General features: G+C 58.8%; 99 protein-coding genes, 1 tRNA gene and 2 pseudogenes (1 of these 102 only partly in view). 52 read left to right on the top strand and 50 right to left on the bottom strand.

Translation table 11 applies throughout. The annotated features are described in order from the left end of the window. Positions 1 to 915: YifB family Mg chelatase-like AAA ATPase (locus GHO25_RS05250; protein WP_153390077.1), on the top strand; the 915-nt coding region annotated here is incomplete at its 5' end. A gap of 11 nt (positions 916 to 926) precedes the next feature. On the opposite strand, the gene GHO25_RS05245 is transcribed toward GHO25_RS05250, so the two are convergent. Then, on the bottom strand, positions 927 to 1,847 hold the full coding sequence (locus GHO25_RS05245) for a LysR substrate-binding domain-containing protein (protein ID WP_048372535.1): 921 nt from the start codon (positions 1,845 to 1,847) through the stop codon (positions 927 to 929). A gap of 152 nt (positions 1,848 to 1,999) precedes the next feature. Here GHO25_RS05245 and GHO25_RS05240 point away from each other — a divergent pair, with 152 nt between their 5' ends. Next, positions 2,000 to 3,370, top strand: coding sequence for a NorM family multidrug efflux MATE transporter (locus GHO25_RS05240; RefSeq protein WP_153390076.1), 1,371 nt, complete (start codon positions 2,000 to 2,002; stop codon positions 3,368 to 3,370). A 182-nt stretch (positions 3,371 to 3,552) separates the two neighbouring features. Here GHO25_RS05240 and GHO25_RS05235 read toward each other — a convergent pair whose 3' ends face one another. Beyond that, positions 3,553 to 5,223 carry a bifunctional diguanylate cyclase/phosphodiesterase gene (locus tag GHO25_RS05235; RefSeq protein WP_153390075.1) on the bottom strand — a complete coding sequence of 557 codons (1,671 nt, stop codon included), beginning with the start codon at positions 5,221 to 5,223 and terminating at the stop codon, positions 3,553 to 3,555. Between the two features lie 261 nt (positions 5,224 to 5,484). On the opposite strand from GHO25_RS05235, the gene rep reads away from it, so the two are divergent. Next, positions 5,485 to 7,494 carry a DNA helicase Rep gene (rep, locus tag GHO25_RS05230; protein WP_048372620.1) on the top strand — a complete coding sequence of 670 codons (2,010 nt, stop codon included), beginning with the start codon at positions 5,485 to 5,487 and terminating at the stop codon, positions 7,492 to 7,494. 56 nt (positions 7,495 to 7,550) lie between these two features. Next, entirely contained in the window at positions 7,551 to 8,123 is a 573-nt protein-coding gene (locus GHO25_RS05225) for a xanthine phosphoribosyltransferase (RefSeq protein WP_123750669.1), read from the top strand. Positions 8,124 to 8,217: 94 nt separating this feature from the next. Here the strand turns inward: GHO25_RS05225 and GHO25_RS05220 are convergent, their stop codons facing one another. From GHO25_RS05220 to dadA, 6 genes are all read right to left on the bottom strand, one after another. After that, the gene (locus tag GHO25_RS05220) at positions 8,218 to 10,140 is read right to left on the bottom strand and encodes an acetyl-CoA hydrolase/transferase C-terminal domain-containing protein (protein ID WP_048372528.1); all 1,923 of its coding nucleotides are present in this window, start codon (positions 10,138 to 10,140) and stop codon (positions 8,218 to 8,220) included. A gap of 157 nt (positions 10,141 to 10,297) precedes the next feature. Beyond that, on the bottom strand, positions 10,298 to 10,714 hold the full coding sequence (locus GHO25_RS05215; protein WP_048372527.1) for a cytochrome c5 family protein: 417 nt from the start codon (positions 10,712 to 10,714) through the stop codon (positions 10,298 to 10,300). Between the two features lie 180 nt (positions 10,715 to 10,894). Next, the gene (locus GHO25_RS05210) at positions 10,895 to 11,443 is read right to left on the bottom strand and encodes a cupin domain-containing protein (RefSeq protein ID WP_048372525.1); all 549 of its coding nucleotides are present in this window, start codon (positions 11,441 to 11,443) and stop codon (positions 10,895 to 10,897) included. 126 nt (positions 11,444 to 11,569) lie between these two features. Further along, the gene (alr, locus tag GHO25_RS05205; protein WP_048387141.1) at positions 11,570 to 12,643 is read right to left on the bottom strand and encodes an alanine racemase; all 1,074 of its coding nucleotides are present in this window, start codon (positions 12,641 to 12,643) and stop codon (positions 11,570 to 11,572) included. Between the two features lie 101 nt (positions 12,644 to 12,744). Then, positions 12,745 to 13,098: a RidA family protein gene (locus GHO25_RS05200; RefSeq protein WP_153390074.1), complete on the bottom strand. Its 354-nt coding sequence runs from the start codon at positions 13,096 to 13,098 to the stop codon at positions 12,745 to 12,747. Next, positions 13,070 to 14,371: a D-amino acid dehydrogenase gene (gene dadA / locus GHO25_RS05195; protein WP_153327554.1), complete on the bottom strand. Its 1,302-nt coding sequence runs from the start codon at positions 14,369 to 14,371 to the stop codon at positions 13,070 to 13,072. The genes GHO25_RS05200 and dadA overlap by 29 nt, the downstream gene beginning before the upstream one ends. A gap of 156 nt (positions 14,372 to 14,527) precedes the next feature. Here dadA and GHO25_RS05190 point away from each other — a divergent pair, with 156 nt between their 5' ends. Continuing rightward, positions 14,528 to 15,016, top strand: coding sequence for an Lrp/AsnC ligand binding domain-containing protein (locus GHO25_RS05190; protein ID WP_003437842.1), 489 nt, complete (start codon positions 14,528 to 14,530; stop codon positions 15,014 to 15,016). A 90-nt stretch (positions 15,017 to 15,106) separates the two neighbouring features. Here the strand turns inward: GHO25_RS05190 and GHO25_RS05185 are convergent, their stop codons facing one another. Next, positions 15,107 to 16,048, bottom strand: a complete 942-nt coding sequence (locus tag GHO25_RS05185; RefSeq protein ID WP_153390073.1) for an alpha/beta hydrolase — start codon at positions 16,046 to 16,048, stop codon at positions 15,107 to 15,109. Between the two features lie 108 nt (positions 16,049 to 16,156). Here GHO25_RS05185 and GHO25_RS05180 point away from each other — a divergent pair, with 108 nt between their 5' ends. Then, positions 16,157 to 16,750, top strand: coding sequence for a DUF6436 domain-containing protein (locus GHO25_RS05180; protein ID WP_153390072.1), 594 nt, complete (start codon positions 16,157 to 16,159; stop codon positions 16,748 to 16,750). Positions 16,751 to 16,759: 9 nt separating this feature from the next. Here GHO25_RS05180 and GHO25_RS05175 read toward each other — a convergent pair. The 11 genes from GHO25_RS05175 to GHO25_RS05125 form a co-directional block, all read right to left on the bottom strand. Continuing rightward, positions 16,760 to 16,832, bottom strand: a tRNA-Ile gene (locus tag GHO25_RS05175). Further along, positions 16,823 to 18,196, bottom strand: a complete 1,374-nt coding sequence (locus GHO25_RS05170; RefSeq protein WP_153390071.1) for an MFS transporter — start codon at positions 18,194 to 18,196, stop codon at positions 16,823 to 16,825. The genes GHO25_RS05175 and GHO25_RS05170 overlap by 10 nt, the downstream gene beginning before the upstream one ends. A 20-nt stretch (positions 18,197 to 18,216) precedes the next feature. Continuing rightward, positions 18,217 to 19,128 (bottom strand): 2OG-Fe(II) oxygenase family protein, encoded by a 912-nt coding sequence (locus GHO25_RS05165; protein WP_153390070.1) that lies wholly within the window; start codon positions 19,126 to 19,128, stop codon positions 18,217 to 18,219. Then, the gene (locus tag GHO25_RS05160) at positions 19,106 to 19,993 is read right to left on the bottom strand and encodes a 2OG-Fe(II) oxygenase family protein (RefSeq protein ID WP_178109992.1); all 888 of its coding nucleotides are present in this window, start codon (positions 19,991 to 19,993) and stop codon (positions 19,106 to 19,108) included. The genes GHO25_RS05165 and GHO25_RS05160 overlap by 23 nt, the downstream gene beginning before the upstream one ends. Before the next feature lie 61 nt (positions 19,994 to 20,054). Then, positions 20,055 to 20,972 (bottom strand): 2OG-Fe(II) oxygenase family protein, encoded by a 918-nt coding sequence (locus tag GHO25_RS26085; protein WP_256677164.1) that lies wholly within the window; start codon positions 20,970 to 20,972, stop codon positions 20,055 to 20,057. Then, a complete protein-coding gene (locus GHO25_RS05150; protein WP_178109991.1) occupies positions 20,965 to 22,407 on the bottom strand; it encodes a cytochrome P450 in 1,443 nt (480 codons plus the stop codon). The genes GHO25_RS26085 and GHO25_RS05150 overlap by 8 nt, the downstream gene beginning before the upstream one ends. Next, a complete protein-coding gene (locus tag GHO25_RS05145) occupies positions 22,400 to 23,293 on the bottom strand; it encodes an isopenicillin N synthase family oxygenase (RefSeq protein WP_178109990.1) in 894 nt (297 codons plus the stop codon). The genes GHO25_RS05150 and GHO25_RS05145 overlap by 8 nt, the downstream gene beginning before the upstream one ends. Next, positions 23,274 to 24,239 (bottom strand): 2OG-Fe(II) oxygenase family protein, encoded by a 966-nt coding sequence (locus tag GHO25_RS05140; protein ID WP_178109989.1) that lies wholly within the window; start codon positions 24,237 to 24,239, stop codon positions 23,274 to 23,276. Before GHO25_RS05140 ends, GHO25_RS05145 begins: the two co-directional genes overlap by 20 nt. 2 nt (positions 24,240 to 24,241) lie before the next feature. Next, a complete protein-coding gene (locus tag GHO25_RS05135; protein WP_153390065.1) occupies positions 24,242 to 24,991 on the bottom strand; it encodes a tRNA-dependent cyclodipeptide synthase in 750 nt (249 codons plus the stop codon). 343 nt (positions 24,992 to 25,334) lie between these two features. Next, positions 25,335 to 26,225: a 4-hydroxybenzoate octaprenyltransferase gene (ubiA, locus tag GHO25_RS05130; RefSeq protein ID WP_048372510.1), complete on the bottom strand. Its 891-nt coding sequence runs from the start codon at positions 26,223 to 26,225 to the stop codon at positions 25,335 to 25,337. Continuing rightward, positions 26,225 to 26,788: a chorismate lyase gene (locus GHO25_RS05125; protein ID WP_178109988.1), complete on the bottom strand. Its 564-nt coding sequence runs from the start codon at positions 26,786 to 26,788 to the stop codon at positions 26,225 to 26,227. Before GHO25_RS05125 ends, ubiA begins: the two co-directional genes overlap by 1 nt. 201 nt (positions 26,789 to 26,989) lie before the next feature. Between GHO25_RS05125 and GHO25_RS05120 the strand changes: the two genes are divergently transcribed. From GHO25_RS05120 to GHO25_RS05105, 4 genes are all read left to right on the top strand, one after another. Further along, positions 26,990 to 27,157: a rubredoxin gene (locus GHO25_RS05120; RefSeq protein WP_002555879.1), complete on the top strand. Its 168-nt coding sequence runs from the start codon at positions 26,990 to 26,992 to the stop codon at positions 27,155 to 27,157. A gap of 40 nt (positions 27,158 to 27,197) precedes the next feature. After that, complete coding sequence (locus GHO25_RS05115) at positions 27,198 to 28,346, top strand: NAD(P)/FAD-dependent oxidoreductase (protein ID WP_153327563.1); 1,149 nt, start codon at positions 27,198 to 27,200, stop codon at positions 28,344 to 28,346. A gap of 190 nt (positions 28,347 to 28,536) precedes the next feature. Further along, positions 28,537 to 28,812, top strand: coding sequence for an HU family DNA-binding protein (locus tag GHO25_RS05110; RefSeq protein WP_048372506.1), 276 nt, complete (start codon positions 28,537 to 28,539; stop codon positions 28,810 to 28,812). A gap of 183 nt (positions 28,813 to 28,995) precedes the next feature. Continuing rightward, positions 28,996 to 29,376 carry a hypothetical protein gene (locus GHO25_RS05105; protein ID WP_048372505.1) on the top strand — a complete coding sequence of 127 codons (381 nt, stop codon included), beginning with the start codon at positions 28,996 to 28,998 and terminating at the stop codon, positions 29,374 to 29,376. A 166-nt stretch (positions 29,377 to 29,542) separates the two neighbouring features. Here the strand turns inward: GHO25_RS05105 and GHO25_RS05100 are convergent, their stop codons facing one another. The 5 genes from GHO25_RS05100 to GHO25_RS05080 all read right to left on the bottom strand — a co-directional run bounded on the left by GHO25_RS05100 (position 29,543) and on the right by GHO25_RS05080 (position 33,950). Next, positions 29,543 to 30,772, bottom strand: coding sequence for a nucleoside recognition domain-containing protein (locus GHO25_RS05100; protein ID WP_153327565.1), 1,230 nt, complete (start codon positions 30,770 to 30,772; stop codon positions 29,543 to 29,545). Positions 30,773 to 31,062: 290 nt separating this feature from the next. Continuing rightward, positions 31,063 to 32,376 (bottom strand): glutamate/aspartate:proton symporter GltP, encoded by a 1,314-nt coding sequence (gltP, locus tag GHO25_RS05095; RefSeq protein ID WP_048372502.1) that lies wholly within the window; start codon positions 32,374 to 32,376, stop codon positions 31,063 to 31,065. Positions 32,377 to 32,936: 560 nt separating this feature from the next. Then, positions 32,937 to 33,401: an inhibitor of vertebrate lysozyme family protein gene (locus GHO25_RS05090; RefSeq protein WP_048372499.1), complete on the bottom strand. Its 465-nt coding sequence runs from the start codon at positions 33,399 to 33,401 to the stop codon at positions 32,937 to 32,939. Between the two features lie 2 nt (positions 33,402 to 33,403). Then, positions 33,404 to 33,568, bottom strand: a complete 165-nt coding sequence (locus GHO25_RS05085) for a DUF1328 domain-containing protein (RefSeq protein WP_019828122.1) — start codon at positions 33,566 to 33,568, stop codon at positions 33,404 to 33,406. Between the two features lie 82 nt (positions 33,569 to 33,650). Further along, on the bottom strand, positions 33,651 to 33,950 hold the full coding sequence (locus GHO25_RS05080; RefSeq protein WP_153327567.1) for a hypothetical protein: 300 nt from the start codon (positions 33,948 to 33,950) through the stop codon (positions 33,651 to 33,653). 442 nt (positions 33,951 to 34,392) lie between these two features. Between GHO25_RS05080 and algB the strand changes: the two genes are divergently transcribed. Both algB and GHO25_RS05070 read left to right on the top strand, forming a co-directional pair. Then, on the top strand, positions 34,393 to 35,739 hold the full coding sequence (gene algB / locus GHO25_RS05075; RefSeq protein WP_048372493.1) for a sigma-54-dependent response regulator transcription factor AlgB: 1,347 nt from the start codon (positions 34,393 to 34,395) through the stop codon (positions 35,737 to 35,739). A 10-nt stretch (positions 35,740 to 35,749) separates the two neighbouring features. Beyond that, entirely contained in the window at positions 35,750 to 37,537 is a 1,788-nt protein-coding gene (locus tag GHO25_RS05070) for a KinB sensor domain-containing domain (protein WP_153327569.1), read from the top strand. 152 nt (positions 37,538 to 37,689) lie between these two features. Here the strand turns inward: GHO25_RS05070 and GHO25_RS05065 are convergent, their stop codons facing one another. The 6 genes and pseudogenes from GHO25_RS05065 to GHO25_RS26465 form a co-directional block, all read right to left on the bottom strand. Further along, complete coding sequence (locus GHO25_RS05065; RefSeq protein ID WP_048372488.1) at positions 37,690 to 38,466, bottom strand: N-acetylmuramoyl-L-alanine amidase; 777 nt, start codon at positions 38,464 to 38,466, stop codon at positions 37,690 to 37,692. An 87-nt stretch (positions 38,467 to 38,553) separates the two neighbouring features. Continuing rightward, positions 38,554 to 40,563 (bottom strand): GGDEF domain-containing protein, encoded by a 2,010-nt coding sequence (locus GHO25_RS05060; RefSeq protein WP_153390064.1) that lies wholly within the window; start codon positions 40,561 to 40,563, stop codon positions 38,554 to 38,556. Next, positions 40,560 to 41,435: an endonuclease/exonuclease/phosphatase family protein gene (locus GHO25_RS05055; RefSeq protein ID WP_048372482.1), complete on the bottom strand. Its 876-nt coding sequence runs from the start codon at positions 41,433 to 41,435 to the stop codon at positions 40,560 to 40,562. The genes GHO25_RS05060 and GHO25_RS05055 overlap by 4 nt, the downstream gene beginning before the upstream one ends. A gap of 15 nt (positions 41,436 to 41,450) precedes the next feature. Next, entirely contained in the window at positions 41,451 to 42,113 is a 663-nt protein-coding gene (locus GHO25_RS05050) for a thiol:disulfide interchange protein DsbA/DsbL (RefSeq protein ID WP_153327576.1), read from the bottom strand. 199 nt (positions 42,114 to 42,312) lie between these two features. Continuing rightward, complete coding sequence (locus GHO25_RS05045) at positions 42,313 to 42,933, bottom strand: cytochrome c (RefSeq protein ID WP_153390063.1); 621 nt, start codon at positions 42,931 to 42,933, stop codon at positions 42,313 to 42,315. 25 nt (positions 42,934 to 42,958) lie between these two features. Next, positions 42,959 to 43,219: pseudogene (locus GHO25_RS26465) on the bottom strand (cytochrome c5 family protein). Positions 43,220 to 43,426: 207 nt separating this feature from the next. Here GHO25_RS26465 and yihA point away from each other — a divergent pair. Next, entirely contained in the window at positions 43,427 to 44,071 is a 645-nt protein-coding gene (gene yihA / locus GHO25_RS05040; RefSeq protein ID WP_048372477.1) for a ribosome biogenesis GTP-binding protein YihA/YsxC, read from the top strand. Positions 44,072 to 44,383: 312 nt separating this feature from the next. Here yihA and polA read toward each other — a convergent pair whose 3' ends face one another. Further along, a complete protein-coding gene (gene polA, locus GHO25_RS05035) occupies positions 44,384 to 47,149 on the bottom strand; it encodes a DNA polymerase I (protein WP_153390062.1) in 2,766 nt (921 codons plus the stop codon). Between the two features lie 74 nt (positions 47,150 to 47,223). On the opposite strand from polA, the gene GHO25_RS05030 reads away from it, so the two are divergent. Continuing rightward, complete coding sequence (locus GHO25_RS05030) at positions 47,224 to 47,514, top strand: DUF2782 domain-containing protein (protein ID WP_048372475.1); 291 nt, start codon at positions 47,224 to 47,226, stop codon at positions 47,512 to 47,514. Positions 47,515 to 47,569: 55 nt separating this feature from the next. Next, positions 47,570 to 48,520 (top strand): homoserine kinase, encoded by a 951-nt coding sequence (locus tag GHO25_RS05025; protein WP_153390061.1) that lies wholly within the window; start codon positions 47,570 to 47,572, stop codon positions 48,518 to 48,520. 106 nt (positions 48,521 to 48,626) lie between these two features. On the opposite strand, the gene znuA is transcribed toward GHO25_RS05025, so the two are convergent. Continuing rightward, positions 48,627 to 49,550, bottom strand: a complete 924-nt coding sequence (gene znuA, locus GHO25_RS05020; protein ID WP_178109987.1) for a zinc ABC transporter substrate-binding protein ZnuA — start codon at positions 49,548 to 49,550, stop codon at positions 48,627 to 48,629. A gap of 66 nt (positions 49,551 to 49,616) precedes the next feature. Between znuA and GHO25_RS05015 the strand changes: the two genes are divergently transcribed. Genes GHO25_RS05015 through GHO25_RS05000 form a run of 4 tightly spaced genes read left to right on the top strand, consistent with a single transcriptional unit; the run spans position 49,617 to position 52,425 of the window. Next, on the top strand, positions 49,617 to 50,099 hold the full coding sequence (locus GHO25_RS05015) for a Fur family transcriptional regulator (RefSeq protein ID WP_048372469.1): 483 nt from the start codon (positions 49,617 to 49,619) through the stop codon (positions 50,097 to 50,099). After that, positions 50,099 to 50,887, top strand: coding sequence for a zinc ABC transporter ATP-binding protein ZnuC (znuC, locus tag GHO25_RS05010; protein WP_153390060.1), 789 nt, complete (start codon positions 50,099 to 50,101; stop codon positions 50,885 to 50,887). The genes GHO25_RS05015 and znuC overlap by 1 nt, the downstream gene beginning before the upstream one ends. Beyond that, on the top strand, positions 50,880 to 51,668 hold the full coding sequence (gene znuB / locus GHO25_RS05005) for a zinc ABC transporter permease subunit ZnuB (RefSeq protein WP_153390059.1): 789 nt from the start codon (positions 50,880 to 50,882) through the stop codon (positions 51,666 to 51,668). Before znuC ends, znuB begins: the two co-directional genes overlap by 8 nt. Before the next feature lie 37 nt (positions 51,669 to 51,705). After that, positions 51,706 to 52,425, top strand: a complete 720-nt coding sequence (locus tag GHO25_RS05000) for a PA5502 family lipoprotein (protein ID WP_153390058.1) — start codon at positions 51,706 to 51,708, stop codon at positions 52,423 to 52,425. Between the two features lie 59 nt (positions 52,426 to 52,484). Here GHO25_RS05000 and katE read toward each other — a convergent pair whose 3' ends face one another. After that, on the bottom strand, positions 52,485 to 54,677 hold the full coding sequence (gene katE / locus GHO25_RS04995) for a catalase HPII (protein WP_178109993.1): 2,193 nt from the start codon (positions 54,675 to 54,677) through the stop codon (positions 52,485 to 52,487). 201 nt (positions 54,678 to 54,878) lie between these two features. Here katE and GHO25_RS04990 point away from each other — a divergent pair, with 201 nt between their 5' ends. The 3 genes from GHO25_RS04990 to GHO25_RS04980 all read left to right on the top strand — a co-directional run bounded on the left by GHO25_RS04990 (position 54,879) and on the right by GHO25_RS04980 (position 57,408). Beyond that, positions 54,879 to 55,886, top strand: coding sequence for a methionine ABC transporter ATP-binding protein (locus tag GHO25_RS04990; protein ID WP_048387105.1), 1,008 nt, complete (start codon positions 54,879 to 54,881; stop codon positions 55,884 to 55,886). Further along, on the top strand, positions 55,886 to 56,560 hold the full coding sequence (locus GHO25_RS04985; RefSeq protein ID WP_048372458.1) for a methionine ABC transporter permease: 675 nt from the start codon (positions 55,886 to 55,888) through the stop codon (positions 56,558 to 56,560). The genes GHO25_RS04990 and GHO25_RS04985 overlap by 1 nt, the downstream gene beginning before the upstream one ends. A gap of 77 nt (positions 56,561 to 56,637) precedes the next feature. Continuing rightward, a complete protein-coding gene (locus tag GHO25_RS04980; RefSeq protein WP_153390056.1) occupies positions 56,638 to 57,408 on the top strand; it encodes a MetQ/NlpA family ABC transporter substrate-binding protein in 771 nt (256 codons plus the stop codon). Positions 57,409 to 57,543: 135 nt separating this feature from the next. On the opposite strand, the gene GHO25_RS04975 is transcribed toward GHO25_RS04980, so the two are convergent. Next, entirely contained in the window at positions 57,544 to 58,179 is a 636-nt protein-coding gene (locus GHO25_RS04975) for an SCO family protein (RefSeq protein ID WP_153390055.1), read from the bottom strand. Positions 58,180 to 58,445: 266 nt separating this feature from the next. Between GHO25_RS04975 and GHO25_RS04970 the strand changes: the two genes are divergently transcribed. Next, positions 58,446 to 59,081 (top strand): hypothetical protein, encoded by a 636-nt coding sequence (locus GHO25_RS04970; RefSeq protein ID WP_048372453.1) that lies wholly within the window; start codon positions 58,446 to 58,448, stop codon positions 59,079 to 59,081. 70 nt (positions 59,082 to 59,151) lie between these two features. Here GHO25_RS04970 and GHO25_RS04965 read toward each other — a convergent pair whose 3' ends face one another. From GHO25_RS04965 to GHO25_RS04955, 3 genes are all read right to left on the bottom strand, one after another. Further along, the gene (locus tag GHO25_RS04965) at positions 59,152 to 59,883 is read right to left on the bottom strand and encodes a carbonic anhydrase (protein ID WP_048372451.1); all 732 of its coding nucleotides are present in this window, start codon (positions 59,881 to 59,883) and stop codon (positions 59,152 to 59,154) included. A 146-nt stretch (positions 59,884 to 60,029) separates the two neighbouring features. Then, complete coding sequence (locus tag GHO25_RS04960; RefSeq protein WP_153390054.1) at positions 60,030 to 60,518, bottom strand: DUF523 domain-containing protein; 489 nt, start codon at positions 60,516 to 60,518, stop codon at positions 60,030 to 60,032. Beyond that, complete coding sequence (locus GHO25_RS04955) at positions 60,515 to 61,150, bottom strand: 2OG-Fe(II) oxygenase (protein WP_048372446.1); 636 nt, start codon at positions 61,148 to 61,150, stop codon at positions 60,515 to 60,517. Before GHO25_RS04955 ends, GHO25_RS04960 begins: the two co-directional genes overlap by 4 nt. Positions 61,151 to 61,301: 151 nt before the next feature. Between GHO25_RS04955 and GHO25_RS04950 the strand changes: the two genes are divergently transcribed. Continuing rightward, positions 61,302 to 62,054, top strand: coding sequence for a DUF2059 domain-containing protein (locus GHO25_RS04950; RefSeq protein ID WP_048372444.1), 753 nt, complete (start codon positions 61,302 to 61,304; stop codon positions 62,052 to 62,054). 7 nt (positions 62,055 to 62,061) lie between these two features. Here GHO25_RS04950 and GHO25_RS04945 read toward each other — a convergent pair whose 3' ends face one another. After that, complete coding sequence (locus GHO25_RS04945; RefSeq protein WP_048372442.1) at positions 62,062 to 62,415, bottom strand: YkgJ family cysteine cluster protein; 354 nt, start codon at positions 62,413 to 62,415, stop codon at positions 62,062 to 62,064. 147 nt (positions 62,416 to 62,562) lie between these two features. Between GHO25_RS04945 and GHO25_RS04940 the strand changes: the two genes are divergently transcribed. Next, entirely contained in the window at positions 62,563 to 63,864 is a 1,302-nt protein-coding gene (locus tag GHO25_RS04940) for an FAD-binding oxidoreductase (protein WP_153390053.1), read from the top strand. Positions 63,865 to 63,943: 79 nt separating this feature from the next. Here GHO25_RS04940 and GHO25_RS04935 read toward each other — a convergent pair whose 3' ends face one another. Then, a complete protein-coding gene (locus GHO25_RS04935) occupies positions 63,944 to 64,135 on the bottom strand; it encodes a DUF1127 domain-containing protein (RefSeq protein ID WP_256677163.1) in 192 nt (63 codons plus the stop codon). Positions 64,136 to 64,304: 169 nt separating this feature from the next. Between GHO25_RS04935 and GHO25_RS04930 the strand changes: the two genes are divergently transcribed. Next, positions 64,305 to 65,741, top strand: coding sequence for a PLP-dependent aminotransferase family protein (locus tag GHO25_RS04930; RefSeq protein WP_153390051.1), 1,437 nt, complete (start codon positions 64,305 to 64,307; stop codon positions 65,739 to 65,741). After that, a complete protein-coding gene (locus GHO25_RS04925; RefSeq protein ID WP_153390050.1) occupies positions 65,741 to 67,306 on the top strand; it encodes a phospholipase D family protein in 1,566 nt (521 codons plus the stop codon). Before GHO25_RS04930 ends, GHO25_RS04925 begins: the two co-directional genes overlap by 1 nt. A 2-nt stretch (positions 67,307 to 67,308) precedes the next feature. On the opposite strand, the gene GHO25_RS04920 is transcribed toward GHO25_RS04925, so the two are convergent. Beyond that, positions 67,309 to 68,454: an MFS transporter gene (locus GHO25_RS04920; RefSeq protein ID WP_153390049.1), complete on the bottom strand. Its 1,146-nt coding sequence runs from the start codon at positions 68,452 to 68,454 to the stop codon at positions 67,309 to 67,311. 118 nt (positions 68,455 to 68,572) lie between these two features. Beyond that, entirely contained in the window at positions 68,573 to 70,066 is a 1,494-nt protein-coding gene (locus GHO25_RS04915; protein WP_048372429.1) for an aldehyde dehydrogenase, read from the bottom strand. Between the two features lie 240 nt (positions 70,067 to 70,306). Here GHO25_RS04915 and GHO25_RS04910 point away from each other — a divergent pair, with 240 nt between their 5' ends. Further along, complete coding sequence (locus GHO25_RS04910; protein WP_048372427.1) at positions 70,307 to 70,669, top strand: cupin domain-containing protein; 363 nt, start codon at positions 70,307 to 70,309, stop codon at positions 70,667 to 70,669. 215 nt (positions 70,670 to 70,884) lie between these two features. Further along, complete coding sequence (locus GHO25_RS04905) at positions 70,885 to 71,178, top strand: I78 family peptidase inhibitor (protein WP_048372424.1); 294 nt, start codon at positions 70,885 to 70,887, stop codon at positions 71,176 to 71,178. 79 nt (positions 71,179 to 71,257) lie between these two features. On the opposite strand, the gene rpmG is transcribed toward GHO25_RS04905, so the two are convergent. Next, positions 71,258 to 71,413: a 50S ribosomal protein L33 gene (gene rpmG, locus GHO25_RS04900; protein ID WP_003437824.1), complete on the bottom strand. Its 156-nt coding sequence runs from the start codon at positions 71,411 to 71,413 to the stop codon at positions 71,258 to 71,260. A gap of 11 nt (positions 71,414 to 71,424) precedes the next feature. Beyond that, a complete protein-coding gene (rpmB, locus tag GHO25_RS04895; protein ID WP_019410280.1) occupies positions 71,425 to 71,658 on the bottom strand; it encodes a 50S ribosomal protein L28 in 234 nt (77 codons plus the stop codon). A 525-nt stretch (positions 71,659 to 72,183) separates the two neighbouring features. Here rpmB and GHO25_RS04890 point away from each other — a divergent pair. Beyond that, a complete protein-coding gene (locus GHO25_RS04890) occupies positions 72,184 to 73,770 on the top strand; it encodes an ABC transporter substrate-binding protein (RefSeq protein WP_153390048.1) in 1,587 nt (528 codons plus the stop codon). Between the two features lie 3 nt (positions 73,771 to 73,773). Here GHO25_RS04890 and radC read toward each other — a convergent pair whose 3' ends face one another. Beyond that, on the bottom strand, positions 73,774 to 74,448 hold the full coding sequence (gene radC / locus GHO25_RS04885) for a DNA repair protein RadC (protein ID WP_048372417.1): 675 nt from the start codon (positions 74,446 to 74,448) through the stop codon (positions 73,774 to 73,776). Between the two features lie 122 nt (positions 74,449 to 74,570). Here radC and coaBC point away from each other — a divergent pair, with 122 nt between their 5' ends. The 8 genes and pseudogenes from coaBC to GHO25_RS04840 all read left to right on the top strand — a co-directional run bounded on the left by coaBC (position 74,571) and on the right by GHO25_RS04840 (position 85,960). Further along, positions 74,571 to 75,779 (top strand): bifunctional phosphopantothenoylcysteine decarboxylase/phosphopantothenate--cysteine ligase CoaBC, encoded by a 1,209-nt coding sequence (gene coaBC, locus GHO25_RS04880; protein ID WP_048372415.1) that lies wholly within the window; start codon positions 74,571 to 74,573, stop codon positions 75,777 to 75,779. A 5-nt stretch (positions 75,780 to 75,784) separates the two neighbouring features. Next, entirely contained in the window at positions 75,785 to 76,240 is a 456-nt protein-coding gene (gene dut / locus GHO25_RS04875; RefSeq protein WP_048387082.1) for a dUTP diphosphatase, read from the top strand. Positions 76,241 to 76,309: 69 nt separating this feature from the next. Continuing rightward, positions 76,310 to 77,686 (top strand): annotated as a pseudogene (locus tag GHO25_RS04870) (phosphomannomutase/phosphoglucomutase); the annotation flags it as partial. Between the two features lie 26 nt (positions 77,687 to 77,712). Then, entirely contained in the window at positions 77,713 to 78,621 is a 909-nt protein-coding gene (gene argB / locus GHO25_RS04865) for an acetylglutamate kinase (protein ID WP_048387078.1), read from the top strand. A gap of 211 nt (positions 78,622 to 78,832) precedes the next feature. Next, complete coding sequence (locus GHO25_RS04860) at positions 78,833 to 80,863, top strand: type VI secretion system tip protein VgrG (RefSeq protein WP_153390046.1); 2,031 nt, start codon at positions 78,833 to 78,835, stop codon at positions 80,861 to 80,863. After that, positions 80,860 to 81,696, top strand: coding sequence for a DUF4123 domain-containing protein (locus GHO25_RS04855; RefSeq protein ID WP_048372406.1), 837 nt, complete (start codon positions 80,860 to 80,862; stop codon positions 81,694 to 81,696). Before GHO25_RS04860 ends, GHO25_RS04855 begins: the two co-directional genes overlap by 4 nt. Next, positions 81,693 to 85,025: a toxin VasX gene (locus tag GHO25_RS04850; protein WP_178109986.1), complete on the top strand. Its 3,333-nt coding sequence runs from the start codon at positions 81,693 to 81,695 to the stop codon at positions 85,023 to 85,025. The genes GHO25_RS04855 and GHO25_RS04850 overlap by 4 nt, the downstream gene beginning before the upstream one ends. After that, entirely contained in the window at positions 85,022 to 85,960 is a 939-nt protein-coding gene (locus GHO25_RS04840) for a DUF6708 domain-containing protein (protein WP_048372403.1), read from the top strand. The genes GHO25_RS04850 and GHO25_RS04840 overlap by 4 nt, the downstream gene beginning before the upstream one ends. 68 nt (positions 85,961 to 86,028) lie before the next feature. On the opposite strand, the gene pyrE is transcribed toward GHO25_RS04840, so the two are convergent. Next, on the bottom strand, positions 86,029 to 86,670 hold the full coding sequence (gene pyrE / locus GHO25_RS04835) for an orotate phosphoribosyltransferase (protein ID WP_153390045.1): 642 nt from the start codon (positions 86,668 to 86,670) through the stop codon (positions 86,029 to 86,031). A gap of 82 nt (positions 86,671 to 86,752) precedes the next feature. Between pyrE and GHO25_RS04830 the strand changes: the two genes are divergently transcribed. Continuing rightward, positions 86,753 to 87,532 carry an exodeoxyribonuclease III gene (locus GHO25_RS04830; protein ID WP_048372400.1) on the top strand — a complete coding sequence of 260 codons (780 nt, stop codon included), beginning with the start codon at positions 86,753 to 86,755 and terminating at the stop codon, positions 87,530 to 87,532. A gap of 60 nt (positions 87,533 to 87,592) precedes the next feature. Here the strand turns inward: GHO25_RS04830 and GHO25_RS04825 are convergent, their stop codons facing one another. Further along, positions 87,593 to 88,531, bottom strand: coding sequence for a GlxA family transcriptional regulator (locus tag GHO25_RS04825; protein ID WP_048372397.1), 939 nt, complete (start codon positions 88,529 to 88,531; stop codon positions 87,593 to 87,595). Between the two features lie 109 nt (positions 88,532 to 88,640). Here GHO25_RS04825 and GHO25_RS04820 point away from each other — a divergent pair, with 109 nt between their 5' ends. Continuing rightward, positions 88,641 to 89,441, top strand: coding sequence for an SDR family oxidoreductase (locus GHO25_RS04820; RefSeq protein ID WP_048372396.1), 801 nt, complete (start codon positions 88,641 to 88,643; stop codon positions 89,439 to 89,441). Between the two features lie 67 nt (positions 89,442 to 89,508). Here GHO25_RS04820 and GHO25_RS04815 read toward each other — a convergent pair whose 3' ends face one another. Both GHO25_RS04815 and rph read right to left on the bottom strand, forming a co-directional pair. Further along, positions 89,509 to 89,877, bottom strand: coding sequence for a DUF4870 domain-containing protein (locus GHO25_RS04815; protein WP_048372394.1), 369 nt, complete (start codon positions 89,875 to 89,877; stop codon positions 89,509 to 89,511). 34 nt (positions 89,878 to 89,911) lie between these two features. After that, positions 89,912 to 90,634 carry a ribonuclease PH gene (gene rph / locus GHO25_RS04810; RefSeq protein WP_048372393.1) on the bottom strand — a complete coding sequence of 241 codons (723 nt, stop codon included), beginning with the start codon at positions 90,632 to 90,634 and terminating at the stop codon, positions 89,912 to 89,914. Positions 90,635 to 90,827: 193 nt separating this feature from the next. Here rph and GHO25_RS04805 point away from each other — a divergent pair, with 193 nt between their 5' ends. From GHO25_RS04805 to GHO25_RS04780, 6 genes are all read left to right on the top strand, one after another. Beyond that, a complete protein-coding gene (locus GHO25_RS04805) occupies positions 90,828 to 91,691 on the top strand; it encodes a YicC/YloC family endoribonuclease (RefSeq protein ID WP_048372390.1) in 864 nt (287 codons plus the stop codon). A 13-nt stretch (positions 91,692 to 91,704) separates the two neighbouring features. Further along, positions 91,705 to 92,325, top strand: coding sequence for a guanylate kinase (gmk, locus tag GHO25_RS04800; protein WP_048372389.1), 621 nt, complete (start codon positions 91,705 to 91,707; stop codon positions 92,323 to 92,325). 168 nt (positions 92,326 to 92,493) lie between these two features. Beyond that, on the top strand, positions 92,494 to 92,757 hold the full coding sequence (rpoZ, locus tag GHO25_RS04795) for a DNA-directed RNA polymerase subunit omega (RefSeq protein WP_016782707.1): 264 nt from the start codon (positions 92,494 to 92,496) through the stop codon (positions 92,755 to 92,757). A 60-nt stretch (positions 92,758 to 92,817) separates the two neighbouring features. After that, positions 92,818 to 94,923, top strand: coding sequence for a bifunctional GTP diphosphokinase/guanosine-3',5'-bis pyrophosphate 3'-pyrophosphohydrolase (gene spoT / locus GHO25_RS04790; RefSeq protein WP_048372386.1), 2,106 nt, complete (start codon positions 92,818 to 92,820; stop codon positions 94,921 to 94,923). A 24-nt stretch (positions 94,924 to 94,947) separates the two neighbouring features. Beyond that, entirely contained in the window at positions 94,948 to 95,328 is a 381-nt protein-coding gene (locus tag GHO25_RS04785; protein WP_019410296.1) for a RidA family protein, read from the top strand. A gap of 71 nt (positions 95,329 to 95,399) precedes the next feature. Beyond that, positions 95,400 to 96,149, top strand: a complete 750-nt coding sequence (locus GHO25_RS04780) for a hypothetical protein (protein ID WP_153331252.1) — start codon at positions 95,400 to 95,402, stop codon at positions 96,147 to 96,149. 74 nt (positions 96,150 to 96,223) lie between these two features. On the opposite strand, the gene GHO25_RS04775 is transcribed toward GHO25_RS04780, so the two are convergent. Further along, entirely contained in the window at positions 96,224 to 97,084 is an 861-nt protein-coding gene (locus GHO25_RS04775) for an SDR family oxidoreductase (protein ID WP_153390044.1), read from the bottom strand. Positions 97,085 to 97,272: 188 nt separating this feature from the next. On the opposite strand from GHO25_RS04775, the gene exbB reads away from it, so the two are divergent. The 6 genes from exbB to GHO25_RS04745 form a co-directional block, all read left to right on the top strand. Continuing rightward, positions 97,273 to 98,253 (top strand): tonB-system energizer ExbB, encoded by a 981-nt coding sequence (exbB, locus tag GHO25_RS04770; RefSeq protein WP_048371195.1) that lies wholly within the window; start codon positions 97,273 to 97,275, stop codon positions 98,251 to 98,253. Positions 98,254 to 98,259: 6 nt separating this feature from the next. Then, complete coding sequence (gene exbD, locus GHO25_RS04765) at positions 98,260 to 98,685, top strand: TonB system transport protein ExbD (protein WP_019828186.1); 426 nt, start codon at positions 98,260 to 98,262, stop codon at positions 98,683 to 98,685. Next, a complete protein-coding gene (locus GHO25_RS04760) occupies positions 98,682 to 99,428 on the top strand; it encodes an energy transducer TonB (RefSeq protein WP_048371193.1) in 747 nt (248 codons plus the stop codon). The genes exbD and GHO25_RS04760 overlap by 4 nt, the downstream gene beginning before the upstream one ends. Positions 99,429 to 99,694: 266 nt before the next feature. Next, positions 99,695 to 100,615 (top strand): hydrogen peroxide-inducible genes activator, encoded by a 921-nt coding sequence (locus tag GHO25_RS04755; protein WP_048371191.1) that lies wholly within the window; start codon positions 99,695 to 99,697, stop codon positions 100,613 to 100,615. A 9-nt stretch (positions 100,616 to 100,624) separates the two neighbouring features. Then, positions 100,625 to 102,700, top strand: coding sequence for an ATP-dependent DNA helicase RecG (gene recG / locus GHO25_RS04750; RefSeq protein WP_153390043.1), 2,076 nt, complete (start codon positions 100,625 to 100,627; stop codon positions 102,698 to 102,700). 80 nt (positions 102,701 to 102,780) lie between these two features. Beyond that, positions 102,781 to 103,509, top strand: partial view of an aminoacyl-tRNA deacylase and HDOD domain-containing protein gene (locus tag GHO25_RS04745; RefSeq protein WP_153390042.1) — the 5' portion only. It continues 672 nt past the right edge of the window; the window shows 729 of its 1,401 coding nt (coding positions 1-729); it begins with the start codon at positions 102,781 to 102,783; its stop codon lies off the right edge, out of view.

Here is a 103,509-nt window from a genome sequence, read left to right as displayed (position 1 = left end):
GTACAGGGCCAACTGTCGGCCAAGCGGGCGCTGTTGATCGCCGCCGCAGGCAGCCACAATCTGCTTTTTACCGGGCCGCCGGGCACTGGCAAAACCTTGCTGGCCAGCCGCCTGCCCGGCTTGCTGCCGCCGCTCAACGAGCAAGAGGCGCTGGAAGTGGCGGCCATCCAGTCAGTGGCCAGTCATGTGCCGCTGAGCTGCTGGCCGCAGCGCCCGTTTCGACAGCCGCACCATTCGGCCTCCGGCCCGGCGCTGGTGGGCGGCGGCTCAAAACCGCAGCCTGGCGAAATCACCCTGGCGCACCACGGGGTGTTATTTCTGGATGAACTGCCCGAGTTCGACCGTAAGGTCCTCGAAGTGCTCAGAGAACCCATGGAATCTGGTTTTATCGTGATCGCCCGTGCGCGGGACCGCATGCGCTTTCCGGCGCGCTTTCAACTGGTCGCCGCCATGAATCCCTGCCCGTGTGGTTATTTGGGGGAGCCGACGGGGCGCTGTCGCTGCACCCCGGAACAGGTCCAGCGCTACCGCAACAAACTCTCCGGGCCGCTGCTCGACCGGATTGACCTGCACCTGACCGTGGCCCGTGAAACCACCGCGCTCAACCCCCCGCTCGCCTCGGCAGACACCACCGCCAACGCCGCCGCACTCGTCGCGGCGGCTCGCGAGCGCCAGTTGCAACGCCAGGGCTGTACCAATGCGTTTCTCGACCTGCCCGGCGTTAGAGCCCAGTGCACCCTGACTGACGTGGACAACACCTGGCTGGAAACCGCATGCGAACGCATGACCTTGTCACTCAGGGCCGCGCACCGTTTATTGAAAGTGGCGCGCACATTGGCGGACCTGGAACAGGTTGAATCCATTGAGCGCAAGCACCTGGCGGAGGCGTTGCAGTACCGGCCAGCCAGCGGCTGAGCGTTACGGTTTTACTGCCGTTGCTCCACCGCCGGCAGCTCCATCACCGCCACTTCATGCAGTAAAAAGTCACTCAGCCGGCGCAAGCGCTCGCCGCCGGGCCGGGTTTTGGGCCAGACCAAATAGTAGTTTTCGCCACTGGCCACTGCCGTGGGGAATGGCAGGCTCAAGCGGTTTTGGGCAACGTCCTCGGCCACCATCAGCAAGTCGCCCATGGAAATGCCGTAGCCGCGTGCGGCGGCGATCATGCCCAGTTCCAGGGTGTCGAACACTTGCCCGCCCTTGAGCGAAACCTGGCCGCTGAGGCCCATGCAATCGAGCCAGCGCCGCCAGTCCCGACGGTCTGGCGTAGGGTGCAGCAGTTCGGTGCCCGCAAGCCGCTTTGCGTCCCAGGGCTGTTCGTCCAGCAGATTGGGGGCGCCCACCGGGATCAGCATTTCGGCAAACAACAACGTGGCCTCCCAGTCCGGCGGGAAGTGGCCGTTGCCCAGCAACACGGCGCAGTCGAAAGGCTCCTGATTGAAGTCCACATGGTCGATGTCCATCCAGGCGCTGGTCAGTTGCACTTCGTTGCCCGCCTGCAAGTGGCGAAAGCGGCTCAGGCGGGCCAGCAGCCAGCGCATGGTCAGGGTCGAGGGGGCCTTCATGCGCAAGATGTCATCTTCGGCGCGCAAGGTAATACATGCGCGTTCCAGCGCCCCGAAACCCTCCCGCACCCCCGGCAGCAACAAGCGGGCAGCTTCGGTGAGTTGCAGGGTGCGACCGTTACGCTGAAACAGTCGGCAGGCAAAATGCGCCTCAAGGGTTTTGATATGCCGGCTGACGGCGCTTTGGGTGATCGACAGCTCTTCGCCCGCACGGGTAAACGAACTGTGCCGGGCTGCTGCCTCAAAAGCACGCAAGGCATAAAGCGGAGGAAGGCTACGAGACATGAGGATTATTCCTATTGCGCGACATATCTAGACTGTAAAAACGCTAAGTAGCATGACTATTAATCATGCCACTTATCTTTTTTATCCTTTTGCTTAAAACACTCAACACGCCGAGAATCAAGCCTTTCAACGCACACAAAGAAATCTGACCGATGACCAAACAGCATCCAGTACGTATCGAACTCTGGGCCATTTTGCGGCTGGCCGGGCCGCTGATTGCCTCGCAGTTGGCGCACATGCTGATGGTGCTGACCGACACCCTGATGATGGCGCGCCTGAGTCCGGAGGCCCTGGCCGGTGGCAGCCTGGGGGCAGCGACCTATTCGTTCGTGTCAATTTTCTGCATTGGCGTGATTGCAGCGGTCGGTACGCTGGTGTCGATTCGCCAGGGCGCGGGTGATATCGAAGGCGCGACCCGCCTCACGCAAGCCGGCTTGTGGCTGGCCTGGGCGCTGGCGCTGGTCGGTGCGCTGATGTTGTGGAACATCAAGCCGCTGTTGCTGCTGTTTGGCCAGACCCCGACCAACGTTGAGGCCGCCGGGCAATTTTTGCTCCTGCTGCCGCTGGCCTTGCCCGGCTACATGACCTTCATGGCCTTGCGCGGCTTTACCAGCGCCATGGGGCGGGCGACGCCGGTAATGGTCATCAGCCTGATCGGCACCGTGGCCAACTTCTTGCTCAATTACGCGCTGATCACCGGGATGTTTGGCCTGCCCAAGTTGGGCCTGATGGGCATTGGTCTGGTCACGGCAATTGTCGCCACCTGCATGGCGCTGGGCCTGGCCTGGCATATCAGCCGCCACCCGGCCTACGACGCGTATCCGATTCGCCAAGGCTTGTCGCGGATCAATCTGACTTACCTGCGCGAATTGTGGCGTCTCGGCCTGCCGATTGGCGGCACTTACGCGGTTGAGATCGGGCTGTTTGCCTTCGCGGCGCTGTGCATGGGCACCATGGGCAGTACGCAATTGGCGGCTCACCAGATCGCTTTGCAGATCGTTTCGGTGGCGTTCATGGTGCCGGCCGGCATGTCCTACGCGATCACCATGCGCATCGGCCAGCACTATGGCGCCGCGGATCTGCTGCGTGCACGTCTGGCGGGCCGGGTTGGCATTGGCTTTGGTGCGGCGGTGATGTTGGGGTTTTCGGTGGTGTTCTGGTTCTGGCCGAACGAGTTGATCGGCCTGTTTCTGGACCACAGCGACCCGGCCTTCCGGCCCGTCTTTGAACTGGCGGTCAGCCTGCTGGCGGTGGCGGCCTGGTTTGAATTGTTTGATGGCACGCAAACCATCGCCATGGGCGCGATCCGTGGGCTCAAGGATGCCAAGACCACCTTCTTGGTCGGCCTGTTCTGCTACTGGGTGATCGGCGCCCCGACCGCCTGGCTGATGGCCTTTACCTTCGGCTGGGGCCCGACAGGCGTGTGGTGGGGCTTGGCTATGGGCCTGGCGTTTGCTTCGGTGGGCCTGACATTGGCCTTCGAATGGAAGATGCGGCGCATGCTCAAGCGCAGCGCGGCGTAAGGGCGGAACCCTAATTGGCCGTTGCCGCAGCAATGGATATGTACATAAAAGCCTCTCTAATCAAGAGCACCCCTCACCCTAGCCCTCTCCCGAAGGAGAGGGAACCGATTGGGGGATGTTGAAGATACTCGCTGTCCTGTTTGATATGCGACAGCGCGGCGTCGAAGACGGGGTGGCCACTCCTACAGGGCTGCCTTCGACGCCGAGGCGGTGTGGGCCGCCGCCAAAAACGGGATCAGTTCAGGCATCGGCAGCGGTTTGCTGATCAGAAAGCCTTGCACTTGATCGCAGCCAAATTCGCGCAAAAGTGCCAGTTGCGCGCGGGTTTCTACGCCTTCAGCGACCACTTGCAGGTTGAGGTTCTGCGCCAGGTTGAGCATGGCGTGGACCAGTTTGCGGTTTTCTTCGCGCTCTTCCATGCCGCCGACAAAGCTTTTGTCGATCTTCAGCAGGGCAATCGGCAGGCTGTTGAGGTGCACAAACGATGAGAAGCCGGTGCCGAAGTCATCCAGTGAAAAGCGCACGCCCAGCCGTCCCAAAGCGTCCATGGTCTGCTTGACCATGTCACTGCGGCGCATGACGGCGGTTTCGGTCAGTTCGAATTCCAGCCAGCGGGCGTCGATTCCATGCTCGGCGATCAAGCGGCTGAGAGTGATCAGCAGTTTGCTGTCCTGGAATTGGCGAAACGATAAGTTGATGGCCATGTGCAAGGCCGTCCAGCCGTTTTCACGCAGCACTTGCATGTCGCGCAACGCGCGCGAAATAACCCAGTAGCCCAGCGGCACGATCAGCCCGCTCTGTTCGGCCAACGGCACGAATTCGCTGGGCGCCAGCAGGCCGCGATCGCCATGGCGCCAGCGCACCAAGGCTTCGAGCCCGACTATGTGGCCGGTGTTCAGGTCCAGGCGCGGCTGGTAGTGCAGTTCCAGTTCGTCACGGCGCAAGGCGCGGCGCAACTCGCTTTCGAGGTCGGCGAGGCTGCGGGCGTTGCGGTTAATGCGTTCATCGAACACGTGATACGTGCAGCCCTGGGTGCTTTTGGCCTGCTGCATGGCAATGTGCGCGTGCCACATCAACGGGTCGGCACCCGCGTTGGCGCGGGCATGGGCGATGCCCAGGCTGCAGCCGATCAACAGGCTTTCGCCGTCGATCCAGTAAGACTCGGCCATCACTTCGGTAATGCGTTCAGCCATCCAGGCCGCGCGCTCAGGGGCGCGGCGGGTGTCGATCAGCAAGGCGAATTCGTCGCTGCCCAAGCGGGCCAGTTGATCGCATGCTTCGAGCCGGCTTTTAAGGCGCGCCACCACTTGCAGGATCAGGCGGTCGCCGGCCTGATGCCCCAAGGCGTCATTGGCATGGCGAAAGTTATCGAGGTCCAGATGCCCCAGCGCGAGGCCGTGACCATCGTTTTCAGCCAGCCGCACGGCGAGCAGCGTTTGAAACCCCTGGCGGTTGGCGATACCGGTCAGAGGGTCTTCTTTGGCCAGGCGGTGCAGCGTCTGTTCGAGGACGCCGCGTTCCTGCACGTGGCGCAGGCTGCGACGCAGCACATCGGTGGTCAACGTTGGGCGGACCCACCAGTCGCTCACACCCTGCGGCGGGGTGTCGGGCTCGGCTTCCAGCAACAAAATTGTGGATAAACGACATCGACCTGCCGCAGGTTGCAGGGCTGGGGTGGTGAGCAACAACGCGTTGTGCGTGTTTTCGAACAGGAAGCTGACCGACTCCCAGTTCGGGGCACACATCAACTGGGCCGCGTTTCCCATGGGCGCCAGACACTCGCGCAATAACGCTGCCCAAGTCGGCTCTTTGGCCAGTAGCAGCAAACGCAAGGGTTCGACAGGCGTAGACAAGCTAGCTCCCTAGACTCTGCATAAATTCAGGCGATGGGCATTATGACGTGCCATTACGTAATGGCAAATGACACCCGTTATCAAATACACCCAGCAAACGCTTATCGAACGACTGACTTAAACGGTCAGGTATCCTGCGGCAAAGTAGCAAAAGCGGCAAATTTAGATAGAGGGCTACGTCACACTGTCGCAGAGTGGCAGCAATATCTGCTCAGCCTGTTAAAATGCCCGCCCTTTTTGCAAGCGATCTTTAATTTCGTCATGTCCCGACTCAATCCCCGGCAGCAAGAAGCCGTGAGCTACGTCGGCGGCCCTCTTTTGGTGCTCGCCGGTGCAGGCTCCGGCAAAACCAGCGTGATTACCCGAAAAATCGCGCACCTTATTCAGAACTGCGGTATCCGCGCCCAGTACATCGTCGCCATGACCTTTACCAACAAGGCGGCGCGCGAGATGAAGGAGCGCGTGGGCACGCTGCTCAAAAAAGGTGAGGGCCGAGGCCTGACGGTCAGCACGTTCCACAACCTGGGGCTGAACATCATCCGCAAGGAGCACGCGCGGCTGGGGTACAAGCCGGGCTTTTCGATCTTTGACGAGGCCGACGTCAAGGCGCTGATGACCGACATCATGCAAAAGGAATACTCGGGTGATGACGGGGTCGACGAAATCAAGAACATGATCGGCTCGTGGAAAAACGACCTGATCCTGCCGCCCCAGGCCCTGGAAAATGCGCGCAACCCCAAGGAACAGACGGCGGCCATCGTCTACACCCACTACCAGCGCACGCTCAAAGCCTATAACGCGGTGGACTTTGACGACCTGATCCTGCTGCCGGTAAAGCTCTTTGAAGAGCACGCCGACATCCTCGAAAAGTGGCAGAACAAGGTGCGCTACCTGCTGGTAGACGAATACCAGGACACCAACGCCAGCCAGTATTTGCTGGTCAAGTACCTGATCGGCAGCCGCAATCAGTTCACCGTGGTAGGCGACGATGACCAGTCGATCTACGCCTGGCGCGGCGCCCGCCCGGAAAACCTGATGCTGCTCAAGGACGATTACCCGTCCCTGAAAGTGGTGATGCTGGAGCAAAACTATCGCTCCACCAGCCGCATTCTGCGCTGCGCCAACGTGCTGATTTCGAACAACCCGCACGCCTTCGAGAAGCAGCTGTGGAGTGAGATGGGCCACGGCGATGAAATTCGCGTGATTCGTTGCCGCAACGAAGACGCCGAAGCCGAGCGCGTGGCGGTCGAGATTTTGACCCTGCACTTGCGCACAGACCGGCCTTACAGCGATTTTGCGATTCTGTATCGCGGCAACTATCAGGCAAAACTGATCGAGCTGAAGTTGCAGCACCACCAGATCCCTTACCGTCTGTCGGGCGGTAACAGCTTCTTCGGGCGTCAGGAAGTGAAAGACCTGATGGCCTACTTCCGGCTGATTGTGAACCCGGACGACGACAACGCCTTCTTGCGGGTGATCAACGTCCCACGGCGTGAGATTGGCTCGACCACGCTGGAAAAACTCGGTAACTACGCCACCGAGCGCAAAATCTCGATGTACGCGGCCACCGATGAAATTGGTCTGGGCGAGCATCTGGACAGCCGGTTCACCGACCGCCTGGCCCGTTTCAAACGGTTCATGGACCGCGTGCGTGAACAATGCGCGGGTGAAGACCCGATTGCCGCGCTGCGCAGCATGATCATGGACATCGACTACGAGAACTGGCTGCGCACCAACAGCTCCAGCGAAAAGGCCGCGGACTACCGCATGTCCAACGTCTGGTTTTTGGTCGAGGCGTTGAAAAACACCCTTGAGAAAGACGAAGACGGCGCCATGACCGTCGAAGAAGCTATCGGTAAGCTGGTGTTGCGCGACATGCTCGAGCGCCAGCAAGAAGAGGAAGACGGCGCCGAAGGCGTGCAGATGATGACGCTGCACGCCTCCAAAGGTCTGGAATTCCCCTACGTGTTCATCATGGGCATGGAAGAAGAGATCCTGCCGCACCGTTCCAGCATCGAAGCCGACACCATCGAAGAAGAACGCCGACTGGCCTACGTGGGCATTACCCGCGCGCGTCAGACGCTGGCGTTTACCTTTGCAGCCAAGCGCAAGCAGTACGGCGAAATCATTGATTGCGCGCCGAGCCGCTTCCTCGATGAGTTGCCGCCGGACGATCTGGCCTGGGAAGGCAATGACGACACCCCCACCGAAGTGAAAGCGGTTCGCGGAAATACGGCATTGGCCGATATACGTGCGATGTTAAAACGCTAAAATCGACTACTTTTTACTCTACCTTCAGCGCATAGGCGCTATTTGAGGACGTTACGTTGGAAGCACTGCACAAGAAAATTCGCGAAGAAGGCATCGTGCTTTCCGATCAGGTTTTGAAGGTTGATGCCTTTTTGAACCACCAGATCGATCCACAGCTGATGAGAGAAATCGGCGATGAGTTCGCGCGTTTGTTCGCTGATGCGGGCATCACCAAGATCGTGACCATCGAAGCCTCGGGCATTGCCCCGGCGGTGATGACCGGCCTGAACCTGGGCGTTCCGGTGATCTTTGCACGCAAGCACCAGTCGCTGACCCTGACTGAAAACCTGCTGACCGCGACGGTGTACTCGTTCACCAAGCAAACGGAAAGCACCGTGGCCATCTCGCCGCGTCACCTGAAAAGCACCGACCGCGTGCTGGTCATCGATGACTTCCTGGCGAACGGCAAAGCGTCCCAGGCGCTGATTTCGATCATCAAGCAAGCCGGCGCCACCGTGGCTGGCCTGGGCATCGTGATCGAGAAGTCGTTCCAGGGCGGCCGTGCCGAGCTGGACTCGCAGGGCTACCGCGTTGAGTCCCTGGCACGGGTTAAATCCCTGGCCGACGGCCAAGTGACGTTTATCGAGTAAAGGCACTGTGGGAGCGGGCTTGCTCGCGATGCTACACACGCGGTGCATCTGATTCATCGCGGCGATGCGATCGCGAGCAAGCCCGCTCCCACGGTTATCTAGCCGTCGCCTGCAACCCCGCCAGCAGCACCCGCTGATACACCTCTTCGCGCAGCCCGTCCGGGTCTGTGAGCTGCATGCGCGCCAGATGTTCGGGGAACGCCTGCGGCGACGGCGCTTCGAGGGCAGCCTTGCCAAGCCGGTAGAGTTGCGTGAGCTTGAATTTGCTCTTGAGCCAGTTCAAGGCGCGCAGCAAGTCTTGCTCCTGGGCGCTGAAATCGCTGCCCAGCGGGTACTCCGGGAATAAATGCGGATGGCGGGCAGCAATCGCCTGCAAACGTTCCGGGCTGTTGTCGGCAAAGCGCGGCTGCAGTTGAAAGTCTTTGGGCAGTTTGCCCACCTGCTGCGCCTGGGCGATCAGTTCGGTCTGGAAGCGTGAGTCGGTGATGTTGAGCAGTGCCTCGATCACGTGCCGGTCGGTTTTGCCGCGCAAGTCGGCAATGCCGTATTCAGTAACCACGATGTCGCGCAAATGGCGCGGGATCGTACAGTGGCCGTATTCCCAGACGATGTTGGAACTCACATCGCCGCCCGACTCGCGCCAACTGCGCAGGATGATCACCGAGCGTGCATCGTGCAGCGCATGGGCCTGCGCGACAAAGTTGTATTGCCCCCCTACTCCGCTGAGCACACGCCCGTCCTGCAACTGATCCGCCACCCCGGCGCCCAGCAAGGTCGCAGTGAACGCGCTGTTCACAAAGCGCGCATCGCGGCGTTGCAGGCGCTTCAGCGTTTCTTGGCCATACAGCTCGTTGATGTAGCTGATGGCGGTCATGTTGAATTCGGCGCGCTTGCTGTGGGGCAGTTCGTTCAAGCGCTGGTAAAACTCCTGCGGCCCTAGCAGAAAACCGCCGTGCACGCTGATGCCATCGGTGTGCAGGCTTTCGTCGAGGGTACCGGCGTTGGCTTGGGTCTGGCGTTCGATATCGGGGTACACCTTGCGCCGCACAATGCCGGCGTCGACCAGCACCATCAGCCCGTGCACAAACATTTCGCTGCAGCCATACAGGCCCTGGGCAAAGGGTTCTATCCCGCCTTCGCGCTCAATCAGGCTGCGCCACGGGCTGATGTCCAGGTCGTCGAGCAAGGCGCGATAACCTTCGTTGTCCGCCTGGCGTGCGAGCAGCGAGGCGGTCAGCGCATCGCCCATGGCGCCGATGCCGATTTGCAGGGTGCCGCCGTCACGGATCAAGGTGCTGGCATGGTGGCCAATAAAGTGGTCTTGCAGGTTGACCGGCATGCTGGGTGTGGAAAACAGCGTGGTGTGTTCTTCGTCGTCGATCAGCAGGTCGAAAGCGTCTGCATTGAGTTCTGAGTCGCCGGGCATGTAGGGCAAGTCGCTGTGCACCTGGCCGAGCAGCAGGATGGTTTCGCCCGCTTCGCGGCGCTTGGCGATCATCGGCAAGAGGTCGAGGGTGATGTCCGGGTTGCAGCTCAGGCTCAGGCGATCCGGGGCCTGCGGGTTACGGGCCACCAGTTGCGCCACCAGGTTCAAGCCGTTGGCGTTGATGTCGCGGGCGGCGTGGCTGTAGTTGCTGCTGACGTAATCTTGTTGCGCCGGCGGGCTGTTGAGCAGGCTGCCCGGCTGCATGAAAAACTGCTCGACGTTGATGTTGGGTGGCAGGCTGTCGCGGTGCAGGTCGGCGAGGTAATCCAGCTCGATATAGTCGCCAAACACGCGCTCTACGAACGGTTGCAGAAAGCGCTTTTGCAAGCCGTCGCCCAGCGCCGGGCGGCCCAGGCTCAAGGCGGTGTAGATCGTTAGTTGGCGTTCGGGCAGTTGCTTGATTCGCTGATACAGCGCGTTCACAAAACGATTGGCTTTGCCCAGGCCCAAGGGCAAGCCCAAGTGGATGTGGGTGGGCAGCCGAGACAGTGCTTCATCGACTGCGCGCTCGATCGAACAGGATTGCACCATCGGATCCTCCAGGAACTTGCGTGTCTAGCGAATAGACCGAGAGTGACCGGAGTTGGTTGCAAAGCGCAAGGCGCAAACACTTTCAAACTGTAGGAGCGAGCTTGCCTCGCGATCTTTTAAACCATCAAAACATCGCGAGGTAAGAGACGGCGGGGAGTTATAAGCCAGACATTTTCTGGATCGCGGCTTTAAGCTCGGCGTCGCTGCATTCGCCGCAGGTGCCTTTTGGCGGCATGGCGTTGAGCCCGGTAATCGCCTTGGCCAAGAGTCCATCCAGGCCGCCTTCTTTGTCGGCGCGGGCTTTCCAGGCGGCGGTGTCGCCGATTTTTGGCGCTTCCAGCAAGCCGATGCTGTGGCAGGCGGTGCAGTGCTTGGCGATCACGTCATCGGGGCTCATGCCGCCCCCGCTCGCGGCTGCAGTCTCGCCACCTCCACCCGCGGCACATTCCTGGCCCTGAATGCAGACTTTACCCACAGGCTCCAGGCGTTTTGCGATCTCATCAGCCGACGTTGTGGCCTGGGCGTTGGCAGCCCAAAGGGCCAGTACTGTTGCTGGTACGGCCAGCATTTTCATAATTAGGTTCACGCGTACACCCTCAATGGTGGCTATTCACGCCCACAACCACGGTTTTGCAGGCGGCGAAAGTATACCGATTAGCCAGACGCACTGAAACAACCCTAATTTTAGAAGGGGAATAGGCGTGACCGATGAACGTCGCGGGCGCCGCCAGAGCTGTGCAGGGCGCCGCTTTGCTTAGAAGTTCGCGGGGGTGGCTGCGCTGATTAGTCGCGCCGCTACGTCGAACGGGTTGCGGAAACGGTGCGGTTTCGAGCTCTCGAAGTAGTAGCTGTCACCGGCCTCCAGCACGAACGTCTCCAGACCGACGGTCAGCTCCAGGCGGCCCTCGACGAGGATCCCGGTTTCTTCGCCTTCGTGGGTCAGCATTTCATCCCCGGTGTCAGCGCCCGGTGGATAAATTTCGTTGAGGAAGGCAATGGCCCGGCTCGGATGCGCCCGGCCGACCAGTTTCATGGTCACCGCACCATCTGAGATGTCGATCAGCTCATTGGCTTTGTAGACAATCTGGGTCGGTTTTTCCTGAAGAATCTCTTCGGAAAAAAACTCCACCATAGACATGGGAATGCCACTCAGCACTTTTCTCAGGGAGCTTATGGACGGGCTCACGCTGTTCTTTTCGATCATCGAAATGGTGCTGTTGGTCACGCCGGCGCGCTTGGCAAGCTCGCGCTGTGACAAACCTTTGATTTTGCGGATGGATTGCAGTCGTTCACCGACGTCCAATGCAGGAGCCTCCAGGGATCAGATTCAGGTCAAGATGGCGCCATCATGGCGATAGTGTTCAGTATTTACAACACTTTGACTTGAAACCTGAGAGCCCGGTCGGCCCTGCATTTTGCATACAACCCATCAGCTCCCGGAATAGAGCCGTGGCACTCGTTTCAGGTTGCAAAAAATTTGGTAGGGAATGGTTTCAGCTTTTTCCGCGAGTTCGCTGGCAAGAATGTTTTTGCCCCACAACTCAACGGTCGAACCCAGACCGGCGTCGGGCACATCCGTGAGGTCGATGCACAGCATGTCCATCGATACCCGGCCGAGCAATTGGCTGCGCTGGCCCGCCACGAGTACCGGCGTGCCGGTGGGTGCATGACGCGGGTAGCCGTCGGCATAACCCATGGCGACGACGCCTATGCGCATCGGTTTCGGGGTGATGAATTTTGCGCCATAGCCCACCGGTTCACCGGCGGGCAGTTCGCGTACGCAAATGACTTTGGACTCCACGGTCATCACTGGTTGCAGGCGTGCGGCCAGTGGGTGGTCTTGTTCAAAGGGGGTAGCACCGTAGAGCATCAGGCCGGGGCGCACCCAGTCGCTCGGCACGCTTGGCCAGCCCAGAATGGCAGGCGAATTGCGCAAGCTGACTTCGGCAGACAAGTCGTCACGGGCCGCCAGGAACACCGCCACCTGCTCGACGCTGCGCAGGCTGTCCAGTTCATCGGCGCGGGCGAAGTGGCTCATCAGCACGATTTTCGCGACTTTGCCGCTGGCTTGCAGGCGTTGGTAAGCGCTTTGGTACTCGCTTGGGTGCAAGCCGACGCGGTGCATGCCGGTGTCGAGCTTGAGCCATACCTGAATCGGCTTGGCCAGTGTGGCCTGCTCGATAGCATCGAGTTGCCACAGCGAATGCACGACGCACCAAAAGTCATGTTCGACGATCAGCGGCAGTTCATCGGCTTCAAAAAAACCTTCGAGCAGCAGAATCGGCGCGCGAATACCGGCGGCGCGCAGTTCCAGTGCTTCTTCGATACAAGCCACCGCAAAACCATCGGCCTCGGCTTCCAGGGCTTGGGCGCAACGCACGGCGCCGTGGCCGTAGGCATCGGCCTTGATCACCGCGAGGGCTTTGGCTCCCGTCACTTCACGGGCCAGTTGGTAGTTGTGTCGCAGGGCTTGAAGGTCGATCAGGGCACGGGCTGGGCGCATGGCGGCAGGCTTCTAACGGCAGTTGAATAAAAAAGCGGTGCGTACCGCGGCGTTAACCGCGTACCGCACCGCAAGAGGGACTTTGCTTGGCGACGGTGACGTTATGGCAGTGCGGCCACCACCGACAACTCCACCAAGATCTCGGGTTCGCACAGTTTGGCTTCTACAGTGGCGCGGGCCGGTTGCGCGCCTTTTGGCAGCCACTTGTCCCACACACTGTTCATGCCTGCGAAGTCGGCATCAATGTCTTTGAGGTAGATGGTCACCGACAGAATGTGGCTTTTGTCGGTGCCTGCCAGATCCAGCAAACGCTCGATGTTTGCCAGGGTTTCGCGGGTCTGCTGCTCAACCCCTGCGTTCATGTCGTCGCCGACTTGTCCGGACAGGTAAACGGTGCCGTTATGAGCCACGATCTGGCTCATGCGGTCATTGGTGAGCTGGCGCTGGATTGCCATGTTTTGCAGTCTCCTGGTGGTTGCCGTAACGAGAAATATCGAGGCCTTCGGCGCTGATTTGTGGGGTCTTTTTGGCCATCACGTCAGCGAGGAAGCGACCAGAGCCGCACGCCATGGTCCAGCCGAGTGTGCCATGACCGGTGTTCAGAAACAGGTTTTTGAACGGGGTCGCGCCCACAATCGGTGTGCCGTCCGGGGTGGCTGGACGCAGGCCGGTCCAGAAACTGGCCTTGCTCAAGTCACCGCCCTGAGGGTAAAGATCGTTGACGCACAGTTCCAGGGTTTCACGCCGTTGTGGCTTCAGCGACAGGTCAAACCCGGCGATTTCCGCCATGCCGCCGACGCGAATGCGGTTGTCAAAACGGGTGATCGCGATCTTGAAGGTTTCGTCCAGAATGGTCGAGGTCGGAGCCATGGCCGGGTTGGTGATCGGGATGGTCAGCGAGTAACCCTTGAGCGGGTAAACCGGCGCCTTGATGCCCAGCGGCTTGAGCATTTGTGGCGAGTAGCTGCCCAAGGCCAACACGTAGCGGTCAGCGGTTTCGAGCTTGCCGTCGATCATCACGCCATTGATGCGATCGCCTGCGTAGTCCAGGCGCTGAATGTCCTGGCCAAAGCGGAATTCGACACCCAGTTGAATGGCCATTTCAGCCAGGCGGGTGGTAAACATCTGGCAGTCGCCAGTTTGGTCATTCGGCAGGCGCAAGGCGCCAGACAGAATGTTGGTGACGCTGGCCAGCGCCGGTTCAACACGGGCGATGCCTTCACGGTCGAGCAGCTCAAACGGCACGCCCGACTCTTTGAGTACGGCGATGTCTTTGGCCGCGCCGTCCAGTTGCGCCTGGGTACGGAACAGTTGCGTGGTACCGAGGTTGCGGGCCTCGTAGGCAATGCCGGTTTCTGCGCGCAGTTCATCGAGGCAGTCACGGCTGTACTCGGACAGACGCACCATGCGCTCTTTGTTAACGGCGTAACGGCTGGCGGTGCAGTTGCGTAGCATCTGCGCCATCCACAGGTATTGGTCGATGTCGCCAGTGGCCTTGATCGCCAACGGTGCGTGGCGCTCCATCAGCCACTTGATGGCTTTGAGCGGCACGCCTGGCGCGGCCCACGGTGAGGCATAGCCAGGCGAAACCTGGCCGGCGTTGGCAAAGCTGGTTTCCATTGCCACGGCAGGCTGACGGTCTACCACGACCACGTCGAACCCGGCTCGGGCCAGATAATAGGCGCTGGCTGTGCCAATCACGCCGCCACCCAATACCATAACGCGCATATTTTTATCCCTCATCGCGGCCCGCCGCAGACGTTTATTATTCAAAGCGAAGATGCGCGCAGTATAAGAAGCTTTAGCCAGTGAGTTTCACTGTATAACCAGCTATATTTGGCGACAATTCTCGGCCAAAACGCTTTTGACAAAGGAGAATCTCCTATGCGTACAAATCACCAAACAAAGCGTGAATTAGACAAGATCGACCGCAATATTTTGCGCATTCTGCAGGCCGACGGGCGCATCTCGTTTACCGAGCTGGGCGAGAAAGTCGGGCTGTCGACCACGCCCTGCACCGAGCGCGTACGCAGGCTGGAGCGCGAAGGGATCATCATGGGCTACAACGCCCGGCTCAACCCGCAGCACTTGCAGGGCAGTTTGCTGGTGTTTGTCGAAATCAGCCTCGACTACAAATCTGGCGACACCTTTGAAGAATTCCGACGTGCCGTTCTGAAACTGCCCCATGTGCTGGAGTGCCATCTGGTGTCGGGTGACTTCGACTATTTGGTCAAGGCGCGGATCAGCGAGATGGCCTCGTACCGCAAACTGCTGGGCGACATATTGCTCAAGCTGCCCCACGTGCGGGAGTCCAAGAGCTACATCGTGATGGAAGAAGTCAAAGAAAGCCTGAACCTGCCGATCCCGGATTGACTGTAGGAGCGAGCTTGCCTCGCGATCTCTTGATCTTTAAAAATCAAAAGATCGCGAGGCAAGCTCGCTCCTACAGGGGCCGTTTTGAGGTCAAAAGTGCTGATCCAGAAACGCAAAATACTGCGCCCGAATGTCGGCAGTTTCATTGGCCAGATGGTGACGGGCCTGGGGAATCAGCAGCACCTGCGGGTGATTGAACTTGGCGTCCAGCACCTTGAGGTTGTGCTCCCAATCAACGGTTTTATCCGCCTGGCCCTGAATCACCAAGGGCTGGCGGGCGCTCGGCGGCAAGGCCTCGACCCGGGGGATCCAGCGCGCCATGGCGCCGATCCAGGCGGTGGGCAGACGCACGGGCTGTAGCGGATCGGCCTGTAAAAACGGCATGAAGTCCGGGTCATTGGTGTTCTCGCTGAAGCGCCGCTCAATGCCTTTAACAAAGGGCCTGAGCAGGTAATAGCTGAACTTGGACCACTGCCAGTCTTTGGGTCGCACCAGCGGCGCCAGCAAGATGGCCTGGCCCTGCGCCGGGCTTTGCTCGCCGTGATGCAGCAAATGGTCCAACACCACCGCACCACCGGTGCTTTGCCCGATCAAGTGCCAGGGCTGCGGCAGGTTCAGCGATTGGGCCTCGATAAACAGGCCTTGCAGCGCCTCCTGGTACTGATAAAAGTCGCCGATGCTGGCGCGCTCGCCGCTCGACAGGCCGTGGCCCGGCAAGTCGCAGGCAATGACCACAAAACCGTGGTTCAACCCCCACTCGATCACATGCCGATACAGCCCCATGTGATCGTAAAAACCGTGGATCACAAACAGCGTGGCTTTGGGTGTGGACTCAGGCCACCACACCTGGCTGACCAAGTCGTAGCCTGCGGCACTGAAGCGCCCCAACTGACGACGGACCGGTACTGCGCGCTGCGCAAAGTCCAGCCCGTAAAAATGCTGGTATGCCAGATCCTCACTCGATAAAGGCTGACCTGCGACCAACGGTTGTAAATGGGGGCGCAAGGACTCGGGGGAAAACGCGACAGACATAGGGGTTCCAAACAGAAAGGCATGAAGGCAGAACAGTCTTTATAGCTGACGATATTCTGCTGTCAGTTTAAGCATGGCAAGCTACTCGCCCTTTCAGGAACATTCAGCATGCCTGTACCGACCCTTAAAACCTGGCTTGCCTGGCTGCTGGTGCTGACCTGCGCCGTGGGTGTGTGGGCCGCTTACCACTGGTTTGAGGGGCGTTATATCCGTGCGTTCAACGACCAGACCGTTTTGTTTGCCGGGGACGTGCTGGCCCTGCCCGCAGACCTCTCGGGGCCCGGGCCGATTCGCGTGGTGCACTTCTGGGACCCGGCCTGCCCCTGCAATGTCGGCAACCAGCAACACTTGAGCGAACTGATGACGACCTACCTGCCGCAGGGCGTTGAATTTTATGCCGTCCAAAAGCCCGGCAGCCAGGGCCAGTTGCCTGCCAGCCTGGGCGCGATCAAACCCCTGACCGCCCTGCCCGGCGCCGAAAACCTGAGCGTCAGCCCGGCGGTTGCCATCTGGGACCGCAGCGGCCAACTGGCCTACTTCGGCCCCTACAGCGAAGGCGCCACCTGCAACGCCAGCAACAGCTTCATCGAACCCGTGCTGCAAGCCTTGACCCAAGGCCGCAGCGTCAACGCCACTCACACCCTGGCGGTGGGGTGTTACTGCCCGTGGTCGTCGAAGCAGTCACTGCCCATGCAGCGTTGAAAGCAATGATTGGCCGGGAAGGGCTCGAACCTTCCACCTCACCCTTATCAAGAGTGCGCTCTACCCGCTGAGCTACCGGCCAGTTAACTTATCCACAGGTTGCTGACCTGTGTGCCCGCCCCAATACCGCTGCCCTGCCCACAACATCAAGCTGGCAACGAAACAACAAAGGGCGAGGCTGGTAAATACCCCCTGAATGTCCAGCATTTCGCCCGTGCTGCGTCCAGCGAGAATGACACCGAAGCCTGCCGCCAAGGTGATGATGGTTTTGGTCAGGCCGCTGGCCACACCCGCTACGTGCTCACCCACAACAGCTTGCGTCGCGATTAAGGTCAGCGCATTGGCGACCCCTAGAAATCCTCCACACAAGGTGACCAGCAGCAGATAGAGCCATTCGCTTAGTGCAAACGCAGCGCCCAGCAGTAACGCCGCGCTGGCGCACAGGCAGGTAGCCATCGCTCTCACTGCGCAAGATGACGGGATGCGGCCAGCAATGGGCCCACCGCAGGCCAGAAGCACCGCCGAGCCAAGGAATGCGATACCTGCTTGCAAGGGGCTCAACCCCCACACGCTTTGCAACGACAACGGCACCACAAACAGATGCACCACCGTTGAGGTATTCACCACGGCCCCGGCTAACGTCAGCATCCAGTACGGGGCATTGCGAAACAGGCAGGTCGCGATCAGAGGGGTGGCGGCGTGTTTTTCGCGCCAGGCGAACAGACTGAAACTGAGCACCAGTGCGCTGACGATAAAGACCGTTTGCGGGCTTGCCCATGCGTGAGTGCCCAGTTCATCCAGCAAGAAGCCGAAGGCGACCAGCCCTACACTGACCAACAGCAACCCCAGCCCATCCACGGCTGCGCGCTCGCCTGACGGGTGTTGCCCGGCTATTGGCCAGCAACACCCGAGTGCGAATAGCACCACGGGCACATTGATCCAGAAAATAAACCGCCAACTGAACCATTGGCTCATTGCAGCCCCTATAAAAGGGCCAATCACCGTGGCGATGGCCCCAAGCCCTATCGCCAAACCCATTGCCCGACCGCGACGTGCGCTGGGGTACACATGGCTCAACAGTGCGAGGCCCGAGGGCATGATGCAGGCGGCGCCGATGCCCTGAAGCACACGCGCAGCAATTAGCCCGTTCAGTGTCGGCGTAACGGCACACAGTAATGACGCCAGGCCGAACAGCGACAGCCCTGTGCGCAACATACGGCGATGGCCAATACCATCACTCAAGCGGCCGGCAGCCAGCATCAACGTACCGACGCAGAGCAAATAACCACTCACCACCCATTTAACGTGTGCTACCGACGCCGCAAAGTCATGGGCGATGGGCAGCAGCGCCAAATTCAATGCAAACGCATCCATCTGAATACAAAAAATTCCGGCTGAAAAGGCCAGTAATGCCAGACGTTGAGACCGTTCAGAAGTCGATTTCATGGCCACCTGCGGGTTGGTGTTCAATACAGGCCCACTGAATGGGGTTGGTACGTCTGGTCAAGAATGGAAGTGAGGAACTGCTCAAAGTCGGCCACTAACTCAAGGCCATGCTCTGGCTTATAGGTGTAAAGGCCTTCGCACATCTGTTTGTCGAGGCTGCTGTCGAGAAACAACGCGTATGAAAAACGGTCCTCTTTGGCATGTTCAGGTCGCTGCTGCACGACCCTGTGCGCGACTGCTGCGACGGGCCTGGCTGTGTGTCGGGTCAGGATTTCCATCGCGCATCCGAAGTTGACGATAAAACACCCGGGCCGGGGGTCAATCGGGCACCAGATACCCTCGCGCAAAACCTCAAGCCCAGGCTCCAGTGAGCGCAACACCGTGACCCAGCCGGAGTCTTTGTGAACGTTCAAGCCGCGCGCTTTTACGTGGGGGCGAAAATGATTGAACGTTAACGTATGGGTACCCGCCTGGGTCATGCAGTGACCTGTGGCTTTGAGCCAAAGTGCGCGTGGAATATCCAGATGCTTCAGTACGGCCAGCATCACCTCGATGGCCAAGGCTTTCAGATGTTGCGCCAGGCTGCACACTGCTTGGGGAAACAGCTGTTGCCAATGTGTGCTGCGCAAAAAGAATTGTTCTGTCTGATCTGCATCTCTGCAGAAATACCCTTGAAGAGGGCCGAGTTCGGTTTCGGTTTGGGTTTTAAATCCGCGATAAGCGCAGTCGCGTGGCTCGTTTGGAGGCGGGGGCAAATAAAAGTGGCGGGCGAATCGATCTCCCGGCGCAAGGTCAATTGGCGCGGAGGGCTCAACGAAGAAAAAACCGTCGAGTAGCGCCTGTTGCATGCCGTTGGCCTGATCAAATTGCAGACCATGGTTGGTCAGCGTGGCTTGTTGCCACGGGCGATTACACGCGGGAATGGAAGGCATAGCCCATTCCTTGCGCTTTTTGCACTGAAAAGGCTCTGAACGACTGATACCTGTCCAAGGCGCCCGATGGGTTGTATTGATAGAGGTCCATATCAAAGTCAGGCCCCATGTACACCGTGAATGACGACCGATCCGGCGCCTGCGCTGCGGGCCGGGTTTCGATAACGCGGTGCAAGACGGCCCGGCCAGGCAAGGGCAAATGGGCTGTCAGGATTTGATAGGCGTCGCCCAAGTTGACGATAAAACAGCGTGGCTCCAGTGCAACGGCTTGCCACACGCCCTTGTGGAGGATTTCGAATCCTGGCTGATCAGCTGCGATCAGGGTGATAAAACCGCTGTCAGTGTGTTCGACGATCCCCAGTGTGCCTCTGACACAGGCACGGTAGTGGTTGAGCGTCGTGTAACACAGGCTTGTCTCGTCCAGCGTTGCCCCGGTGATGGTTGCCCAGTGCTCCTTGCGCACCTTTGAGGCCTCAAACAAATGACGCAAGACCTGTACCGTCAGGATTTTCATGGCCTCCAGTAACTCGGTTACAGGCAATGCAAAATACTCGTGCCACAGATGGCTCTCGATTTGCAGTTGTTCGACCTGATTGGGGCGATCTTCGTAGCCTAACTTTGAGCGTGGGTGGGCATGCTCACGATGGCCGCGCATTCGATCCAGAGTGTCTAGCCGGGGTTGATAAAAATTACGGCACAACTCAAAGCCCGGGTTCAGGTCTACACCCTGCGGGATTTCCAGCAAAAATGCGCCAAGGCTTAGCGCCTGTTCAAGCGTGCTCTTGCTGAAGGCCAGGCCGTGGTGGGTCAAACGTGCTCGGGGCAACGCTATCGCACGGGGTTGATCGGCTGCGGATAAGCTCATGCTACCTCCACTGAAGCGTCCATCTTTGGATATCAGGGCCTGTGGATAACCTTGCCCGTTGTTACAGCGTGTGTGTCCTGTCGTAGGTACGTGCGACTTCCTGTTCGGCAAAGTCCGCCACGCTTTGCAGCACCACAGCCCGGCCACGACGGTATTGGTAGATAGTGCCGTCGAGCGCCGAGTCGAGAAAAAGCGCATATGAGGTTCTTTCGCGTCCTGGCTCACGGGGTTCGAGTTGCGCAACGCCGTGAATATTGGCCCTGACGGGTGTTTCAAGCCTTCCGGTCAGCACCTCGAAGGAACTGCCGAAATTGATGATGAAGTAGCCTGGTTCCGGGTTGATCGCCCGTATCTGCCCGTTAATCCACGCATATAAGCCGGGCTCGGTAGAGCGAAGTACCGTCACCCACCCCGAATCGCGGTGAAATTTGCAGCCGCGAGCCTTTTTTGACGACCGAAAATGGTTGAATGCCAGCATCTGATGCCCGCCGTTCTCGCTAAGACCTGACGAAATGCAAGGCCAGTCGCGGACCGGGAGCTTGAGGTGGGCCAAGGTGCTGCGCAGCACACTGATGCCGATGGCTGCCATTTGAGTACCCACTATCGCCACTGATTGGGGTAACAAGTGCCAATTGGCGCGCTCGATGTAGAAGTTTTCCCATTGATCGTGGGGGCGGTCGAAATAGCCCTGATAGAGCCCGGGCACGTCCATGTCGAGAAAGCCGTTTTGGGGCAGGTAAAACTGCTGTGCAAATTGATCAGCGGCCTTACACACCAAGCCTTGGGGCATTTTCAGCAAAAAGAAACCTTGCTCAAGCCCACGGGCAAACCCATTGGGCGAATCGAAGACCAATTTCGTGCCCGCAAGTCGTGCCCGCTCCAGAGCACAGGGCGGGTACATGGCCTGTGCGTGGGCCTGATGCAACGGTGAAGGCAATGTCAGGCTGTCCCGGTAGGTAGCAGTGTGGCGATTAACCATCGCTCTGATCTCCACAGTGTTTGGGGCGCAGGGTCAATACGCCTGGCTGTGCGGGCTTGGGCATCGCGCAATGGCGGCGCAGACTGAGGTCGATACCTTCGCTGCTGACCTCAAAGCGGCCATAAAGCTCACGTAGCAACAATCCTTGAATGTTGACTGAGAACAGACGGCCTGGGCATTTGCGTGGGTTGCGCCGGGTGTTGAGCATGCTGAACGAGTTGATGTCATAGCGATTGCGCGCCAGCAGTGAGGTGCAGAGCGTGTGGGCTGTGTCGTCCTTTTTTTGCAGTGCCAGAATATGGGTGACATCGAAAGCTTCAGGCTGGGTAAAAATGTGAGGATCTCTATTGGCCTGCCAGCGGTCCAGCCACAACTGGGTGTCCTCGGGGACTAGCACGCGCTGACCTGCATGTTCGATTTCGCACGGCATAAGCGTCCGACGCCAAAGCGCTGTTGGGTTGGAGCCTCCTAGACGCAGCGCTTCCATGACCGCCAGATCAATAACGTTTGGTGCTTGAGTGCAACTGTCTGAGGCCGCTAACAGGACCTCACGTTTAACCTGGGCAGAGGTCTCGATGTACGCCAGCGACCACAACAGGCTAAGCGCCGTAGTGTCATAGGTTGCAATGATGATTGTGCCGATCTCCAGAGCCCGCTCCGTACTCAGGTTTTCAATGTTTTTTCGGGTAAAAGGCAGCGCCCAAAGGGCGAAATGGCCAAGGATCAGGTTGGTCAGGGGCGCTTTTTCAATGGCGTCGAAGTTGGTGAGCAGCAGGTCTTTGATGAACGGTTTCAAGGCTTCATGCTGCTTTAGCGCGAGCCTGTCGTCATGACTGATGACCTTGGAGGCCTGTTCGAAGAATCCGCTGACCACGTCCCTGAACTGATCGTCTTGCAGGTACTGGTCCAGGCTTTTTATCGTGCAGTCCAGGATGCCTGGTAGATAGCTATCAATTTGACTGACCCACAATAAGGTCAATTTCTCCATGCACATCGGAGTGCGCGGGCATTGGTGCAAAAAGACGGCTGCCAAACGACGAATATCGTCTTTTATGCTGTCGATAAAACGCTGACTCCCGAGCACATGCTCCACTGCCCTACGTTTTTGCGAGCGCAATGGGTCACTGATGTGCAGTGAGCCCAAAAAGCCACCGAACAACTCATGATTGGCATCGGTTGAGGGCGCAAGGTCCTCATCATTGAATAGCGCACGATTGTCCATCTGATAAAGCGCCAGTTGTTCGCCCATCCAGAAACTGCAAAGGCCGCCTGACTGTTCAGCGCAGTGACGAATTCCGCTGACCTTAAAGTACTCAGTGGCGGGCAAGCCTTGCACAGAGGTTGCAATGTGGAACTCGTCGCCATGCCCGCGCACGGGGCAAGGTCCTGGATGATGCGCAATGAGTCCGGCAAAAGGCGGGCATTGTTTATTCATTGGGCGTGCCCTGAGTCTGTTCAGAGAGGATGCCGAATGAGGCATGCCGGTCTTGCCAGGTGCGCTCGTTGAATCGACGAAGGAATGCTTCAGCACTCATCAGCCGTCGCAACTCGCCCAAAGGCTGCACTTCGTAGAGGTCAGCGCTGGCGGGAGGATTGAGGAACGTGGCAAACGAGAAGCGGTCTTCTTGTCCCGGCAGCGCCGCGCACTCGCGCACGCGATGCTTAATGGCTCGAGCCGAAAGCGGCAGTTGCGCACTGAGTAATTCAAGGCACGCGCCGAAGTTGACAATGAAATACCCAGGTTCCGGTTCAATAGGCTGCCACCCCCCGTCGATGAATGCCTCAAGGCCTGATTGGCGGGTGTACAGCAGCGTCACAAAACCGGTGTCCTGATGTTCTGCACAACCCGGCAAATGGCGTTCGGGACGGTAATGGCTTGCGGCAAACCAATGGGTGCCCTGGCCTGTCACTGCGCCACCACTGGCGGATGCCCATAGCGCCTGAGCCACTCCAAGTTCGCGCAAGGCTGCCTGAAGAATCACTTGGCCAAGCGCGTCCATTGCGAGCACCATTTTCACCACGGCACCTGGCAGGCGTGTGGCCCAGCGCGTTTTATCGACTAACAGATGTTCAGTCTGAAAATGTTCGCGATCGAAATAAATATCGGTTTGAGGACGGAAGCCGCGATAGCGGGTGGAAGACGTGGCGGGTAAATAAAACTCGCGGCACAGTTTTATCCCCGGCTCAAGATTTAACGTTTCCGGGATTTTCAGTAAAAATAAACCTTGCTCTATGGCCGCGCGTAAACTGAATGGCGTTTTAAATAGTAAAGCGTCTTGATAAATAATGGCACGCTGCATATTAATCTTGTGTGTTTTCATTTTGCGCGCCTCCTGCATTGACAGTGCCTTGGTAAATCTCCTGGTCATTATTGTTAATTAACTCTCGAGCATCACAGATGCGTTCCAGGCCCCGTGTTGGGTAATAAGAAAAGATGCCATGGTCATGGGGTATAAAGTTACTGGAACTGAAGTGCCCAAAACTAATGCGGTCTTGGGCTTGGTGCGTTACTCGGTGCAAGATAGCAGCCACTGGCGAGTCGCAATGAGCTGTTAACCACTCCATTGACAGCCCGAAGTTGATCACGAATGTATCAGGCGCACATTTAACTGACTCCCAACGATCAAGGCGGTTTACCTCAAGTCCAGGTTGAGTGGTGCGCAGAATTGTCAAAAAACCATCATCTTTGTGCGAGCTTAACCCCGCCTCTGGTAACTGCGCGCGGTAATGGTTGAAGGTCAGGTGGTAAGCCCCTGCGCCTTGTGAACAACCGCCAGTGGCTTGAGGCCAGAGGTGTTTCGGTATGCCGGCGTAGTCCAGTGCGGCGCCCAGGATCAGCCGGGATATTTCGGTCATTTTCTCGGCTATCCGGGTAATTTCAGTTGGGTAATAGCGACTCCAAAACCGGCGTTCCAGCAAAAATTGCTCAATCTGGTCGACGCGCTGATGGAACCCCAGCAGTTCATCGTCAAACTGGTTGGCCCTAATGTTTTTGAAATGCCCATACGGGCTGGCATCTCCTCGGTAAAACTCGCTAGCGAATTGATCGGCGGCCGTGATGTCCAGTTCTGCCGGGATAGTCAGTAAGAAAACGCCGTCGGCAAACGCTTGCCGCCGATCATGATCATTGGCAAACCCCAACCGGCCGCCTTCAATCCAGGCACAGACCAATTGAGCGGTTGTGCCCACGGGGCGCGTATCGACACGTTTGTGGTAAAGCTCGCTATAGAGCTGGCCCGCTGAGGTTGGCCTGGTTGAGGGGCGCATGTTCATCGTCCTTTGAGGCACAGAGAAACGATGGTCAGCGCCTTGAGTTCATCAGGAGCCTGGGGGTGTAGACCTTGAGCGATCTCCGATAAGGTGCTGAACGAGCCGGGGTAGATCATCACGCTGTGCCCCTGCTGCTGCAGGCAGGCAAAAATGGCAAATTCTTCAAGAAAGTACGCTGTCGAAAAACCGACCTTGCGTGCCCATTCGGCAGGGGTCGAGGCTTCCAGCCTTTTACGCAAGTAGTGCTCAGCAAAACATTTGACGGACTGACTGAACGCGGCGTCGGCTCGATAGAGGTGCGTGAGTTGAGCATGCAAGTGCTGATAACTTGCCAGGGCCTGAACCCCTTGGCAGGTGATAAAGCGAAATTGTGTGAGCGCGCGAAAATGCTCAAATACGGGCTGGCTTTCACCGACAAAACGCTTACCCAATTGCAGGGCTGTGGTCAGCGCTATAGAGGGATGCATGTCATGTACAGACTGGAGGGTCAGGCGGTGAATGCTGTCTCCCACCAGCACAGTGCACTGGGTAAAACGCCGCGAAATCCATTGCACAATGCTCGCCAGTTTTTCGGGATGGAAATGACTGTTTTCGAGGCTGATGCCTAAAAAACAATGCTCGGATAGCTCAAAATTATGTCGATGCTCCCCCGGTGATACTGATGCTATTTTTGCTTTGTATTTCAAATTAATAGAAGTGCTGTTCGGAACACTACAGGCGCCGGAAATATTATTTAAATCGTGCGACATACTGACTCCTTGCTCAAGTATCGATGGTTAGTGTTCGAACTTGTTGGTGAGTTATAGCCGAATTGAATAAATAGACATGACGCAGTAGCAGTTTCTAGAAATTGAAATCTATAAATGTTGTTTGAATGATTTATTTATAATTGCAGGTGCGGTAATTCGCAACGTCTTACTATGTAGGACACTGCCAATTATTTTGTATGAATTAACCTACAAGTATGTGAAGGGTTGTTATCAAGCCTCATTTGCAGGCCTGCGCTGGGTTAACTGTAGGAGCGAGCTTGTCTCGCGATCTTTTAAAGATCAAAAGATCGCGAGACAAGCTCGCTCCTACAGGAGGTTTGCGTTAGTTCAGTGCGTAATTCAGCACGATGCCCACGAAGATAGCCAATCCGGCCCAGTGGTTGTGCAGGAACGCCTGGAAGCAGCGCTGGGGTTCGCGGTTGCGGGTGTACCAGAATTCCCACAGGTAGCAGCCCGCAGCCACCAGCAGGCCGAGGTGGAACCAGCCGCCGAGGTCGAATTGCACGCCGGCCAGCAGCAGGCAGCCCAACGACAGGCCTTGCAGGCCGAGGATGATAACGCGGTCGGCGTCGCCAAACAGGATGGCGGTGGATTTAACGCCGATTTTCAGGTCGTCGTCGCGGTCGGTCATGGCGTAGTAGGTGTCGTAGGCTACGGTCCACAGCAGGTTGGCGATGTATAGCAACCACGCCGCCGCTGGCAGGCTGTCGGTCTGGGCGGTGAAGGCCATGGGCATGCCCCACGAGAACGCCGCGCCCAGTACCACTTGCGGGTAGTAGGTGTAGCGCTTCATGAACGGGTAGCTCGCCGCCAGGGCCAGGCCGCCGAATGACAGCCACACGGTGGTGGCGTTGGTGCATAACACCAGCAGGAAGCTGATACCCATGAGCAGCGCAAAAAACACCAAGGCTTCTTTGCTGCTGATTTTTCCGCTGACCAGCGGCCGTTGTTCGGTACGTTTGACGTGGCCATCGACCTTGCGGTCGGCAAAGTCGTTGATCACGCAACCGCCTGCGCGGGTCAGGATCACGCCGAACACAAAAATCAGCAGAATACCCAGCGAAGGCACGCCCTTGGCGGCAATCCACAAGGCCCACAGGGTCGGCCACAGCAGCAGGTAAATGCCGATGGGCTTGTCCATGCGGGTCAGTTGGATAAAGTCCCAGGCGCGCGGGTTCAAGCGATTAAGTGATTTGAGCAGGCTCACGTACATCAGTTGTTCTCCGGTCGGGCACTCAGGGCGGCCCACAGGTCAGGTAAAAAAACTTCGGCCACCAGCACGCTCAACGGGCCCCGCGAAAAACGCGAGCGGCGTGCCCATAGGCCGTCTGCCTGATCAGCCACGGGCAAGCCGCCGCGCGGGTATTGGCATACTTGCATCGGTCCGCGCTCAAAGGCGTTATCGCTGAACAGCAAGCCGCCCAGTGAGCGCGCCCCCAGCGCTTCCATGTCGAAGCCGCCTATTTGCAGGACGCTTTTCGCGGCGACGCTGCGGGCGAATACCCACGGTTGCTGATGGCCGCGTAAATACACTTCGCGCACCCAGCCATGGCTGTTTTCAGGCAAACCGAGGGCCGTGCATTCGTCGGCACGCAGTGTCTGCCAGCCTTCGAAAAGCGGCAGCACGCTGAAGGAACCGTCTGAAAGTGCGGTAAGACGTTGAGTCAGGGAGCCTTGGTCGAACAACCAGTCGAGGATCTGTTCGTCAGGCGGTGCAGGAAGTTCGCTTTGCTCAAGCCAGGCAGGCGAGACCAGCGTAGAAGTTATGTGCGGCACAGTGGGTCATAATTGGCAGCCATTGAGGCGGGCGAGCTTATCACGCTGGTCCTTGCTTGAGCGCCAGAGTGCCATCAGGCAGCCGTCGGGCTTGCATCTGTCGGTGTTGATCAGTACAAACGGCCTGAATTTTGCGAGTAACACAACCGATTGATAAGAGTCTGTGCCCTCGCCCACGCCTGAGCGAAAGGAAATACCCCCATGAAAAAGTGGCAATGCATTGTTTGTGGACTGATTTACAACGAAGCCGATGGCTGGCCGGATGACGGTATTGCGCCCGGTACGCTGTGGCAGGACGTCCCTGAAGACTGGCTGTGCCCGGACTGCGGCGTTGGCAAAATGGATTTCGAGATGATCGAAATCGGCTGATCCGCCCTGTTTTTTGAATTGATTGACTCTGGAGATTGGAATGAGCGCACCTGTTGTGATCGTTGGCACTGGGCTGGCTGGCTATAACCTGGCCCGGGAGTTTCGCAAGCTGGACAGCGAAACACCGCTGCTGTTGATCACGTCCGATGACGGGCGTTCCTACTCCAAGCCGATGCTGTCCACCGGCTTTGGCAAAAACAAAGAAGCCGACGGCTTGAGCATGGCCTTGCCCGGCGCCATGGCCGAGCAGCTCAAGGCGCAGGTGCGCACCCACACCCGCGTCAGCGGGATTGATCCGGGCCACAAGCAACTGTGGATCGGTGAAGAAGCCGTGCCTTACCGCGATCTAATTCTGGCCTGGGGCGCGCAATCGGTGCAGGTGCCGGTCGAAGGCGATGCTCAGGATGCGATCTTCTCGATCAATGATCTGGAAGACTACGCCCGCTTTCGTGCAGCGGCCGCGGGCAAGCGCCGTGTGCTGATTCTGGGTGTCGGTTTGATCGGTTGCGAGTTCGCCAACGACTTGATCGCGGGGGGCTATGAGGTCGACCTGGTGGCGCCGTGCGAGCAAGTGATGCCGACGCTGCTGCACCCTGCGGCTGCGGCCGCCGTGCAATCGGGCCTGGAAAGCCTGGGCGCACGCTTTCATCTCGGGCCGGTGCTCACGCGTTTGCAGCGCACCGAAGATGGCCTTGAGGCGCACTTGTCGGACGCCAGCGTGGTCGCCTGTGATGTGGTGGTGTCAGCCATTGGTTTGCGCCCACGCACCGATCTGGCGGCCGCTGCCGGCCTGCGGATCAACCGCGGTATCGAAGTGGACCGCCATCTTAAAACCTCCCACGCCAACATCTACGCGCTGGGCGACTGCGCGCAGGTCGACGGTTTGAGCCTGCTCTACGTGATGCCGCTGATGAGTTGCGCACGGGCGCTGGCGCAGACCCTGGCGGGCAACCCGACAGCGGTCAGCTACGGCGCCATGCCGATTACAGTGAAAACACCGGTGTGCCCGTTGGTTGTGTCACCTGTGCCGCCTGGTTGCGAAGGTGTGTGGACGGTGGAAGGTCAGGGTGCCGACATCAAAGCGCTGTGCCGCGATGCAGACGGCAAGCTGCTCGGTTATGCCCTTACCGGCGAGGCGGTTCGCGAGAAACTGGCGCTGAACAAAGAGTTGCCTGCGCTGTTGGCGTAAACACTCTACCTTTTGTCGTAAATGTCATTGCCTTGCCTCAACAAAGCGCCTGCTGAGGGTGGCGCGTGACTTGGTCGCGTGCCATTCTCACACCGGTCTGCCGCAGAGTAGAGCCTGCGGCGCCTTGGATGCTGCTCCTTAGAAGAGCAGCACGGACATAACAACAAAAAACCGTCAAAGAGGCTTCATCATGCGTAAACCAGAACTCGCCGCCGCTATCGCTGAAAAGGCTGACCTCACCAAAGAGCAAGCCAGCCGCGTACTCAATGCAGTGCTCGAAGAAATCACCAACGCCCTGCACCGCAAAGACAGCGTCACGCTGGTCGGTTTCGGTACGTTTATCCAGCGCCATCGCGGTGCACGGACCGGGCAGAACCCGCAGACCGGTCAGCCAGTGACCATCAAAGCCAGCAACACCGTAGCCTTCAAGCCTGGCAAATTCCTTAAAGACAGCGTCAACCCTTAAGCGGGGCTGGTTTTAGAGGAGCGGGCAAGCTGGCTTGCCCGTTCTTGAGAGTAAATTGGCCGATCATGCGGCCATAAGTGGCAAAAACCCGTCTATCAGCGCCTATTTCTTTGGATATGTGGCGTTCTTCGCTCAAATCGTTAAACTGCGCCGGCTCTTTATTTATTCCCCGAGGCCGCGTACATGAAATTTCGTTTTCTGCTCTGGATGCTGGGCTTTCTGATGGGCAAAGCCAGCCGTAAAAACCCTGCTTTTCAACAGCAATTGGTTGATAAAGACATGGTGTTCCAGCTGCAAACCCTCGATGGCAAAGTCGCCCGTCACTTCAAAGTCAAAAACCAGCGTATTACCAGCCACTCGGGCTTATACCCGGACCCGGTGTTTGCCATCGCCTTTAAAGATGCCGCTTACGGCTTTGCCACAATGCAAGCCAAGAACAAGCAACTGGCGTTTATGACCGGGATCCAGGACAAGTCGATTCAGATCAAGGGTAATCCGGCGCAGGTCATCTGGTTTCAGGGCCTGACCAAGTACCTCAAGCCGCGTAAAAAGCCGAAGGCTTGATCCCCAACCCGTAGGAGCGAGCTTGCCTCGCGATCTTTTGATCTGGCTTTTGACCTAAGAGCCCCCTCTCCCGAAGGAGAGGGAACCGATTGGGGGATGCTGAAGATACGCGGTGGCCTGTTTGCTGCGCGACAGCGCGGCGTCAAAGACGAGGCGGCAACGCGGTTTAGCCGAAGAACCAGTAGCACACCGCAATCGCTGCCACCACGCCTGAGAACTCTGCCAGCAAGGCGCAGCTCACGGCGTGGCGGGCGCGCTGGATGCCGACCGCACCGAAGTACACCGCCAGCACATAGAAGGTGGTTTCCGTGCTGCCCTGCACGGTCGCGGCCACCAGGGCCGGGAAGCTGTCGACGCCTTTGGTTTGCATGGTTTCAATCAGCAACGCCCGCGCCGCGCTGCCTGAAAACGGTTTGACCATCGCCGTGGGCAGCGCATCGACAAAGCGCGTGTCCCAGCCCAGCCATTCGACCAGATGGCGAATGCCGTCCAGGCCAAAGTCCAGTGCGCCCGAAGCGCGCAATACGCCCACTGCGCAGAGCATCGCCACCAGGTACGGCAGCAGGTTCTTGGCTACGTCGAAACCTTCTTTGGCGCCTTCGACAAACGCCTCGTAAACCTTGACCTTGCGCAGCGCACCGATCACCAGAAACAGCATGATCAGCCCGAATAGCGTCAAATTGCCCAGGATCGAGGACAAGCTCGCCAGCGCCGCCGCTGACAGGCTCGCCAGCAGCGCCATAAAGCCCGCCAGAATCAGTGCGCCGGGTATCAGGTACGCCAGCACCACCGGGTCCCACAGGCGCAGGCGCTGCACGATGGCCACCGAGAAGAGGCCCACCAGGGTCGAGGCGCTGGTGGCCAGCAGGATCGGCAGGAACACCAGCGTGGGGTCTGGCGCGCCTTGCTGGGCACGGTACATAAAGATCGTGACGGGCAGCAGGGTCAGCGACGAGGCGTTGAGCACCAAGAAGAGGATTTGCGCATTACTGGCGCTGGTCGGGCTCGGGTTTAGCTCTTGAAGTGCGCGCATGGCCTTGAGGCCGATCGGCGTGGCGGCATTGTCCAGGCCCAGGCCGTTGGCAGCGAAGTTCAGGGTGATAAAGCCCAGGGCCGGGTGGCCGGGCGGAACTTCTGGCATCAGGCGCTTGAACAGCGGCCCTAGCGCCCTGCCCAGCCAGTCGACGATGCCGGCCTTTTCGGCAATCCGCAGAAACCCCAGCCACAGCGTCAGCGTGCCAAACAGCAGCACCATCACCTCAACCGACAGCTTGGCCATGGAAAAGATGCTTTCAACGATGGCCGCGAAGATCCCGGCATTTCCCCCGACCAGCCATTGGGCAAACGCCGACACCGTGGCGACAAGGAAAAAGCTGAGCCATAGGCCGTTAAGCATCGGGAAACTCCTAATAAGTGCGGCAGATGATACCGGCCAGACCTCAGAAACGACAAACGCCGGGAGGTTGGCAAAATGGCGTTCAACGCAGAACTCGCAAAACCTGTAGTCGCTGACAAGGAACGAAGGCTGCGATGCGGGCCGCAGGACCGCCGTTTGGGGTCACTGCGCAACCCATCGCAGCCTTCGTTCCTCGGCAGCGGCTACAGGAGAGGAAAAGTCGTGACGCCTAAAACAACAAACCCCGGACAAGTCCGGGGTTTGGGGAGTGAAGCGCCAGGCGAAGGTGATTAACCTTTGGCGGCTTCCTTGCTGCGCCAGTGCGGCAGCGAGTTCCAGTAGCGCTCGCCTTTGGCGGCGTCGTACATGCCTTCCCAGCGCGAGATGACCAGTACGGCCAAGGCGTTACCGATGACGTTCAGGGCGGTACGCGCCATGTCCATCACACGGTCTACACCGGCGATGAAGGCCAGGCCTTCCAGCGGGATGCCCACGCTGCCCAAGGTGGCCAGCAGTACCACGAAGGACACGCCCGGTACGCCGGCGATGCCTTTGGAGGTGACCATCAGGGTCAGCACCAGCAGCAGTTGCTGGCTGATCGACAGGTCGATGCCGTACAGCTGGGCAATAAAGATGGCCGCGATGCTTTGGTACAGGGTCGAACCGTCAAGGTTGAACGAGTAGCCGGTCGGTACCACGAAGCTGCAAATCGCTTTCGGGCAACCGTAGGCTTCCATCTTCTCGATCACGCGTGGCAACACGGTTTCGGAGCTGGCGGTGGAGTAAGCCAGGACCAGCTCATCCTTGAAGATGCGCATCAGCTTGATCACCGAGAAGCCGAACAGCTTGGCGATCAGGCCCAGTACCGCGAAGGCGAAGAAGAGGATGGCCGCGTACACCAGCACCACCAGCTTGGCCAATGGCACCAGCGAGGCGAAGCCGAAGTTGGCGACGGTCACGGCGATCAGCGCAAACACACCGATTGGCGCGTAGTTCATGATCATGTGAGTGACTTTGAACATCGACTCGGACACGCCCTGGAAGGTTTTCACCAGCGGGTCGCGCAGCTCGGCGTTCAGGCTCGACAAGCCAAGACCGAATAGTACCGAGAAGAAGATGATCGGCAGCATCTCACCGCGAGCCATGGCTGCGAAGATGTTGGACGGTATCAGGTTGAGGATGGTCTCGATGAACGCGTGTTCATGCTGCACCTCTGCGGCAGTGGCCTGATATTTGGAAATATCTACCGTGCCCAGCGTGCTCATGTCGATCCCGGCGCCCGGGTGGAACACGTTGGCCAGCACCAGGCCGACCAGGATCGCGATGGTGGTGACCACTTCGAAGTAAATAATTGTTTTTAGACCGATGCGACCGAGTTTCTTCGCATCCCCCACGCCTGCAATCCCGACAACCAGTGAAGAAATCACGATTGGGATTACGATCATCTTGATCAGACGGATAAAGATATCGCCTGCAGGTTGCAGGACGTTACTGATCCACCAGGCCTTTTCAGCACTGAAATGGTTGAGCAGTGCGCCGATTGCAATCCCGAGGACCAGACCGATTAGGATCTGCCAGGCGAGGCTAAGTTTTGCCTTCTTCATGTCATTACCCTTACTTCAAGTGGACTCGGGTACAGGCTCGGACTAGAGCGCTCAAGAGCGCAAAAAGGACCAAGCTGTACCCCCGTAGAAGGTCGCCCAAATCGAGCCGGACTGGCTCTTTGGCAGGCGAAAAAAGGCGCAACTATTCCCATGCACGGCGTTACCGTCTAATGCCGTAAACGCCTACCCTATGCCGAATCGGCATGGGTTTTGTCCGACAAGACCTCAAAAATCAGGAGGGTTGCACTGACAGAATAGATGACATAACCGCCGTAAACCGGCTGTTTCAAGGCCTTTTTGGCATTAAAGAAGGCTCACAGACAGCGCTAACATTTCGGAAATATCCCACAACACAAATCGAAAAATGAGAAGCCATCAATTTGCCAATAGTCGATATACGGTCGACGTTTCAAAGGGTAGTTCAAGCCACATCTTTTTCAGAAAAAATGAACTGGGATAAGCAATTACCGACGAAAGGCAGTGTCAGGCAGACGCAAAAAAACCAAGGCAAAACCTTGGCTTTTGGCAGTCGAAAACAGCGTTGTTACCCTGCCCGGCATTCAATACCAGTTAGGGTCTTTCTTTAATTGCTCTTTAAGCAGCGCCTGGATCTCAGGATCAGGCTTGCCCAAGTATCGGAAATCGGCATGACGTGCAGGCGATTTGTCAGTAGGCAACCCCGCAGGCACTTCAACCAGCAGCGCGTAGGCATGCTTTTTGTCGAAGCTCACCGCGACTATCAGCCGTTGGGTGGAGCACGATTGCTCGTTTTCGCACAAAGGGCCGACTAAATACGGGTCACCGTCTTGCGTCACCGCGTTCATTTGCTCAGCACTGCCAGAGAGGTTCATGACCCACTCAGGCAAGCGCTCCTCTTTTTTAACCACTTTTTGCCAGGCCTGACGGTAGTCCGGGTCGCTCAACAGTTGGTTGGCGCGGGACTGGCCGTCATTGGCGGCAAGGGTCATGGCACTGCTGCCCATCAACAGGGCAGCCGCCATTGCCTTAAGGGATCGACCGTACATCGTCAGCCTCGACCACGACGACCAAAGATGAAGGACACAACGAACATCACCAGGAATACGACAAAGAGGATCTTGGCGATACCGGTAGCCGTGCCCGCGATGCCACCGAAGCCCAATACTGCTGCGATGATGGCGATAATCAGGAAGGTAATTGCCCAGCTCAACATGGTGAATCTCCTTATTTCTGTTCGAAAGGGTGATGCCGTTTTGCAACTCAAGGCCCGGTCAGGGCCTTAAACGTGTGAACACTTAAAACACCCAACGTTCCGGAACGGGTTGGGCGTTGGCGGTTTGCGTGTCTTCAGAAGCTGCCAGGTCATAGCGGCCCATCGGGGTGCTTGAGCCCAATGCGGTAGAGCGAATGGCGCTGAAGTGAGTCTGTTGGGCAGCGATGGAGTGGGCTGGCACCGATTGCGCCGGGGCTGGCTGCTGCCAATGTGCCCATTGCTGGCCGCCGATGAGCGTCATGACCAGCGCCAGGCTGGTGAAAAGGCCCTGCTGCAGGTGCTGTGAAGTCATACCCAGACTGGCGAAACCTTGACGATTCATGCTCAAACTCCTGCCACTCGCTGTTGTTATGAGGGTGTCGTCGCTGCGCTTGTGGGTCAGTGACGGCTATGCGAGAGATATTGCAGGCTGCATGCCAGTTTTTTTGAAAGAAATAATCCTTTATAAATCAGTTAGTTACAGATTTTTGAAGAGAGTCGGCGCGAGCAACCTGCACGATGGCCCCTGATGGCACCGTGCGTTCTGCACGATCAGCGCCAGCGCGCTACAGTGCTGCCCGCTGAATGCGGCTCCAGCAGGCCACCGGAGAATTTATCGGACTCGACAATGCCGCTGTCGTCAGCGCTAAAATCTTTAAAATCAGAGCGTTACAGGAGGTGTCCAGCGCCCTTCCCTGTTAGCCTCTGAATCATTCCTGAAAAATCATGCAACTTGCCCGATTATTCCGACACTAACCAAGATCACTCATAAAGGAACGCCGGATATGGAATCATCCAAAGAGCAACAGGGCCGCATTCTGCTGGTCGATGATGAGTCCGCTATCTTGCGCACGTTCCGCTATTGCCTTGAAGACGAGGGTTACACCGTCGCCACGGCCAATAGCGCGGCCCAAGCCGACGCCCTGCTTCAACGTCAGGTGTTTGACCTGTGTTTTCTGGACCTGCGCCTGGGCGAGGACAACGGCCTGGATGTGCTGGCCCAGATGCGTATTCAAGCGCCGTGGATGCGGGTTGTCATCGTGACCGCGCACTCTGCTGTCGACACCGCCGTGGATGCGATTCAGGCCGGTGCGGCTGACTATCTGGTCAAGCCGTGCAGCCCCGACCAACTGCGCCTGGCCACTGCCAAGCAACTGGAAGTACGCCAACTGTCTGCCCGCCTCGAAGCGCTTGAAGGTGAAGTACGCAAGCCCAAAGACGGGCTCGACTCACACAGCCCGGCCATGATGGCGGTGCTGGAAACGGCCCGGCAGGTCGCCGGCACTGACGCCAACATCCTTATTCTCGGCGAGTCCGGCACGGGTAAAGGCGAGTTGTCGCAAGCGATTCATGGCTGGAGCAAGCGCGCCAAAAAATCCTGCGTGACGATTAACTGCCCGTCGCTGACGGCAGAATTGATGGAAAGCGAGTTGTTCGGCCACACCCGTGGCGCCTTTACCGGGGCCAGCGAGAGCACCTTGGGCCGGGTCAGCCAGGCGGACGGCGGCACGTTGTTCCTGGACGAAATCGGTGACTTCCCGCTGACCTTGCAGCCTAAGCTGCTGCGTTTTATTCAGGACAAAGTCTACGAGCGTGTCGGTGACCCGGTAACGCGCCGCGCCGATGTGCGCATCCTCGCCGCGACCAACCTCAACCTTGAAGACATGGTGCGCGACGGGCGCTTCCGTGAAGACTTGCTCTACCGCCTGAACGTCATCACCTTGCACTTGCCGCCCCTACGCGAGCGCAGTGAGGACATCTTGACGTTGGCAGACCGGTTTCTGGCCCGCTTCGTTAAAGAGTACGCTCGCCCTGCCCGCGGCTTCAGCCCTCAGGCGCGCCAGGCGCTGGCCAATTACCGCTGGCCGGGTAATATCCGCGAACTGCGCAACGTGGTGGAACGGGCCAGTATTATTTGCCCTCAAGAAGTGGTCGAGGTCAGTCACTTGGGCATGGCTGAACAAACCGCTCCCAATACTCCGCGTATTGGCGCAGCATTGAGTCTCGATCAGTTGGAAAAAGCGCACATCGGTGCGGTGCTGGCGACCAGCGACACGTTAGATCAAGCAGCAAAAACCCTGGGCATTGATGCCTCGACGCTCTATCGCAAGCGCAAGCAATACAACCTGTGAGTCAAAACTGATGAAACTTGCGATCAAGCTGCGGACCCGGTTGTTCCTGAGTATTTCGGCACTGATAACGGTGGCGCTGCTGGGTTTGTTGCTGGGCGTGGTCAGCGTGATGCAGATGGCCAAATCCCAAGAGGCGCTGATCCGCAACAACTTCATCACCCTCGATCTGGGCCTCAAGCTGCGTCAGACCCTGGGTGACCAGTTGATCCTGATGTTGCGCAACCACCCTGATCCCAAGGCGCTGGAATCTTCGGCGAACGAGTACCTGGCCCTGCTCGATGAGGGGATGGAGCATGAGCGCGAACACAAGCTGGACAATGGTTTTGCCCAGGCCCGCGAGGACTACGAGCTTTTTCTGGAGGCCTTTAAACAAGCCCATGCCAACGCGCTGGATATCGGCAGTGACCAGGAGCTTTCCGACCGCTTCAACCTGTTGCGCAACGGTCTGATCGAAGAGCACCGCAAGGCGCTCGATCACATCTATACCGCGCAAGCCGCCGCCCGTGATCGCGCTATCATCATTGCCGGCTTGCTGGGGCTGGTCGGGCTGGCAGTGCTGATAATCGGCTTTGTGACCGCGCATGGCATCGCCCGCCGCTTTGGCGCACCCATCGAAGCATTGGCCAAGGCCGCTGACAACATCGGCAAAGGCAACTATGAGGTCGTGCTGCCGCTGTCCTCTGCGGCGGAAATGAACCTGCTAACCCGCCGTTTCGGGACCATGGCCGAGGCGTTGCGCCAGCATCAGGCAACCAATGTCGATGAGTTGCTGGCGGGCCAGCAACGGCTACAGGCGGTGCTCGACAGTATTGATGACGGCCTGCTGATGATCGACCAGCAAGGCCGCTTGGAGCATTTGAATCCGGTGGCCCAGCGCCAATTGGGTTGGGACGAGGGCCGTCTGGGCCAACCTCTGGGCGAGGCATTGGGCCGCCCGGAACTCGACCAGCAACTGTTGACGGTTTTGCGCGGCGGCAGCCTTGAGCGCGCGCCTGAAGACTTGAGCGTCGACATCGAAGGCGAAACCCGCCTGCTGACGTACAGCCTGACGCCGGTCAGCCAGCCCAAAGGGCCGATCCTTGGGGCGGTGATGGTGCTGCACGATGTGACCGAGCAGCGGGCCTTTGAGCGCGTGCGCAGTGAGTTCGTGCTGCGCGCCTCACATGAGCTGCGCACCCCGGTCACGGGCATGCACATGGCGTTTGGCTTGTTTCTGGAGCGCGCCCGCTTTGACCCGCAGTCCCGTGAAACCGATTTGCTGAACACGGTGAACGAAGAGATGCAGCGGCTGATGCAGTTGATCAACGACCTGCTGAATTTCTCGCGTTATCAGAACGGCCTGCAAAAGCTCACGCTGGCCCCGTGCAACCTTGAGCAAATGCTCAATGAGGCCCGTGCACGGTTTGCCGATCGGGCGACGGCCAAGAACATCGAGCTACTGATTGATTTGCAGCCGGAGCTGCCGGTGCTGAATGCCGATCAGGCGCAGCTGGAGCGCGTGCTGGATAACCTGCTGGACAATGCCTTGCGCCATACCGCCAGTGGCGGGCAAATCCGCCTGCAAGCGCGGCGTCACGGGGAGCGGGTCATCATGAGCATTGAAGACAGTGGCGAGGGCATTGCCTACGGCCAGCAAGGCCGTATCTTCGAACCCTTCGTACAAGTGGGCCGGAAAAAGGGCGGCGCGGGCTTGGGCTTGGCGTTGTGCAAAGAGATTGTGCAACTGCACGGCGGGCGCATTGGCGTGTACTCACGGCCGGGGCAAGGCACGCAGTTCTACATGGCGCTGCCGCTGTAAGGGCTTGTAGTCGCTGCCGAGCTCCGCGAGGCTGCGAGTCTGCCAAGACTGCAAAAGGGCGAAGGTTCTGCGGCGTTTTTGAGAAACGGGTTGCTTCGCAACCCTTCGCAGCCTGCGGCAGCGACTACAGGATCTGCGCAGTCCGAATAGCTCTACCGCTGCGTATTCAGCACGTTCAATATCGCCGCGCTTTCTGCATCAGGCGTGCCGTCGAAACGCGAAGGCCTAAAGTGCATCTGGAACGCCGCCAGCACGTGGCGTGTGGCAACGTCCAGTTCGCCGGTTTGCGGCGTCTCATACCCCAACAACGCTAATTGCTGCTGAAACCAGGTGATGCTGGGCATCGCGTTGGCATAGCGGGCCTGCTCGCGGGCCACGGCCTGGGCGTTTGGCCAGATCCCGAAACCGGCCTCGGCCAGGCGCTTCCAGGGGAACATCGGGCCCGGATCGAGCTTGCGCAATGGCGCAATGTCGCTGTGGCCGATGATGTTGTGCGGGTCGATCTTGTAGCGCGTCGAGATGTCTTTGAGCAGCGCGATCACCGACTGGATCTGACCTTCGGTGTAGGGGTACCAGACGCGACCGGTCGGGGTGTCGTGGTAGCCCGGGTTGACGATTTCGATGCCAATCGAGCTTGAGTTGAGCCAGGTGCGGCCTCGCCATTGGCTTTCACCGGCGTGCCAGGAACGCTGGCTCTCATCGACCAGCTTGTAGATGGTCGGGGGCGTGTCGCCGATCAGGTAGTGGCTGCTCACCGGCCCGCTGGTCAGCAACTGCAATGAGCGCTCAAGCGAGGTGGAGGTGTAGTGAAGCACGATGAACTGCACGCGGCTGTCGTGGTTGGCCGAGGGGTGACTGGTGTCCATGCGCGGACCGCTGGCGCAACCGGCCAGCAGAACAAAAGAGATGATCAACGTTAAAAATTTCATGGCAAAAAAGGTATCTGAGCAATTAATTGGCCAGCATACATGACTGGTCCCGGAACGTATCTGAACGCTGCCTGCGCGGGCAGGGCGTCAAGCTGAAGCCTGGCTGAACTCTATCGTGTTGCGGCCCTTGTGCTTGGCCCGGTACAAGGCCTCGTCAGCGCGTTTAAGCACCTGTTCGCTGCGCTCGCCCAAGGCGAAGGGCGCGACCCCGATGGACGCGGTGAGCGTGACCGGCTCGCCCTTGAAGTGGAACGGGCAGGCCTCAATCGCAGCGCGCAGCGTTTCGAGCAATTGCAGGCCTGCGGGCAGCGGTGTGTTGGGGATGAGCAGGACGAATTCTTCGCCGCCAAAGCGCGCCACGAAATCGCCGGGGCGCAGGTGTTTGGTCAATTGTGCGGCGATGATCTTGAGCACTTTGTCACCGGCCAGATGGCCATAGCCATCGTTAATGCGCTTGAAGTGGTCAAGGTCGAGCATGGCGATCAGCAGCGGGTTGCCGTGGGTTTGCCATTGCGCAACTTCATGGGCCAGGCGTTCGCTCCAGGCCGCGCGGTTGGGCAGCCCGGTCAGCGGGTCGATCAAGGCTTTGAGGCGCTGTTCTTCAAGGTGTTCACGGTAACCTTGGGCTTGCTGCTCCATGAAGGCCACGCGTTCGGACAGGCCTTGCAGGTGGGTGCACAGCTCTTGCTCACGGGCATCCCGTTGCTGTCGGTGGTGGTCCATCGTGCCCAGCAAGCCTTCGAGACGGTTTTCGAGGATGTGCTTGAGGCTGTTCAGGTCGACGGCGTCTTGCACGCTGCTTTGCAGGCTGTCGACGTGCTCGCGTATCTGGTTGTCCAGTTGCTCTGCCTCGGAGCGCCCCAGGGCGTGCCCGGTACTTGCTGCTTGCAGGTTGCTTTGAAACGACTCCAGGCGCTCATTGAGCTGCTTGAGGTAGGTTTCAAATTCATGCTGGCCGCTGTCAGTGATGGCCAGCATCAACACCGCGAGATCATCGAGGATCGGCAGTAATTCGTACCAGTTAAGCCCTTTTTCGAGGCGTTTGCGCATGGCCTCGGCCTGGGGCCGATGGTGCTCGGGTAGCGACAGGTCGTTCAACAAGCCGAGCAGGGTGGATTCAATATGCTCCGCTACTGAGCTGTAAGTGGGCTCGGGGCTTTCGGGCAGGGCAAAGGTTGAGTCGGCTGCGGGTTCGGCAGGTGGTGCAGGCTGTAACGCTGGCGCCTGCGGCTCAAGGGTTTCGGCAGGTTCAGGCGCCTCAACGTCTTCTTCGAGGCGCGCGTTTTCGGCGTCGACGAGCGCTACAACCGACTCAAGGGCGCCGATGACGACCGCTTCGTCGACGACCTCAGGCTCCGCGACTGTAGCCTCCGGGACTGGAGGCTCAGTGGGCGGCGGCGCCTCAACGTTGGCTTCAGGCGGGGCTTGCGCGGGTAAGGCTTCAGGCACCTCGGCTGGCGCAGGGGCGATAGGCCTGGGGGTTGGCGTGCTCGACACTTTAGGTGGCGTTGGCGTTGGCGTTGGCGTTGGCGCGGGTGCCGGGCTTTCGGGCAGATCGGCCTTGTCAGCTTCTTGAGTGCCAAACAGGCGCTGCAACAGGCCTGGCTTGGCCGGTTCAGCGGTGTGCTGCTGTGGCGCCAGCGCGCGGCCCTGCAAGGTGCTCAGTTCACTCAGCAGTAACGGGATTTCACGCGCCTGGGTGACCCGGTTATCGAGTTGCTTGGCGAACGCTTTTAGCGGTTTGCTGACGTCGCGGGGCAAGGGCAGGGCTTGCAACTGCGTGACCAGCGCGTTGAGCGCGACGCTCATTTGGTCGATGCGGGTTTCGCGGCGTTGCTCGGAGTCGAGCACGGCTTTTTCAAGGCGCGGGAGCAGGGCGGCCAAGGGGGCGTCCATGTCATCGGTGCGCACGGCTTCGCGCATTTCTTTCATGCACTGGTCAACGGTGCGGTCGGTGCCTTCGGCCGCCAGCGTGCTGCGCACCAGGCCGCGACGCAACAGGTCAAGGCGCGCGTTCCAGCGCCGTTCGAGCTTGTCTTGTTGCTCGACGCTCTTCAGGTATTTTTCTTTCCAGCGTGAGGCGTCATCGGCGCTCATGCCAGTGGCTCATGAGGCGGGCTCAGCACGGGCAACAAGTCGCCGCCCACAGAGCCGGGCAGACGGATATCAACTGCCACCGGCAAGTGGTCGGAAATAGGCTGGTCGAGCACCTGCACGCGTTCAAGGGTGAGGCTTGGGCTGAGCAAAATATGATCGAGGCAACGTTGCGGCCGCCAACTGGGGAAGGTGGCCTGCATTTGCGGCGCCAGCAAGCCGAGATCGCGCAGCGGCGAGGTGTCGAGCAAGTCACTGGCGTGCGTGTTCATGTCGCCCATCAGCACTTGGTGCTGGTAGCCGCTAATCAGTTCGCGAACGTACGCCAGCTGCCGGGTGCGGGTTTTAGTGCCCAGCGCCAGGTGCATCACGACGACGATCAGCGCATCGGGGCCGTCCCCAAAGCGCACTAAAATGGCGCCACGCCCTGCGGGGCCTGGCAAAGGGTGATCTTCAATGGCAGAAGGGCGCAAACGGCTGAGCACGCCATTGCTGTGCTGCGCCAGGCGACCCAGGTTGCGATTGAGTTGTTGATACCAGTAGGGGAATTCGCCCTGTTGGGCCAGGTATTTGACCTGATTGATGTAGCCGGAGCGATGGCTGCCGCCATCGGCTTCCTGCAGCGCGACCAGATCGAAGTCGCTCAACAGGTCGCCTATTTTCTCCAGGTTACCTGCCCGCCCTTTGTGTGGCAGCAGGTGCTGCCAGCTGCGGGTCAGGTAATGGCGGTAACTGTGGGTGCTGTTACCGACCTGGATATTGAAGCTGAGCAAACGCAAGCGTCGATCATCCGCCAGGCCACTGCCCGGCACATGATCTTCGTTGACCTGCGGTTCGTGCAGGCCAACGATTCGTTCGCTCTTCCAGCGCCGCACGGGAGAGGGCGCCGCTTAGTTTTTGGCCGCTTGTGGCGCCGCTTTCTCAACTGCACGCTCTTTGGCGATCAGTTGGTCTGCCACGTTCAGCGCTTGTTCCGGGCCGCCTGCGGTGCCGAGGTCGAAGCGGTACTTACCGTTGACGATCAGGGTCGGGACGCCAGAAACCTCGTACTTCTTGGCCAGTTCTTTAGCTTGGGCGATTTTGCCTTTGATGGCGAAAGAGTCGAAGGTTTGCAGGAATTTGTCTTTATCGACGCCCTGAGTGGCCACGAAATCAGCCATGTCGTTTTTGTCGGTCAGACGTTTGCCTTCCTTCTGGATGGCATTGAAGATCGCTGCGTGTACTTTGTTCTCTACGCCCATGGCGTCCAGGGTCAGGAACAGCTGGCCGTGTGCGTCCCATGGGCCGCCAAACATGGCCGGGATACGCACGAAATGCACGTCAGCCGGCAGCTTTGCCGCCCACGGATTGATGGTGGGCTCAAACGCATAGCAGTGCGGGCAGCCGTACCAGAACAGTTCAACCACTTCGATTTTGCCAGGCTCTGCAACCGGAACGGGATTCGCCAACTCAACGTAGGTCTTGCCGGCTTCAAGCGGGACATCGGCAGCTTGAGCAGTCATGCCAAACAGGGAGGCGCTGACGAGAACGGCGCTGAGAATCAGATTACGCATGCTTTACTCCTGGACAAATAAGGTCGCCTGACGTGGCCTGTTTTGAGACAGGTCTGTTCTGGCTTGAGTTCGGTAGTGTAGCGGCAGATAGCAGGAAAAAGGGCAGCCTGGGCTGCCCTGACACGCTTACATTCAAAGATTAAACGACCGTTAACGTCAATAAATGCATTGCGGGTTGGCTGCATCCTGCCTACACCAATCAGTGCAGACCCTGAATGTAGCTGGCCAACGCCTTGATGTCCTTGTTGCTCAGCTTGGCTGCAATGGCGCGCATGATCATCGAATCACCGTCGTTGGTACGGTCGCCTTCGCGGAAGTCAGTGAGCTGTTTCTCGATGTAACTGGCGTGTTGGCCGCCCACATGGGGGAAGCCGGCAGGTGCGTTGCCCTGGCCGTCCGGTGCATGGCAGCCGGTGCAGGCGGGCAGGCCTTTTTGCAGGTCGCCGCCACGGAACAGTTCTTCTCCGCGAGCAACCAGGGCCGGGTCAGCGGCGCCGACAGAGCTTTTTTGGCTGGCGTAGTAGGCGGCGATGTCCGCGAGGTCCTGATCGTTCAGGTTGTTCAACTGGCCGGTCATTTCAAGGACCTGGCGTTTGCCGTCCTTGATTTCATGCAGTTGCTTGAGCAGGTAGCGATCACCTTGCCCGGCCAGTTTGGGGAAGTTGGGGGCCATGCTATTGCCGTCGGGGCCGTGACACGCGCCACAGACAGCAGTTTTTGCCTGACCGGCGGCGGCATCACCCACAACGGTGGTACCTGCGGCCTGGGCGATACCACTAACGCCCATGGTCAACAGCAGACTCACGAAAAATTTGTTCATCAGCTAATCCAACTACGGCTAAGGGTTAAGAGTTATGGCCGGGCTTACTCATTCATCCACTGGATGATTGGCTGGTAATCCTCGACACTGCAGTCCGTGCACACACCACGCGGCGGCATCGCCTTTTCACCCTGGGGCACGTGTTGCACCAACGTCTGCTTAACTTACCCTCGGCCTTTACACCCGGTTTCGGTGTTATGAATCGCTGACCTTCATGGCAGGCAATACAAACGCGGTTGTACACGGCTTCCGGATCCTGTGTAGCCTGAACGCTGTCAGGCGGCATCAAGACACCGGCAGCAGCCAATTCGTTTAAACGATTTTTTCAGGGTTGGGAGCGTGATGCGTTCTAATGCGCACCCTGGCTCTTGTTCTTCGTCCTACGCCGGGACAAAGCACACACAAAATCTGCGGCATTATATACTGGCGCCACTGAAACGGAAACGACACGCACGCCGCGTCCATTCCTGACGCCGCTCACATCGGAAATCCCATGCAACTCAAGAACCCCATTCTCGGTCTGTGCCAACAGGCTACCTTCATGCTCAGCGCTGCCAAGGTTGATCAATGCCCCGATGACGAAGGCTTTGAAGTCGCCTTTGCCGGGCGTTCCAACGCCGGCAAGTCCAGTGCGCTCAACACGTTGACCCACGCCAGCCTGGCGCGAACCTCGAAAACCCCGGGCCGTACGCAGCTGCTGAACTTCTTCAAGCTGGACGAAGACCGTCGCCTGGTCGACTTGCCGGGTTACGGCTACGCGAAAGTGCCCATCCCGTTGAAAATGCACTGGCAGCGTCACCTTGAGGCGTATTTCGGCAGCCGCGAAAGCCTCAAAGGCGTGGTTTTGATGATGGATGTTCGTCATCCAATGACCGATTTCGACCTGTTGATGCTCGACTGGACCGTTTCCAGCGGCATGCCGATGCATATTTTGCTGACCAAAGCCGACAAACTGACGTACGGCGCTGCTAAAAACACGCTGCTTAAAATTCAGTCAGAGATCCGCAAGAAGTGGGGCGACAGCGTGACCATCCAGCTGTTCTCCTCGCCAAAGCGCATGGGTCTGGAAGAGGCGTACACCGTGCTGGCTAATTGGCTGGAACTGCCGAACAAAGGCGAAGAAGAAAGCGCCGAGTAAAAATGGCAGGCAAAAAAAACCCCGGACTTCGTATGGGGGAGGGAAGTTCGGGGTTCAAGTACTGGACCGCTAGGGGCGGGGTCCAGAATCTGCCAACACTTAACACAACATTAGGAGCATTGAAGGGCTTCACCAGCCATTCAAATAATCTGAGTTGTGTTAAGCGGGTTTAGTTCCTGAGCCCCTGAAAATTTTGGCAAACAGTAGTCGCTGACGAGGAACGAAGGCCGCGATGCGGGCCGCAGGACCGCCACTTGGGTAGCCCTGGGGAGACTCGCAGCCTCATGCTTCGGCAGCGACTACAGGTTTAGGTCAGTGCGCCTCGTCCCAGTTGTCGCCAACGCCCACTTCCACCACCAACGGGACCGCGAGCGTGGCCGCTTCGCTCATGTGCAGTCGGATCTCGTCGCGCACCTGGTCCACCAGGTCTTCACGCACTTCCAGCACCAGTTCGTCGTGTACCTGCAAGATCACGCGGGCGTCGAGGCCGGAGGCCGTCAGCCAGTTATCCACGGCCACCATGGCTTTCTTGATGATGTCCGCCGCAGTGCCCTGCATCGGGGCGTTGATCGCGGTGCGTTCAGCGCCTTTGCGCAACGCCGGGTTTTTCGCGTTGATCTCGGGCAGGTACAGGCGACGACCAAAAATCGTCTCGACATAACCTTGCTCGGCCGCCTGGGTGCGCGTGCGCTCCATGTACTCCAGCACGCCCGGATAGCGCGCAAAGTAGCGGTCGATATAGGCCTGCGACTGTTTGCGGTCGACACCGATCTGCTTGGCCAGACCAAAGGCGCTCATGCCGTAGATCAAACCGAAGTTGATCGCCTTGGCGCTGCGGCGCTGGTCGGTGGTGACATCGCTCAGGTCGACGCCAAACACCTCGGCCGCCGTGGCGCTGTGCACGTCCAGGTTGTTGCGGAAGGCGTGCAGCAGCCCTTCGTCCTTGGCCAGGTGGGCCATGATCCGCAGTTCGATCTGCGAATAGTCCGCCGCCAGCAGTTTGTAGCCTTTGGGCGCGACGAACGCCTGACGGATCCGGCGGCCTTCGGCGGTACGAATCGGGATGTTCTGCAGGTTCGGGTCGCTGGACGACAATCGCCCGGTGGCCGTGACCGCCTGGTGATACGAGGTGTGAATGCGCCCGGTGCGCGGGTTGATCTGCTCGGGCAGGCGGTCGGTGTACGTGCTTTTCAGCTTGCTCATCGAGCGGTACTGCATCAGCACCTTGGGCAGCGGGAAGTCTTGCTCGGCAAGCTCGGCCAGTACCGCTTCGGCCGTCGAAGGCTGACCTTTGGCGGTTTTGCTGATGATTGGCAGGCCAAGTTTTTCGTACAGGATCACGCCCAATTGCTTGGGCGAACCGAGGTTGAATTCTTCACCGGCAATCTCGAACGCCTCACGTTCAAGCGCCACCATTTTGTCGCCCAGCTCAACGCTCTGCACGCCCAGCAGCTTGGCGTCCACCAGCGCGCCTTGGCGCTCAATACGGGCCAGAACCGGCACCAGCGGCATTTCAATGTCGGTCAGCACGCTGTTCAGGCTCGGGATCGCTTGCAGTTTTTCGTGCAGCACGTGGTGCAGGCGCAGGGTCACGTCAGCATCTTCTGCGGCATACGGCCCGGCCAGTTCCAGAGAGATCTGGTCAAATGTCAGCTGTTTGACGCCTTTGCCGGCAATGTCCTGAAAACTGGTTGTGGTGTGGCCCAGGTATTTCAGCGCCAGGCTGTCCATGTCATGGCGAGTGGCCGTGGAGTCGAGCACGTAGGACTCCAGCATGGTGTCGAAGGCAACACCTTGCACGGCGATGCCGTTGGCTTGATCACCGCCAATGGCGCAGTTGGCCAAGATGTTGATATCGAACTTGGCGTGTTGGCCGACCTTGGCCTTGTTCGGGTCTTCGAGCAGCGGCTTGAGTGCGCGCAGCACTGTGTCACGGTCTAGTTGATCCGGCACGCCCATGTAGGAGTGGGTCAACGGGATGTAGGCCGCTTCGCCCGGCTTGACCGCAAATGACACGCCCACCAGTTGCGCTTGCTGCGCGTCCAGCCCGGTGGTTTCGGTGTCAAAGGCAATCAGCTTGGCGTCGTTGAGCTTTTTCAACCACACGTCGAAACGGGCCTGATCGAGGATGGTTTCGTATTGCAGCTCTTCGGTCGGCGCCGCAGGGGCTTCGTGGGTGATCACCTGGCCTGCGCGCTTGGCATCGCGCTCGACTTCGGCGATCCAGCTTTTGAATTCCAGCTCGGTGTACAGCTCTATCAGCTTGTCGCAATCGGGCGCTTTGAGGTGCAGGTCGTCGAGGCCGATGTCCAGCGGCACGTCGATCTTGATCGTGGCCAGCTGGTACGACAAAAACGCCATTTCGCGGTGTTCTTCGAGTTTTGCGGGCAGGTTTTTTGCGCCGCGAATCGGCAGGGTCGGCACGATGTCGAGGTGCTCGTACAGCTCGACCAAACCGCCGTTGACGCCCACCAGCAAACCCGAGGCGGTTTTCGGACCGATGCCCGGAACGCCAGGGATGTTGTCGGACGAGTCGCCCATCAGCGCCAGGTAGTCGATGATCTGCTCGGGCGAGACGCCGAACTTCTCTTTGACGCCCTCAACGTCCAGCGTGCTGCCGGTCATGGTGTTGACCAAAGTGATGTGGCCATCCACCAGCTGCGCCATGTCTTTATCGCCGGTGGAAATGACCACTGGTCGGTCTGCGGCGGCGCTGCTGCGGGCCAGGGTGCCGATCACGTCGTCCGCTTCAACGCCTTCGACGCACAGCAACGGGAAGCCCAGAGCGATCACGCTGGCGTGCAAAGGCTCGATCTGGACCCGCATGTCATCGGGCATGCTCGGGCGATTGGCCTTGTATTCGGCGTACATGTCATCGCGAAATGTCCCGCCCTTGGCATCGAAAACCACGGCAAACGGGCTGTCCGGGTACTGCTTGCGCAGACTCTTCAACATGTTTAGCACGCCCTTTACGGCGCCGGTCGGCAAGCCTTTGGACGTAGTCAGCGGCGGAAGCGCGTGGAAGGCGCGGTACAAATATGAAGAACCGTCCACCAGGACGAGGGGTGCTTGGCTCATGAGCAGGATCAACCTTTTCGGCGAGTCCGGCGCTAGAATGTCCGGACCAATGACGACAAAGGGACAAGGTTATCATGCGCACACTTAATCGCCTGTTGTTGACCGGCTTGTTTGCATTCTCACCGCTGGTAACCTTTGCGGCTGATAGTGCACCCACCGGTGACCCAGAAGTAACCATTCGCACGGAAGGCGATAAAACCATTCAGGAATACCGTCAAAACGGGTTCCTTTATGCCATCAAGGTGACCCCAAAAGGAGCGCCGCCGTACTTTTTGGTACGCGCTGATGGTACTGATGCCAACTTCATCCGTTCCGACCAGCCGGATATGCTGATTCCTTCGTGGAAAATCTTCGAATGGAAATAGCGTCTTAACTTTAATTGGCGCCGCCCACGCGGCGCCCGCACTGGCAATTTAAACCATGTCTGTATTCACCCCACTGACTCGCCCGGAGCTGGAGACTTTTCTTGCGCCTTATGATCTCGGCCGTTTGCTCGATTTCCAGGGGATTGCCGCGGGTAGCGAAAACACCAACTATTTCATCAGCCTGGAGCAGGGCGAATTTGTCCTGACCCTGGTTGAGCGCGGCCCGATCAAAGAAATGCCGTTCTTTATCGAGCTGCTGGACGTGCTCCACGACGCTGATCTGCCGGTGCCTTTTGCCCTGCGCACTAAAGACGGCGAGGCCTTGCGCGAGCTCAAAGGCAAGCCGGCGCTGCTGCAACCGCGCCTGGCCGGCAAGCACATCCGCGAGGCTAACGCGCAACATTGCGCCCAAGTGGGCGAGCTGTTGGGCCATTTGCATGTGGCCACGCGTGACAACGTGCTGGAACGCAAAACCGACCGTGGCCTGGACTGGATGCTGGCGGAAGGGCCCGCATTGATGGCTGATTTGTCGCCTGAAGCGGCCGATTTGCTGCAAAAAGCGCTGGCTGAGATTACCGAACGCAAGGCGCAGATTTTGGCTTTGCCAAGGGCCAACCTGCATGGCGACCTGTTTCGCGATAACGCGATGTTCGAAGGGACGCACCTGACCGGCCTGATCGACTTTTACAACGCCTGCTCGGGGCCGATGCTCTACGACGTGGCGATTGCCTTGAACGACTGGTGTGCTGACGAAGACGGCCAACTCGACGCCCCGCGTGCCCGTGCATTGCTCGGTGCGTATGCCGCGCTGCGTCCATTTACGGCCAGCGAAGCCGAGTTGTGGCCGACGATGTTGCGTGTGGCCTGTGTGCGTTTTTGGCTGTCACGTTTGATTGCGGCCCACTCGTTTGCGGGGCAAGACGTGTTGATCCACGACCCGCGTGAGTTCGAACGCCGTTTGGCCTTGCGCCAAACCGTGACCGTCCCGCTGCCGTTCGCGTTGTAACCCGCTAACCCCCTGTAGGAGCGAGCTTGCCTCGCGATCTTTTGATCTTTAAAAGATCGCGAGGCAATCGAGCGTCGACCGGCTGCTCCTACAGGTCGGGGTGGGGTTACAGGCTGTTCAGGCAGCCTGCCAGGTCGTTGCCGAGTTTTTCCAGCAGTTGCTCATAACCCTGCGCGGTGGCCGGGGTGAAGCCGCCCAGCGGGTCCAGCTCAGCCAGTTTGACCGGCAAGCCCGCGGTCAAGGTGTCGGCCAGGCGCGGGCGCAGCGGCGGGTCACTGAAGACGCAGGTCTTGCCCACTTCTTGCAAACGCTGGCGCATGGCTGCCACGTGCTGGGCACCCGGCTGCACTTCAGACGCCACGCTGAACACGCCGGTGTGCTTCAGGCCGTAAGCGCTTTCGAAGTAGTCGTAACCTTCATGGAAAACAAAGAACGGTTTGTCCGCAATCGCGGCCATGCTCGTCTTCAGGCGTGCATCCAGCGTATCCAGACGTTCATTGAAGGCCTTGAGGTTGCTTTGGTATTGCGGTGCATGGGCCGGGTCTTTTTCGCTCAGGTCGGCGGCCATTTTGGCTGCAATCACCCGGGCGTTGTCCGGCGCCAGCCACAAGTGCGCGTCGAGGGTGCCAGGGCGGTGGTCGTGATCATGCTCCGCCGCATCACCTTCGTCATGGGAATGGCTGTCCTGGGAGAAATGGCGCAGCTTCAAACCGGGCAAACTTTGCACGGCCACTGAGGGCAGGGTGCGGGTTTTGATCACGCGGGGCATAAAGCCTTCCATGTCCGGGCCGATCCAGTACAGCAAGTCAGCCGACTGAACACGCCGTACGTCGGAGGGGCGCAACGCATAGTTATGCGGCGACGCATTGGGCGGCAACAGTACCTCGGGCTTGCCCACGCCGTCCTGCACAGCCGCGGCAATCAGCTGCAACGGTTTGATGCTGGTCAGTACATTGACCTCGGCCTGAGCCGGGTTAATCACCAACAAACTGGCAGACAAAGCAATAAAAATCGCAAAAATACGGGACACGATGGGCACTCATGGCGGCTGAAACGGGTAACATAATAACGTCTCTCTCGGAAATCGTCGCCGCCCATGTCTATTGCACCGCTTGCCAGCCGTCCCCACGACCACTCTCATTGCGTCCACAGCGCGCTCTCTGAAGCGGACGTTCTGTGCGCGCAAAAGGGCCTGCGCCTGACGGCGTTGCGTCGGCGAGTGCTGGAACTGGTGTGGCAGAGCCACAAGCCGCTGGGCGCGTACGACATCCTGGCCGTGCTCAGCGAGCAAGATGGCCGCCGCGCTGCGCCGCCCACCGTGTACCGCGCGCTGGACTTCCTCCTGGAAAATGGCCTGGTGCACCGTATTTCGTCGCTCAACGCCTTTATCGGCTGCAGCCACCCCGAGCACGCGCATCAAGGCCAGTTCCTGATCTGCCGCACGTGCCACGCGGCTATCGAGCTTGAACAAAAAACCATCAGTGACGCGATTATCAGCAGCGCACGCGATGTCGGCTTTACTGTCGAAGGGCAAACCGTCGAAGTGCTCGGTTTGTGTTCGGGTTGCCGGGAGGCTTGATGAGCGCTGCGCTGATACGTCTTGAAGGGGTCTGCGTGACCTTTGCCGGGCAAAACGTGCTCGACATGATCGAGTTGAGCGTTGAGCCGGGCCAGATCGTGACCCTGATCGGCCCCAACGGCGCCGGTAAAACCACGCTGGTCAAAGCGGTGCTGGGCCTGCTCAAGCCCACCAGCGGCAGTGTCTGGCGCAAACCCAAGCTGCGCATCGGCTACATGCCGCAAAAACTGCACGTTGACCCTACGTTGCCGCTCTCGGTGCTGCGCTTTTTGCGCCTGGTGCCGGGTGTGGACCGCGCCCAGGCCCTTGCCGCCTTGAAAGAGGTCGGCGCCGAAAAGGTCATCGACAGCCCGGTGCAAAGCGTCTCGGGGGGCGAAATGCAGCGTGTGCTGCTGGCCCGTGCGCTGCTGCGCAAACCCGAGTTGCTGGTGCTCGACGAGCCGGTGCAGGGCGTTGACGTGGCCGGGCAGGCCGAGCTGTATAGCTTGATCACCCGCCTGCGCGACCGTCATGGTTGCGGCGTGCTGATGGTGTCCCACGATTTGCATCTGGTCATGAGCACCACCGATCAGGTGGTGTGCCTCAACCGCCACGTGTGCTGCTCGGGCCACCCGGAGCAGGTGAGTGGCGACCCGGCCTTCGTCGAGCTGTTTGGCAAAAACGCACAAAGCCTGGCGATTTATCACCACCATCACGACCACGCCCATGACTTGCATGGCTCGGTGGTCTCTGAAGGCGCCGCCCCGGCGCACGCCCACGTTCATGGAGAAGGCTGCAAGCATGGCTGATTTTCTGCTTTACGCCCTGCTGGCAGGTTTGTCTTTGGCGGTGGTGGCGGGCCCTTTGGGCTCGTTTGTGGTGTGGCGCCGCATGGCCTATTTCGGCGATACCTTGTCCCACGCCGCCTTGCTGGGCGTGGCGCTGGGCTTTTTGCTGGATGTGAGCCCGACGATTGCCGTGACCGTTGGCTGCCTGTTGCTGGCGGTATTGCTGGTGACGTTGCAGCAGCGTCAGCCACTGGCTTCCGACACACTGCTCGGAATTCTCGCTCCCAGCACCTTGTCCCTTGGGCTGGTGGTACTAAGCTTCATGCATGAAGTGCGGATCGACCTGATGGCTTACCTGTTTGGTGACCTGCTGGCGATCAGCCCGACTGACTTGATGTGGATCATGGGCGGCAGCGCGGTGGTGCTGGCGTTGCTGGTGGCACTGTGGCGGCCTTTACTGGCCATTACCGTGCACGAAGAGCTGGCAACGGTTGAGGGTTTACCCGTCGCAACGCTGCGCATGGCCCTGATGTTGTTGATTGCGGTGGTGATCGCGGTAGCGATGAAGATTGTCGGTGTGCTACTGATTACCTCGTTGCTGATTATCCCTGCTGCTGCCGCCCAACGGCATGCCCGCTCTCCGGAGCAAATGGCGTTTGGCGCGACGTTGCTGGGAATGCTGGCAGTGTGTGGTGGCCTGGCCCTGTCGTGGTTCAAAGACACGCCTGCCGGGCCTTCCATTGTGGTGTGTGCTGCCGCGCTGTTTCTGCTGAGTTTTGTTCTGCCCCGTCGAGGGGTGTAGACTTGCTCGTTTTTTGCGCACTTAGAGAGCCGCAGGAATGAAGCTGTTTAACTCACGTTATGTGCTCCTGGCCGCATTTTCCTTGCTGCTGGGCGCCTGCCAAAGCACGCCAACGGCCGTCAATCAGGTCGAGCAAGCGCGTGCCGGAGCCATCGCACAGCTGGAGCAAAACCTGGCCAGCAGCGAACTCGCGACCGCCGAAGATCAGTTGGCCGCCTTGCAGGCCCAAACCCCGGATGACCCGCAGTTGGTGCAGTACCAGCGCCAATTGGCTGAGGCTTACCTGCAACGCAGCCAGATCGTGCTGCAAAAGGGCGATGTCAACGCCGCTGCGACGGCTTTGAGCCGTGCGCGGGCCTTAATGCCTAAAGCCCCGGCCCTGACCGGTGGCGTCAACAGCGCCATCACCCAGGCGCGCAAGGCCGAGCTGGATAAAGCCGAAGCCGCGCTCAAGGCGGCAGAAGCGCGGCCAGCGGTCAAGGTCATTGACCCGGCGGCGCCGTTCACCACCGTTACCTTGAACATCACCGATATTGGCAAACTTCGCCATCAACTGGATTTGATCGCACAAGACATTGTCAATTATCAGTGTGCTGTCAGCCTGCAGGTTCCACGCACCGCTGATTACCCGTGGCTGGCCACGTTGATCAGCAAACGCGTGAAAAAGCTCGACCCCGGCTTTGACCTGAGCCTTGAGCGTCAGATCATCCGCCATGTGCCTGCGCAAGTGGTGCTGACACCCACCAAGCCCGAATAAAGAGCGTGGCTGTTGCCCAAGCGCTAATAGCGTTTGGGCAACAGCCAGGCGTCTATCCCTTAAGCCGGAATAGCCTTGACCTTCGGTTCCCGTGCCCAGACGCGATGCTGCGCAATGGCTGCAAAAAACGCCTTCAGGTCCTGAGCGTCCTTGATCGCCAACAACCCGTCATCCACCTGTAAATGCAGCACATCCAGCAGTTGTCTGGCGTCGCCGTGCACAGCGATGGGCTTGAGGTGCTTGTAGGCTTCCAGCAGGTAATGCAACGCCACCCCGTCGCCACTCAGTGCCTTGATCGACTCTGCGCCTCCCGGCACAAACACGGCGTCAAAGGCCACTGACGGCAAACCTTCCATCGAACCGTCCACGTTCAGCAGCTTGCCCTCTGCTGTTTTGACCGGGGCAGACGTCGGCCCCAGCAATTTAGCGTGGGCGCCTTGCGCGGTCAGTGCCTTTTTCAGCGCTTCAATGGCTTTGCCCTCGACACCGTTGGCGGCCAGCACGGCCACTTTGCGGGTTTTGATATTGCCCGGCAGCAAGTTGGCCTGACTCAGCGCGGGCGAAGCGCTGACGCTGGTTTTGCGCGCAGGCACAGTGCCCGCCTTCGGTGCGGGCAGCCCCAGGTTTTCTGCGACGCGCCGCGCCAACTCAAGGTCGATGTTGGCCAGGATCTCATCCACCTGGCGTGCGCGGATGTGCTCGCGCTCAACCTTGCCCAATTCAAAGCTGTAGGCCGCGATGATGTGCTCTTGTTCATGTTTGCTCATGCTGTTGAAAAACAGCCGGGCCTGGGAAAAGTGATCGCTGAACGAGTCGCTGCGCTGACGTATTTTGTTGGCGTCAATGCGCTCCGGGTACGACTCAAAGCCCCCGTCTTGCGCAGCGGGCGGGGTTTCTTTCGGCCAGCCGCCATCAATGGAGTTAGGCTCGTAAGACGCACGGCCCTTGTTGATCGTGCTGCGGTGCTGAGCGTCGCGCTGATTGTTGGAAAAAGGGCAGACAGGGCGGTTGATCGGAATCTCGTGGAAATTCGGCCCGCCCAAGCGGCTGATTTGCGTGTCGGTGTACGAAAACAGACGGCCTTGCAGCAGCGGGTCGTTAGAGAAGTCGATGCCCGGCACGATATGCCCAGGGCAGAACGCCACCTGTTCGGTTTCCGCAAAAAAGTTATCAGGGTTGCGGTTAAGGACCATCTTGCCCAGCGGTGTAATCGGCACCTGTTCTTCGGGGATCAGCTTGGTCGGATCAAGAATGTCGAAGTCGAACGTGTGCTCGTCTTCCTCGGCAATGATCTGTACGCCGAATTCCCATTCCGGATAATCGCCGGTTTCAATCGACTCCCACAGATCACGCCGATGGTAATCGGTGTCTTTACCGGCGAGCTTTTGCGCTTCGTCCCACACCAGAGAGCAAGTCCCTACGCTAGGGCGCCAGTGGAATTTAACGAAATGTGATTTCCCCTCGGCGTTGATGAAGCGGAAGGTGTGCACGCCAAAGCCCTGCATGCTGCGCAGGCTTTTCGGGATCGCCCGGTCGGACATCGCCCAGATGACCATGTGCGCAGACTCCGGCACCAGCGAGACAAAATCCCAGAAGGTGTCATGCGCCGAACCGCCGGTGGGCATTTCATTGTGGGGTTCGGGTTTGACCGCGTGCACGAAGTCAGGAAACTTGATCGCGTCCTGAATAAAGAACACTGGCATGTTGTTGCCGACCAGGTCGAAGTTACCTTCATCGGTAAAAAACTTGACTGCAAAACCTCGCACGTCACGCACGGTATCGCCCGAGCCACGGGGGCCCTGAACGGTCGAAAAGCGCACGAATACCGGCGTTTTTTTATCCGGGTCTTGCAGAAAACCGGCTTTGGTCAGGGCGCTGTGGGCTTTATAGGTCTGGAAATAGCCGTGGGCGCCGGTGCCACGCGCGTGCACGATGCGCTCCGGGATTCGCTCGTGGTCAAAGTGCGTGATTTTTTCACGCATGATGAAATCTTCCAGCAGTGACGGGCCGCGCGCGCCTGCTTTGAGGGTGTTTTGGTTGTCCGCAATCTTCACGCCTTGATTGGTTCTGAGCGCCTGTTGGGTCGCATCGTCGCGGAAGGCTTCGAGGTTTTCCAATTTGACGTTCGTGTTGCCACGATCCAAGGTGTCGGTGCCGGCCATCTGGCTCTTGGGTGAAGACGGTTTTTTGCTACTCATCAGACTAAGCTCCTTGTTGATGAAAGCCCCACGGGCTGGGCTTCTTGGACATATATCCCGTTGCGGGATGTGAGGTGCTGTTAGTACTGACTGGCGCCTGTTGTGGTCGTTCCTTATTTCTGACCATCAGTCGTCTTATCGCCAAATCAAAGGTCTTCGCTCAAATAAATGCTAAGAACCTCTATAAGGACAGGCTAAAATGCGCGCCCGGCTAACCGCTGATCTTCTATTTACGCGCCCCACAAGGTTCGCTACGTGATTGAGTTTCATAACGTTCATAAAACTTACCGGGTCGCCGGTAAGGACATTCCCGCCCTGCACTCCACGAGTTTGCGTGTTGAGAGCGGTCAGGTATTTGGCCTGATTGGCCATTCCGGCGCGGGTAAAAGTACATTGCTGCGCCTGATCAACCGCCTCGAAACACCGAGCGGCGGGCAGATCATCGTCGACAACGAAGACGTGACCGCCATGGATGCCAATGGCCTGCGGCGTTTCCGTCAACAAGTCGGGATGATCTTCCAGCACTTCAACCTGCTGGCGTCCAAGACCGTGGCTGACAACGTGGCGATGCCGCTGACGCTGGCGGGCGAATTGTCCCGCAGTGAAATCGACCAACGTGTGGCCGAGTTGCTGGCGCGCGTGGGCCTGTCAGACCACGCCAAGAAATACCCGGCGCAGCTGTCAGGCGGTCAAAAACAACGCGTGGGCATCGCCCGTGCCTTGTCCACCAAGCCAAAAGTCTTGCTGTGTGACGAAGCCACCAGCGCACTCGACCCGCAAACCACGGCGTCGGTCCTGCAATTGCTGGCTGAAATTAACCGCGAGCTGAAGCTGACCATCGTGCTGATCACCCACGAGATGGATGTGATCCGCCGTGTGTGTGACGAAGTAGCCGTGATGGACGCTGGCGTGATCGTCGAACAAGGCCCGGTGGCCGAGGTGTTCTTGCACCCCAAGCACCCCACCACCAAGCGTTTTGTACAGGAAGACGAGCAGATCGACGAAGGTGAGCAGCGCGATGATTTCGCCCATGTGCCGGGGCGCATTGTGCGCCTGACGTTCCAGGGCCAGGCCACCTACGCGCCGCTGCTGGGCACCATCGCCCGCGAAACGGGTGTGGACTACAGCATCCTGGCAGGTCGGATCGACCGCATCAAAGACACCCCCTACGGGCAACTGACCCTCGCCATCACCGGTGGCGACATGGACGCCGCTTTCGCCCGCTTTACCGCGGCTGACGTCCATATGGAGGTACTGCGTTAATGGACTCTCTACTGAGCTTTTTCACCAATATCGATTGGTTCGAAATCTGGCTGGCCACCGGCGATACCCTGATGATGCTCGGCGGCTCGCTGCTGTTCACCATCCTGCTGGGCCTGCCGCTGGGCGTGCTGCTGTTTCTGTGCAGCCCGCGCCAACTGTTTGAACAAAAAACCGTGTACGCCCTGCTGTCGCTGCTGGTGAACATTCTGCGTTCGTTGCCGTTCATCATCCTGTTGATCGTGATGATCCCGTTCACCGTGTTAATTACCGGCACCTCGCTGGGCGTCGCGGGTGCGATTCCGCCTTTGGTGGTCGGTGCAACCCCGTTCTTCGCCCGTCTGGTAGAAACGGCCTTGCGTGAAGTTGACCGTGGCATCATCGAAGCCACCCAGTCGATGGGCGCCAGCACCCGTCAGATCATTACCAGCGCCTTGCTGCCAGAAGCCCGCCCGGGCATTTTTGCAGCGATTACCGTGACCGCGATTACGCTGGTGTCCTACACCGCCATGGCGGGTGTGGTGGGTGCGGGCGGCCTCGGGGACCTGGCGATTCGTTTCGGCTACCAACGTTTCCAAACTGACGTGATGATTGTCACGGTGGTGCTGTTGTTGATTCTGGTGCAGATTCTGCAAACCGTCGGCGATCGGCTGGTGGTGCACTTCTCGCGCAAGTAAGGCCTCGCTTTAAACACATAATAGCCAGCGCTGTGCTGGCAGATACCTGAAGTCAGGTGTTCACAAGGAGCTGTTGAATGAAGAAGTTATTTGCTGCTGTGGCCGCTGTAGCGGCATTTTCTGCCCACGCAGGTGATCTGTCGGTGGCGGCGACTCCGGTCCCTCACGCTGATATCCTGGAGTTCGTTAAGCCGGCTCTGGCTAAAGAGGGCGTGAACCTCAAGGTCAAAGTGTTCACTGACTACGTTCAACCCAACGTACAAGTGGCGGAAAAGCGTCTGGACGCCAACTTCTTCCAGCACCAGCCTTACCTGGATGAGTTCAACAAATCCAAAGGTACTGACCTTGTCAGCGTAGCGGCCGTGCACCTTGAGCCGCTGGGTGCTTACTCCAGCAAACTCAAAAATCTTGATGAGCTTAAAGATGGCGCCACCGTGGTGATCCCGAACGATGCCACCAACGGCGGCCGTGCGCTGTTGCTGCTGGACAAGGCGGGGTTGATCAAGCTCAAGGATTCGAAAAACATCCTGTCGACGGTCAAGGACATTACCGAGAACCCTAAAAACCTGAAGTTCCGTGAGCTGGAAGCAGCGACGATTCCACGTGTGCTGACCCAGGTTGATCTGGCGCTGATCAACACCAACTACGCGCTGGAAGCCAAGCTGAACCCGGAAAAAGACGCACTGGTCATTGAAGGCAGTGACTCGCCTTACGTGAACATCCTGGTTGCACGCCCGGACGACAAAGACTCTGAAGACATGAAAAAGCTGGTCGCTGCCCTGCACACACCAGAAGTGAAAGCCTTCATTCTTGAGAAGTACAAAGGCGCCATCCTGCCGGCGTTCTGATACCGATGATCCGGGCAAACCCGATCCCCTTGTGGGAGCGGGCTTGCTCGCGATTCATACCATTGAATCCTGATGACACACCTTGGTGATCCCATCGCGAGCAAGCCCGCTCCCACCGATGTGTGTACTAATCCCTTACTTCCTCTCTACCAGCCCCGGCAACTGGGCAACCATCTTTTGCGTGTTGAACGGCGCGCGGATAAAACCACGTTGAGTGCCGTCAGGCCCGATCAGCGCCAGGTTACCGCTGTGATCCACGGTGTAGTTCGGCTTGCTGGTATCTGGCGGGATAAACGGGATGCTCACGGCGTTCGCCAATGTTTGCAGTTGCTCGGTTGATCCCGGCGTCAGGCCGACAAATTGCGGGTCGAAGTAGCTCAGGTATTTTTTGAGCTGCTGCGGGGTGTCCCGGTTCGGGTCGACACTCACCAGGACCACTTGCAGTTTGTCCTGGACCGCTTTTGGCAGCTCGCTTTTGATCTGGCGCAACTGGGAAAGCGTGGTCGGGCAAATGTCCGGGCAGTAGGTGTAGCCAAAAAACAGCAGGCTCCACTTGTCCTTCAGCTCATTAATAAGCACCGGCTGACCGTCCTGGTTGGTCAGGGTGATGGCCGGTAGATGGCGACTTTGTGGCAGCAGAATAATCCCGGCCTCGGTCAGCGCCGTGTTGTTGCCCTGACTGCTGCGCGACATCAGGCTGTTGAAGATCAGCCCCATGATCAACGCCAGCAGCGCGACCAGGATAAAGACGTTTCTTTGGGTTTTAGTCATAGGTTCATCACAACGTAGTGGTCGATAAACAACGCGAGAAGACAGCGTACGTGAAGGTCGGGTTAACAGCCTGTGGCGCATTGCCACGGTACAACACTGATCGGTTAAGATGCGCGCCCAAAATGAAAACCTGACCCCCGCGACAAATGGCACTCACTGCCCGATTAAAAAATGACCGACAATACTCCCCCTGAAAAAAAGGCCCTCTTTTGCAGTGAGCGTCTTTTAAAGCACTTCCCTGATTCAGCGCCCCCCTTGGAGTTCCCATGAACACCGCCGATATTCGCGCGCAGATCTCGCGTGCCCAAGAACTTGATGCCAAAAGTGGCCTGCTCACCCAGCATTTGACGACCCGCCTTCCCGACCTGCATTCGGCGATTCAGCTACCTGAATCCGATCGGAACGCGGTAATGACCCGTTTTGTCAGCGCCTACATCGACCAGGTGCCGGACTTGCTCGATGCAGCCCATGCGGTCGCTCGCGAGGCGGGTATCGAATCACAGATCGAGCCTGTGCTGAAAATTGCCGAGCAGTTTTTTGTTCAGCCCCCATCACTGCTGGACGGTCATGAAGGGCTAGAGGGTTTGCTCGACGAAGCGTACTTGGCGCATCGGTTGGTTGAAGAGGTCAACGATCTCTACATCAAGCACTTTCACCAGCCGTTGATCCCGCTGGACATGACCGTGGCCAATCTGATCGCGCATCAATTAGTCGGTGAGGCGTTTGCCAACCAGCTCGATGAGGCTGTGCACCACGCGGTGGATGAACTGCTCGATGACGAAAGCTTTGCGCTGGAGTCGGTTGAAGCCTATCGCGACAAGCTCACCAGCCCGGACACGGGGGCTGCGTGGAAGCGTTGGCCGTGCCTGTCCAAGCAATTGGGCGTCGGCCTGGCGTTGTAATCCCCCGCTGGCCTCGTGATCTTTTAATGAGCAAAAGATCTCGAGGCTCGCTCGCTCCTGCCGTCCGGGGTTAAAACCGGGCTTTAGGCGTTGCGCTCGGGATCGGGTTGGTCCCGTCCAGCGGGCGGAAGGTGCCGGTGTCGGCGTCGTAAGCCTTGATCGCGCTGGTCTCGATGTCGTAGACCCAGCCATGAATGAACAAATGCCCGCTGGCCATGCGCGACGCCACGGACGGGTGGGTGCGCAAGTGTTGCAGTTGGGCGATCACGTTTTCTTCCGTCAGCACGTGCATGCTTTCGGACTCGTTGGCGCAGTTGCAGTTGTCCTGCACCATGGTTTTCGCCACTTCTACGTGATGCAGCCAGGCTTTTACCGTTGGCATCTTTTTCAGCGAGGCCGGGTTGAGTACAGCGCGCATCGCGCCGCAATCCGAATGCCCGCAAATGATGATGTGCTGCACGCCCAATGCCAGCACCGCGTACTCAATGGCGGTGGAAACGCCACCGTTCATCTGGCCGTAAGGCGGAACGACGTTGCCCACGTTACGCGTCACAAACAGATCGCCCGGTGCACTTTGAGTGATCAGTTCCGGGACGATGCGCGAGTCGGCGCAGGCAATAAACATCGCGCGCGGGCTTTGTGCCGTGGCGAGCTTTTTGAAGAAGGCTTCCTGTTCAGGAAAGATCTCGTGATGGAAGTGTAAAAAACCATCCACGATGTGGTGCAAGGCCGCATCGGCACTTTCGGCGGGTGAAGTGTTGGCGGTAGAGGCAGTGGGTTGTGGTTTCTGCTTGTCGCTCATATAAATCCCCTGGGCAAAGTGGCACCGGATGTTACACGCACACACCGTAAAACTGTAGTCGCTGCCGCAGGCTGCGAAGGGTTGCGAAGCAACCCGTTTCTCAAAAACGCTGCAAACCTTCGCAGCCTTCGGCAGCGACTACACCATCAGGAAATGTCGGCCAACGCGTGCGCAGCTTCGGCCAGTTCCAGCTCATTGAACACCTGAACTCCGGCAGCGCTGAGCAGGGCAGCGGTCACGCCCTGGCCTGCCACCTTAGTGCCGCTGAAGCTGCCGTCGTAGGTCAGTCGATTGCCACACGACGGGCTGTTGGCCTTGAGGATAGCAATGCGAATGCCATGCTGTTTGACCAACTCCAGCGCCTGCTGGGCGCCGGACACAAAGGCTGCGGTCACGTCCTCGCCGTCGGCGGTGATGACCGGCGCGCGGCCGCTGAGGACTTCAACACCTTGCCCGCCCGGAATTTCGGCTGCCGCACGCGGGGTGGGCAAGCCACCGGCGACTTCCGGGCACAGCGCGATCACGCGGCCTTCGTCCTGCCATTTCGCCAACTGGTCATAGGGGCCGCTGGCGCCGCCGTCATAGCGCACGCGATGGCCCAGCAGGCAGCGGCTGACCAGCACTTTGGCGCTCATAGCAACACCTCGGTGGCGCGACGCCGGAACCAGCCGGTCAATGACAGCCGGTCACGGGTAGCGGGCAGCACTTCATGGGGGATCTCGCCTGACAGGAACACCACCAGGCAGCCACCGGTCGGCAACACGTCGTAATCGCCTCTGTCCTCAAGGTACATGCGCAAGTGCCCGCCGTGCTCAGGCAGCCAGGACTGATTGAGGTAGAGCACCGCCGACACCATGCGCCGGTCGTCGTCGCGAAAGCGGTCCAGGTGCTTGAGGTAAAACGCACCGGGCGGGTAGAGCGCGAAGTGACTTTCAAAGTCCTCCAGGCCCAAAAAAAGCCTGCGATTCATGGCGATTCGCAGGCTTTCCATTAACCCTAAGTACTTGTCGCAGGCTAAAGCCTCTCCCTGCTCCAGCCATTGAATATGGTCGCCGCGGATACCCTCGCGAACCTCTTGCGCCGGGCCACGGCCAACGGCCGCCGGGGTCAATTCGCCCTCAGTTGCACGTTTATGGCACTCAGCCGCCAGTTCGAGGGTCAAAGCCTCGGGCATAAAAATGTTTTGCTGTGACCATCCCTGCGCGTACAGGTCGTCGACGATGCGTAGCAACAGCGGGTGATCAGAGGGTATTTGCATGGCGCGCATAATATCGATACGCCTGAAAATCTGACAGCTCCGTCTAGCTGGCCACGCAGAAATATTTCATCTGGTCATTTAAAGCCTCTGGGGCGAGACGAATTCTCGACAAGTCCTACGCTGGCCCCGGACAATAGCGCCTAGCTGACAGGAGTCCTTCATGCGCCGCTTGTTTTTACTGTTAATGATGTGTTGTTCGTTACCCGCATGGGCAGACCACCTCGATGATCTATTCACCGTTGCCGGTTGGCCTGAGCAACGCGCGCATTTCACTGACGCCCTTAATGCCGCTCAAGAGCGCTACCGCAACAACTTGCCGCCTGCGGTTTATCAGGCGCTGGTCAACAACAGCAGCCAGCGTTTTGCCGCGCAGGCGATGGACCAGCGAGCCAAAGGGCAGATGCGCGAGAAGCTGCCGAATCCTGATCCAGCCCTGGCTTTTTTCCAGACAGAGCTGGGCCGTAAAATTGTGGCCGCTGAATTGTTGGCCACCCGCCGTGATCAGTTGGCCAAGCACGCGCAAGGCTTGCCGCGGGTTGAGGCGAGCGCCACGCGTCAGTTGCTGATTAACCATTTGTCCAATGCCTTGCCAGCGAGCGAGGCGGGGGCTGAGGTCACGCTGGCCATTGCCGGTGTGGCAGCAGACAGCCTGAGTGCGATGATTCCTGGCCTGCTGGGCAGCACACAGGTACAAGGCGCGCTCAACGGCCAGCGCCAGCGGCTGATGGAGCAGATCGCAGGGGAGCTGGATAACACGTTGCTGTACGTGTACCGCGACTTGTCGGACCCGGAGCTGGAAGAGTTTGTGACGTTTGCGGAGTCGCCTGACGGCAAAACCTACTACCTGGCCGCATTGGCCGCGATCCGCGCCGGCTTGGCTGTAGGGCAAAGCACTTCAAGTCTGGCCCAATAACGGTGCGTTAAACCAGTACCTGCCGGGTGCTGGCAATGTACTCATGCACCAGCTTCTCCGCGCTGGGGTGAATCATCTCCAGCGGGCGGCGGCCATTGGGGCAGGGCAGCGTCGGCGTGGTGCCGAACAGACGACAAATAAGCGGGCGTTCGTCATACACCGTGCAGCCGTTCGGCCCCAGGTGCACACAGTTCAGCTCATTCAGGGCGGCTTCTTGCTCGGCTGCGGTCTTGCGCGGCAAACGGGCCATTTCTTCCGATGATGTGGTCACAGGCCCACAGCAGTCATGGCAACCCGGCACGCATTCAAACGATGGAATTTGCTGCCTGAGAAAGCGGATTTTATGACTGTTGCAGCTCATTTGTTGCCCATTGCACGTGAAAAGGCCGCAGAGTCTGCCTGAAAAGCTGCGGCCTAGACAGCACCGTACGGCCGGTCTTGCCCCTCGCGATTGGCACGGCTTATGCTCCGTAAAATTTTCCAAACATAAACAATCAGGATTACGCACATGAGCGCCCCCGTTCAGCGCAGCCAGCACACCGCCTCTTATTACGCCGCCAGCAGCTTGCCGCAGCCTGACCATCCGGTGTTGCAAGGTGACGTGGTGGCCGATGTGTGCGTGGTCGGTGGCGGGTTTTCCGGGCTGAACACGGCGCTGGAACTGGCCGAGCGCGGCATGAGCGTAGTCCTGCTTGAAGCCCATAAAATCGGTTGGGGTGCCAGCGGGCGTAACGGCGGGCAACTGATTCGCGGTGTCGGTCATGGCCTCGACCAGTTTGAAGGGGTGATCGGCAAAGACGGCGTGCGGCAAATGAAGCTCATGGGGCTGGAGGCGGTTGAGATCGTCCGCCAGCGCGTCGAGCGGTTCAACATCGCCTGCGACCTGACGTGGGGTTACTGCGACTTGGCCAACAAGCCCCGCGACCTCGAAGGCTTTGCCGAGGAGGCGCAAGAACTCCGCGACTTGGGCTATCGCCACGAAACCCGCCTGCTGCAAGCCAACGAAGTGCACACCGTGGTGGGCTCGGATCGCTATATGGGCGGGTTTATCGACATGGGCTCGGGCCACCTGCACCCGCTTAACCTGGCCTTGGGTGAGGCCGCTGCTGCGGCGCAATTGGGCGCAAAACTGTTCGAAAACTCGGCCGTCACCCGTATCGATTACGGCCCCGAAGTGCGTGTGCACACCGCGCAAGGCTCGGTGCGGGCCAAAACCCTGGTGCTGGGCTGCAACGCTTACCTTCAGGGTTTGAACCCGCACCTCAGCGGGAAAGTCCTGCCGGCGGGCAGCTACATCATTGCCACCGAGCCGTTGACCGAAGCGCAGGCCCACGCCTTGCTGCCGCAAAACATGGCGGTTTGCGATCAGCGCGTGGCGCTGGATTACTACCGGCTGTCAGCAGATCGCCGCCTGCTGTTTGGCGGTGCCTGCCATTATTCGGGCCGCGACCCGCAGGACATTGGTGCTTACATGCGGCCCAAGATGCTGGACGTGTTCCCGCACCTTAAAGACGTGAAGATTGATTACCAGTGGGGCGGCATGATCGGGATTGGCGCCAACCGTTTGCCGCAGATTGGCCGCCTGCCGGATCAGCCCAACGTGTATTACGCCCAGGCGTACTCCGGTCACGGGGTGAACGCCACGCACTTGGCGGGCAAGTTGCTGGCCGAAGCCATCAGCGGCCAGCACAGTACCGGGTTTGATCTGTTTAATCAGGTCCCGCACATCACCTTCCCGGGCGGCAAATACCTGCGCTCGCCGTTGCTGGCGCTGGGTATGCTCTGGCACCGGCTCAAAGAACTCGCCTGATTGCTGTAGGAGCGAGCTTGTCTCGCGATCTTTTGATCTTTAAAAGATCGCGAGGCAAGCCCGCTCCTACAAAGATGTATCAAGAGCGCCAAAACGGTTTGCGGCCTTCGTGTCTGGCCACTTCGGCACTCAAGCCCACGTCTTGCAGTTGCTGCGCGTCCAGCTTGCGCAAGGCGCGGCGGGTGCGGGAGCGATGCCAGAACAGACTCCAGCGTCCCAGGTGCGTAGGCTGGCTGTTAGGTTTCGGGTGTACATCGCTAAAGGCATTCATCGCGCAGCTCCTTTTGACTCCATTGCATTGAGTCAGCATGATGGCCTTGCGCCGAAAACCATGACAGATTCAGCATTCAGCTATTAACTGCATACAGATGCGGGCTTTTAAGCGCTGAATCCTTGGTTTTTACCCTATCTGTACTGGTCCTCCTTTCAAGAGCCCCGCCATGACCCTTTACATCAACCTCGCCGAGTTGCTGGGTACACGCATCAAGCAGGGCTTTTACCGGCCCGGCGACCGCCTGCCGTCGGTGCGGGCCTTGAGCGTCGAGCACGGTGTCAGCTTGAGCACGGTGCAGCAGGCGTATCGCGTGCTGGAGGACCAGGCACTGGCGTTGCCGCGCCCCAAGTCGGGTTATTTCGTGCCGATGGAGCGCGAGTTGCCCGCTTTACCGGGCATGGGCAAACCGGCGCAGCGCCCGGTGGAGATCTCTCAGTGGGAGCAGGTGCTGGAGCTGGTGCGTTCGGTGCCGCAAAAAGACGTCATACAGCTGGGACGCGGCATGCCGGACGTATACACGCCGACCATCAAGCCGCTGCTGCGCAGCCTGGCGCAGATCAGCCGGCGCCTCGATTTGCCCGGCCTGCATTACGACAACGTCTACGGCGTGTTGGCCTTGCGTGAGCAAATCGCGCGCTTGTTGCTCGACTCAGGCTGCCAGTTGGGCGCTCAGGATCTGGTGATTACCACCGGGTGCCATGAAGCCCTGTCGTGCAGCATTCGGGCGGTGTGTGAGCCGGGCGATATTGTTGCGGTCGACTCGCCGAGCTTTCACGGCGCCATGCAAACCCTCAAGGGGTTGGGCATGAAAGCGCTGGAGATCCCCACCGATCCGCTCACCGGCATCAGCCTCGAAGCGCTCGAACTGGCGCTGGAGCAGTGGCCGATCAAGGCGATTCAGGTCACCCCCAGTTGCAACAACCCGCTGGGCTACATCATGCCCGAGGCGCGCAAGCGGGCGCTGGTGGCCTTGGCGCAGCGCTTTGATGTGGCCATTATCGAGGATGATGTGTACGGCGAGCTGGCCTACACCTACCCGCGTCCGCGTACTGTGAAGTCGTTCGACGATGATGGCCGCGTGCTTTTATGCAGTTCGTTTTCCAAGACCCTGGCACCCGGTCTGCGCGTGGGCTGGGTCGCGCCGGGACGGTATCTGGAGCGGGTGCTGCACATGAAATACATCAACACCGGCTCAACGGCACCGCACCCGCAACTGGCCGTGGCCGAGTTCTTGAAAAATGGCCATTTCGAGCCCCATTTGCGCAAGATGCGCACGCAATACCAGCGTAATCGCGACTTGATGCTCGGTTGGGTCAGCCGCTATTTTCCGCCGGGCACCCGCGCCAGCCGACCTCAGGGTAGCTTTTTGCTCTGGCTGGAGCTGCCAGACGGTTTCGACAGTTTGCGCCTCAACCGCGCGTTGCTGGCGCAAGGCGTACAGATTGCCGTGGGCAGTATTTTTTCGGCGTCCGGCAAGTACCGTCATTGTTTACGAATGAACTACGCTGCCAAACCGACGCTCCAGATCGAAGAAGCGGTGCGTAAAGTCGGTGAAGCTGCCAGCGCGCTGTTGGCACAAGCCGCAAATCATGCCGAGCATTAATGGGGCACCACACGTTGAAATCACTGTGCATATTGCTGTTCGCGTTGTGGCTGGGAGGGTGTAGCACCGTGCAAGTCAACCGTGAGCCGAGTCAGGCATTACCGGCGTCGGGCTCGGCCTTTGGCCGTTCGATTCAGGATCAGGCGGCGGCGTATCAAGGCCGCTCGGGGTTTCGTTTATTGCCCAGGGGCAGTGAAGCGTTCTGGGCACGCGCCGAGCTGATCCGCAACGCGCAGACCAGCCTCGATTTGCAGTACTACATCGTCCATGACGGGCTCAGTACGCGCATGTTGATTGACGAATTGCTCAAGGCCGCGGATCGCGGGGTGCGCGTGCGCATCTTGCTGGATGACACTGCCAGCGATGGGCTGGACGACATTCTGGCGACCCTTGCGGCTCATCCCAACATTCAGATTCGCCTGTTCAACCCGCTGCAACTGGGCCGCAGTACCGGCGTGACCCGGGCCATGGGGCGGCTGTTCAACCTGTCGCGCCAGCACCGGCGCATGCACAACAAGCTGTGGCTGGCCGACAACAGCGTGGCGATTGTGGGCGGGCGCAATCTGGGCGATGAGTATTTCGATGCCGAACCGGATTTGAACTTCACCGACATCGACCTGCTCAGTGCGGGGCCGGTGGCTGAACAGTTGGGACACAGTTTTGACCAGTACTGGAACAGCGCGCTGAGCCAGCCGATTGGCGATTTTGTTTCTTCGCGGCTGTCCCATATGGAGCTGACCAAGGCCCGTGGCGCGCTGGAGGCTTCGCTCAAACAGTCGAAAGCGGCGCATCAGACGCTGTATCAGCAGCTCGCCGCTTACGAAACCGATCCGCAACTGGACGTGTGGCGCAGCGAGTTGATCTGGGCGTGGAACCAGGCGCTGTGGGATGCGCCGAGCAAGGTGCTGGCGGAGGGCGAGCCGGATCCGCATTTATTGCTGACCACCCAATTGGCCCCTGACCTTTCCGGGGTCAACAAAGAGCTGATTTTGATTTCGGCGTATTTTGTGCCCGGCGAGACGGGCTTGGTGTACCTCACCGGGCGCGCCGATGCCGGGGTTGATGTGCGCTTGCTGACCAACTCGCTGGAGGCCACGGACGTGCCGATTGTGCACGGTGGCTACGCGCCGTATCGCAAGGCGCTGCTGGAACATGGGGTCAAGCTGTATGAGTTGCGCCGTCAGCCGGGGAGCACGGGCGGCAGCGGGTTGCACCTGTTCAAGCCGGGCTTGAGTTCAGATTCGAGTTTGCACAGCAAGGCGATGATCTTTGACCAGCGCAAGTCGTTTATCGGCTCGTTCAATTTCGACCCGCGCTCGGGTTTGTGGAACACCGAAGTCGGCGTGTTGGTGGACAGCCCGGAACTGGCCGCCCAGGCGCGCGACCTGGCCTTGCAAGGTATGTCGCACGCATTGAGTTATGAGCCGGTGCTGGAGAAAGGGCAGATCGTCTGGGTGACCGAAGACCATGGCCAGTTGCACACCCTGACCCGCGAGCCGGGCAGTTGGTGGCGCCGGCTAAATGCGTGGTTCAGCAAGACGGTTGGGCTGGAGAAGATGTTGTAGTGCTAGGTGGCGGTTTGTTCCGCCCCGAATGCGCCTTGGCGCAGTACCAATATCACCAGGCCAAATGCCCCGGCGGCCATAAACAGCGGCAAGGCGTGGCCGCTGATCCATTGGCTGCCAGCGCCTGCGGCCAGCGGCCCGATCAGGCAGCCAATGCCCCACAACTGCGCCACGTGGGCGTTGGCCCGCACCAGGGCGTCGTCGCGGTAGCGTTCGCCAATCAAGATCAGCGACAAGGTAAACAGCCCGCCCGCGCTGGCGCCAAAAATCACCCACAGCGGCCAGATCAGCAAAGTGTTGAGAAGCAAAGGCACTGCCAGGCTCGACAGCATCAGCAGGACCGCACAACCGGTAAACAGCGAGCGCCGTGACACGCGGTCTGCCAGCGCGCCAATCGGCAGTTGCAGCAGGGCATCGCCCACCACCACGGTGCTGACCATCGCCAGAGCGATGTCGGCAGTAAAGCCCTGGCGCAGGCAATAGATCGGCAGCAACGTCAGAATCATCGCCTCAAAGGCAGCAAACAGCGCCACGGCCCAGGCAATGGCTGGCAAGCCGCGACAGAACTCCAGCAAGTCCTTGAAGGTCACGCGATACGCTTCAGTGACGGGCGCGCCGTCGCGGCCCAGCAACAGCAAAGGTGCCAGTGTCAGCAGGGCCACGCCGATCCAGAAGCCGTAATCGCCCTCTGAACCCACCACGCCCAGCAACAGCGGCCCGGACAGTTGGCTCAGGGCGTACGCGCAGCCATACAGCGCGACCAGGCGGCCGCGCCATTGCTCGACCACCAGTTGGTTGATCCAGCTTTCGCCCAAAATAAAAATGACCGTGAGTACCACCCCGATCAGCAGGCGCAGCACCAGCCACACCGGGTAGCTGGGCAGTAACGCCAGCACGCCGATGGACAGGGCCCCGGCCCATAAGCACAGACGCATCAGGGCCGGTGTGCCCACGCGTGCCGCGAGCTTGCTGGCCACGCTGGCGCCTACCAGCACGCCGATGGCCGGCATGGCGGCCATCACGCCAATGGCAAACCCGCCGTAGCCCCAGCTTTCGAGCCGGAACGACACCAGCGGCATGCTCACGCCCAGCGCCAAACCGACGCTGAGCACGGAGGCCAGCACGGCAAAATAGGTCGCCCAACGCATGTCTGTGCTCCCAAAAAAGGTCAATGCAATGTGAGAGCGGGCTTGCTCGCGATGCCAGCGCAGCGAAGCGCCAGTATCGCGGGCAAGCCCGCTCCCACAGGGTGTTACACGTGTTGTGTTACAGCTTGATCCAGGTGGATTTCAGCTCGGTGTACTTGTCGAACGCGTGCAGCGACTTGTCGCGACCGTTACCCGACTGTTTGAAGCCGCCAAACGGCGCGGTCATGTCGCCGCCATCGTATTGGTTGACCCACACGCTGCCAGCGCGCAGGGCTTTGGCGGTCAGGTGCGCCTTGGAGATGTCTGCTGTCCATACCGCTGCGGCCAGGCCGTATGGCGTGTCGTTGGCAATCTGGATGGCTTCGGCTGCCGTGTCGAAAGCAATCACCGACAGGACGGGGCCGAAGATTTCTTCCTGGGCGATTTTCATCGCGTTGCTCACGCCGTCAAAAATGGTCGGCTCAACGTAGGTGCCGCCGGTTTCCTGAAGGATCTGCTTGCCGCCGGTAACCAGTTTGGCGCCTTCGCTGTGGCCCGACTGGATGTACGACAGCACGGTGTTCATTTGCTGGGTGTCGACCAGCGCGCCCACGGTGGTCGATGGGTCCAGCGGGTTGCCCGGCTTCCACTCTTTGAGCGCTTCGATAACCAGCGGCAGGAAGGTGTCTTTGATCGAACGTTCGACCAGCAGGCGCGAACCTGCGGTGCAGACTTCACCTTGGTTGAAGGCAATGGCGCTGGCCGCCGCCTTGGCCGCAGCGTGCAGGTCCGGTGCGTCGGCAAAGACGATGTTCGGGCTCTTGCCGCCGGCTTCGAGCCAGACACGCTTCATGTTGGACTCGCCCGAGTAAATCAGCAGTTGCTTGGCGATTTTGGTCGAGCCGGTGAACACCAGGGTGTCGACGTCATTGTGCAAGGCCAGCGCCTTGCCGACGGTGTGGCCGTAGCCCGGCAGCACGTTCAGTACGCCAGCAGGAATACCGGCTTCAACGGCCAGTGCAGCAATGCGGATGGCGGTCAGCGGGGATTTTTCGGACGGCTTGAGGATTACCGAGTTACCGGTCGACAGGGCCGGGCCGAGTTTCCAGCAGGCCATCATCAGCGGGAAGTTCCACGGCACGATGGCGCCAACCACGCCGACTGCTTCGCGGGTAACCAGGCCGAGCTGGTTGTGCGGGGTGGCGGCGACTTCGTCGTAAATCTTGTCGATGGCCTCACCGCTCCAGCTCAGGGCATTGGCAGCGCCTGGCACGTCGATGTTCAGCGAGTCGCTGATCGGTTTGCCCATGTCCAGGGTTTCAAGCAGAGCCAGTTCTTCAGCGTGTTGCTTGAGCAGGCCGGCAAAGCGGATCATCACGGCTTTACGTTTGGCTGGCGCCAGACGCGACCAGGCACCCGATTCGAAGGTCGCACGCGCGTTTTCTACAGCGCGTTGGGCGTCTGCGCTATCGCAGCTGGCGACCTTGCCCAGCAAGCGGCCATCGACCGGGCTGAGGCACTCGAACGTTTCTTTGGAGACCGCGTCGGTGTATTCACCGTTGATGAAGGCGCGACCTTCGATTTTCAGCTGTTGGGCACGTTGTTCCCAGTCACTACGCGTCAGGGTGGTCATTCGAGTGTCCTCCTCTTGATTGAAATACCTACGCCAGCGCGAGTGTAGCGTGGCGTGTCCGGAATGCTGGCCAATCATCCAGAATGATCGGCACGAGGCATGCGCCACCCTAAACCAGTGTCCTGGGGACTTTCAATATATTTGACAGAGAGGTCGTAAACAGCATGGCTTGTTCGTTTTAATAAACATAGACTTCAGGCTTTCACGCCTATCACGCTGTTATTTCGGGGGGATCAATCAATGAGCATTGAAAACGTCGTCGACTTCAACACCGCCAATACCCAAGCCGAGCGCTACACCCCGGCCCCCGAGAAGCTCTTGAAGGGCAACCCTGAGCAGATCTTGCATAACCATTACGCCAGCGACTGTGGGCAATTAAATGCCGGCATGTGGGAAAGCGACGTGGGCCAGTGGGAGGTCAATTTCACTGAGCATGAATATTGTGAAATTGTGCAGGGCGTTTCGGTATTGCGTGACCGAGAAGGTAACGCCAAGACCCTGCGGGCGGGTGATCGTTTTGTCATCCCGGCGGGGTTCAAAGGCACGTGGGAAGTGCTTGAGCCATGTCGGAAGTTTTACGTAGCGTTTGAACAGAAGTCCTGAGCCCCCTGTTTAGAGCCATCAAAAGCCCTGTTCATCGCTGATGGCAGGGTTTTTTATTGCTCTTCAATCTGTGCGTGGCGTACAGATCTTGAAACAGCTGGCCCCTGCCTGCCGGGCCAACCTGAGCCAGTCTCTAAAGGTGAAGGCGGCTCACGGAACGAGTACGCCGTGACGGGTGATTTCACTCCTCACAGATCTTTAGGTAAGGATTATTTATGACTGCTTTTACAACGTTAAAAGGTGTATTGCTGGCGGGTGTTGTTCTGAGCGCCGCGTCTTTGCCAGCCATGGCGAGTGAAAACGGCAAGTGCAACACCAACCTGGCGATCAACTACCTGGTTCCACCTCAGGCGACACCTGAGGTCATCGAATTTTTGCGCACCAGCTACGGTGCCAAAGATGTTCGTATCGAGCAGCCGGGCAAGGGTTACACCAAAGAGTACAACGCATACCGCCTGCGCGTGCTGGTCGATGGCCAGAACCGAGTGGGTAGCCAGATCTGCGGTTAAACCCGCGCTGGCTGTTCTGTAGGCAACAAAAAAGGCCCGTATCGTGAGATAGGGGCCTTTTTTGTAGAAGAAAAACCAATTACTTGATTTTGGCTTCTTTGTAGATAACGTGCTTGCGAACCCGCGGATCGAATTTTTTGATTTCGATTTTGTCCGGAGTGGTGCGCTTGTTCTTATCTGTGGTGTAGAAATGGCCTGTACCAGCGCTCGACACCAAACGGATCAATTCACGCATGATTAGCTCCCTTAGATCTTGCCAGCGCGACGGATTTCGGCCAGCACGACAGTGATGCCACGCTTGTCGATGATACGCATGCCTTTAGCAGATACGCGCAGACGCACGAAACGTTTCTCTTCTTCAACCCAGAAGCGGTGATGCTGCAGGTTCGGCAGGAAACGACGACGGGTTTTGTTATTTGCGTGGGAAATGTTATTCCCAGTCACCGGACCCTTACCGGTAACTTGACAGACTCTCGACATGCCTCAGCCCTCTAAAACCACATGCCCAACCCGGCATGGGTTGGCCGCTTAATCTCTCAGTCATTTGGCGCCAGGCGCCGCGTTTCTTTAAGGGTCTTACCGGCTACACCTACAAACGAAGGAACCGGGCCCCTAGAAAAGAGCGCTGCTTTATACCAGAAAGACTAAAGCGCAACAACATGCAGTGTGATTTCTAGTGATTAATAAAGGCCGCATTCTAGCTGCAATCCACGGTAAAGCCTATGCCGGACGTGTGGCGACCGCTCGTCGCGAGATGAAAGGTTTCAGGTGAGGTGCCGGCCAATCTCGATACGGGCCTTAACAAACGTAGTCGCTGCCGAAGGCTGCGTGGTTGAAGATATTGCGGTCTTCTCATGAAGGGAGATCAAAAGATCGCAGCCTTCGGCAGCTCCTACGGGCATTGGGTGTTATTAAAAAGTAGTCATTTGGCAATCAGAACACTAGGGTAGGCGTTTTCCAGACTGCACTTGCAGATGGGCCAACGACTTGCAAAGGAATCAGAATATGCGTCTCGCTGCTGCCCCCTTTTTGCTCACCCTGTGCCTGAGCCCGTTGGCTCATGCGGCCACCTTGAGTGTGTGCACCGAGGCAAGCCCGGAAGGGTTCGATGTAGTGCAGTACAACTCGCTCACCACCACCAATGCCTCGGCAGACGTGCTGATGAACAGCCTGGTGAACTATGACGCCACAGCGGCCAAGTTGGTGCCGGGCCTGGCGCAAAGCTGGTCAGTGTCGCCTGACGGCCTTGTGTACGAGTTCAAGCTGCACCCCGGGGTCAAGTTCCACACCACGCCTTACTTCACCCCGACGCGTGAGTTGAACGCCGATGACGTGCGTTTCAGCTTCGAGCGCATGCTCGACCCGGCCAACCCGTGGCACAAGGTGGCGCAGAGCGGCTTCCCGCATGCGCAGTCGCTGCAATTGCCCGAGTTGATCAAGAAGATTGAGACCCCGGATCCGCTGACGGTGCGCTTTACTCTCAGCCACCCGGACTCCACCTTCCTGCCGGCCTTGAGCATGGGCTTTGCGTCGATCTATTCGGCTGAGTACGCCGACAAGTTGCTCAAGGCGGGGACCCCCGAGTTGATGAACAGCCAGCCGATCGGGACGGGGCCGTTTGTGTTCAGCCGTTACCAGAAGGATGCCGTGGTGCGCTACAAGGCCAACCCGGACTATTTCGCCGGTAAACCTGCGGTTGACGCACTGATTTTTGCCATCACCCCAGATGCCAACGTGCGGCTGCAAAAACTGCGGCGCAACGAGTGCCAGATCGCCCTCTCGCCAAAACCGCTGGATGTCGATGCGGCCCTCAAGGACACCAGCCTGGCCGTCACCCAAACGCCTGCCTTTATGACCGCATTCGTGGCCATCAACAGTCAGCACCCGCCGCTGGACAAGCCAGAAGTGCGTCAGGCCATCAATTTGGCGTTCGATAAGGACACGTACCTCAAGGCGGTGTTCGAAAACAGCGGGCAGGCGGCCAACGGTATTTACCCGCCTAATACCTGGGGTTATGCCAAAGACCTGCCGGGTTATGCCCATGACCCGCAAAAGGCCAAAGAGCTGTTGGCCAAAGCGGGCCTCAAGGACGGCTTTAAAACCACGATCTGGACGCGCCCGACCAGCAGCGTGCTAAACCCTAACCCAAGCCTGGGTGCGCAGTTGTTGCAGGCGGATCTGGCGAAAATTGGCGTTCAGGCGGATATCCGCGTGATCGAGTGGGGCGAGCTGATTCGTCGCGCCAAAGCGGGCGAACACGATCTGCTGTTTATGGGCTGGGCGGGTGATAACGGTGACCCGGACAACTTCCTGGCGCCGCAGTTTTCATGTGCAGCGGTGAAGTCCGGGACCAACTTTGCCCGCTATTGCGACAAAACCCTCGACACACTGATCAGCCAGGGCAAAACCATCAGCGATCAAGACAAGCGCAGCGCGCTGTATCAAAAGGCTCAGGCAGAGATTCAGCAGCAGGCTTTGTGGCTGCCGCTGGCACATCCAACGGCCTACGCGTTAACCCGTAAAGACGTACAGGGTTATCAGGTAAGCCCGTTTGGACGTCAGGACTTTTCGACGGTTAGCGTTAAGCCTTAAGCGTCACATCCAGCCGTGTTCGACCATCGACAGCGGCTCACCTTCACCGACGATGAAGTGATCCAGCACCCGCACTTCGATCAGATCCAGCGCCTCCGTGAGGCGCTGTGTCAGGGTGCGGTCGGCCTGGCTGGGCTCTGAATTGCCGGACGGGTGGTTATGACAAAAAATAACGGCCGCCGCGTTGTGCGCCAGCGCCCGTTTGACCACTTGGCGCGGGTAAACGCTGGCGCTGTCGATCGACCCTCTGAACAGCACTTCAAAGGCGAGCATGCGGTGTTTGGAGTCCATAAACAGGCAGCCGAACACTTCGTGGGGTTCGTGGCGCAGCAAGGATTTCAAGTAATCGCGAACCGCCTGCGGGCTCTCTAGCGCGGAGTCCCGGCGCAGACGCTCGGCCAAGTGGCGGCGGCCCATCTCCAGCACTGCTTGCAGTTGGGTGAACTTGGCGGGGCCGAGCCCGAGCTGGCGACTGAACGCCCCCAAATCCGCCTCCAGCAAAGCGCGCAGGCTGCCGAATTCGGTGAGTAAATGCCGCGCCAAATCGACAGCACTTTTGCCCGAAACCCCGGTGCGCAGGAAGATTGCCAGCAGCTCGGCATCCGAAAGACTGGCCGATCCGTGCTCCAAAAGTTTCTCGCGCGGGCGCTCGGCCGCGGGCCAATTTCTGATACTCATGACACCTCCGTGTGTGGGTGCGCCGCTGTTCCGTAGCAAGCGCTGTGTTATCTTAGCCCATCATTTTTGCGTGGCATTTGGCCATTTTCCGCGCAGTCATCATCGAACTAGAAGGCAGGCCTATGCAGCGGCTGTATCGAAAACGCATTGTTTTGGGCGTCGGCGGCGGCATTGCTGCTTACAAGAGTGCAGAGCTGGTTCGCCGCCTGCTGGACCAAGGCGCGGAAGTGCGTGTGGTCATGACGCGCGGCGGCAGTGAGTTCATCACCCCGCTGACCATGCAGGCCTTGTCTGGGCACCCCGTCCATCTGGATTTGCTCGACCCTGCGGCAGAAGCGGCTATGGGCCATATCGAGCTGGCCAAATGGGCCGATCTGGTGCTGATCGCTCCGGCCACTGCAGACTTGATCGCCCGTCTGGCCCAGGGCCTGGCCAATGATTTGCTGACCACGCTGGTGCTGGCCACGGACGCCACCGTGGCCATCGCCCCGGCCATGAACCAGGCCATGTGGCGCGATCCGGCTACTCAAGCCAACACCCAATTGCTCCAGAGCCGTGGCCTCAAGGTGTTTGGCCCGGCCTCCGGCAGCCAGGCTTGCGGCGACGTGGGTTTTGGCCGCATGCTCGAAGCCGATGACCTGGTGCACTGCGCGGCCGAGTGCTTCCAGCACCTGGCGTTGACCGGCAAGCACGTGCTGATCACGGCAGGCCCGACCCAGGAAAACATCGACCCGGTACGCTACATCACCAACCACAGCTCCGGGAAAATGGGCTTTGCCCTGGCCGAAGCAGCGGTTGAGGCGGGCGCCCGCGTCACGCTGATCACCGGCCCCGTGCATTTGCCCACGCCTGATCGCGTCAGCCGCATTGACGTTGTCAGCGCCCGCGACATGCTCGCCGCGTGTGAGGCTGCGATCCCGTGTGACGTGTTTATCGCGTCAGCTGCGGTTGCAGATTACCGCCCGGAAGTCGTTGCCCCGCAAAAACTCAAGAAAGACCCTACCAAAGGCGACGGCCTGCTGCTGCAAATGGTGCGCAACCCAGACATTCTGGCCACCATTGCAACTCGCCCGGACCGCCCTTTTAGTGTCGGCTTTGCCGCAGAGACCGAGCACCTGCTCGATTACGCCGCGCGCAAGCTGAAAGACAAAAATCTCGACCTGATTGTGGCCAACGATGTGGCTAACCCCAGCATCGGCTTCAACAGCGAAGAGAACGCCTGCAGCGTGATTGACCGCGACCTGCACGCCACCGTATTTGCCCAGACCAGCAAGGGCAAGATTGCCCGCCAGCTGATCACTTTTATCGCCGAACGTCTGAACCAGGTTTAACTCGAATGCACGCTTTGCAAGCCAAAATCCTTGATCCACGCATTGGTACCGAATTCCCGCTGCCGCAATACGCCACCCCTGGCTCCGCAGGCCTTGATCTGCGCGCCATGCTCAAAGAAGACACCGTGCTGGAGCCGGGCCAAACCCTGCTGATCCCGACCGGCCTGTCGGTGTACATCGGCGATCCGGGCCTGGCTGCGTTGATCCTGCCGCGCTCGGGCCTGGGCCACAAACATGGCATCGTGCTGGGCAATCTGGTGGGTCTGATCGACTCCGATTATCAGGGCGAGCTGATGGTGTCGTGCTGGAACCGTGGTCAAACCGCCTTCAACATCACCATCGGCGAGCGTATCGCTCAACTGGTGCTGGTGCCGGTGGTGCAGGCACACTTTGAGTTGGTCGAGGAATTCGATGAAAGCCAGCGTGGCGCTGGCGGTTTCGGGCATTCCGGCACTCTCTAACCCTTATTAACGTTCCCCACACTCTTCAAGAATGGAGTCTTCCCTGTAATGAGCAGCCCTGCTTCGGTCGCCCCCAACTTCCCTGACACCATTTTTCGCGCCTATGACATTCGCGGTGTGGTGCCAGAAACACTGACCGCTGAAACCGCCTACTGGATTGGTCGCGCCATTGGCTCCCAGAGCCTGGCCGAAGGTGAACCCCATGTGTCGATCGGCCGTGACGGTCGTTTGTCTGGCCCGGCGCTGGTCGAGCGTTTGATCCAGGGCGTTGCTGACAGCGGTTGCCAGGTCAGCGATGTGGGCCTGGTGCCCACACCTGCGCTGTACTACGCGGCTAACGTGTTGGCGGGCAAGTCGGGCGTGATGCTCACCGGTAGCCATAACCCGTCGAACTACAACGGTTTCAAAATCGTGATCGCCGGTGACACCCTGGCCAACGAGCAGATCCAGGCGCTGCATACGCGCCTGAAAAACAACGACCTGACGTGGGGCGAAGGCAGCATCGAGCGCGTTGATATTTTGTCGCGCTACGCCGATGAAATTGTCAAAGACATCAAGCTGGCCAAGAAGCTCAAGGTCGTGGTCGATTGCGGTAACGGCGCTGCCGGCGTGATCGCCCCGCAACTGCTGGAGGCGCTGGGCTGTGAGGTGATCCCGTTGTTCTGCGAGGTGGACGGCAACTTCCCGAACCACCACCCGGACCCGGGCAAACCTGAAAATCTGGTAGACCTGATCGCCAAGGTTAAAGAAACCAACGCCGACCTGGGCCTGGCTTTCGACGGCGACGGCGACCGCGTGGGCGTGGTGACCAACACCGGCACCATGGTGTTCCCGGACCGCTTGCTGATGCTGTTTGCCCAAGACGTGCTGGAGCGCAACCCGAACGCCGAGATCATCTTTGATGTGAAGTGCACCCGTCGTCTGACCCCGCTGATCAAGGAATACGGTGGTCGCCCATTGATGTGGAAGACCGGTCATTCGTTAATCAAGAAGAAAATGAAAGCGACCGGCGCCTTGCTGGCCGGTGAAATGAGCGGGCATATCTTTTTCAAAGAGCGCTGGTTCGGCTTTGATGACGGGATTTACAGCGCTGCGCGCCTGCTGGAGATCCTCAGCAAACAACAGCAGACCGCTGAAGAGCTGTTTGAGACCTTCCCGAAAGATATTTCTACGCCAGAAATCAATATCGATGTGACGGATGAGAGCAAATTCAGCATCATTGAAGCCCTGCATGACGCCCAATGGGGTGAGGCCGCCGAGCTGACGTCGATTGACGGCGTGCGCGTCGACTATCCACAAGGCTGGGGCCTGGTTCGCGCGTCCAACACCACGCCGGTGCTGGTGCTGCGATTTGAGGCTGATACCGAGGCCGAACTGCAACGCATCAAGGATGTCTTCCACGCCCAACTCAAGCGTGTGGCACCTGATCTTCAACTACCGTTTTGATCGACTGAGTTTTACCGGAGCCCTGAATGACCCTCGAACGTGATGCCGCCTCTAACGTCGCCAAGGTTTTGTCCGAAGCGCTGCCTTACATTCGCCGCTATGTCGGCAAGACGCTGGTCATCAAGTACGGCGGCAACGCGATGGAAAACGATGACCTGAAAACCGGTTTTGCGCGTGACATCGTGTTGATGAAAGCGGTGGGTATCCACCCGGTCGTAGTCCACGGTGGCGGCCCGCAAATCGGTGATCTGCTCAAGCGTTTGTCCATCGAGAGTCATTTTATCGACGGCATGCGCGTGACTGACTCGCAAACCATGGACGTTGTTGAAATGGTCCTGGGCGGTCATGTGAACAAAGAAATCGTCAACCTGATCAACCGTCATGGCGGCAGCGCTATCGGTTTGACCGGCAAAGATGCCGGCTTGATCCAGGCCAAAAAGATGGTGGTGAAGCGCCAGACCCCGGAAATGACCACGCCTGAAATCATCGACTTCGGTCATGTGGGTGAAGTCACCGGGATCAACACCGATTTGCTCAACATGCTGACCAAGGGTGACTTTATCCCGGTCATCGCGCCGATTGGTGTAGGCCCGGACGGTGAGTCGTACAACATCAACGCTGACTTTGTGGCGGGCAAAGTGGCTGAGGCGCTGAAAGCTGAAAAGCTGATGCTGCTCACCAACATTGCCGGCTTGATGGACAAGGAAGGTCATGTGCTGACCGGCCTGACCACTGCGCAGGTCGACGGCTTGATTGAAGACGGCACCATCTACGGCGGCATGCTGCCGAAGATTCGCTGTGCGCTGGAGGCTGTGCAAGGTGGCGTGACCACCGCGCACATTGTCGATGGCCGTGTACCGAATGCCGTACTGCTGGAAATCTTCACCGACACCGGTGTGGGTACGTTGATCAGCAACAGCAAGCCTGCTGCTTAAGCTTCAACCCTCCCTCTGTAGGCGCGAGCTTGCCTCGCGATCTTTTGACCGTTTAAAAGATCGCGAGCAAGCCCGCTCCCACACAAATTTACGGATCTCCGACAACGAAGGCCGTATTCCCTCGTAAGTAGAGACTCCTCCTACATCCTGCGCTGTGCCCATCCTTTAGCGTTCACTCCTTTGCGCTGACCTCACGTCAGAGGAGTCATGGATGCCCGCATTTGCTCGCGACAACTCGTTCAGGCTGAACATCAGCCGTTGTCCTCATCCCGTTGAGGTGCTGGCTTTCAGCGGTGACGAAGGGCTCAACACGCCCTTTGCCTTTGACGTTGAGCTGGTGTGTGATTGCGCAGACCTGGACCTCGAAGCGCTGCTGCACACCCCGGCTTTTTTGGCCTTTGATGGCCTAGGGCGCGGTATTCACGGGCAGATTTATCAGATCGTGCGATGCAGCCCAGGCAAGCGCCTCACGCACTATCGCCTGACGCTGGTGCCACGTTTGGCCTACCTGAAACACCGTACCAATCAGCGCATTTTCCAGAACCAGACCGCGCAGCAGATCATCGAAACCCTGCTCGAAGAGCACGGGATTCTCGGCAATGCCTACGGTTTCACGCTGCAATCGACTTACGAACCTCGCGAGTATTGTGTGCAGTACGCCGAGTCCGACCTGCACTTCATTCAGCGGCTGTGTTTTGAAGAGGGCATGCATTACCACTTCAAGCATTCGTCTGATGCCCACTACTTACAGTTCGGTGATGGACAGGCGGCTTTTACCTCGCTGCAACCGGCAACGCCTTACATACCCAGCGGCGGGATGGCGGCCGACTCGGCGGCGATTCAGGGGATGGATCTGCGTTTGCAAACCCGAACCAACAGCACAGCGCGGCGTGATTACGACTTTAAAGCTGCCAGCCGCACGCTGGAGGCCAACAGCCATAGCGACCTCAAACACCGCCCGCTTGAGCATTACACCTACCCCGGTCGCTTTACTAGCGATGCTCAAGGCGAGCGACAAAGCCAGCGAGCGCTGGAGCAGCATCAGAGCGATCATCGCCAGGCCAGCGGTCACAGTGATCAGCCGACCTTGAGCAGTGGTCACTTTTTAACCCTCAGCGAGCACCCTGTTAGCGACTGGAATGTGCCGTGGCTACTGACCCACGTTCACCATGAAGGCAAGCAGCCCCAGGTGCTTGAAGAGCAAGGTGGGCGCTCAACGCTCTTGCATTCGCCGGGCTTTAGCCAAGGCTATCGCAACCACTTTGTGGCGATCCCCGAGGGCGTGACGTACCGCTCGCCCGTGGTGTTTGCCAAGCCGCGCATCCATGGCAGCCAGACAGCCCGCGTTACCGGCCCGGCGGGGCAGGAGATCCACTGCGACGCGTTCGGCAGGGTCAAGGTCAGCTTCCATTGGGACCGCAGCGGGGCGAGCGACGACACCAGCAGTTGCTGGTTGCGCGTCGCCTCCAGTTGGGCGGGCGACAGTTATGGCGCGGTGACAATCCCTCGGGTCGGCATGGAAGTGCTGGTCAGCTACCTGGAGGGCGATGTCGATCAGCCGGTGATTTCAGGCTGCCTGGTGTCGAGCATGACCCCGACGCCGCTCAAACTGCCTGCCGATAAAACCCAAAGCACCTTGCGCAGTCGCAGCACACCGGGCGGTGGCGGCTACAACGAATTGCGCCTTGAAGACCGCCAGGGCCAGGAAAAAATCTACCTGCATGCCCAGCGCGACATGCAGCAACACATTGAAAACGACAGCCGCTTGCAGATCGATGGCCAGCGCGAAGAAACCATCAGCGGCGCCAGCGTGGTAGTGCTCAAGGGCGAAGACCAGCAAACCGTCAGCGGCGATCGCAAAGTGCAAGTGCAAGGGAATGACTTCCAGGCCGTCGCCATGACCAGCCACACACGGGTGGGGATGGTTATGGCTGTTGAAGCCGGGGTGCACGCGCATTTCAAGGCCGGGGCCACGCTGGTGGTCGATGGCGGCCCGCTGCTGACCCTGATGGCGGGTGGTCAACACCTGCAACTCACGCCGGTGGGGATTTACAGCAGTTCACCGATCTTGCCGGGCGGGGTGCCGATACCGGGCATGCCGGCAGTGCCGGCCAGTACGGAGGGGGTCGAGGCCATGACGGCGCTGGCGCTTGAGTCGCAAAAACGCGCCTTCGCCAGTGCCAGTGCGAAACGGGCGCCCGTGTGCCTGGCCTGCGAAGCCTTGCAGGAGGGGCAGGCATGACCCGCGCATACCTGCTGCTCGACAGCCATCTGATCCCGAACATTTTTGCGCGCCTGTTTGAGTTGGCGAACATCACGGTTGCGCATTCGCTGTACCTGACTACCCGCTATGCCGAGATGGCTTCTTTTGGCCCGGTGCTGGTTAGCGTCGAACCGGGCAGTGCGCTGGCCAACACCTTTATTGAGCATTGGCAGGGTCGAGCGGGTATCTGGCTGGAGTCTGACGCAGACGAAACCCTTGTTTTAGAGCACCTGCGTAGCCTGATCCATGTCCGGCTTGCGGGCAATGTCACGGCTTTTTTCCGTTTCTACGACCCGTGCATTACCCGCCTGTGGCTGGCAGATCTGGCAGAGGCTGAGCGGGATCAACTGATGGGCCCGGTTCGCGTCATCAGGCTGCCGGAGGGTGTGGTTATCCAGCAGAACAACCCGCATCAACCCTGCGCCCGCTACGCGACGACGCCGTGGCTGACGTTAAGTGCACAGACGCTGGAGCATCTGTGCCAAGCCCGGCGCGAGCACTTTACACAGCGCCTTGTTGAGCATGGCCAGCGCTACTTTGCGCCGTGTTTGCAGGGGTTGGACGAGCCGGGGCAACAGGCATGGGCGCTGGGTTGTCAGCGCAATGCAGCGCGCCAGGGCTACAGCGCCGATGACGAAGTCATGGCCTGGGCAAGCCTGTATGCCGCCTTCGGTGATGAGTTTCCCGAAGGCCCGGAGCATGCGGTCTATCGCCAGGTGTTGAGCCAGCGAGCAGTCGCCCCCGAACAGCGTCTGGAGCAGTTACTGGACGCATTGATGACGCAAATGAAGCCTGCAGAGCGTGCGCTATGAACCTTAATAAACGTCTGGCCTCAATGGTCAACCTGTCTGAGGCCCGGCGCGCCGCCAGTGCCTGCGAACACGTTGACATCAACAGCACCGTTCAACAGTGCCCGGCTAGCCAGCCGCATTTATTTGTCGTTCCGGTGCGTTACGCCCTCAGCGAAGAACCCGCCAGCCATCCGGCGTGCCAGCCCGGCACACAGACCCAAAGCCACCCGATGGCTGCGCGCCTGTTGCGCGCAGGGTTTGTCTATGTGTGGCAAGGCCGCGGCCCATTGCAGCGATATGCAGTGGCTGAAAACAACCTGCTGCTCAGCCAGGGTCTGGATGAGGATGACACCGTCGTCCAGTCCGGCACCTTGAGTGGCTTGGCGCTGGCCAAGCAACAAGACGCCTGGCTGCTCTACAGCGAAATCCCCCTCAACCCGGCCGCCTGCGCCGAACTACACGACCCTCAACAGCGCGCCAAACGCATGCGTCTACTCGACCTGCGACAAGTGGCCAATACGCTGCAAGCGCCGCATTGTGCACCGTTGAGTGAATCGAAAAGCGTCATGGCCGAGTTGATTCCGAGCACCTATGACTTGGCGATGGCGATTGATTACCGACGTCATCAACCGGCCTTGCGCGAGAGTGCGGACGAACTGGGCAAGAAGGTCATGGCAGACCCGACACCCGACAACATCAAGGCCTACACCGATGCCATGCATTGGCTGCATGAGCGGGAAAAAGTGTCGGCGAGCTACCCGGCTGTGTCGGACGACGTCACGCCACCGGGTGAATGGAGCGCTGAACAATGGGCTGCCACCCGCACGCAAGACCTGATGGAACAGGCTCATGCGCAGTCACGCGGGTTGTTCACGGTATTGGCCTGCCTTGACGATGACCTGGGTGTTTTACGTGACATCAATCATGAGCAAGAACTGATCGAGTCGCGGCATGAACAGTGGCAGGCCGATAACAACCTGCGGCTGAGTATTGGCGGGTTTGTGCGAAGTTTGATTACAGAGGATCCCGACGAAGTGATCGGTATGTTGGTTTACCGCTATCGGGAACAGGATATTGAACTGACGCGTAAGCAGGCGCAGATGTTGCTGGACACTCGTACTCGGTTAGAACAACTGGCCAGAGAGCGTTATGCCGCCAATGTGCCTGATGGATCTCCATTCACCAAGCAGCAAGCCGATATTCGACTACACGAGATACATCTTCGCGAACAGGCTGCGGTTGCGCCGATCCGCGGGTTTATACCGCTGAAGTTTCATGACGAAATTATGGAAATGGTGCTTGAGTACCAGGTTAATAAACTCAGTAACACGCACAACACTCACGCCAGCGACAAAGTCGAACAATACATCGACCTGCCCGCCATGAACCAATGGCTCGACGAAACGGCCCCGAAACACTTTGATCACCTGAAAGAGCGACACAAAGCCCTTTATGCCGATCGTGGCACTTACCTGCCGCGTCACCATAGCGGTACGTGGTTTGTGGATTATCAAGCTAGCGACCACCGCCAATGGCTGGATGAACTGGCATTGGCCTGCCTGAGCGCGCAGTGCTTGCGCACAGTTGGCGCTGAGCAATATGCGGACTATGTACGCAGTGCGGATGACGGGGCGTTAAGGCAGTTGTTTTATGGGTGGAGCCCCACACTCGAAGGCGCGGTCAATACCAACAGCCGCGCAACGGAGTTGATGGCTGCGCTAGAAGTTGAAAATCAGGCCAATGCGATGGCGGCGTTGAGCAAGGCGTTGGGGCCACAAGGTATCAATATTCTGTCTGACCTTGGTGTTAGGTCGGGTAACGTCAATAGCTTGTGGAACACCCTTTTAAAGCGCTTGGGCGCGTCGTTGCTGCTGCTTGGCAGCAAAGCGGGCGAGCCATTACAAGGGCCTTGGCTGGCGATAATGAGTGCCACCCGAGCGGGGCATCAAATTGGTTTGCGGTTAATAACCCAAGGTAAGCACCAAATGTTGGTGCAGTTTGGCAAGGCGGCAGAAGATCTTGCCCAATGGGTTAATACCACCGGTAAAGCCATCGGCCGTGGCCACATTGCAAAAATTGTCGACTCGCCCGCCGTTAAAAACAGCGGAGGCCTGATCGCTCTGACGGCGTTGCTGCTCAATAGCTGGAATGCCAGTAATTATCTGGGGCAGGCCGGAGTACTGGAGGGGATGGATCAGCAGCGAGTAAACGATACGTGGTCTGCGAATTTATATGCCGGGGCTGCCTTGATTGCGGTGATTGATAATCAGGTGAGGGGAGGGGTTAAGGAAAAAGCTTTTGCAATCAAGCTTGCCAATAATACTTGGTCTAACGTTCCTGTATTGACTCTTTTTGGTGGACTTATTGGTGGGCTTTCTGCATTTGCAGCAATTAATGAGTTCAAGTCTCTACAGAAACAATTAGAAAGCTCCCACGGTGCTATAGATCCTTGGCTGGAAATGCGTCTATACGTAGTTGGTGGGCAAGCTCTAGCCTTTGGAACTCAGGCGCTATTAGGTTTGATTTATACCTTTAAAGCTGTTTCTGGAGGGCTCACAGTAAGTGCCGCAGTTGGAGGGTATTTGATATTGATGGGGCCACTTAACTTGTTGGTTGCAGTGCTTGGCGTGTTGTACCTAATTGCTTGGTATTTTCAGCAAACTCCGATGCAAAACTTTATATATAATTGCTGCTGGTCTAAGTTTAGAGCTGGTGACTTGAGCCCAATATCATCTAAAGATCAGCGAGATGAGCTAAACCGCTTATACAATATTCTTTATATTCCTCGTGTCAGCTTTGAATTCGTAGAGCAAGGCAGTGTAATGAGTTCTTTGCAGTCAGGTGTTGTAAGCAGATCGATTAAAACGCTAACCATTGATCTGCCTGGGGCCGAGCCGAGTAATGTTTATCTGGATATCTCAATGATTGGAAATCCATTAGATATCTTAGCGATGCGTGAGCGGATAAAAAATGGTGAGGGTAAGTATTCTCATGAGGAGCCGTTGCAAGATATAGGCAATAGTTGGATTCAGGGCAGTCACTGTGAGTGGATACCGCATACTCAAGGGCAGGGTTTACGTTTGAGCAGCCCCTTCAACACGGTACCTAACCTGTTTGGCTCGCTCCCTACCACAGTGTCTCTGCGCTTGCGATACCAAACACCCTTGACCTCAATACTCGGTGCTCTCAATTTTGTGGGCGGAGATCGAGGGGTCGCATTCACATTGAGTGCTGCGAATGGAGTTGTTGCCTTGCGTGACGACCCAACCCCTGAGTTGGACAAGGCGGAGCGCTATCGACTGGGCGACCAGCAATATTCAGTTTTCTTGCAGCCTGGAGTGAAACGATGAATGCTCCAGCCGCTGGTACGAGAAAAAAAGGGTTTTTTTCGCAACAGGATTACTTCGCTCCCTTACCTATACCAACGGGAGAGAAACCAATGGATGTTATGAATGCTGTTTGGCGTAAAAATGATATTTTTATAGATGTTGGAAATTTCAATATTGGATCTGGCGTTATGGTTTTATGGCCGATGATTGTTATGTGTCTGTCTGTGGCTTATTTTACGGGCGATATATACGACTTTATGTTGGGGGCGTATATGACAGGTGTTCCAATACTTATGCTGATTTATATGCTTTACCGCCCAACCCCCTTACCCATTCGCTTTAATCGCCAACGCCGTGAAGTCTGCGTACCACGTAAGGATAGCGAGTATTGGATTGTGCCCTGGGAAACGGTAACCGCCGCTTCGGCGCAGAGTTCTTCAGTCAGTCAAGCAGGTCGAAATACCTCAGGAATGCTGTTTATAGGCTTTGATAATCCAGACCCTCATGCTGAAGAAGATAACAAGCACTTTTACTGGGGTTTTAATTGCGGGGGTAATGAAGCGGCAATGTCAATGTGGGAGTGCATGCGGAGTTTTATGGAGATTGGTCCTCATGCATTACCGCAAACGAATGACTTTGAAGGCAGTCGTGGCAGTTTGAAAGGGCGAGGAATTATCTGGGGCACTTGCTGTGAATACGCAAAAGGTATTTGGCTCCATTTGCGCGAGGGTGAGTTTTTTAAGGCCGCGTGGTTATTTATCGGCATCTTCATTTTCGGCGGCCCCATCGTCTTCATGCTGCAAACCTGGAAGCTCTCCCCGCCACCAACCTTTGACCACCCCGACATCATCGAATGGTCCAAACCCCTCCCCCCCGAGCAATGGGCCAAGCGCTCCCCGGAGCTGGAACTCGCCATCGCCCGGCGCGAAGCTGAATTGGCTGCGCAAGCTGGTTGATCTGCACAAACAAAACGGGGGAGGCGCGACAGGTGTCATGCCTCCCCCGTGGGGAACAGCGGGGCTGTTTAGATCCCGTACTGCGCCCGGTAGGCTTCAACGGCTGGCAGGTATTGCTTCAAGGTTTCGTCTTCGGCCAGGAATTGCAGCACCTGGGTCAACGACACGATGCTGACCACCGGGATGCCGAAGTCGCGCTCGACTTCCTGGATGGCCGACAGCTCGCCGTTGCCGCGCTCCTGGCGGTTGAGGGCAATCAGTACGCCCGCCGCTTTGGCACCTTGGGCGTCAATGATTTGCATGACTTCACGGATGGCGGTACCGGCCGTGATTACGTCATCGATGATCAGAATATCGCCTTCAAGCGGCGAGCCGACCAGGCTGCCACCTTCACCGTGGGCCTTGGCTTCTTTGCGGTTAAAGCACCATGGCATGTCGAGATCATGGTGCTCGGCCAGGGCGACGGCGGTGGTCGCGGCCAAAGGGATGCCTTTGTAAGCCGGGCCAAACAGCACGTCGAAATCAATGCCGCTGTCAACGATGGCGGCGGCATAGAAGCGCCCCAGTTGAGCCAGCGCGGAGCCGGTGTTGAACAGGCCGGCATTGAAGAAGTAGGGGCTGGTACGCCCGGACTTCAGGGTGAACTCACCGAAGCGCAAAACGCCGCGATCAATGGCAAAACGGATAAAGTCGCGCTGATACGCTTGCATGAAAATGGCCCCAGATACCACGGATTTAGCTAATTAGTAAGACGGCGTGTATCATACACGCACGTGATTTTTGGGGCCATTTATGCGGATCATCAGTGTGAACGTCAATGGTATTCAGGCGGCAGTCGAGCGCGGTTTGCTCAGTTGGCTGCAAGCTCAGAATGCCGACGTTATCTGCCTGCAGGACACCCGCGCCTCCGCCTTTGAACTGGACGATCCAGCCTACCAGCTGGATGGCTACTTTCTGTACGCGTGCGAAGCTGAAGTCCCTGCCCAAGGCGGTGTGGCTTTGTACTCGCGGTTGCAGCCGAAAGCAGTCATCACTGGGCTTGGCTTCGAGACGGCCGATCGCTACGGGCGCTACCTGCAAGCCGATTTCGATAAGGTCAGCATCGCGACCTTGCTGCTTCCTTCGGGGCAGAATGGCGATGAAGACTTGAACCAGAAGTTCAAGCTAATGGACGATTTTGCACGCTATCTGGATAAGCAGCGTCGCAAGCGTCGTGAGTACATTTACTGCGGCTCGTTGTACGTGGCGCAGCAGAAGCTCGACATTAAAAACTGGCGTGACAGCCAGCAGTCTCCTGGTTTCCTGGCGCCTGAACGGGCCTGGATGGATGAGATTGTCGGCAACATGGGCTATGTCGATGCCCTGCGTGAAGTCAGTCGTGAAGGCGATCAGTACAGCTGGTGGCCGGACAACGAACAGGCCGAGATGCTGAATCTGGGCTGGCGTTTCGACTACCAGTTGTTGACCCCGGGTTTGCGCCGCTTTGTTCGCAGCGCTCGCTTGCCGCGTCAGCCACGCTTCTCGCAACACGCGCCGTTGATCGTGGACTACGACTGGACACTCACTATCTAAGTGTTCTTTCGCTGTCATAAAAATGCCCGTATCCCACGATACGGGCATTTTTTTTGGCGGCTAAGCCTGCAAGTGCAGCGCCCGACGGAGCATTTGAGGTGGCTGGCCAAAGGCGCGGATAAAGGCTCGACGCATGCGCTCCGGGTCGCCAAAACCGCTCTCACGCGCCACGCTGTCGATACTGTGGGCGCCGGACTCAAGCATCAAACGGGCCGCCTCAAGGCGCAGGTTCTCGATGGCCTTGGCCGGGGACTGGCCCGTTTCACTGCGAAACAGGCGACTGAACTGGCGAGGGCTCAAGTGGGCGACCTCGGCCAATTGCTCGACCGACAGCTCTTCGCGCAGGTGCTCCTTGGCGTAGGTCAGCGCGGTTTGCACGCGGTCGGACTTTGGCTCGAGTTCCAATAACGCGGAAAACTGCGACTGCCCGCCAGCGCGGCGATGGTAAACCACCAGCTTTCTGGCCACGTCGCGCGCTACTTCTGCGCCCAAATCCTGCTCCACCAAGGCCAGGGCCAGATCAATGCAGGCGGTCATGCCCGCGCTGGTCCATAGCTTGCCGTCGACCGTGAAAATGCGGTCCTCTTCCAGCTTTACCTTGGGAAACGCCTCGCGAAAGGTGTGGGCGTGAAACCAGTGCGTGGTGGCTTTGCGGCCATCCAGCAAACCTGCGGCTGCCAGCAGAAATGAGCCGGTACAGGCGGAAGCCAGGCGACGCGATGTAATCAGGGTGTCCTGCAAAAAAGGGATCAGCGCCGGTGTGGGTTCTATCAATTGGTTGTCGCCCAGCACCAGCACCGTGTCATAACTGCGTTGCTTGAATGCCTGCGTCTCGACGCTAAAACCCATGGAGCTGGGCACCAGGCCGCCCTGCTCAGAGATCAAATCCACGCGATAGAACGATTGCCCGCTGAGCAGGTTGGCAAACTCAAAGATGGTGCTGGTGGACAGGCAAAGCATCTGAAAGCCGGGCGACAGAAGAATACCGATGGTGACCATAAGCATGTCCTGAAAGGTGGGATATATGACATTGCTGACATCACCATACGCTCATAACCTGAACCCCAACAAGGCCGACTCCTTACCCGGCCATTTTGGAGCAAGCGTGATGAGTGAACACAAAGGCTATGCCCTGGTTACGGGCGCTTCCTCGGGGATTGGTGCGGTGTATGCCGATCGTTTGGCGCAGCAGGGCTACGACCTGATTCTGGTGGCCCGCAACCAGCAGCGGCTGGAAGGTCTGGCGGCCCGGTTGACCGCGCAAACCCGGCGCGATGTTCAGGTGGTGGTCGCTGACCTCAACCAGCCTGACGATTTGGCGCGTGTCGCCGCCCTTTTGCAAGACGACAAGCGCATCAGCCTGTTGGTCAATAACGCGGGCGTGGGGGCGGGGGGCACATTGCTGGAGTCTTCTGCTGAAGCAATGGACGCGATGATTTTGCTCAACGTGCTGGCGCTGACGCGTCTGGCAAAAGCCGCTGCCGGTAACTTCGTCGAACAGGGCCGTGGCACGATCATCAACATTGCTTCAGTCGTCGCCGTGGCGCCGACATTGCTCAATGGCGTATATGGCGCAACCAAAGCCTACGTGCTGGCCTTCAGCGAATCGCTGCGCCACGAACTCAGTGATAAAGGGGTAAACGTGCACGTCGTGCTGCCGGGTGCGACGGCGACCGAGTTTTTTGCAGCGGCTGGTATGTCGGTAGATGCTTTGCCGAAGACGATGGTCATGACCACCGAGAAGCTGGTCGATGCGGCGTTGGCGGGCTTGGCCCAAGGTGAGGCTGTGACGGTACCGTCTTTGCCGGACAGCGCAGATTGGGCGGCCTTTGAGGCGGCGCGCCATGCGCTGTTGCCTAACCTCTCACGCAGCGAACCCGCCGCCCGCTACGGCGTAACAAGCGCCTGATAACCCGTAGGAGCGAGCTTGCCTCGCGATCTTTTGATCTAAAAAGGTCGCGAGGCAAGTCTGTGGCTTACTTGATCGGCCGCCAGGTGAAAGGGTAGCGGTAGGCCACCCCGTCATTGGCTTTGACCCCGGCAATCACCACCAGCACCACGGCGCCGATGAACAGCAGGCCGAGCAAGACGAAGCCAATCAGTACGAACATCAGCACGTAGCAAATGGCCGAAGCAATCGCCACGGTGATCTGAAAGTTCAGCGATTCTTTGCCCTGCTCGTCAATAAAGGGATCGCTTTCGCGCTTGAGCTGCCAAATGATCAGCGGCCCAATCAGGTTGCCAAACGGAAACCACATCCCCAGAAACGCCGCAAAGTGACAAAACATTGCCCATTGGCGAGCTTCGCGGCTCGGTTTGGGGTTTGAAAGGTCGAGCTCTGTCATGGCGTTCTCCTGTCGGTCATCAAGGGCTTGGCGATCAGTCAGCCAGCGCCGCTTGTTGCAGTGCGAAGATCTCGGTCATGCCTTGTTGAGCCAATGCCAGCATGGCGTTCAGTTCGGCAGGCTGGAACGGCGCGCCTTCGGCTGTGCCCTGAACCTCAATAAAACCACCGGTGCTGGTCATCACGACGTTCAAGTCGGTTTCGGCTGCCGAGTCTTCAGGGTAGTCCAGATCCAGCACCGGCTCGCCCTGATACATGCCCACCGATACAGCGGCGATCATTTGCTTGATCGGGTCGCCGCCTTTGAGGCCGCCACGCTTTTTGATCACTTTGAGGGCGTCAACCAGAGCCACCATGGCGCCGGTGATCGACGCGGTGCGGGTGCCGCCGTCGGCCTGGATCACGTCGCAATCGACGTACAGGGTGATGTCGCCCAGTTTGGACATGTCCAGCGCGGCGCGCAGCGAACGGCCGATCAGGCGCTGGATTTCGAGGGTGCGACCGCCTTGCTTGCCACGGCTGGCTTCACGCTGGTTACGCTCGCCGGTGGCGCGCGGCAACATGCCGTATTCAGCGGTCAACCAGCCTTGGCCCTGACCTTTAAGGAAGCGCGGTACGCCGTTCTCGACGCTTACGGTGCAGATGACTTTGGTGTCACCGAACTCGACCAGTACAGAACCCTCTGCGTGTTTGGTGTAGTTGCGGGTGATGCGGATCGGGCGGAGCTGATCGGCAGCGCGACCACTTGGACGTTTCATGTGGGATACCTGTACGGGACGGAAAACTGCCGAGCATTATAAAGGCCGTGACCGATCCGGGCACATTTAAAACGCAATCCAGTGTTGTAGCGCCTTTACGACAGACGCCATTTGGGGCCATCCGCTGCACTGCGCTACAATCCGCCCCCTTAATAGCCGCCCGGCTTCACTCATCAGATCGCGAGGTACCTCCATGGTGCACAGCATGACCGCCTTTGCCCGCGTCGAAAGCGCCGGCACTCAGGGAACCCTGAGCTGGGAGCTGCGTTCGGTCAACAGCCGCTACCTGGAGCCGCACCTGCGCTTGCCAGAGTCTTTCCGCGAACTTGAAGGGGCGGTGCGTGAAGCGCTGCGCCAAGGTATTTCCCGGGGCAAGCTGGAGTGCACCTTGCGCTTCACCGAAGAAAGCACCGGCAAACCGCTGCAGGTTAACCGCGAGCGCGCCGCGCAACTGGTGGCCGCTGCCGAGACCATTGCCAGCCTGATCAAGCAGCCCGCGGCCCTCAATCCTCTCGAAGTGCTGGCCTGGCCCGGCGTGCTGGTGGCCGATGCCGCCGATCCGCAGGCCCTCAACAATCAGGCGCTGGCGCTGTTCAAGCAAGGTCTGCAAGAACTCAAAAACGGCCGTGAGCGCGAAGGCGCCGAGCTGGCGCGCTTGATCAGTGACCGTTTGAGCGCCATTGAAAGCGACGTAGAGACCCTGCGTGAGCTGGTCCCGCAAATGCTCGCCACCCAGCGGCAGAAGGTGCTTGATCGCTTTGCCGACATGAAAGCCGAGCTGGACCCCCAGCGCCTTGAGCAAGAAATGGTCTTGCTCGCGCAAAAGAGTGACGTCGCAGAAGAGCTGGACCGTCTGAGCACCCACATTCTGGAAGTGCGGCGCGTGCTCAAGTCGGGCGGTGCTGCCGGCCGTCGGCTCGACTTCCTGATGCAAGAACTCAACCGGGAGGCCAACACCCTCGGTTCCAAGGCATTCGATCCGCGCAGCACCCAGGCTGCGGTCAACCTCAAAGTGTTGATCGAGCAGATGCGCGAACAAGTACAGAATATTGAGTAAGGCTTCCCCCGACATGACCCACAGCACTGGCACTCTCTACATTATTTCTGCGCCTTCAGGGGCCGGGAAAAGCAGCCTGGTCAAGGCCCTGATCGACATTGAGCCGCAGATCCGCGTCTCGGTGTCACACACCACCCGGGCCATGCGCCCCGGCGAAGAGAACGGTGTGCACTATCACTTCGTCGAGCGCGAAGAGTTCGTGAAAATGATCGAGCACGGTGATTTTCTTGAGCGTGCTGAAGTGTTTGGCAACCTGTATGGCACCTCGCAAAGCTACTTGCAGCAGACGCTGGATGAGGGTCACGACCTGATTCTGGAAATCGACTGGCAAGGTGCCGAGCAGGTTCGCAAACTGATGCCTCAGGCACGTTCGATCTTTATCCTGCCGCCGAGCCAGCAAGCCCTGCGTGATCGCCTGGACAATCGCGGGCAGGACAGTGCCGAGATTATTGACGGCCGTATGCGCGAAGCCGTGAGTGAAATGAGCCACTACGTCGACTACGACTACCTGATCATCAACGACGACTTTGCCGTGGCACTGGATGACTTGAAGGCCATTTTTCATGCCAGTCGTCTCCAGCAAAAGCGCCAACAGCAGCGCTACGGTAAATTGCTGGCCGAATTGCTCGGTTAATCAGCGCTTCCCAAAACCCCTGCAAGGGCTTTACATTGGCACTTACAGAGACATTGGGCAGGGTGAGTGAAAAATCAGCGCTTCCCTAATGGCTGGTGATTTTTTAAACTGTCGAGTCCGCTCGCCCATCCGGGCAGCGCGCACATTGTATTTGCTACGAGGAAGACCATGGCCCGCGTAACCGTTGAAGACTGCCTAGAACACGTGGATAACCGCTTTGAGCTGGTCATGCTGTCTACCAAGCGTGCCCGTCAACTGGCCACCGGTGGTAAAGAGCCTCTGGTTCAGTGGGAAAACGACAAGCCTACCGTTGTTGCCCTGCGCGAAATCGCAGAAGGCCTGATGAGCTACGAGTTTATCGCCAACGCTGAAATCGTCGAAGACGAACCGCTGTTTGCAGCGTTCGAGGACGAGTCCAACGAGGCGAACTAAGCCTATGCCCGGTCGACGTAGTACGGCGAAGGGTTCACAGTTTTGGCAGGAGGCTCCCTCATGCCGAGCATAGACGCCCTCGCCGACAGCTTGTCGACCTACCTCAGTGCGGACCAGGTCAATCTGGTCCGACGAGCGTATTTCTACGCAGAACAAGCCCACGACGGCCAACGCCGACGTAGCGGCGAGCCTTATGTCACGCACCCGCTGGCAGTGGCAAACATCCTTGCCGACATGCATATGGACCATCAAAGCCTGATGGCGGCCATGCTGCATGACGTGATCGAAGACACCGGTATTGCCAAAGAAGCGCTGGTTGCGCAGTTCGGTGAAACCGTGGCCGAACTGGTCGATGGCGTCAGCAAGCTGACTCAGATGAACTTCGAAACCAAAGCCGAAGCCCAAGCTGAAAACTTCCAGAAAATGGCCATGGCCATGGCCCGCGACATTCGCGTGATTCTGGTCAAGCTGGCGGACCGCTTGCACAACATGCGTACCCTCGAAGTGTTGTCCGGCGAAAAACGCCGGCGGATTGCCAAGGAAACCCTGGAAATCTACGCGCCCATCGCCAACCGGCTGGGCATGCACAACATTCGTATCGAATTCGAAGACCTCGGTTTCAAGGCGATGTACCCGATGCGCTCGGCGCGCATTTATCAGGCGGTCAAGCGCGCCCGGGGTAATCGCAAAGAGATCGTCAACAAGATTGAAGAGTCCCTCAGCCACTGTCTGGCCGTCGACGGCATTCAGGGCGAAGTGAGCGGGCGGCAAAAGCACATCTACGGCATCTATAAAAAGATGCGTGGCAAGCGTCGGGCGTTCAACGAGATCATGGACGTGTACGCGTTCCGCATCATCGTCGACAAAGTGGACACCTGCTACCGCGTGCTGGGCGCTGTACATAATTTGTACAAGCCGCTGCCGGGCCGTTTCAAGGACTACATCGCAATCCCTAAAGCCAACGGCTATCAGTCGCTGCATACCACGCTGTTTGGCATGCACGGCGTACCGATCGAAATTCAGATCCGTACCCGTGAAATGGAAGAAATGGCCAACAACGGCATCGCCGCGCACTGGCTGTACAAATCCAGTGGCGACGAGCAGCACACCGGGACTCACGCCCGTGCGCGGCAATGGGTCAAGGGCGTGCTCGAGATGCAGCAGCGCGCCGGCAACTCCCTCGAATTTATCGAAAGCGTAAAAATCGACCTGTTCCCGGACGAGGTCTACGTCTTTACGCCCAAAGGCCGGATCATGGAGCTGCCCAAAGGCTCCACAGCGGTCGACTTTGCCTACGCGGTACACACCGACGTCGGCAACAGCTGCATTGCCTGCCGGATCAACCGTCGCCTCGCGCCGCTGTCCGAGCCACTGCAAAGCGGCTCCACGGTCGAGATCGTCAGTGCGCCGGGCGCACGCCCGAACCCGGCCTGGCTCAACTTTGTGGTCACCGGCAAGGCGCGCACGCACATTCGCCACGCGCTCAAACTGCAACGCCGTTCCGAGTCCATCAGCCTCGGCGAGCGTTTGCTGAACAAAGTGCTTAACGGCTTTAACAGCGCGCTGGACAAGATCCCCGCCGAACGCGTTCAGGCCATGCTCCAGGAATATCGCCTGGAACACATCGAAGACCTGCTTGAAGACATTGGCCTGGGCAACCGCATGGCGTATGTCGTGGCCCGACGTTTGTTGGGCGAGGGCGAGCAACTGCCGAGCCCCGAAGGCCCGCTGGCGATTCGTGGCACAGAAGGCCTGGTGCTCAGCTACGCCAAATGCTGTACGCCGATTCCGGGCGACCCGATTGTCGGCCACCTGTCGGCGGGCAAAGGCATGGTCGTGCACCTGGACAACTGCCGCAATATCAGTGAAATCCGTCATAACCCTGAAAAATGCGTCCAGCTATCATGGGCCAAGGACGTTACCGGCGAATTCAACGTCGAATTGCGCGTCGAGCTGGAACACCAGCGCGGCCTGATCGCCTTGCTGGCCAGCAGCGTCAACGCCGCCGACGGCAACATCGAAAAAATCAGCATGGACGAACGCGATGGTCGAATCAGCGTGGTCCAACTGGTAGTCAGCGTGCACGACCGTGTGCACCTGGCGCGCGTGATCAAAAAACTGCGCGCCCTTACCGGGGTCATCCGCATCACTCGTATGCGTGCGTAGCCACCTAATTACAAGGAGTCACCCATGTCCAAGACTGTAATCACCAGCGATAAGGCACCTGCAGCGATCGGTACTTACTCTCAGGCGATCAAAGCTGGCAATACCGTCTACATGTCCGGTCAAATCCCGCTGGACCCAAAAACCATGGAACTGGTTGAAGGCTTTGAAGCCCAGACCGTTCAGGTGTTCGAAAACCTGAAGTCGGTAGCTGAAGCAGCGGGTGGCTCGTTCAAAGACATCGTCAAGCTGAACATCTTCCTGACCGACCTGAGCCACTTCGCCAAGGTCAACGAGATCATGGGCAAGTACTTCGAACAGCCGTATCCGGCACGCGCAGCCATCGGCGTTGCCGCTCTACCAAAGGGTTCGCAAGTCGAGATGGACGCCATTCTGGTACTCGAGTAATACCCTCGGCGCAGCACATTCATGCTGCGCCAACCCCCTCGCTTCTCCCCCCGCTTTAAAAGGATTCCACTATGCGCAAAGCGCTAGCCTTGTCACTGCTCGCCGTATTATTGGGCGGCTGTGCCAGCGAACCTGCACCCCGCGATATCAGTGGCGTCTGGATTAACCAGGGCGCAATCGATGAAGCTGCCAAAGGCGGCAACCTGCGTGAAGCCTTACTGGCTAACGGGCCGAACCTTGAATGGGACATCGACGCTAAAAACGCCAAAGCCAACTACACCAACGGCTTTGAGTGGGTCGAAGGCAAATTGACGCCTGGCCACAAGGGCGCCTGGCAAGTGGCGGTGTATGGCAGTTCGGCCATTGAGCTTGATGTGCAGGGCGCAGAGCTGGTCCAGGCCGCTTCAGACGCCGACCCTCAGCAGTCCTTTGTGCGTACGCCCCTAAAGCTGAGCAGTGATGCCCCGTTGGGCACGAATTTCGAGTACGCGCTCAAGGCGGCCTATCTGGGCGGTCAGTGGCGTGTGATCAGCGGCCTGGGGCAGGGCAATACCGTGACCTTTATGCCGGACGGTCAAGTCAAAGGCCTGCCCAACAACAACGCCTACGCGCTGTGCATGGCGGGCGACTGTGCGTCCATGAGTGGCGAATACGACAGCCTGTGGCTGCAACAGGACGAAATCGGCGCCGCGCATATCTTTGTGCGAAACGGCAACCGGCTTGAAATCTTCCAGGCGCTGGACTCCGCCAAGCCTGACGAAATGCCCCAGCTCTACCCAGGCAAACAGGAATGGGTGCTGGAGAAACAGCCCGCTATGTAAACAGGCGTAGGAGCTGCCGAAGGCTGCGATCTTTTGATCTTCAAATGATCGCAGCCTTCGTACCTCGACAGCTCCTACGGTTTAACAGCGTCGAGAATCGCGGCATAGCCTTCGCGGTAGCTTGGGTAGCGCGGCTCCCAGCCCAAGGCTTTAGCCCGTGCGTTACTGCAACGCTTACTGCCCGCACGGCGCACGCTCGCCTCTTCGGCCCATTCGGTCACACCCAGGCGCTCACGCAACCAGTCCACCACCTCGGCCAGCGGCGCGGGCGCGTTGTCGACACCGATGTAGCAGTCGTCCAGCGTTTTGCCCTGATCAGCCGCTTCCAGCAAAAAGGCCAGCAGCCCGGCAGCGTCATCGGCGTGAATGCGGTTGCCGTACAGCGGCGGATTGACCGCAACCCGATAACCCTTGCGCACTTGCCCCAGCAGCCATTCCCGGCCTGGCCCGTAAATGCCGGTCAGGCGCACGACACTGGCGGGCACACCGCTGCGCAGCGCCAATTGCTCGGCATCGAGCATGATGCGGCCGGAGTAATTGGTGGACTCGGCAGGGGAGGTTTCATCGACCCATTCCCCGTCTTGCTGCACATAAACGCCGCTGCTGGACACAAACAACAGGCGCTTGGGCTGCTGGTTATGCTGTTTGAGCCAGCTCAAGGTGTGCTTCAAACCCTCAACATAAGCCGCCTGATAACCCGCCTCGTCGTGTTCGGTGGCCGCAGTGCTGTACACCAGGTAATCAATCTGGCCGGTCGGCCAGTCAGCCGGGCATGCCTCATTGAACAGGTCGCCTGCGACACCGATGACGCCTGCCGGCAAGCGATCGATGGAGCGGCGCAGCCCATAGACTTGCCAGCCTTTATCGAGCAACTGAGTGGCCAAGCGACTTCCGACATCACCGCAACCGACGATCAACGCTGTGGCATTGGACATCTCAAAACTCCTTACTAAATGTTACAAAAATGGCTGAACGGACACGACCAAGGTCGTGACATTTGAAAAAAACAAGTGCATTCGCTTTTGTTAACAAGAATTACTTGCAATAATAACGCATCGTTTGCCCTGGGTCTCAAGACGCGCTGTAGGGCAATTCTTCTTTTCTTTCTTCAGGTCCGGCTAGCATGACACGCAATCAACCCACCGCTTCGCCAACCCAGCTTTCGAGCCCTTCACGTCTATGGCGTGGGCTTGCGGCGCTGATGTTCAGCTTCTTGCTGGCACCTGCTGCGGCCTTTGCCGATGAGCCTGCTGCCCCCGCTGCACATTCTGCGACCGAAGCTGCGGCCCCGGCGCCTGTTGCTGCCCCTGTCGCGACCGACCCTGCCCTGGCAGAAGGCGCTGGCGCACCGGCCGAAGATGCACCACAAGTGATCGCCGAAGAAGACAACAGCCTGGGCATGGCCCACGACCTGTCCCCATGGGGCATGTACAAAAACGCTGACATCATCGTAAAAATCGTGATGATCGGCCTGGCCATTGCGTCGATCATCACCTGGACCATCTGGATTGCCAAAGGCTTTGAAGTCCTGGGCGCCAAGCGTCGTCTGCGCGGTGAAATCGCCAACCTGAAAAAAGCCCGTACCCTTCAGGAAGCCAGCGAAACTGCTGCCAAAGAAGGCACCCTCGCGCACCTGCTGGTACAAGACGCGATGGAAGAAATGCGCCTGTCGGCCAATAGCCGTGAGAAAGAAGGCATCAAGGAACGTGTGAGCTTCCGTCTTGAGCGCCTGGTAGCGGCCTGCGGTCGTAACATGAGCAGCGGCACCGGCGTGCTGGCAACCATCGGTTCCACCGCCCCGTTCGTCGGTCTGTTCGGTACCGTGTGGGGCATCATGAACTCCTTCATCGGTATCGCTAAAACCCAAACCACCAACCTGGCTGTGGTTGCTCCGGGTATTGCCGAGGCCTTGCTGGCCACTGCACTGGGCCTGGTTGCAGCGATCCCTGCGGTAGTGATTTACAACGTCTTCGCCCGCTCCATCACCGGCTACAAAGCTCAGGTGGCTGATGCGTCGGCAGAAGTGTTGCTGCTGGTTAGCCGTGACCTCGATCACCTGCCGCCCGAGCGCAGCTCGCAACCGCACATGGTGAAAGTGGGGTAATCGGCCATGGGCCTGCATTTAAAAGAAGGCGATGACGATCTCGCCGAGAACCATGAAATCAACGTCACCCCCTTTATTGACGTGATGCTGGTGCTGTTGATCATCTTCATGGTGGCCGCACCGCTGGCCACTGTGGATATCAAGGTTGACCTGCCCGCTTCTACCGCCAAGCCGGCGCCGCGGCCAGAGAAACCGGTGTTCCTCAGCGTCAAGGCTGACCAGCGCCTGTACCTGGGCGAAGAGCCGGTCACGGTTGAGGCGTTGGGTCCGACCCTGGATGCCAGGACTCACAACAACAAAGACACGACGATCTTCTTCCAGGCCGACAAAGGCGTGGACTACGGTGACTTGATGAGCGTGATGGATGCACTGCGCGCAGCCGGTTACTTGAAGGTAGGTCTGGTCGGATTAGAGACGGCAGCCAAGAAATGACCATAGCGCGCCAAAAGATGACGCGTTACGCAATCAGCTTGGCCGTGGTGTTGGGTGTCCATGCAGTGGCAGTGATTCTTGCCCTGCAATGGTCCAACCCACGGGCTATCGAACTTCCACCGCAAGCCATGATGGTTGATCTGGCGCCGATGCCAGCACCACCACCGCCTGCGCCGCCGAAAGTGGTGACACCACCGCAACCACCGGCCCCAGTGGAAGAGTTGCCGATACCCAAGCTGGCTGAAGCGCCCAAGCCGAAGATCGCTGTTCCAAAACCGGTCAAACCCAAGCAAAAGCCTCAACCGCCCAAGCCTGTGGAAAAACCTGATCCGGTCAAAGAAAAGCCGTCAGAAGAGAAACCAAGCGACGCCACGCCGACCAAAGCGCCGACTGAGAAGTCTGCTGCACCGGCTCCTGGCCCGTCGCCACAACAACTGGCTGCCAAAGCCAGCTGGGAAGGTACGTTGCTGGCCCACTTGGGCAAGTACAAGAAGTACCCACCAGCGGCGCAGTCGCGGGGCAAGGAAGGTCTGAACCGTCTGCGCTTCGTGGTCGACGCTGAAGGCAAGGTGCTGTCCTACGAGTTGGTAGGCCGCTCCGGCAACGCGGATCTGGACCGGGCCACCCTGGAAATGATTCGCCGGGCACAGCCATTGCCCAAGCCGCCGCCAGAAATGCTGACCAACGGCAGCATCGAAATCGTGGCACCGTTCGTTTATTCCATCGATAAACGTCGGCGTTAACACCAAAAAGGGCACCTCAGGGTGCCCTTTTTGCATGTTGGCCCCGCCCCTGTAGCCGCTGACGAGGTACGAAGGCTGCGATGCGGGCCGCAGGACCGCCGTTCGGGGTCGCTTCGCAACCCATCGCAGCCTCATGCTTCGTCAGCGACTACAAAGCAGCGGATGAAACCTGCCGCAGTCACTGTGGTTCCCCGGGCAATGAGTGATAACGTGCGTCTATCGATTGCAGCCGTTATGCTTGGCTCGTCAATACAGGGACGCCCGCTATGACTCTTACTGAATTGCGCTACATCGTTACGCTCGCCCAAGAACAACACTTCGGCCATGCCGCCGAGCGTTGCCACGTCAGCCAGCCGACGCTGTCAGTGGGCGTGAAAAAACTGGAAGACGAACTCGGTGTGCTGATTTTCGAGCGCAGCAAAAGCGCTGTGCGTCTCACGCCAGTGGGTGAAGGCATCGTTGCCCAGGCGCAAAAGGTGCTTGAGCAAGCCCAGGGGATTCGCGAACTGGCTCAGGCCGGCAAGAACCAACTGACCGCGCCGCTCAAAGTAGGGGCGATTTACACCGTTGGCCCGTACCTTTTCCCACATCTTATTCCGCAACTGCATCGGGTCGCCCCGCAAATGCCGTTGTACATCGAAGAAAACTTCACACACGTGCTGCGCGACAAACTGCGCAACGGCGAGCTGGACGCGATCATCATCGCGCTGCCTTTCCACGAAGCCGACGTGCTGACGTTGCCGCTCTACGACGAGCCGTTCTACGTGCTGATGCCGAGCGAGCACCCGTGGAGCAAAAAAGAAACCATCGACGCCAACCTGCTCAATGACAAAAGCTTGTTGCTGTTGGGTGAAGGCCACTGCTTCCGTGATCAGGTGCTTGAGGCTTGCCCCACGCTGACCAAAGGCGCTGATGGCGCCAAGCACACCACCGTGGAATCCAGCTCGCTGGAAACCATCCGCCACATGGTGGCCTCGGGTCTGGGGATTTCGATCCTGCCGTTGTCGGCGGTCGACAGCCACCATTACGCCCCCGGCATTTTGTCGGTGCGCCCGCTGACCCCGCCGGTGCCGTTTCGCACGGTAGCGATTGCCTGGCGCGCGAGCTTCCCTCGGCCAAAAGCCATTGAAATCCTCGCGGACTCGATCCGCCTGTGTTCCGTGGCCAAGCCACCTGCCGCGACGTAAGAAGCTGAAATGACTGAGTTGTCTAACGTGCCGGTCACCGTGTTCAAGGGCGTCGGTGAGGCCATGGCCGAAAAACTGGCCAAGGTCGGGCTCGAAACCGTTCAGGATGTGCTTTTCCACCTGCCATTGCGCTATCAGGACCGCACCCGTGTAGTGCCGATTGGCGCGCTGCGGCCGGGACAAGACGCCGTGGTCGAAGGCCGGGTGATCGGCCTCGACGTGGTGATGGGTAAGCGCCGTAGCCTGCTGGTGCGTATTAACGACGGCACCGGCGGCTTGAGCCTGCGTTTTTACCATTTCAGCAATGCGCAAAAAGATAGCCTCAAGCGCGGCACCGAAGTGCGCTGCTATGGCGAGGCGCGTCCCGGCGCGTCGGGGCTGGAGATTTACCACCCCGAATACCGCGCCATTACCGGTGCTGAGCCGCCACCGGTCGACACTACCCTGACGCCGATCTACCCGACCACCGAAGGCCTGACCCAGCAGCGCTTGCGCCAGCTCAGCCAGCAAAGCCTGGCCATGCTGGGGCCGCGCAGCCTGCCCGACTGGTTGCCGCCCGAACTGGCCAAGGACTACCAACTGGCGCCGCTGGACGAGGCCATTCGCTATTTGCATCAGCCGCCCGCCGATGCCGATGTTGAAGAACTCGCGCTGGGCCATCACTGGGCCCAGCACCGCCTGGCGTTTGAAGAACTGCTGACTCACCAGCTCTCGCAGCAAAGGTTGCGCGAGAGCCTGCGCTCGCAGCAAGCCCCGGCGTTGCCCAAGGCTAAAAAGCTGCCCAAGCAATACCTCGCCAACCTGGGCTTCCCGCCCACGGGCGCGCAAGTGCGGGTGGGCAACGAAATCGCCTACGACCTCAGCCAGCCCGAACCCATGCTGCGCCTGATCCAGGGCGATGTGGGCGCGGGCAAGACCGTTGTCGCAGCCCTGGCCGCCTTGCAGGCGCTGGAGGCCGGTTATCAGGTGGCCTTGATGGCGCCCACTGAAATCCTTGCCGAGCAGCATTTCATCAGCTTTAAACGCTGGCTGGAGCCGCTGGGTCTCGAAGTCGCCTGGCTGGCCGGCAAGCTCAAGGGCAAGGCGCGGGCGGCATCGCTGGAGCAAATCGCCAATGGCGCCCCCATGGTGGTCGGCACCCATGCGTTGTTCCAGGACCAGGTGCAGTTCAAGAACCTGGCGCTGGTGATCATCGACGAACAGCACCGCTTCGGCGTGCAGCAACGTCTGGCCCTGCGCAATAAAGGCGTGGGCGGGGTCATGTGCCCGCACCAGTTAATCATGACCGCCACCCCGATCCCGCGGACCCTGGCCATGAGCGCCTACGCCGACCTCGACACCTCGATCCTCGACGAGCTGCCGCCCGGCCGGACCCCGGTCAACACCGTGCTGGTGGTCGACACGCGGCGGGTTGAAGTGATTGAGCGGGTGCGCGCGGCCTGCGCCGAAGGGCGGCAGGCGTATTGGGTGTGCACCCTGATTGAAGAATCCGAAGAGATGACTTGTCAGGCCGCCGAAAGCACCTTCGAGGACCTGTCCAGCGCGCTGGGCGAGCTGCGCGTAGGTTTGATCCACGGCCGCATGAAGGCCGCCGAAAAAGCCGAAGTCATGGCTCAATTCAAAGCCGGCGAGCTGCAATTGCTGGTCGCAACCACCGTGATCGAAGTCGGCGTGGACGTGCCCAATGCCAGCCTGATGATCATCGAAAACCCCGAGCGTCTCGGCTTGTCGCAACTGCACCAACTACGCGGGCGCGTGGGCCGGGGCAGCGCGGCCAGCCATTGCGTGCTGCTCTACCATCCGCCGCTGTCACAAGTCGGACGTCAGCGTCTGGGCATCATGCGTGAAACCAACGATGGTTTTGTGATCGCTGAAAAAGACCTTGAACTGCGCGGCCCCGGCGAAATGCTCGGCACCCGGCAAACCGGGCTGCTGCAATTCAAAGTGGCCGACTTGATGCGCGATGCCGATTTGCTACCCGCCGTGCGCGACGCTGCCCTGGCGTTGCTGGAGCGCTGGCCGAGTCACGTCAGTCCCTTACTGGATCGCTGGTTACGCCATGGCCAGCAGTACGGTCAGGTGTAAAAAGATCGTTCAGTAAATACAGACGCGGCCGATCCAATACCGGGTTATCAAATTTGAGTTGCACACATCGGATGCAGACCATGAGTAAAGTCGCTATTGCCCTCGCCGTTCCGAGCACGCCACCGGTTATTCAGCAGTTGCTCAGTGAGCGGGCGGTTGCCTATCGAGAAGTCCTCGACCATCCGGGGCTCAACCCGGACAGCAAGGTCCAGGCCGTGCTGCTCGATGACACCGCTGGTGCCTTGATGGTGATGTTCGCCCAGAGCCAATTGCTTGACCTCAACCGCTTGGCCGACTTGATCGGGCGTCGCATGACCGCCGTTGCCCAAAGCCGGCTGCGCGAGATACTCGACCGCCACGGCCTGAAGCAACTGCCGGGGCTGCCGGCCATTACCCGTTCGTCTTGCCTGTACGAAGAGCAACTGCTGCAACAGCCGCTGCTGCTGATCAGCTCGGGGGAGCCGGGCTTGTTGCTGGAAGTCACCCGCGAAGATTTCCTGCGCTTGCTGGGCGTGGCCAACGCCGGGCGCTTTGGTGAGCCTCTGAGCGAGATCATCCTCAACCTGAACCGCCCTGACGACGACAGCGAAGCCATCACCCAGGCAGTCAAGGCCTTCACGGCGCGGCGCATTCAGCAGCGGCTTGAAGCCACCATTGAAATACCGCCGCTGGCAGAGAGCGTGCGCAAAATCATGCGCCTGCGGGTTGACCCTGAAGTCACCATCGATGAAATCACCAGCGTGGTGGAAACCGACCCGGCGCTGGCGGCCCAAGTCATGAGTTGGGCATCGTCGTCGTACTACGCGGCG

The organism is Pseudomonas sp. FSL R10-1350 (genome assembly GCF_009600525.1).
GTDB lineage: Bacteria > Pseudomonadota > Gammaproteobacteria > Pseudomonadales > Pseudomonadaceae > Aquipseudomonas > Aquipseudomonas helleri.
This window is presented reverse-complemented; position numbering and strand designations above follow the sequence as displayed.

Excerpts from the sequence above, each read along its gene's own strand:
- GHO25_RS05245 (WP_048372535.1), bottom strand. The coding sequence starts at position 1,847 with ATGTCTCGTAGCCTTCCTCCGCTTTATGCCTTGCGTGCTTTTGAGGCA.
- GHO25_RS05240 (WP_153390076.1), top strand. The coding sequence starts at position 2,000 with ATGACCAAACAGCATCCAGTACGTATCGAACTCTGGGCCATTTTGCGG.
- rep (WP_048372620.1), top strand. The coding sequence starts at position 5,485 with ATGTCCCGACTCAATCCCCGGCAGCAAGAAGCCGTGAGCTACGTCGGC.
- GHO25_RS05220 (WP_048372528.1), bottom strand. The coding sequence starts at position 10,140 with ATGGTGCAATCCTGTTCGATCGAGCGCGCAGTCGATGAAGCACTGTCT.
- GHO25_RS05215 (WP_048372527.1), bottom strand. The coding sequence starts at position 10,714 with ATGAAAATGCTGGCCGTACCAGCAACAGTACTGGCCCTTTGGGCTGCC.
- alr (WP_048387141.1), bottom strand. The coding sequence starts at position 12,643 with ATGCGCCCAGCCCGTGCCCTGATCGACCTTCAAGCCCTGCGACACAAC.
- GHO25_RS05200 (WP_153390074.1), bottom strand. The coding sequence starts at position 13,098 with ATGGCAATCCAGCGCCAGCTCACCAATGACCGCATGAGCCAGATCGTG.
- dadA (WP_153327554.1), bottom strand. The coding sequence starts at position 14,371 with ATGCGCGTTATGGTATTGGGTGGCGGCGTGATTGGCACAGCCAGCGCC.
- GHO25_RS05190 (WP_003437842.1), top strand. The coding sequence starts at position 14,528 with ATGCGTACAAATCACCAAACAAAGCGTGAATTAGACAAGATCGACCGC.
- GHO25_RS05185 (WP_153390073.1), bottom strand. The coding sequence starts at position 16,048 with ATGTCTGTCGCGTTTTCCCCCGAGTCCTTGCGCCCCCATTTACAACCG.
- GHO25_RS05180 (WP_153390072.1), top strand. The coding sequence starts at position 16,157 with ATGCCTGTACCGACCCTTAAAACCTGGCTTGCCTGGCTGCTGGTGCTG.
- GHO25_RS05170 (WP_153390071.1), bottom strand. The coding sequence starts at position 18,196 with ATGAAATCGACTTCTGAACGGTCTCAACGTCTGGCATTACTGGCCTTT.
- GHO25_RS05165 (WP_153390070.1), bottom strand. The coding sequence starts at position 19,128 with ATGCCTTCCATTCCCGCGTGTAATCGCCCGTGGCAACAAGCCACGCTG.
- GHO25_RS05160 (WP_178109992.1), bottom strand. The coding sequence starts at position 19,993 with ATGAGCTTATCCGCAGCCGATCAACCCCGTGCGATAGCGTTGCCCCGA.
- GHO25_RS26085 (WP_256677164.1), bottom strand. The coding sequence starts at position 20,972 with ATGGTTAATCGCCACACTGCTACCTACCGGGACAGCCTGACATTGCCT.
- GHO25_RS05150 (WP_178109991.1), bottom strand. The coding sequence starts at position 22,407 with ATGAATAAACAATGCCCGCCTTTTGCCGGACTCATTGCGCATCATCCA.
- GHO25_RS05145 (WP_178109990.1), bottom strand. The coding sequence starts at position 23,293 with ATGAAAACACACAAGATTAATATGCAGCGTGCCATTATTTATCAAGAC.
- GHO25_RS05140 (WP_178109989.1), bottom strand. The coding sequence starts at position 24,239 with ATGCGCCCCTCAACCAGGCCAACCTCAGCGGGCCAGCTCTATAGCGAG.
- GHO25_RS05135 (WP_153390065.1), bottom strand. The coding sequence starts at position 24,991 with ATGTCGCACGATTTAAATAATATTTCCGGCGCCTGTAGTGTTCCGAAC.
- ubiA (WP_048372510.1), bottom strand. The coding sequence starts at position 26,225 with ATGTACGTGAGCCTGCTCAAATCACTTAATCGCTTGAACCCGCGCGCC.
- GHO25_RS05120 (WP_002555879.1), top strand. The coding sequence starts at position 26,990 with ATGAAAAAGTGGCAATGCATTGTTTGTGGACTGATTTACAACGAAGCC.
- GHO25_RS05115 (WP_153327563.1), top strand. The coding sequence starts at position 27,198 with ATGAGCGCACCTGTTGTGATCGTTGGCACTGGGCTGGCTGGCTATAAC.
- GHO25_RS05110 (WP_048372506.1), top strand. The coding sequence starts at position 28,537 with ATGCGTAAACCAGAACTCGCCGCCGCTATCGCTGAAAAGGCTGACCTC.
- GHO25_RS05105 (WP_048372505.1), top strand. The coding sequence starts at position 28,996 with ATGAAATTTCGTTTTCTGCTCTGGATGCTGGGCTTTCTGATGGGCAAA.
- GHO25_RS05100 (WP_153327565.1), bottom strand. The coding sequence starts at position 30,772 with ATGCTTAACGGCCTATGGCTCAGCTTTTTCCTTGTCGCCACGGTGTCG.
- gltP (WP_048372502.1), bottom strand. The coding sequence starts at position 32,376 with ATGAAGAAGGCAAAACTTAGCCTCGCCTGGCAGATCCTAATCGGTCTG.
- GHO25_RS05090 (WP_048372499.1), bottom strand. The coding sequence starts at position 33,401 with ATGTACGGTCGATCCCTTAAGGCAATGGCGGCTGCCCTGTTGATGGGC.
- GHO25_RS05085 (WP_019828122.1), bottom strand. The coding sequence starts at position 33,568 with ATGTTGAGCTGGGCAATTACCTTCCTGATTATCGCCATCATCGCAGCA.
- GHO25_RS05080 (WP_153327567.1), bottom strand. The coding sequence starts at position 33,950 with ATGAATCGTCAAGGTTTCGCCAGTCTGGGTATGACTTCACAGCACCTG.
- algB (WP_048372493.1), top strand. The coding sequence starts at position 34,393 with ATGGAATCATCCAAAGAGCAACAGGGCCGCATTCTGCTGGTCGATGAT.
- GHO25_RS05070 (WP_153327569.1), top strand. The coding sequence starts at position 35,750 with ATGAAACTTGCGATCAAGCTGCGGACCCGGTTGTTCCTGAGTATTTCG.
- GHO25_RS05065 (WP_048372488.1), bottom strand. The coding sequence starts at position 38,466 with ATGAAATTTTTAACGTTGATCATCTCTTTTGTTCTGCTGGCCGGTTGC.
- GHO25_RS05060 (WP_153390064.1), bottom strand. The coding sequence starts at position 40,563 with ATGAGCGCCGATGACGCCTCACGCTGGAAAGAAAAATACCTGAAGAGC.
- GHO25_RS05050 (WP_153327576.1), bottom strand. The coding sequence starts at position 42,113 with ATGCGTAATCTGATTCTCAGCGCCGTTCTCGTCAGCGCCTCCCTGTTT.
- GHO25_RS05045 (WP_153390063.1), bottom strand. The coding sequence starts at position 42,933 with ATGAACAAATTTTTCGTGAGTCTGCTGTTGACCATGGGCGTTAGTGGT.
- yihA (WP_048372477.1), top strand. The coding sequence starts at position 43,427 with ATGCAACTCAAGAACCCCATTCTCGGTCTGTGCCAACAGGCTACCTTC.
- polA (WP_153390062.1), bottom strand. The coding sequence starts at position 47,149 with ATGAGCCAAGCACCCCTCGTCCTGGTGGACGGTTCTTCATATTTGTAC.
- GHO25_RS05030 (WP_048372475.1), top strand. The coding sequence starts at position 47,224 with ATGCGCACACTTAATCGCCTGTTGTTGACCGGCTTGTTTGCATTCTCA.
- GHO25_RS05025 (WP_153390061.1), top strand. The coding sequence starts at position 47,570 with ATGTCTGTATTCACCCCACTGACTCGCCCGGAGCTGGAGACTTTTCTT.
- GHO25_RS05015 (WP_048372469.1), top strand. The coding sequence starts at position 49,617 with ATGTCTATTGCACCGCTTGCCAGCCGTCCCCACGACCACTCTCATTGC.
- znuC (WP_153390060.1), top strand. The coding sequence starts at position 50,099 with ATGAGCGCTGCGCTGATACGTCTTGAAGGGGTCTGCGTGACCTTTGCC.
- znuB (WP_153390059.1), top strand. The coding sequence starts at position 50,880 with ATGGCTGATTTTCTGCTTTACGCCCTGCTGGCAGGTTTGTCTTTGGCG.
- GHO25_RS05000 (WP_153390058.1), top strand. The coding sequence starts at position 51,706 with ATGAAGCTGTTTAACTCACGTTATGTGCTCCTGGCCGCATTTTCCTTG.
- GHO25_RS04985 (WP_048372458.1), top strand. The coding sequence starts at position 55,886 with ATGGACTCTCTACTGAGCTTTTTCACCAATATCGATTGGTTCGAAATC.
- GHO25_RS04980 (WP_153390056.1), top strand. The coding sequence starts at position 56,638 with ATGAAGAAGTTATTTGCTGCTGTGGCCGCTGTAGCGGCATTTTCTGCC.
- GHO25_RS04975 (WP_153390055.1), bottom strand. The coding sequence starts at position 58,179 with ATGACTAAAACCCAAAGAAACGTCTTTATCCTGGTCGCGCTGCTGGCG.
- GHO25_RS04970 (WP_048372453.1), top strand. The coding sequence starts at position 58,446 with ATGAACACCGCCGATATTCGCGCGCAGATCTCGCGTGCCCAAGAACTT.
- GHO25_RS04965 (WP_048372451.1), bottom strand. The coding sequence starts at position 59,883 with ATGAGCGACAAGCAGAAACCACAACCCACTGCCTCTACCGCCAACACT.
- GHO25_RS04960 (WP_153390054.1), bottom strand. The coding sequence starts at position 60,518 with ATGAGCGCCAAAGTGCTGGTCAGCCGCTGCCTGCTGGGCCATCGCGTG.
- GHO25_RS04955 (WP_048372446.1), bottom strand. The coding sequence starts at position 61,150 with ATGCGCGCCATGCAAATACCCTCTGATCACCCGCTGTTGCTACGCATC.
- GHO25_RS04950 (WP_048372444.1), top strand. The coding sequence starts at position 61,302 with ATGCGCCGCTTGTTTTTACTGTTAATGATGTGTTGTTCGTTACCCGCA.
- GHO25_RS04945 (WP_048372442.1), bottom strand. The coding sequence starts at position 62,415 with ATGAGCTGCAACAGTCATAAAATCCGCTTTCTCAGGCAGCAAATTCCA.
- GHO25_RS04940 (WP_153390053.1), top strand. The coding sequence starts at position 62,563 with ATGAGCGCCCCCGTTCAGCGCAGCCAGCACACCGCCTCTTATTACGCC.
- GHO25_RS04935 (WP_256677163.1), bottom strand. The coding sequence starts at position 64,135 with ATGAATGCCTTTAGCGATGTACACCCGAAACCTAACAGCCAGCCTACG.
- GHO25_RS04930 (WP_153390051.1), top strand. The coding sequence starts at position 64,305 with ATGACCCTTTACATCAACCTCGCCGAGTTGCTGGGTACACGCATCAAG.
- GHO25_RS04925 (WP_153390050.1), top strand. The coding sequence starts at position 65,741 with ATGGGGCACCACACGTTGAAATCACTGTGCATATTGCTGTTCGCGTTG.
- GHO25_RS04920 (WP_153390049.1), bottom strand. The coding sequence starts at position 68,454 with ATGCGTTGGGCGACCTATTTTGCCGTGCTGGCCTCCGTGCTCAGCGTC.
- GHO25_RS04915 (WP_048372429.1), bottom strand. The coding sequence starts at position 70,066 with ATGACCACCCTGACGCGTAGTGACTGGGAACAACGTGCCCAACAGCTG.
- GHO25_RS04910 (WP_048372427.1), top strand. The coding sequence starts at position 70,307 with ATGAGCATTGAAAACGTCGTCGACTTCAACACCGCCAATACCCAAGCC.
- GHO25_RS04905 (WP_048372424.1), top strand. The coding sequence starts at position 70,885 with ATGACTGCTTTTACAACGTTAAAAGGTGTATTGCTGGCGGGTGTTGTT.
- rpmG (WP_003437824.1), bottom strand. The coding sequence starts at position 71,413 with ATGCGTGAATTGATCCGTTTGGTGTCGAGCGCTGGTACAGGCCATTTC.
- rpmB (WP_019410280.1), bottom strand. The coding sequence starts at position 71,658 with ATGTCGAGAGTCTGTCAAGTTACCGGTAAGGGTCCGGTGACTGGGAAT.
- GHO25_RS04890 (WP_153390048.1), top strand. The coding sequence starts at position 72,184 with ATGCGTCTCGCTGCTGCCCCCTTTTTGCTCACCCTGTGCCTGAGCCCG.
- radC (WP_048372417.1), bottom strand. The coding sequence starts at position 74,448 with ATGAGTATCAGAAATTGGCCCGCGGCCGAGCGCCCGCGCGAGAAACTT.
- coaBC (WP_048372415.1), top strand. The coding sequence starts at position 74,571 with ATGCAGCGGCTGTATCGAAAACGCATTGTTTTGGGCGTCGGCGGCGGC.
- dut (WP_048387082.1), top strand. The coding sequence starts at position 75,785 with ATGCACGCTTTGCAAGCCAAAATCCTTGATCCACGCATTGGTACCGAA.
- argB (WP_048387078.1), top strand. The coding sequence starts at position 77,713 with ATGACCCTCGAACGTGATGCCGCCTCTAACGTCGCCAAGGTTTTGTCC.
- GHO25_RS04860 (WP_153390046.1), top strand. The coding sequence starts at position 78,833 with ATGCCCGCATTTGCTCGCGACAACTCGTTCAGGCTGAACATCAGCCGT.
- GHO25_RS04855 (WP_048372406.1), top strand. The coding sequence starts at position 80,860 with ATGACCCGCGCATACCTGCTGCTCGACAGCCATCTGATCCCGAACATT.
- GHO25_RS04850 (WP_178109986.1), top strand. The coding sequence starts at position 81,693 with ATGAACCTTAATAAACGTCTGGCCTCAATGGTCAACCTGTCTGAGGCC.
- GHO25_RS04840 (WP_048372403.1), top strand. The coding sequence starts at position 85,022 with ATGAATGCTCCAGCCGCTGGTACGAGAAAAAAAGGGTTTTTTTCGCAA.
- pyrE (WP_153390045.1), bottom strand. The coding sequence starts at position 86,670 with ATGCAAGCGTATCAGCGCGACTTTATCCGTTTTGCCATTGATCGCGGC.
- GHO25_RS04830 (WP_048372400.1), top strand. The coding sequence starts at position 86,753 with ATGCGGATCATCAGTGTGAACGTCAATGGTATTCAGGCGGCAGTCGAG.
- GHO25_RS04825 (WP_048372397.1), bottom strand. The coding sequence starts at position 88,531 with ATGGTCACCATCGGTATTCTTCTGTCGCCCGGCTTTCAGATGCTTTGC.
- GHO25_RS04820 (WP_048372396.1), top strand. The coding sequence starts at position 88,641 with ATGAGTGAACACAAAGGCTATGCCCTGGTTACGGGCGCTTCCTCGGGG.
- GHO25_RS04815 (WP_048372394.1), bottom strand. The coding sequence starts at position 89,877 with ATGACAGAGCTCGACCTTTCAAACCCCAAACCGAGCCGCGAAGCTCGC.
- rph (WP_048372393.1), bottom strand. The coding sequence starts at position 90,634 with ATGAAACGTCCAAGTGGTCGCGCTGCCGATCAGCTCCGCCCGATCCGC.
- GHO25_RS04805 (WP_048372390.1), top strand. The coding sequence starts at position 90,828 with ATGGTGCACAGCATGACCGCCTTTGCCCGCGTCGAAAGCGCCGGCACT.
- gmk (WP_048372389.1), top strand. The coding sequence starts at position 91,705 with ATGACCCACAGCACTGGCACTCTCTACATTATTTCTGCGCCTTCAGGG.
- rpoZ (WP_016782707.1), top strand. The coding sequence starts at position 92,494 with ATGGCCCGCGTAACCGTTGAAGACTGCCTAGAACACGTGGATAACCGC.
- spoT (WP_048372386.1), top strand. The coding sequence starts at position 92,818 with ATGCCGAGCATAGACGCCCTCGCCGACAGCTTGTCGACCTACCTCAGT.
- GHO25_RS04785 (WP_019410296.1), top strand. The coding sequence starts at position 94,948 with ATGTCCAAGACTGTAATCACCAGCGATAAGGCACCTGCAGCGATCGGT.
- GHO25_RS04780 (WP_153331252.1), top strand. The coding sequence starts at position 95,400 with ATGCGCAAAGCGCTAGCCTTGTCACTGCTCGCCGTATTATTGGGCGGC.
- GHO25_RS04775 (WP_153390044.1), bottom strand. The coding sequence starts at position 97,084 with ATGTCCAATGCCACAGCGTTGATCGTCGGTTGCGGTGATGTCGGAAGT.
- exbB (WP_048371195.1), top strand. The coding sequence starts at position 97,273 with ATGACACGCAATCAACCCACCGCTTCGCCAACCCAGCTTTCGAGCCCT.
- exbD (WP_019828186.1), top strand. The coding sequence starts at position 98,260 with ATGGGCCTGCATTTAAAAGAAGGCGATGACGATCTCGCCGAGAACCAT.
- GHO25_RS04760 (WP_048371193.1), top strand. The coding sequence starts at position 98,682 with ATGACCATAGCGCGCCAAAAGATGACGCGTTACGCAATCAGCTTGGCC.
- GHO25_RS04755 (WP_048371191.1), top strand. The coding sequence starts at position 99,695 with ATGACTCTTACTGAATTGCGCTACATCGTTACGCTCGCCCAAGAACAA.
- recG (WP_153390043.1), top strand. The coding sequence starts at position 100,625 with ATGACTGAGTTGTCTAACGTGCCGGTCACCGTGTTCAAGGGCGTCGGT.